This window comes from Pontibacter indicus (genome assembly GCF_900156345.1).
GTDB classification, from domain to species: Bacteria; Bacteroidota; Bacteroidia; order Cytophagales; family Hymenobacteraceae; genus Pontibacter; species Pontibacter indicus.
Window position 1 is genome coordinate 1147812 of the sequence record NZ_FTPP01000002.1, and the last position, 115343, is coordinate 1263154.

The 115343-nt window shown below is 51.6% G+C and carries 110 protein-coding genes and 1 tRNA gene (2 of these 111 cut by a window edge); 54 read left to right on the forward strand and 57 right to left on the reverse strand.

The window, feature by feature from the left end; translation table 11 throughout:
• On the forward strand, positions 1-406 hold the 3' portion of the coding sequence (locus tag B0B12_RS13880; RefSeq protein ID WP_244554710.1) for a hypothetical protein. The gene continues 209 nt to the left of window position 1, outside the view; only the last 406 of its 615 coding nucleotides appear in the window; the start codon falls outside the window, past its left edge; it ends in the stop codon at positions 404-406.
• Between the two features lie 98 nt (positions 407-504).
• Here B0B12_RS13880 and B0B12_RS13885 read toward each other — a convergent pair whose 3' ends face one another.
• From B0B12_RS13885 to B0B12_RS13900, 4 genes are all read right to left on the reverse strand, one after another.
• Positions 505-1134 carry a peroxiredoxin gene (locus B0B12_RS13885; RefSeq protein ID WP_076669709.1) on the reverse strand — a complete coding sequence of 210 codons (630 nt, stop codon included), beginning with the start codon at positions 1132-1134 and terminating at the stop codon, positions 505-507.
• Between the two features lie 32 nt (positions 1135-1166).
• The gene (locus tag B0B12_RS13890; protein ID WP_076669710.1) at positions 1167-1631 is read right to left on the reverse strand and encodes a Fur family transcriptional regulator; all 465 of its coding nucleotides are present in this window, start codon (positions 1629-1631) and stop codon (positions 1167-1169) included.
• 279 nt (positions 1632-1910) lie between these two features.
• Entirely contained in the window at positions 1911-2684 is a 774-nt protein-coding gene (locus tag B0B12_RS13895; protein WP_076669711.1) for an enoyl-CoA hydratase-related protein, read from the reverse strand.
• 69 nt (positions 2685-2753) lie between these two features.
• Positions 2754-4019 (reverse strand): aspartate kinase, encoded by a 1266-nt coding sequence (locus B0B12_RS13900; protein ID WP_076669712.1) that lies wholly within the window; start codon positions 4017-4019, stop codon positions 2754-2756.
• A 92-nt stretch (positions 4020-4111) separates the two neighbouring features.
• Here B0B12_RS13900 and fbp point away from each other — a divergent pair, with 92 nt between their 5' ends.
• On the forward strand, positions 4112-5137 hold the full coding sequence (gene fbp / locus B0B12_RS13905; RefSeq protein WP_076669713.1) for a class 1 fructose-bisphosphatase: 1026 nt from the start codon (positions 4112-4114) through the stop codon (positions 5135-5137).
• Here fbp and B0B12_RS13910 read toward each other — a convergent pair.
• The 4 genes from B0B12_RS13910 to yihA form a co-directional block, all read right to left on the reverse strand.
• Positions 5134-5442: a hypothetical protein gene (locus B0B12_RS13910; RefSeq protein ID WP_076669714.1), complete on the reverse strand. Its 309-nt coding sequence runs from the start codon at positions 5440-5442 to the stop codon at positions 5134-5136. The two genes, fbp and B0B12_RS13910, sit on opposite strands and share 4 nt — an antisense overlap.
• A 70-nt stretch (positions 5443-5512) precedes the next feature.
• A complete protein-coding gene (locus tag B0B12_RS13915) occupies positions 5513-6007 on the reverse strand; it encodes a DUF5606 family protein (RefSeq protein WP_076669715.1) in 495 nt (164 codons plus the stop codon).
• Between the two features lie 22 nt (positions 6008-6029).
• Positions 6030-6428, reverse strand: coding sequence for an energy transducer TonB (locus tag B0B12_RS13920; RefSeq protein WP_076669717.1), 399 nt, complete (start codon positions 6426-6428; stop codon positions 6030-6032).
• Between the two features lie 74 nt (positions 6429-6502).
• Positions 6503-7105: a ribosome biogenesis GTP-binding protein YihA/YsxC gene (yihA, locus tag B0B12_RS13925; RefSeq protein ID WP_076669718.1), complete on the reverse strand. Its 603-nt coding sequence runs from the start codon at positions 7103-7105 to the stop codon at positions 6503-6505.
• A 502-nt stretch (positions 7106-7607) separates the two neighbouring features.
• Here yihA and B0B12_RS13930 point away from each other — a divergent pair.
• From B0B12_RS13930 to B0B12_RS13950, 5 genes are all read left to right on the forward strand, one after another.
• The gene (locus B0B12_RS13930; RefSeq protein WP_076669720.1) at positions 7608-9605 is read left to right on the forward strand and encodes an OmpA family protein; all 1998 of its coding nucleotides are present in this window, start codon (positions 7608-7610) and stop codon (positions 9603-9605) included.
• A gap of 135 nt (positions 9606-9740) precedes the next feature.
• Positions 9741-10463 carry a bifunctional demethylmenaquinone methyltransferase/2-methoxy-6-polyprenyl-1,4-benzoquinol methylase UbiE gene (gene ubiE / locus B0B12_RS13935; RefSeq protein ID WP_076669722.1) on the forward strand — a complete coding sequence of 241 codons (723 nt, stop codon included), beginning with the start codon at positions 9741-9743 and terminating at the stop codon, positions 10461-10463.
• On the forward strand, positions 10412-11170 hold the full coding sequence (gene porT, locus B0B12_RS13940; RefSeq protein ID WP_083704212.1) for a type IX secretion/gliding motility protein PorT/SprT: 759 nt from the start codon (positions 10412-10414) through the stop codon (positions 11168-11170). Before ubiE ends, porT begins: the two co-directional genes overlap by 52 nt.
• Before the next feature lies 1 nt (position 11171).
• Positions 11172-11924, forward strand: a complete 753-nt coding sequence (locus B0B12_RS13945) for an SDR family NAD(P)-dependent oxidoreductase (RefSeq protein WP_076669724.1) — start codon at positions 11172-11174, stop codon at positions 11922-11924.
• Positions 11925-12021: 97 nt separating this feature from the next.
• On the forward strand, positions 12022-12228 hold the full coding sequence (locus tag B0B12_RS13950; protein WP_076669727.1) for a hypothetical protein: 207 nt from the start codon (positions 12022-12024) through the stop codon (positions 12226-12228).
• Positions 12229-12297: 69 nt separating this feature from the next.
• Here B0B12_RS13950 and B0B12_RS13955 read toward each other — a convergent pair whose 3' ends face one another.
• From B0B12_RS13955 to typA, 5 genes are all read right to left on the reverse strand, one after another.
• Complete coding sequence (locus B0B12_RS13955; RefSeq protein WP_076669728.1) at positions 12298-13926, reverse strand: hypothetical protein; 1629 nt, start codon at positions 13924-13926, stop codon at positions 12298-12300.
• Between the two features lie 34 nt (positions 13927-13960).
• Complete coding sequence (locus tag B0B12_RS13960) at positions 13961-15559, reverse strand: urocanate hydratase family protein (RefSeq protein ID WP_076669730.1); 1599 nt, start codon at positions 15557-15559, stop codon at positions 13961-13963.
• 268 nt (positions 15560-15827) lie between these two features.
• Positions 15828-17042 carry an OmpA family protein gene (locus B0B12_RS13965; RefSeq protein ID WP_076669732.1) on the reverse strand — a complete coding sequence of 405 codons (1215 nt, stop codon included), beginning with the start codon at positions 17040-17042 and terminating at the stop codon, positions 15828-15830.
• Positions 17043-17403: 361 nt separating this feature from the next.
• A complete protein-coding gene (locus tag B0B12_RS13970; protein WP_076669734.1) occupies positions 17404-18273 on the reverse strand; it encodes a DUF4349 domain-containing protein in 870 nt (289 codons plus the stop codon).
• Between the two features lie 197 nt (positions 18274-18470).
• On the reverse strand, positions 18471-20282 hold the full coding sequence (gene typA / locus B0B12_RS13975) for a translational GTPase TypA (RefSeq protein WP_076669736.1): 1812 nt from the start codon (positions 20280-20282) through the stop codon (positions 18471-18473).
• 212 nt (positions 20283-20494) lie between these two features.
• Between typA and msrB the strand changes: the two genes are divergently transcribed.
• From msrB to B0B12_RS13990, 3 genes are all read left to right on the forward strand, one after another.
• Entirely contained in the window at positions 20495-21037 is a 543-nt protein-coding gene (msrB, locus tag B0B12_RS13980) for a peptide-methionine (R)-S-oxide reductase MsrB (RefSeq protein WP_083704213.1), read from the forward strand.
• Positions 21038-21269: 232 nt separating this feature from the next.
• Complete coding sequence (locus B0B12_RS13985) at positions 21270-21536, forward strand: hypothetical protein (RefSeq protein WP_244554711.1); 267 nt, start codon at positions 21270-21272, stop codon at positions 21534-21536.
• Positions 21537-21624: 88 nt separating this feature from the next.
• Positions 21625-21957 carry a hypothetical protein gene (locus B0B12_RS13990; protein ID WP_076669738.1) on the forward strand — a complete coding sequence of 111 codons (333 nt, stop codon included), beginning with the start codon at positions 21625-21627 and terminating at the stop codon, positions 21955-21957.
• 43 nt (positions 21958-22000) lie between these two features.
• Here the strand turns inward: B0B12_RS13990 and B0B12_RS13995 are convergent, their stop codons facing one another.
• Positions 22001-22255 carry a hypothetical protein gene (locus B0B12_RS13995; RefSeq protein WP_076669740.1) on the reverse strand — a complete coding sequence of 85 codons (255 nt, stop codon included), beginning with the start codon at positions 22253-22255 and terminating at the stop codon, positions 22001-22003.
• A 290-nt stretch (positions 22256-22545) separates the two neighbouring features.
• Here B0B12_RS13995 and metG point away from each other — a divergent pair, with 290 nt between their 5' ends.
• On the forward strand, positions 22546-24585 hold the full coding sequence (gene metG, locus B0B12_RS14000) for a methionine--tRNA ligase (RefSeq protein WP_076669742.1): 2040 nt from the start codon (positions 22546-22548) through the stop codon (positions 24583-24585).
• Between the two features lie 102 nt (positions 24586-24687).
• On the opposite strand, the gene B0B12_RS14005 is transcribed toward metG, so the two are convergent.
• Positions 24688-25866: a Pycsar system effector family protein gene (locus tag B0B12_RS14005; protein WP_076669744.1), complete on the reverse strand. Its 1179-nt coding sequence runs from the start codon at positions 25864-25866 to the stop codon at positions 24688-24690.
• 442 nt (positions 25867-26308) lie between these two features.
• On the opposite strand from B0B12_RS14005, the gene B0B12_RS14010 reads away from it, so the two are divergent.
• Positions 26309-28318, forward strand: coding sequence for an adenylate/guanylate cyclase domain-containing protein (locus B0B12_RS14010; RefSeq protein WP_076669746.1), 2010 nt, complete (start codon positions 26309-26311; stop codon positions 28316-28318).
• A gap of 28 nt (positions 28319-28346) precedes the next feature.
• Here the strand turns inward: B0B12_RS14010 and B0B12_RS14015 are convergent, their stop codons facing one another.
• The 5 genes from B0B12_RS14015 to B0B12_RS14035 all read right to left on the reverse strand — a co-directional run bounded on the left by B0B12_RS14015 (position 28347) and on the right by B0B12_RS14035 (position 32481).
• Positions 28347-29630, reverse strand: a complete 1284-nt coding sequence (locus B0B12_RS14015; RefSeq protein WP_076669749.1) for an MFS transporter — start codon at positions 29628-29630, stop codon at positions 28347-28349.
• Positions 29631-29702: 72 nt separating this feature from the next.
• Entirely contained in the window at positions 29703-30266 is a 564-nt protein-coding gene (gene pth / locus B0B12_RS14020; protein WP_076670365.1) for an aminoacyl-tRNA hydrolase, read from the reverse strand.
• A gap of 257 nt (positions 30267-30523) precedes the next feature.
• Positions 30524-31108: a 50S ribosomal protein L25/general stress protein Ctc gene (locus tag B0B12_RS14025; RefSeq protein WP_076670366.1), complete on the reverse strand. Its 585-nt coding sequence runs from the start codon at positions 31106-31108 to the stop codon at positions 30524-30526.
• A 209-nt stretch (positions 31109-31317) separates the two neighbouring features.
• Positions 31318-32247: a ribose-phosphate pyrophosphokinase gene (locus tag B0B12_RS14030; RefSeq protein ID WP_076669753.1), complete on the reverse strand. Its 930-nt coding sequence runs from the start codon at positions 32245-32247 to the stop codon at positions 31318-31320.
• A gap of 161 nt (positions 32248-32408) precedes the next feature.
• Positions 32409-32481, reverse strand: a tRNA-Gln gene (locus tag B0B12_RS14035).
• Between the two features lie 582 nt (positions 32482-33063).
• Between B0B12_RS14035 and B0B12_RS14040 the strand changes: the two genes are divergently transcribed.
• Positions 33064-33300, forward strand: coding sequence for a hypothetical protein (locus tag B0B12_RS14040; RefSeq protein WP_076669772.1), 237 nt, complete (start codon positions 33064-33066; stop codon positions 33298-33300).
• Positions 33301-33610: 310 nt separating this feature from the next.
• On the opposite strand, the gene B0B12_RS14045 is transcribed toward B0B12_RS14040, so the two are convergent.
• Positions 33611-36121, reverse strand: coding sequence for a S9 family peptidase (locus B0B12_RS14045; RefSeq protein ID WP_076669776.1), 2511 nt, complete (start codon positions 36119-36121; stop codon positions 33611-33613).
• Positions 36122-36341: 220 nt separating this feature from the next.
• Here B0B12_RS14045 and B0B12_RS14050 point away from each other — a divergent pair, with 220 nt between their 5' ends.
• The 3 genes from B0B12_RS14050 to atpC all read left to right on the forward strand — a co-directional run bounded on the left by B0B12_RS14050 (position 36342) and on the right by atpC (position 38910).
• Positions 36342-36791 carry a hypothetical protein gene (locus B0B12_RS14050; protein WP_076669780.1) on the forward strand — a complete coding sequence of 150 codons (450 nt, stop codon included), beginning with the start codon at positions 36342-36344 and terminating at the stop codon, positions 36789-36791.
• A gap of 281 nt (positions 36792-37072) precedes the next feature.
• A complete protein-coding gene (gene atpD, locus B0B12_RS14055) occupies positions 37073-38578 on the forward strand; it encodes a F0F1 ATP synthase subunit beta (protein ID WP_076669783.1) in 1506 nt (501 codons plus the stop codon).
• An 86-nt stretch (positions 38579-38664) separates the two neighbouring features.
• Positions 38665-38910 carry an ATP synthase F1 subunit epsilon gene (atpC, locus tag B0B12_RS14060; RefSeq protein ID WP_076669787.1) on the forward strand — a complete coding sequence of 82 codons (246 nt, stop codon included), beginning with the start codon at positions 38665-38667 and terminating at the stop codon, positions 38908-38910.
• Between the two features lie 128 nt (positions 38911-39038).
• Here the strand turns inward: atpC and B0B12_RS14065 are convergent, their stop codons facing one another.
• The 4 genes from B0B12_RS14065 to B0B12_RS14080 form a co-directional block, all read right to left on the reverse strand.
• Complete coding sequence (locus B0B12_RS14065) at positions 39039-40490, reverse strand: S41 family peptidase (RefSeq protein WP_076669790.1); 1452 nt, start codon at positions 40488-40490, stop codon at positions 39039-39041.
• Positions 40491-40588: 98 nt separating this feature from the next.
• Positions 40589-42214 (reverse strand): serine hydrolase, encoded by a 1626-nt coding sequence (locus B0B12_RS14070; RefSeq protein ID WP_076669794.1) that lies wholly within the window; start codon positions 42212-42214, stop codon positions 40589-40591.
• A gap of 16 nt (positions 42215-42230) precedes the next feature.
• Entirely contained in the window at positions 42231-42575 is a 345-nt protein-coding gene (locus B0B12_RS14075; RefSeq protein ID WP_076669797.1) for a hypothetical protein, read from the reverse strand.
• A gap of 204 nt (positions 42576-42779) precedes the next feature.
• Positions 42780-43847 carry a ferredoxin--NADP reductase gene (locus B0B12_RS14080; protein ID WP_076669801.1) on the reverse strand — a complete coding sequence of 356 codons (1068 nt, stop codon included), beginning with the start codon at positions 43845-43847 and terminating at the stop codon, positions 42780-42782.
• Positions 43848-43991: 144 nt separating this feature from the next.
• Between B0B12_RS14080 and B0B12_RS14085 the strand changes: the two genes are divergently transcribed.
• Both B0B12_RS14085 and ispE read left to right on the forward strand, forming a co-directional pair.
• On the forward strand, positions 43992-45122 hold the full coding sequence (locus B0B12_RS14085) for a trans-sulfuration enzyme family protein (RefSeq protein WP_076669804.1): 1131 nt from the start codon (positions 43992-43994) through the stop codon (positions 45120-45122).
• Between the two features lie 193 nt (positions 45123-45315).
• Positions 45316-46122, forward strand: a complete 807-nt coding sequence (ispE, locus tag B0B12_RS14090; protein ID WP_076669808.1) for a 4-(cytidine 5'-diphospho)-2-C-methyl-D-erythritol kinase — start codon at positions 45316-45318, stop codon at positions 46120-46122.
• On the opposite strand, the gene B0B12_RS14095 is transcribed toward ispE, so the two are convergent.
• The 3 genes from B0B12_RS14095 to tgt form a co-directional block, all read right to left on the reverse strand.
• On the reverse strand, positions 46078-47019 hold the full coding sequence (locus B0B12_RS14095; RefSeq protein WP_076669811.1) for a DMT family transporter: 942 nt from the start codon (positions 47017-47019) through the stop codon (positions 46078-46080). The genes ispE and B0B12_RS14095 overlap by 45 nt on opposite strands.
• A complete protein-coding gene (locus B0B12_RS14100) occupies positions 47019-48095 on the reverse strand; it encodes an LptF/LptG family permease (RefSeq protein WP_076669814.1) in 1077 nt (358 codons plus the stop codon). Before B0B12_RS14100 ends, B0B12_RS14095 begins: the two co-directional genes overlap by 1 nt.
• Before the next feature lie 133 nt (positions 48096-48228).
• Positions 48229-49359: a tRNA guanosine(34) transglycosylase Tgt gene (tgt, locus tag B0B12_RS14105; RefSeq protein ID WP_076669817.1), complete on the reverse strand. Its 1131-nt coding sequence runs from the start codon at positions 49357-49359 to the stop codon at positions 48229-48231.
• Positions 49360-49739: 380 nt separating this feature from the next.
• On the opposite strand from tgt, the gene B0B12_RS14110 reads away from it, so the two are divergent.
• The 5 genes from B0B12_RS14110 (at position 49740) to B0B12_RS14130 (ending at position 53212) form a co-directional block, all read left to right on the forward strand.
• Complete coding sequence (locus B0B12_RS14110; protein WP_083704214.1) at positions 49740-50843, forward strand: glycosyltransferase; 1104 nt, start codon at positions 49740-49742, stop codon at positions 50841-50843.
• Positions 50834-51442, forward strand: a complete 609-nt coding sequence (locus B0B12_RS14115; RefSeq protein WP_007659731.1) for an RNA polymerase sigma factor — start codon at positions 50834-50836, stop codon at positions 51440-51442. The genes B0B12_RS14110 and B0B12_RS14115 overlap by 10 nt, the downstream gene beginning before the upstream one ends.
• Before the next feature lie 185 nt (positions 51443-51627).
• A complete protein-coding gene (locus tag B0B12_RS14120; RefSeq protein ID WP_244554712.1) occupies positions 51628-51903 on the forward strand; it encodes a hypothetical protein in 276 nt (91 codons plus the stop codon).
• A 126-nt stretch (positions 51904-52029) separates the two neighbouring features.
• Positions 52030-52662 carry a 16S rRNA (guanine(527)-N(7))-methyltransferase RsmG gene (rsmG, locus tag B0B12_RS14125; RefSeq protein WP_170871868.1) on the forward strand — a complete coding sequence of 211 codons (633 nt, stop codon included), beginning with the start codon at positions 52030-52032 and terminating at the stop codon, positions 52660-52662.
• A gap of 7 nt (positions 52663-52669) precedes the next feature.
• A complete protein-coding gene (locus B0B12_RS14130; RefSeq protein WP_076669819.1) occupies positions 52670-53212 on the forward strand; it encodes a DUF4269 domain-containing protein in 543 nt (180 codons plus the stop codon).
• A gap of 12 nt (positions 53213-53224) precedes the next feature.
• Here B0B12_RS14130 and B0B12_RS14135 read toward each other — a convergent pair whose 3' ends face one another.
• Positions 53225-54178, reverse strand: a complete 954-nt coding sequence (locus B0B12_RS14135; protein ID WP_076669822.1) for a YheT family hydrolase — start codon at positions 54176-54178, stop codon at positions 53225-53227.
• A 124-nt stretch (positions 54179-54302) separates the two neighbouring features.
• On the opposite strand from B0B12_RS14135, the gene B0B12_RS14140 reads away from it, so the two are divergent.
• From B0B12_RS14140 to rpsT, 3 genes are all read left to right on the forward strand, one after another.
• On the forward strand, positions 54303-54671 hold the full coding sequence (locus B0B12_RS14140; RefSeq protein WP_076669824.1) for a hypothetical protein: 369 nt from the start codon (positions 54303-54305) through the stop codon (positions 54669-54671).
• 152 nt (positions 54672-54823) lie between these two features.
• Positions 54824-55201: a hypothetical protein gene (locus B0B12_RS14145; RefSeq protein ID WP_244554713.1), complete on the forward strand. Its 378-nt coding sequence runs from the start codon at positions 54824-54826 to the stop codon at positions 55199-55201.
• A 345-nt stretch (positions 55202-55546) separates the two neighbouring features.
• On the forward strand, positions 55547-55807 hold the full coding sequence (gene rpsT / locus B0B12_RS14150) for a 30S ribosomal protein S20 (RefSeq protein WP_076669830.1): 261 nt from the start codon (positions 55547-55549) through the stop codon (positions 55805-55807).
• 737 nt (positions 55808-56544) lie between these two features.
• On the opposite strand, the gene pyk is transcribed toward rpsT, so the two are convergent.
• Both pyk and B0B12_RS14160 read right to left on the reverse strand, forming a co-directional pair.
• Positions 56545-57972, reverse strand: coding sequence for a pyruvate kinase (gene pyk / locus B0B12_RS14155; protein WP_076669834.1), 1428 nt, complete (start codon positions 57970-57972; stop codon positions 56545-56547).
• A gap of 3 nt (positions 57973-57975) precedes the next feature.
• Positions 57976-58407: an IPExxxVDY family protein gene (locus B0B12_RS14160; RefSeq protein WP_076669839.1), complete on the reverse strand. Its 432-nt coding sequence runs from the start codon at positions 58405-58407 to the stop codon at positions 57976-57978.
• A gap of 159 nt (positions 58408-58566) precedes the next feature.
• Between B0B12_RS14160 and B0B12_RS14165 the strand changes: the two genes are divergently transcribed.
• From B0B12_RS14165 to lgt, 5 genes are all read left to right on the forward strand, one after another.
• Positions 58567-58803: an acyl carrier protein gene (locus B0B12_RS14165; RefSeq protein WP_007659745.1), complete on the forward strand. Its 237-nt coding sequence runs from the start codon at positions 58567-58569 to the stop codon at positions 58801-58803.
• A 64-nt stretch (positions 58804-58867) separates the two neighbouring features.
• A complete protein-coding gene (fabF, locus tag B0B12_RS14170; protein ID WP_076669842.1) occupies positions 58868-60121 on the forward strand; it encodes a beta-ketoacyl-ACP synthase II in 1254 nt (417 codons plus the stop codon).
• A gap of 66 nt (positions 60122-60187) precedes the next feature.
• Positions 60188-60865: a ribonuclease III gene (gene rnc / locus B0B12_RS14175; RefSeq protein WP_244554714.1), complete on the forward strand. Its 678-nt coding sequence runs from the start codon at positions 60188-60190 to the stop codon at positions 60863-60865.
• Positions 60866-61143: 278 nt separating this feature from the next.
• Positions 61144-63024 (forward strand): NAD(+) synthase, encoded by a 1881-nt coding sequence (gene nadE / locus B0B12_RS14180; RefSeq protein WP_076669848.1) that lies wholly within the window; start codon positions 61144-61146, stop codon positions 63022-63024.
• A gap of 172 nt (positions 63025-63196) precedes the next feature.
• Positions 63197-64039, forward strand: coding sequence for a prolipoprotein diacylglyceryl transferase (gene lgt, locus B0B12_RS14185; protein ID WP_083704215.1), 843 nt, complete (start codon positions 63197-63199; stop codon positions 64037-64039).
• A 70-nt stretch (positions 64040-64109) separates the two neighbouring features.
• Here the strand turns inward: lgt and B0B12_RS14190 are convergent, their stop codons facing one another.
• Complete coding sequence (locus B0B12_RS14190) at positions 64110-64955, reverse strand: NHL repeat-containing protein (RefSeq protein ID WP_244554715.1); 846 nt, start codon at positions 64953-64955, stop codon at positions 64110-64112.
• Between the two features lie 126 nt (positions 64956-65081).
• Between B0B12_RS14190 and B0B12_RS14195 the strand changes: the two genes are divergently transcribed.
• Complete coding sequence (locus B0B12_RS14195; RefSeq protein WP_076669854.1) at positions 65082-65477, forward strand: VOC family protein; 396 nt, start codon at positions 65082-65084, stop codon at positions 65475-65477.
• Positions 65478-65526: 49 nt separating this feature from the next.
• Here the strand turns inward: B0B12_RS14195 and B0B12_RS14200 are convergent, their stop codons facing one another.
• The 5 genes from B0B12_RS14200 to cdd all read right to left on the reverse strand — a co-directional run bounded on the left by B0B12_RS14200 (position 65527) and on the right by cdd (position 71006).
• Positions 65527-66714, reverse strand: coding sequence for an acyltransferase family protein (locus tag B0B12_RS14200; protein WP_076669857.1), 1188 nt, complete (start codon positions 66712-66714; stop codon positions 65527-65529).
• A gap of 90 nt (positions 66715-66804) precedes the next feature.
• Positions 66805-67953, reverse strand: a complete 1149-nt coding sequence (locus tag B0B12_RS14205; RefSeq protein ID WP_076669859.1) for a helix-turn-helix transcriptional regulator — start codon at positions 67951-67953, stop codon at positions 66805-66807.
• 165 nt (positions 67954-68118) lie between these two features.
• Positions 68119-69423, reverse strand: a complete 1305-nt coding sequence (locus tag B0B12_RS14210; protein WP_244554716.1) for a PEGA domain-containing protein — start codon at positions 69421-69423, stop codon at positions 68119-68121.
• Between the two features lie 270 nt (positions 69424-69693).
• Positions 69694-70335 (reverse strand): alpha/beta hydrolase, encoded by a 642-nt coding sequence (locus tag B0B12_RS14215; RefSeq protein WP_076669866.1) that lies wholly within the window; start codon positions 70333-70335, stop codon positions 69694-69696.
• Positions 70336-70520: 185 nt separating this feature from the next.
• Positions 70521-71006 carry a cytidine deaminase gene (cdd, locus tag B0B12_RS14220; RefSeq protein WP_076669869.1) on the reverse strand — a complete coding sequence of 162 codons (486 nt, stop codon included), beginning with the start codon at positions 71004-71006 and terminating at the stop codon, positions 70521-70523.
• Positions 71007-71133: 127 nt separating this feature from the next.
• Between cdd and B0B12_RS14225 the strand changes: the two genes are divergently transcribed.
• Positions 71134-72492 carry a saccharopine dehydrogenase family protein gene (locus B0B12_RS14225; protein ID WP_076670377.1) on the forward strand — a complete coding sequence of 453 codons (1359 nt, stop codon included), beginning with the start codon at positions 71134-71136 and terminating at the stop codon, positions 72490-72492.
• A 34-nt stretch (positions 72493-72526) separates the two neighbouring features.
• Here B0B12_RS14225 and B0B12_RS14230 read toward each other — a convergent pair whose 3' ends face one another.
• From B0B12_RS14230 to aroQ, 5 genes are all read right to left on the reverse strand, one after another.
• On the reverse strand, positions 72527-73243 hold the full coding sequence (locus B0B12_RS14230; protein ID WP_076669872.1) for a tRNA1(Val) (adenine(37)-N6)-methyltransferase: 717 nt from the start codon (positions 73241-73243) through the stop codon (positions 72527-72529).
• A 688-nt stretch (positions 73244-73931) separates the two neighbouring features.
• Positions 73932-74396 carry a ribonuclease HI gene (gene rnhA / locus B0B12_RS14235; RefSeq protein ID WP_076669875.1) on the reverse strand — a complete coding sequence of 155 codons (465 nt, stop codon included), beginning with the start codon at positions 74394-74396 and terminating at the stop codon, positions 73932-73934.
• A gap of 117 nt (positions 74397-74513) precedes the next feature.
• Positions 74514-75092 carry a MarC family protein gene (locus tag B0B12_RS14240; RefSeq protein ID WP_076669878.1) on the reverse strand — a complete coding sequence of 193 codons (579 nt, stop codon included), beginning with the start codon at positions 75090-75092 and terminating at the stop codon, positions 74514-74516.
• Positions 75093-75192: 100 nt separating this feature from the next.
• Positions 75193-76254, reverse strand: coding sequence for an aminotransferase class V-fold PLP-dependent enzyme (locus tag B0B12_RS14245; protein WP_076669881.1), 1062 nt, complete (start codon positions 76252-76254; stop codon positions 75193-75195).
• Between the two features lie 81 nt (positions 76255-76335).
• Positions 76336-76788: a type II 3-dehydroquinate dehydratase gene (gene aroQ / locus B0B12_RS14250; protein WP_076669884.1), complete on the reverse strand. Its 453-nt coding sequence runs from the start codon at positions 76786-76788 to the stop codon at positions 76336-76338.
• A 106-nt stretch (positions 76789-76894) separates the two neighbouring features.
• Here aroQ and xerD point away from each other — a divergent pair, with 106 nt between their 5' ends.
• The 6 genes from xerD (at position 76895) to B0B12_RS14280 (ending at position 83983) form a co-directional block, all read left to right on the forward strand.
• The gene (xerD, locus tag B0B12_RS14255; RefSeq protein ID WP_076669888.1) at positions 76895-77794 is read left to right on the forward strand and encodes a site-specific tyrosine recombinase XerD; all 900 of its coding nucleotides are present in this window, start codon (positions 76895-76897) and stop codon (positions 77792-77794) included.
• 283 nt (positions 77795-78077) lie between these two features.
• Positions 78078-79730, forward strand: a complete 1653-nt coding sequence (locus B0B12_RS14260) for a beta-N-acetylhexosaminidase (RefSeq protein WP_076669891.1) — start codon at positions 78078-78080, stop codon at positions 79728-79730.
• 144 nt (positions 79731-79874) lie between these two features.
• Complete coding sequence (locus B0B12_RS14265) at positions 79875-80849, forward strand: YjgN family protein (RefSeq protein WP_076669894.1); 975 nt, start codon at positions 79875-79877, stop codon at positions 80847-80849.
• Position 80850: 1 nt separating this feature from the next.
• Positions 80851-81924 carry a M48 family metallopeptidase gene (locus tag B0B12_RS14270; protein ID WP_076669897.1) on the forward strand — a complete coding sequence of 358 codons (1074 nt, stop codon included), beginning with the start codon at positions 80851-80853 and terminating at the stop codon, positions 81922-81924.
• A 110-nt stretch (positions 81925-82034) separates the two neighbouring features.
• Positions 82035-82847 (forward strand): hypothetical protein, encoded by an 813-nt coding sequence (locus B0B12_RS14275; protein WP_076669900.1) that lies wholly within the window; start codon positions 82035-82037, stop codon positions 82845-82847.
• A gap of 107 nt (positions 82848-82954) precedes the next feature.
• Positions 82955-83983, forward strand: a complete 1029-nt coding sequence (locus B0B12_RS14280; RefSeq protein WP_076669903.1) for a quinone-dependent dihydroorotate dehydrogenase — start codon at positions 82955-82957, stop codon at positions 83981-83983.
• A 39-nt stretch (positions 83984-84022) separates the two neighbouring features.
• On the opposite strand, the gene B0B12_RS14285 is transcribed toward B0B12_RS14280, so the two are convergent.
• Positions 84023-84382, reverse strand: a complete 360-nt coding sequence (locus B0B12_RS14285; protein ID WP_076669906.1) for an endonuclease domain-containing protein — start codon at positions 84380-84382, stop codon at positions 84023-84025.
• Positions 84383-84591: 209 nt separating this feature from the next.
• On the opposite strand from B0B12_RS14285, the gene B0B12_RS14290 reads away from it, so the two are divergent.
• On the forward strand, positions 84592-87207 hold the full coding sequence (locus B0B12_RS14290) for an FtsK/SpoIIIE family DNA translocase (protein WP_076669909.1): 2616 nt from the start codon (positions 84592-84594) through the stop codon (positions 87205-87207).
• 25 nt (positions 87208-87232) lie between these two features.
• A complete protein-coding gene (gene lolA1, locus B0B12_RS14295; protein WP_076669912.1) occupies positions 87233-87877 on the forward strand; it encodes an outer membrane lipoprotein periplasmic chaperone LolA1 in 645 nt (214 codons plus the stop codon).
• 76 nt (positions 87878-87953) lie between these two features.
• On the opposite strand, the gene B0B12_RS14300 is transcribed toward lolA1, so the two are convergent.
• Positions 87954-88352 (reverse strand): hypothetical protein, encoded by a 399-nt coding sequence (locus B0B12_RS14300; protein WP_076669915.1) that lies wholly within the window; start codon positions 88350-88352, stop codon positions 87954-87956.
• Between the two features lie 178 nt (positions 88353-88530).
• On the opposite strand from B0B12_RS14300, the gene pyrF reads away from it, so the two are divergent.
• From pyrF to B0B12_RS14320, 3 genes are all read left to right on the forward strand, one after another.
• Positions 88531-89361 (forward strand): orotidine-5'-phosphate decarboxylase, encoded by an 831-nt coding sequence (pyrF, locus tag B0B12_RS14305; protein WP_076669918.1) that lies wholly within the window; start codon positions 88531-88533, stop codon positions 89359-89361.
• 279 nt (positions 89362-89640) lie between these two features.
• Positions 89641-90111 (forward strand): hypothetical protein, encoded by a 471-nt coding sequence (locus tag B0B12_RS14310; RefSeq protein ID WP_076669921.1) that lies wholly within the window; start codon positions 89641-89643, stop codon positions 90109-90111.
• A gap of 615 nt (positions 90112-90726) precedes the next feature.
• A complete protein-coding gene (locus B0B12_RS14320; protein WP_076669927.1) occupies positions 90727-91587 on the forward strand; it encodes a hypothetical protein in 861 nt (286 codons plus the stop codon).
• A gap of 52 nt (positions 91588-91639) precedes the next feature.
• Here B0B12_RS14320 and B0B12_RS14325 read toward each other — a convergent pair whose 3' ends face one another.
• From B0B12_RS14325 to B0B12_RS14335, 3 genes are all read right to left on the reverse strand, one after another.
• Positions 91640-92734, reverse strand: coding sequence for an FUSC family protein (locus B0B12_RS14325; protein WP_076669929.1), 1095 nt, complete (start codon positions 92732-92734; stop codon positions 91640-91642).
• A 91-nt stretch (positions 92735-92825) separates the two neighbouring features.
• Positions 92826-94469 carry an ABC-F family ATP-binding cassette domain-containing protein gene (locus B0B12_RS14330; RefSeq protein ID WP_076669933.1) on the reverse strand — a complete coding sequence of 548 codons (1644 nt, stop codon included), beginning with the start codon at positions 94467-94469 and terminating at the stop codon, positions 92826-92828.
• Between the two features lie 60 nt (positions 94470-94529).
• Positions 94530-94937 carry a four helix bundle protein gene (locus B0B12_RS14335; protein WP_244554717.1) on the reverse strand — a complete coding sequence of 136 codons (408 nt, stop codon included), beginning with the start codon at positions 94935-94937 and terminating at the stop codon, positions 94530-94532.
• 75 nt (positions 94938-95012) lie between these two features.
• Here B0B12_RS14335 and B0B12_RS14340 point away from each other — a divergent pair, with 75 nt between their 5' ends.
• The 5 genes from B0B12_RS14340 (at position 95013) to B0B12_RS14360 (ending at position 100773) form a co-directional block, all read left to right on the forward strand.
• Positions 95013-96302 (forward strand): DUF2851 family protein, encoded by a 1290-nt coding sequence (locus B0B12_RS14340; RefSeq protein WP_076669939.1) that lies wholly within the window; start codon positions 95013-95015, stop codon positions 96300-96302.
• Positions 96299-97636 (forward strand): hypothetical protein, encoded by a 1338-nt coding sequence (locus B0B12_RS14345; RefSeq protein ID WP_076669942.1) that lies wholly within the window; start codon positions 96299-96301, stop codon positions 97634-97636. The genes B0B12_RS14340 and B0B12_RS14345 overlap by 4 nt, the downstream gene beginning before the upstream one ends.
• Before the next feature lie 40 nt (positions 97637-97676).
• Positions 97677-98312 (forward strand): NeuD/PglB/VioB family sugar acetyltransferase, encoded by a 636-nt coding sequence (locus B0B12_RS14350; protein WP_076669945.1) that lies wholly within the window; start codon positions 97677-97679, stop codon positions 98310-98312.
• A gap of 235 nt (positions 98313-98547) precedes the next feature.
• Complete coding sequence (gene trhO, locus B0B12_RS14355; RefSeq protein ID WP_076669949.1) at positions 98548-99516, forward strand: oxygen-dependent tRNA uridine(34) hydroxylase TrhO; 969 nt, start codon at positions 98548-98550, stop codon at positions 99514-99516.
• A gap of 402 nt (positions 99517-99918) precedes the next feature.
• Complete coding sequence (locus tag B0B12_RS14360; RefSeq protein ID WP_076669952.1) at positions 99919-100773, forward strand: nucleoside phosphorylase; 855 nt, start codon at positions 99919-99921, stop codon at positions 100771-100773.
• 248 nt (positions 100774-101021) lie between these two features.
• Here the strand turns inward: B0B12_RS14360 and B0B12_RS14365 are convergent, their stop codons facing one another.
• Together B0B12_RS14365 and B0B12_RS14370 are read right to left on the reverse strand one after the other, a co-directional pair.
• Entirely contained in the window at positions 101022-101321 is a 300-nt protein-coding gene (locus tag B0B12_RS14365) for a hypothetical protein (RefSeq protein WP_076669955.1), read from the reverse strand.
• 93 nt (positions 101322-101414) lie between these two features.
• Positions 101415-102431, reverse strand: a complete 1017-nt coding sequence (locus B0B12_RS14370) for an acyl-CoA reductase (RefSeq protein WP_076669958.1) — start codon at positions 102429-102431, stop codon at positions 101415-101417.
• Positions 102432-102539: 108 nt separating this feature from the next.
• Here B0B12_RS14370 and B0B12_RS14375 point away from each other — a divergent pair, with 108 nt between their 5' ends.
• The 3 genes from B0B12_RS14375 to B0B12_RS14385 all read left to right on the forward strand — a co-directional run bounded on the left by B0B12_RS14375 (position 102540) and on the right by B0B12_RS14385 (position 106331).
• The gene (locus B0B12_RS14375; RefSeq protein WP_076669961.1) at positions 102540-102890 is read left to right on the forward strand and encodes a 4Fe-4S dicluster domain-containing protein; all 351 of its coding nucleotides are present in this window, start codon (positions 102540-102542) and stop codon (positions 102888-102890) included.
• A 79-nt stretch (positions 102891-102969) separates the two neighbouring features.
• On the forward strand, positions 102970-103542 hold the full coding sequence (locus B0B12_RS14380) for a pentapeptide repeat-containing protein (protein WP_076669964.1): 573 nt from the start codon (positions 102970-102972) through the stop codon (positions 103540-103542).
• Positions 103543-103703: 161 nt separating this feature from the next.
• Entirely contained in the window at positions 103704-106331 is a 2628-nt protein-coding gene (locus B0B12_RS14385) for a valine--tRNA ligase (RefSeq protein WP_076669967.1), read from the forward strand.
• A gap of 63 nt (positions 106332-106394) precedes the next feature.
• On the opposite strand, the gene B0B12_RS14390 is transcribed toward B0B12_RS14385, so the two are convergent.
• The 5 genes from B0B12_RS14390 to B0B12_RS14410 form a co-directional block, all read right to left on the reverse strand.
• Positions 106395-106991 carry a hypothetical protein gene (locus tag B0B12_RS14390; protein ID WP_076669970.1) on the reverse strand — a complete coding sequence of 199 codons (597 nt, stop codon included), beginning with the start codon at positions 106989-106991 and terminating at the stop codon, positions 106395-106397.
• A 50-nt stretch (positions 106992-107041) separates the two neighbouring features.
• Positions 107042-107557: a hypothetical protein gene (locus B0B12_RS14395; protein ID WP_076669973.1), complete on the reverse strand. Its 516-nt coding sequence runs from the start codon at positions 107555-107557 to the stop codon at positions 107042-107044.
• Positions 107558-107690: 133 nt separating this feature from the next.
• Positions 107691-108308: a hypothetical protein gene (locus B0B12_RS14400; RefSeq protein WP_076669976.1), complete on the reverse strand. Its 618-nt coding sequence runs from the start codon at positions 108306-108308 to the stop codon at positions 107691-107693.
• A gap of 121 nt (positions 108309-108429) precedes the next feature.
• Entirely contained in the window at positions 108430-109800 is a 1371-nt protein-coding gene (locus B0B12_RS14405; RefSeq protein ID WP_076669979.1) for a dihydrolipoamide acetyltransferase family protein, read from the reverse strand.
• A gap of 117 nt (positions 109801-109917) precedes the next feature.
• Complete coding sequence (locus B0B12_RS14410; protein ID WP_076669982.1) at positions 109918-111177, reverse strand: competence/damage-inducible protein A; 1260 nt, start codon at positions 111175-111177, stop codon at positions 109918-109920.
• 156 nt (positions 111178-111333) lie between these two features.
• Between B0B12_RS14410 and B0B12_RS14415 the strand changes: the two genes are divergently transcribed.
• Complete coding sequence (locus tag B0B12_RS14415; protein ID WP_076669985.1) at positions 111334-112068, forward strand: DUF4197 domain-containing protein; 735 nt, start codon at positions 111334-111336, stop codon at positions 112066-112068.
• A gap of 149 nt (positions 112069-112217) precedes the next feature.
• A complete protein-coding gene (locus tag B0B12_RS14420; RefSeq protein WP_076669988.1) occupies positions 112218-113498 on the forward strand; it encodes an erythromycin esterase family protein in 1281 nt (426 codons plus the stop codon).
• Between the two features lie 66 nt (positions 113499-113564).
• Here the strand turns inward: B0B12_RS14420 and B0B12_RS14425 are convergent, their stop codons facing one another.
• From B0B12_RS14425 to lpxA, 3 genes are all read right to left on the reverse strand, one after another.
• Positions 113565-114272 (reverse strand): YebC/PmpR family DNA-binding transcriptional regulator, encoded by a 708-nt coding sequence (locus B0B12_RS14425; protein WP_076669991.1) that lies wholly within the window; start codon positions 114270-114272, stop codon positions 113565-113567.
• Positions 114273-114462: 190 nt separating this feature from the next.
• Positions 114463-115113: an ABC transporter ATP-binding protein gene (locus B0B12_RS14430; protein WP_076669994.1), complete on the reverse strand. Its 651-nt coding sequence runs from the start codon at positions 115111-115113 to the stop codon at positions 114463-114465.
• On the reverse strand, positions 115103-115343 hold the 3' end of the coding sequence (gene lpxA / locus B0B12_RS14435; RefSeq protein WP_076669997.1) for an acyl-ACP--UDP-N-acetylglucosamine O-acyltransferase. The gene runs 551 nt beyond the window's last position; only the last 241 of its 792 coding nucleotides appear in the window; its start codon lies beyond the right edge, outside the window; it ends in the stop codon at positions 115103-115105. Before lpxA ends, B0B12_RS14430 begins: the two co-directional genes overlap by 11 nt.

Below are 115343 nucleotides of genomic sequence, written 5' to 3' on the forward strand. Positions count from 1 at the left end.
AAAAGCAGGTCAGGGTGGCAGTGTGTCGGTTGGCGCGCAGTTTCAGTTCAAAGGTATAGACCGCCTGTTGCTGCGTACTACGGTCGGGTATAAGTATCTAACAACCCAGGCTGATAACGCACACATCCGCCTGACTCGTGTGCCCATTCACCTCACCGCTAACTGGATGGCACACAAAAACGTCCGGCTGGGAGCAGGCTTGGTAACGCATCAGGCCATTAAGTTTCATGCTGATGGTATAGGGGATAATATGACGTTTGATGCGGCGACAGGCCCTGTGTTTGAGGTGGCCTACCGAGGTATAGGCCTCTCGTATACCGCTATGACTTACAAAGACCAGACAAACCATACCTATTCCGCCAATGCCATTGGGCTAACAGTAAGTGGCGTGCTGCCAAAGCGGTAAGGTTTCTATGCGCAGGTATAGCCTGCACAGTTTAGCACAAAACAAAAATCCCCGACCTGTATGGCCGGGGATTTTTTTATCAATAAGTCACTTAATGCTTAGTGCTTTGCCAGGTAGTTAGATACACCTTCTTTAGTGGCAGTCATTGCCTCTTTGCCTTCAGACCAGTTGGCTGGGCAAACTTCGCCTTTCTCTTCGAAATACTGCAGGGCGTCTACCATGCGCAGCGCCTCGTCGATAGAACGGCCAAGTGGAAGGTCGTTCACCACCTGGTGACGAACTACGCCCTCTTTGTCGATCAGGAACAGACCGCGGTAAGCAACCGGCTCACCTACAAAGATTGCTTCGCCTTCTTCGTTATAGTCGTAGTGACCAGCCAGCACGTCGAAGTTCTGAGCGATTGTCTTAGCTGCGTCAGCTACCAGCGGGTACTCAACACCTTCGATACCGCCCTGGTTGCGTGGTGTGTTCAACCAAGCGAAGTGAGAGAAATGCGTGTCGGTAGAGCAACCAACTACGGCTACGTTCTTACGGTCAAACTCCTCCATTCTGTCCTGGAACGCGATGATCTCGGTAGGGCACACGAAAGTGAAGTCCATTGGGTAGAAATAGAAAATCACGTGCTTCTTGCCGATGTACTGGTCCAGAGAGAAGTTCTCTACGAATTCGCCGTTTACTACAGCTGTAGCTTTGAAAGAAGGTGCTTTTTTACCTACTAATACTGCCATGTTATTGTGTGTTTTATTGGTTTTAAAATAATCTATTTAGATACTTTGGTAATGCTTATTTTTTTGTCGGGATCCAGCTTGCAACCCGTCACCTGTATGGAAAACCCCTTGATCTCGAAATTATCTACCTGGCGCTCACTGAAAAATCTGATCAGCAGCTGTTCCAGTTCCTTGTCCTCAAAATCAACGATCTCCTTAGTCTTGCTGCAGTAGATGTGGCTGTGCGTCATGGTATTCGAGTCATACCGCTTGCTACCGCCCTCTGACACCACTCGTCGTAGCATACCTGTTTCCGTGAAGGTATCCAGCGTTTTGTAGACGGTGCCCAGCGAAATCGTTGGGTTAGCTGGTCGCAACCGCTGAAAAACATCTTCTGCCGTTGGATGGGAGCCATGCAATTCTGCCACTGCCTCGAGCACCACGATGCGCTGGTGCGTCGCCTTCAGGCCACACGCAGTCAGGCTTTGTCGTATCTCGTCTCGGGTCAGGTGTTGCATACTGCAAATAAGAATGATTCTTAACTGGGAATAGTTCCGCAAAGATAAGCCTTCTTGTTAATAATTAAAAGTGAAGTGCTAAAAGTTGTTCGTGAACGGGGGAACTTGGGGAGTGAAAGAGTTTGGAAAGTGAAAAGTTAGAAAGGTAGAAAGTTGGTGCCGACACAATTGAAAATAAAATGTCATTTCGAACGCAGTGAGAAATCTGGGCATTGATACCTCACTCAGATTTCTCACTGCGTTCGAAATGACACAAAGAGCTTAACTCCTAAACTTGAACTAGCGGCCCTTAAACTCCGGCTTGCGCTTCTCCACGAACGCGTTCATACCTTCGGTTTGGTCCTCGGAGGCGAAACAGAGGTAGAAGTTCTTGCGCTCGAAGTGGAGGCCTTCGTCGAGGTTGGTTTCGAAAGAGCGGTTCACGGATTCTTTGGCCAGTTTAGCAGCCACCGGCGACATCTGCGCTACTTCACCTGCCAATTTGAAGGCTTCTTCCAGGTATAGCTCCACCGGCACCACGCGGTTGATCAGGCCATGCTTCTCGGCTTCGTCAGCGGAGATAAACTTACCGGTAAGCACCATTTCCATGGCCTTGGCTTTGCCAATGGCTTTGGTCAGGCGCTGCGTGCCGCCCGCTCCCGGCATCACCCCGATCTTGATCTCCGGCTGGCCAAACTGAGCCGTCTCTGATGCTACGATCATGTCGCAAGTCATGGCCAGCTCGCAGCCGCCGCCTAATGCGAAGCCTGATACGGCAGCGATGATCGGCTTTTTGGTTTTGCGGATCTGGTCCCAGGTGGAGAACTGGTCAATGTTGAGCATGTCGATGGCCGTCTTACCCGCCATTTGCTTGATGTCGGCGCCTGCAGCGAAGGCACGCTCGTTGCCCGTGATGATGATGGCCCGTACCTCGTCGTTGTCGTCGAGCTCTTTCAAGGCGTCACGCAGCTCACTCATCAGTTGCAGGTTCAGGGCGTTGAGCTCTTTCGGACGGTTGAGTTGGATGAGGGCCACGTGCGGACGGGCCAGCGGGGTTACCAATATAAATTCCATAGTTTTTTCGTATTTGTTTCGGACTAAGTTACGGCTTTTGTAGGAATAGGGGGAAGGGCAGCAGGTAGGTCACCGACACACCACCTGAAAGGTCGTTCTGGTTCGCTGTTCCATGAGTACTTCCTTATTTTTCGTGATTTCCTGTATGCTGTCGTTGTCGTAGTTCTTGATCGTGAAAAGTTGCAGGCTGGTGTTGTAATGGATGGTGAACTGATCCTGAAGTGTCTCGAGCAGGAGTTGCAGACGTTCTTCATTATAATCAGTACAAATCGAAAACGAGATGGCCGAGTTCTGCATCAGGTTGATCTTGAGTCTCAATTCAGACAAGGCATTGAAGATAGTGCCCAGGTTTTTCTCGCTGATGAAGGTGAAATCTTTGGCGCTGAACGAGACAAGGCACTGATTGTCTTTGATGATATAGGCCGGGGCCAGTTTCTCGAAACGGCAGTCGCAGATCTTGGTTCCTTCGGCCGTTGGGTCCAGGAAGGACTTCACGTAGAGCGGAATTGACTTGTTGGCCAGCGGCTTGATGGTCTTGGGGTGGATGACCGATGCACCGTAGTAGGCCATTTCCACCGTTTCCTGGTAGTCGAGCATGGCGTAGCGCACAGTGTGGGCAAAGCGCTTGGGGTCGGCATTGAGCAGGCCGGCCACATCTTTCCAGATGTAGAGCCCTTTGGCATTCAGGCAATAAGCGAAAATGGCGGCACTGAAGTCGGAGCCCTCGCGGCCCAGGGTCGTGGTGAGGCCATTGTTGGTGCCGCCCAAAAAGCCCTGCGTTACGATTAGTTGCTGTGCCAGAATATCGGGCAGGTCCCGCTTGATCACGCGCTCGGTCCAGGCCCAATCCACGCGGGCTTCGCGCCAGGTGGTGTCGGTCTGGATATATTTCCGGCTGTCGACCCAGGTGTTGGCCATACCTTGTTCCTGCAAAAAATAATGCACAATAACAGAAGACAGCAGCTCACCGAAGCTTACGACCTGGTCGTATCCTCTGTCGTAATTAGTAAGCGATTGGCCTTTAGAGGCTTGCAATACTTGTCGCAATTGGGCGAACAGATGTTCGAGGCGTTCGTATACAGGGTGACCCCGATCCGGGAAAAGCTCATGAACAATAGCTAAATGATACTGGTGGCTCTGTTGCAGGGCTTCACTGAAATCCTGCCCCGCGGCAGCCAGGCTGTATACCTGTTCCAGAGCATTGGTCGTTTTGCCCATGGCCGACACCACCAGGAGCAGTTCTTTTTCGCCGCCCTGCGCGGACACGATCTGAGCCAGATTTTGCAATGCACTGGCGTCTTTTACCGAGGCGCCGCCAAACTTAAATACTTTCATCAATTGAGACTAATACTGCGTAAATGTAAGTATCCTTCGGTTATGTTTCAAAATATCATATTTTTGTAGCTATATATTTAAATTTCACCATAATGAATGACAAACTAGCGCTTCCTGTCGGTACCACACTCGACAGGTTTATTATGAGAAAGCAGGAGGACTTCCCTTTTGCGACCGGAGAACTATCGCAGTTGCTGCGCGACATCGCCCTGGCAGCCAAGATCGTAAACCGCGAAATCAACCGTGCCGGCCTGATCGATGTGACCGGGGCCTACGGTCAGCAGAACGTGCAGGGAGAGGAGCAGCAGAAACTTGACGTGATCGCCAACATCCGCTTCATACGCGCCCTTCGTAACGGAGGCGAGGTGTGTGCCATCATCTCAGAGGAAGAAGACGAAATCATTCAGACAGGCAACCTCAAAGGCAAGTATATTGTGGCCATCGACCCGCTGGATGGTTCTTCCAACATCGATGTGAACGTATCGATTGGCACCATCTTCTCGATCTACCGCCGTGTGTCTGAGGTGGGTACAGAGGGCACTATGGAAGACTGTATGCAAAACGGTACGCACCAGATCGCGGCCGGCTACGTGGTGTACGGTTCGTCGACGATGCTGGTATACACCACAGGCCATGGCGTAAACGGCTTTACGTATGAACCTTCGCTGGGCGAGTTTTTCCTTTCGCACCCGAACATGCGCACACCCGAAACAGGCACGATCTACTCCTGCAACGAAGGCGGGTACAACAGCTTCCCGGAGGGCATCAAAAATTACCTGAGCTATTGCAAAGAGAACGGTTACTCAGGCCGTTACATCGGCTCCTTAGTGTCTGACTTCCACCGCAACCTGATCAAGGGTGGGGTATACATTTACCCGGCCACCGCGAAAGCGCCGAACGGCAAACTACGCCTGCTGTACGAGTGCAACGCGCTGGCTTTCATCGCAGAACAGGCAGGAGGTAAGGCATCCAATGGCAAAGGCCGTATCATGGAAATGGAACCAACTGAACTACACCAGCGCTCCCCGCTGATCATCGGTTCTTCGGAGATGGTAAATAAAGTAGAAGAGTTTGTGAAGGCTGAGATGCAGCAAAAAGAGGCGGTTGCCGCACACTAATTCTGGCTATACCGGAAGCGGATCTGCGCTTTGAGCAGCTCACGCTCCACCACTAAACGGGCTATGTTGTCGGCCACCTCTTCTTCGGAGGCCGCAAGCATAGCCTGTTTTACTTTGCGTTCCTCCACATCAATGCGGTACAGGATGTTGAGCAGCTGTCCCAGGTTGTGGCGCAGCAGGTATAGCACCATGCGGGCGACTTGGCGTAACAAGTCGTTTTCCTGAGAGGGCAACTGGTGCTCTGATTCAAACACCCGCTGCAGTTGGCGCGCAACGCTCTCAATAAGCGCAGGAGAGTAAGTCATGGCGGTAAGCGTAAGGTATAGCGATAAAAAAAGCCCTCCTGTCCGGAGGGCTTTCTGTTGGGGCAAATTCTTATTTTTTAGCCTTCTTTGCCTTTGATTCAGTCTTTTCCTCTTTGCTGTCGGCTGCTTTCTCTTCAGAGGCTGCTTCTTTGTCTGTAGCTTCTTCTGCTGCCGTAAAGCCAACGTGTTTGTTCACGATAGTATACCAGCTAGCCAGTTTTCGCATGTCAGACACGTATACGCGGTCCTCGTCGTAGTCAGGCAGCACGTCCGCCATAAAGCTTTTCAGCTCGTCGTCAGATGGCTTCTCGCCGAAAGGCAGCTCACCGTTGTATTTCTGGTGGATACGGTCCATCACGTCGGCCAGCGGCACAGTTGCCTCCTCGTCGGTGGTGTAGATCGAAATCTCGTCCAGCAGCGACATGCGGTGGCGCGCCTGGGCTACCATGCGGGTAGGCTTGTCAGAAAGGCTCTCTACAATTACGCCATTGCGTGTGGGCTTCACGATGCGGTAAAGTCCGCTCATGCCGGCAATGGCTGAAACTTGTCTTAAATCAATAGGCATAATCAGGTATAAAAACTGTTGGTTATAGTTTAAACATTATGGGCACGCTGGCCACCATGCCGAAGCCAGGCCCGGGTGCTTTGAATTTCAGTAATTTGGCAATGCGCAGGGCCTCCTCTCCGGTGCCAGCGCCTGCATTTTTCAGCACTTTGAAGCCTGAGGTGGAGCCATCCTCGTTTAGCGTGAAACTGACAATGCACTCGCCCTGCACACGGTTTTTGCGGGCCAGCGCCGGGTATTTTATCTGCTTGTCAATAAACTGGTACATGGCCTCCTGACCACCTTTGTAGTATTCCGCCACCGCGATAGACTTCGACGGCATCCATACCTCTTTCTCCGTGGCCGTATCGGCTGACTGGGCAGCGGCTGCAAAGCTCACAAAGGCAAATAAAAGAAACAAAATTGAGATTTTACTTTTCATAAGGGTAAACAATTTAAGTTTAAGTTGGTGCACACCAGGTATACCTTCTTCCTAAACCGCAAACCCCGTGCCTGTTAGAGCTGTACCTGCGCGTTCACCTCGTCTATAAAATTGAGGATCTCGTCGCGCCCGGCCTTGTCTACAGATGAGGTCTTGAACATGCGGGGAAGTTCGTCCCAGGTTTCCTGCATCTTACGGGTATAGGCGGCTATGGTTGAGTCGGTCTTGGTGGCCGACTGCTTGTCGGTTTTGGTGAACACGATCACAAAAGGAACGCCCAGATTGCCCAGATAGTGTATGAAGTCGAGGTCGACCTTCATGGGCTCGTGCCGCGAGTCGATGAGCACAAACACGCAGGTCAGGTTCTCGCGCTTCTGCATGTAGTAGTTGATCATCTTGCGCCACTGCTCCCGCGACTCCCGGCTTACTTTGGCGTAACCGTAGCCCGGCAAGTCGACCAGGTACCATTTGTCGTTGATCAGGAAATGGTTGATGAGCTGCGTCTTACCCGGGGACTGGGAGGTTTTCGCGAGTCCTTTCTGCTCGGTGAGCATGTTGATCAGGGACGACTTGCCCACGTTGGAGCGCCCGATGAAGGCGTACTCCGGTTTATTGGGTTCCGGGCACAAGTCCACCCGTGTATTGCTTATTAAGAATTTTGCTTCTTTTATGACCATGCTGTTGCTAGCTTAAGCCACCAAGCCGGTTGTGAGCCTGGCGATGTGGCAATTTTAATGTATAGTGCGCGTCCGCCTTAGACGAGAGGCGCTTGGCTGATTTGTCAAAATTACTATTATTTTAGTTAACATGTTTTGACCAGGCACAGGTATGGCTATTCAGGTATAGAGCATCAGTAGGGCAGGGGCAGAGAATCATTCGCTAAATATTCAGGAAACCTATATAGTTTATATTTATATTTTAATATATTTGCTTTCTGATCTTCAGTCTAGTTGCTTCGTTAGTATATAAAAATAGATATTAGTGAATCTATTGTGGCGTAAGTAGCGTAAGGGGGATGTTGTTGGATGTGGGGAAGGAATGGAGTAACACATTAAGATAAGGGTAAGGGCCGCCGGCATACCCATTCTAAGAGGCATTCAAACTTTTATCTCATTCTTCTAACAGCGATTAACACATATTTCCATACAAACAATAAGTATAAAAAAACCCCTTTACAGCATGAATAATTTAGCCAAATTATTTTCGGGGCTTTCATTAGCACTGGCCGTTACCTGTGTAAGTCCTTACACAGCCGACGCGCAAAGCGCTAGGAAGTTGGTCCGCACTGGAAACAAATTTTTCGACCGGGAAAATTACCGTGCAGCCCTGCCCTACTACGAGCAGGCGCTAGCCGCAGACCCTAACAACGCCGAAGCCCTTTACTTTGCGGGTATCAGCTACATGACTTTCGATAAGGAGAAAGCAGCAGAGTACATTAATAAAGCACAGTCTGTAAAGCCTAATGTAGACCGTGACATTGAGTACTGGCTGGGCCGTATCAATCACATCAACTACCGCTTCGACGATGCCATCAAGCATTACCAGGCTTACATGCCTAACATTCGCAAGCGCGATGACTGGCGCCGCGAAGAGGTAGCCATGCTGATCCAGCAGAGCCGCAACGCGCAGAAGGAAGTAGCTAACCCGAAAGACATCTTTGTGAAGAACCTGGGTGGCGTGGTGAACACCGAGTACTCGGAGCACAGCCCCGTGATCTCTTCGGACGATAACTACCTGCTATTCACGTCGCGCAGCGCCGGTAACAACCAGAATAGCTCCAAAGCCTCTGACGGAGAGTATTTCGAGGACATCTACGAAACACGCCGTATCCAGGGAGACGAGTGGGAGCAGCCGCGTTCTATCGCCGGTAACCTGAAGAGCTCAGGCCACGACGCCTCTATCCAGCTGTTCGACAACGACACCAAAATGCTGCTGTACCGTTCTGTGAACAACGGCGACATCATGTACGCCGAGCGTCAGGCAGACGGTTCGTGGGGCGATGCCAAAAGCATTGGTTCTAACATCAACACCGCTGACTTCGAGTCTGATGCCTTTATCACGCCGGACAACCAGCGCCTTTACTTCTCAACCAGCCATTACTCCGAAGACGGTGACCTGGATATTTACGTATCGCAGCGCCAGCGCAACGGTGAGTGGGGCAAGCCACGCAGCGTAGGTGCCGCCATCAACACCAAGTTCGACGACGACAGCCCATACATGGCTGCTGACGGTTCACTATACTTTGCATCACGTGGTCACAACACCATGGGTGGTTATGACATCTTCGTGGCTAAGTACGACTCAGTGGCCAAGCGTTTCGCCCGTCCTGAGAACTTGGGCTACCCGGTGAACACGCCAGACGATGACACTTACTACCGCCTGAGCCCTGACGGAAGCTACGCTTACCTGTCTTCTTACCGCATCGGTGGTTACGGCGAGAAAGACATCTACACCATCAACTACATCCGTGCTGCCCGTGTGACAGGTCGCGTATTCGCTACGAACGACAGCCTGGCTATACCTGGTCTGGAGCTAGTGTTCAACGGACAGCAGGCTGACAAGCGTCCGATCTCTTACCGCGACGTGACCAAGCAGGAAGACGGTATGTACGACCTGCGCATCCTTTCTGGTCGTCCTTATCAGGTGGAGATCACAAAAGACGGTCAGGTGCTGACAACGGAGTCTTTCGAAATGCCGATGGTGCTGGACGACACAACGAGCATCGTGCAGAACTTCTACATCGACTTCGGCGACTCTACCCGCGTTAGCCCAGGTGCTCCTGCCCTGGCTGGCAAAGACGCCATCGCTTCCATGGAGTTCAAGAACATCTACTACGACACTGACAAGTACGAACTGCGTGCCGAGTCTATTCGTGAGCTGGATGCGGTTGCCGCTTTCCTGAAAGCCAATCCGAACGTGAACATCAGCATCGAAGGCCACACCGACTCACGCGCCAGCGAGCAGTATAACATGACCCTCGGTGAGAACCGTGCCAACGCTGCCTACGATTACCTGGTGCAGCAAGGCATTTCTGCCCGCAGACTCGTGACTGTGAGCTATGGCGAGCGCCGTCCGGTTGCTACCAACAACTCTGCTGCCAACATGCAGTTGAACAGAAGAACAGAATTCAGAATCATTCAGCGTCAGGACACGCAGCAGGAAGTACCTGTAAACTAAGTTGCCTGATACGATTGGATACACAAAAACAGGCTGGGCATTCGCTCAGCCTGTTTTTTTATAATAATGGACATATACTGTGCAAAATAGCGGCAGGAAGAGTATTTTTGTTCTTTTATTACATAAGCATAACCCATGGCGGTAGTACCCTATAAAGACCAGAATAACGACAAGAAATCGCAGGTTGCCCAGATGTTCGACAACATTGCGGGTAAGTACGATTTCCTGAACCACTTCCTGAGTGCCGGCATCGACATTATCTGGCGTAAGAAGGCGGTGAGCCTGCTCAAAGCCGAAAAACCGAAGCAAATGCTCGACATTGCCACCGGCACAGCCGATTTTGCGATCGAGGCACTGAGCCTTAATCCGGATAAAATTACGGGTGTTGACATTTCGGAAGGTATGCTGGCCGTGGGGCGTGAGAAGCTGCAGCGCAAAGGACTGACCCATAAGATCGAGCTGAAGTACGGAGACTCGGAGAACCTGCCTTTTGAGGACAACAGTTTCGACGCGATTACGGTGGCCTTTGGGGTGCGCAACTTCGAGAACCTGAAGCAGGGCCTGGCGGAGATGCACCGTGTGCTCAGACCGGGCGGTACAGCCGTGGTACTAGAGTTCTCCAAGCCGCAGGTTTTTCCGATGAAACAGCTGTATCAATTTTATTTTAAGAATATACTACCGATGGTAGGTAAATTCGTTTCTAAGGACCGTGCTGCCTATACCTACCTGCCCGAGTCGGTGCAGGCCTTCCCGGACGGCAAGGATTTCCTGAACATCTTTGAAGAAGTTGGCTTTAAACAAACAAAATGGCATTCACTCACATTTGGCATCAGCTCCATCTACACCGGCAAAAAATAAGTTTTGCGGTACTTTTTCTGATCTGTCTGGCGGGCACAACGCAGGTACAGGCCCAGACGCAGAAGGTGAAAGGCGAGAATAAGCCCGGCTATGACGAAAAGCGCATACACTATGGCTTCTACCTGGGTATGTCCTATTCGAAGTACTACATTGAGCACTCACAAGCGTATGCAGACCAGGCGGCCACAGGCACACAGGTGAACACCCTGAACGAGCTGGGTTTTTATCCGGGCCTGGTGTTGAACGTGCGCCTGCTTGAATACCTGGATGCACGATTTGTGCCAGGTGTGGGCTTTTATGGCCGCAGCATCGACTTTGAAAGAAGAGATACACCTGAAGGGGAAGGCGGAAACTTCGACAACACCACTTTTGCCTCACCGGTAATCGAACTGCCTGTGCTGCTCAAGTACAGGGCGAAACGCCGTGGCAACTTCAGGATGTACATGGTGGGTGGTGTGAAGGCGAGCCGTGTACTGGGCAATACCACGCATACACAGAACCGCGACCTGCTGCGCATCAATCGCAACGACCTGTCGATAGACTATGGCGTCGGGCTGGACATCTTCTACCCCTACTTCAAGTTTGCGCCAGAACTGCGCTTCTCGCACGGGCTCATGAACCAGAAAAGTAACTCCGGAGGTGAGTACAGTCCGTTGATCGACAGAATGACTACCCGTAACGTTTCGTTAATCTTCCATTTCGAGTAACATGGCACGCATTGCACTTGTAACAGGAGCCACTTCAGGTATAGGCCGCGCTACGGCGGTTGCCTTGGCCAAGGCAGGCTACCACATCATTGCAACTGGTCGCAGGACAGAGCGCCTGCAGGAACTGCAGCAGCAAATCACGGAAGTGCCGGTACACACGCTGACTTTCGACGTGCGTGACCGGGAGGCCGTGCAACAGGCCATCAGCGGCCTGCCCGCTGGCTGGAAAGGTATAGATGTGCTGGTAAACAACGCTGGCAACGCCCACGGGCTGGCGCCGGTGCAGAGCGGCACGCTGGACGACTGGGATGCCATGCTCGACATCAATGTGAAGGGCCTGCTCTACGTGACGCATGCCGTGCTGCCGCTTATGCTCCAGCGCAAGCAAGGCCACATCATCAACATTGGTTCCATTGCCGGGAAAGAGGTATACGCCAATGGCAACGTATACTGCGCCTCCAAGTTTGCAGTGGACGCCCTCTCCAAAGGTATGCGCATTGACCTGGTGCAGGAAGGCATTAAGGTGTCGGAAGTGAACCCGGGCCTTGTGGAGACGGAGTTTTCGGAAGTACGCTTTAAAGGCGACAAAGAGCGTGCCGCCGGGGTATACCAGGGCTACGAACCACTGCGTGCAGAGGATATCGCTGACTTGATCACGTTTATGGTGACGCGTCCTGCCCATGTCAACATTGCGGAAGTGATGATTCTGCCGGCTGCCCAAGCATCAGCCACCGTGCTGAACAAACAACTGTAGTCTTTCCCTTCTACAACCCGCCCTTGGGGCTGCCCGTACCTACAGGGTGAACGTCCGTAAGAGTTGCGGACCTGAGTTGATGAAAAACAGAAGAGATATGGCTAACAATAAGGATAACCAGAACAGACAGAAGCCGAACAGCAACGCGAACTCGCAGCCAATGCCGGAAGAGTATTCGAACGAGGCAAACCACAAAGGCGCTCAAGACTTAGGGACTGACGGCACAAAAGCTTCAGCCAGCCAGCAACAAGGACAAGGCGCCTGGAGAGCTAAAGACTCCAAGGACCAAGGCAAAAGCAAATAGGCTGTAAGCCAGACAAAAAACAAGGGAGCCAGCTTCAACAGCTGGCTCCCTTGTTTTTTGCTTATGCTCTTAATCCAGGTAATAGCGCAGCAACCAGCCTTCGGCATCGAACTGACTGGCGGTTGGGTTTTGCTCGGTCCGCTGTCGGGTTCCCTGGCTCAGGTCGTAGGAGTTACGATATTCCGTGTCTTCTATCCAGATGCGTCGGGCCATACGCTTAGGTCCTTTTACGGTATAGCTGTCCGCGCCGGCACCGCCCCATAGCCTGACTTTGATCTTTGACCGGCTTTCCCCCTTCACTACAAATTCATCATCTCCGTTGAGGCCGTACAAGTGGATCTCCTTTGTGTCGGCAGCCTGAAATACCCGGTCAAAGAGCTGCCTCTTTTCCTCGCCGTCTTTGTTGATTTTGTATACCTGTACCCGCACCTCGTCGGCAGACAATACCTCTATTTCAAATCTCTCGTGCTTGTCAGATCCGACCACAATGGCTTCCCGCATCAGCTCCTTGTAGTACTTCTGTACTGACTTGCCCAGCTTGTCGCGGCGGGATTTTAACTGCGACATGATGGGAGAAGCCGTGAGCTGGTAGATGTTGTCGGGCATTTGCCGGAACGATTGCTCGATCACCTCGTCTGTCAGTGCATTGCTGACACTGTCTGCCACTTCTACCCAGTCCTGGTAAGTGAGGCCCATCAGAATGGTTTCGTCCAGGTTGCGGCCGCTTTTGTTCAGGTCGTCCAGGTTCGAGAGGTTGTCGCTATAGGTCTGGAAGTGCTTCTTGAGGCCTGTGCGCATGAAGAGCCAGGGTATGATGGCATCATTGAGCTTGTAGAATACATTGTCACGGTCGCGGGGCACGGCCTGGTATACCTTTACGCCATCTTGCTTATACTGAGCCCAGCGCCAGTTGCCTTCGTGCCGGCTCCAATCCCCGATCAACATGTCGAAGAGGCGGGCACGCAGGTAGTAGCGGGCGTCTATCTGGCTGTTGTTGTCAAAAAACCGGTCTTTGAGCATCCCGCGGGTGCTTTTGATATTCTCCGAGTTCCCCATGCCCGGCTCGTCTGACAAGTCATCGTTTGGCCTGATCTCCAGCAGCGCGACCATGCCACCGAAGTTTTCCTCAAACTCGCCCAGGCGTGGGTCGTGCGGTACGTAGACCAACTCCGGTTTGGTGTGGTGTATGCCAATGGCTTCGGCCATGGGGGGCAGCACAAGGGCTGCAAAAGGGTGCGTGGCGGAAGTGGCATCGCGGATGATGTTGGCTGCATAGCTCTGCTGCCACTTTTTAGGCAGTGCCGTGGCAGGGTCTTTGTCGACCGAGCGCAGCACGTACTCTTTGCCGTCAGCCGACTCCAGGCGCAGGTTCATGGTCTGCCGGCTGCCGCCTTGCTGTGTAGGTGTCAGGCCGCCTTTTTCGGTGCCGAGGTCCAGCACCCTGAACTCAACCGGGGTAGTCCAGGCGGGGCGATAGTGCTTGCCATAGAAGAAGGTATGGAGTCGGCCGCGGCCGTAGTGTTCCCCCACAGCCACGGTTATGGTGCTGTCGCTGTAGGCAGGTATAGCGGTGGCAGGTTGAGCAAGAGGAGGCACCTGCTGCAGGCTGTGCGTGTACTTGTTGCCGATGCAGCCTGTCGTGAGCAACACAAGCAGGTAGGCAAGGGTGGTAGTAAGGTGGCGGCGGTTGAGGTGCATGGTACGTGGAGTCGGTTGGTGCTTCGAGGGTTGGTTAATGACCTTCCCTATCAAAAGCGTGTACTTTTACATTTTTAGTGGTTTTATCGACGGTTTCAGGCCCAAATTCAATTTCGTTGCCCCGCTTCGTGTCGTACACGATGGTCTTGCGGCGCCAGCCTTTCACATTAGAGCTGTCCTTGATCTCGTCTTCTCCGCGGCCGCCTACAATCACGACGCGTATACCTTTGTTCACATCCCCCTTCACTTCAAACTCATCGTCCTCGGCCAGTCCGTGCAAGGTGATCTGCTTGGTTTCGCTGCGTTTAAACACCCGGTGGTATACCTGCTTGTCGTCCGACAGGCGGATCACCTTGACAGAAGTCTCCTCGTCATTCAGGCGCTTTACTTCAAAGCGCTCTTCCTCGTCAGTTCCGATCACCAAGGGGTTCTTGGCCAGGTGCAGGTAAAACTCCTGGGCAGCCTGTGGCAGCAGGTCGCGGCGGCTTTTCAGGATGCTCACTGTTTCCTCACCCAATTGCTTGTATACCTTGGGCGGAAACTGCCGGACAGCCCGCTCTATCACATCATCTGTCAGTACTGCCTGCAGTTCGGTGGCAAGCTGCTGGTAATCCTCAGCGGTCAGCTCGGTCAGGGCGCGGCTGTCAATAAACCGGGCGTTCATCATCAGGGCATATACGTCCTTATACCTGGGGCCGAAGGTCTCGAACTTTCGGATGGCCCATTTGCGGCTGAAGAGCCAGGGGATGATGCCATCGTCGAACTTAAAAAAGGCGTTGTCGCGGTCCTTAGGTATAGCGCGGTAGCGTTTATTGTCGCCATCTTCGTACACGGCCCATTCCCACTGGCCTTCGTGGCGGTCCCAGTCGTTTATGAGCAGATCGAAAAGGCGGGCGCGTGCAAATTCGCGCTGGTCTATAAAGTGATTGTCTTTCCCAAAGCGCTTCTTGAGCATCTTTCCGGAACCGGCTATATCGACGGCGTTACCCAGCATCGGGGTGATGGTGTGTTCGTCGTTGTATTTCTCTTCGATCATGAACACGCGGTCCTGAAATTTGTCGCTGTGCTTGCCAAAGGTGGTATCGGACGGAAGCACGTAGACTAGTTCCGGTTTTGAGTGTGCTATACCTGCGGCCTCGGCCATGGTGGGCAGCACAAAAGCGGCATAGGGGTTAATGGCTGAGGTCTGGTCTCGAAGCACGTTGGCTACGAAGGTATTGCGCCAGAACTTGGGCAGGATGCCGGCCGGGTCTTTGTCCAGGGAGCGGAGTGCGTAGGTAAAGCCATTGTCGTCGATCAGGGTGAGGCTGGTGGTCTGCATGCCTCCCCCAAGTTTTTCGATAGAAAGACCACCCTTGGCCGTTTTCATGTCGAACACACCCACGGTGACAGGCGTGGCCCATACCTCGCGGTAGTGCTTGCCCCAGAAAATATTGTGAAACCCGCTGCGTTTGTAGTGCTTTCCGGCCGTGATGGTCACGGAGTCTACCTCAGCGGGGGAGGCCGTTTTGAGCTGTTGATAGTGCGTCTGGTCGACTACGGGTGTCTTGGAAAAGTAATTCCTACGGGCACAGCCAGCGGAAAAAAGGAGAATGCACGCGAGTGACAGAACGTGCAGGTAGTTGCTTTTCATGCAAATTGGTTTTCAAATTTATCAGCCTATCTAACGTAAATCAGCGCTAATGTTTACAGGCAGGGTGCGGTATAGGATATTTTTGAGTACACCGCGTTTGACTTACAGTGTAAAAAGCAATACAAAAGGGATGTTAATACCTGCGCTATACCTGTGCAGGAAGCACACAAAAATGAACAGAAAGTGATGCAATACCGCTTTTTAAAAACAACAGGGGGCCGTCGCTATGTGCGGCGGCCCCCTGTTAGTTGCAGGTATACCTGTTATTCTATTTCTTCACGAATTCCACGCGTCTGTTGTTCGATTTCGCTTCTACTGTGGGGTTTTTGTCGATGGGTTTGGACTCGCCCCAGCCTTTGGCTTCCAGGCGCTCCGGCGCGATGCCCTGCGCAATCAGGTGTGCTTTGACGGACTCTGCCCGCTGCTGGCTGAGTTTCAGGTTGGCCTTGTCGTCGCCGTCGCTGTCGGTATGGCCCTCTACGCTGAACTTAAGCGAGGGCTGTTCTTCCATGAGTTTGGCGATGCTCTGGAGTGTGCCCGCCGACTCCGGACGAATATCTGCTTTGTTTACATCGAACTTGATGCCGTAGGTCACGATCTTGCCGTCTGCCGCTATCTGATCATACAGTTTTTTACCGCCTTCTGCTATCAGTACATTCTTCACCATCGTGTTCGCATCAATGCGCTTATCTACTTCTATGCGGAGCCCGGTAGGCTTGCCTGTTATGTTCGGAATGTTGATCAGGCGAACTTCGTCCAGGTATACCTTCATGCTGCGCTTGTTGAAGGCGATGGATAAGTGGCGCCACTGGCTGTTCACGCCTCTCGCCTCCAATTCTTCCGACTCCGAGCCATAGGTTTTGAACCTGACAACGTTTGCCCGCACATCAATCGGATCCCAGAACTGCCCGTTGATCTCTTCCTTGTAATCCTTTATGTCGTCTACCAGGTAAATGTTATAGGCTACGTTGGGGTTGTCGCTGTCAAAGTAGACATCCATCTCGATTGTGAACGTTTCGGGCAGCCAGTTTTCGCGCTTCATAAGAGGCGTGATGCTGGTGCCGGTGGCCACCAGGTTGATAACAGGCTCGCCTCCGAAATCAGCCACCTCGGCATTGCCCTTGTTCAGGTCCCAGCGCGATGGAAACTCGCCGTTCTCCTCGCCGGCAAGATTGTCGGCAAACAGCACTTTGTCGCCCGGCACGAAGTCGTACTTGCTCCATGCCTTCATTTTCACCTCCTCAGAGCCTGACTCGTCCGCATTGGCAGCGTTGGACTTGGAGTTACTCTTTTCAGCCGAAGCTTCTTTTTTGCCCTCCAGCGTCTCGTCTATCGACTTATCGACCTGCTGGTCTACTTTCTGATTTATCTTGCTGTTAATCTTATTCCTGAGGTTTTTGCCCACATTGATCTGGGCAGTAACCGGTGTGAAACTCAGGAAAACGAGTACAAGAAGTCCGGTGATAAAAGCGCGTGTTCTCATAATACATTAGGTATGGTACTATGAGAAAGGTAGGCTTTAAAATTATACTTTATATGTATTAAATTATCTAATTGGTGGAAATATTTATATTCGGGGTAGGCGTTTCTTTAGAGGTGGTGAACGAAAGTTAATAAGGGACTTCTATTCCTTTGATAACCTTTTAGGCGATTTTGATGGCCCGCTGGAGCACGCTGTCTCTACCTGCTTTGAAGTCTTCAGGAGCCAGGTTGATTTCAACATCCGGTACAATTCCGATGCGCTGGGTCTGGGTTCGGTCAGGGTAGTAGATGCCTATACCTGAGAACAGAGAGTAGGAAATAAAGTATAAGTTCGGGCTTTCATAGCCAAATGGAGTATGGCGCTACCTTCTCTTGCGTTTTCTATAAGTAACTAGGCCAATCATCAGCAAGACACCCAAAACTATAAACGGCCAGATATTGGTCAACAACACGAAGAACTGGATCAGGTTATCCCAGCCGTTTTGGAAGCCGTTCTTAAAATTAGCGGTGACTCCGGTGTAAACAGGGGTGCTTTCGTAAAACGTCATCGTCAGGGTGGAGAGGCTCACTTGATTTTCCAGGTACTTCAGCCGCCCTTCCACCGATTCAATGTCGGCGCGCAGGGTGGCAAGCTGCTTTTCAATTTCCAGTATCTCTGTTACAGTGTTAGCCTTTTTCAGAAGCTCCAGAAACCTGGCTTCGAGCTCCTTCTTGGTTTTGAGACGGGCCTGTATGTCAAGGAATTCCTCCGTGACATCCTTCACGTTAATTTCCCGGGCGTCAAACTTTTTTACACCTGCCGTGGCTTCCCGCAACAGGTTGTCAAAATTGTTGGCAGGCACTCTGATGACGAGGGTGTTGCTGGTCCTTCCCGGAGCTGTGTACTCCTGGTCAGAAGCGATGTATCCTTTGTGCTTTTCTACTGCAGCGAACACCAGCTGCCGGGTTGCGTCAATTCGCTCTGTCTGATATTCCACCCTTCCATCTTTGATCAGCTTGCGCTGCAGCTCCATAGCGGGTGCTTCTGGTGGCGGAGGTGCCATCTCCATGGCAGCAACTTCGTATTCAACCCCTCCATCTTCTGACTGACATCCGGAAACAGCAAATAGCAGTGTAAGAGCAAGGATACATGCAATGGCTGGCAAAGCGCCTTTCAAGCGACTGGTTGCCAGATTGTAAAGGTGGTTGAAAACTGCGAGCAAAGTAGTCTGTGTGAAGATGTGTCGGAGCATGGCGTATCAATAGGGTTAAGCCAAATGGCAACTTATAGATGCTAATGCTTCTTAAATTCCACACCATCCACCAAGAATATTTTGAGTTCATCCTTGGCCAAAGCAAGGTATAGGGGACGTGCCTTGGAAACTCCCGGAAACAAAAAGCCCCGACCAGTTTTCACCAGTCGGGGCTTTTTACTTTATAGAGGTATAGCTTACGCTACTTCTTCTTTCTTGCTCATGCGGTTACGCTCGTTCTCGTCGAGGTAAATCTTGCGCATGCGCAGGCTCTTAGGCGTCACTTCCAGGTACTCATCCTTCTGGATGTATTCCATGGCCTCCTCAAGCGAGAAGTTTTTGGCAGGAGCGATCTTGGTGTTGTCATCAGAACCAGAAGCACGCATGTTGGTCAGCTTCTTGCCCTTCTGGATGTTCACCGTGATATCGTTCTGGCGGTTGTGCTCGCCAATTACCTGACCCATGTATACGTCTACACCCGGATCAACGAAGAAAGTACCTCTGTCCTGCAGCTTGTCGATGGAGTAAGCAGTACCAGGGCCTGTTTCCATCGAAATGATAGAACCATTGTTACGGCCAGGTATAGAACCTTTGTAAGGCTCGTAAGCCAGGAAGCGGTGGTTCATGATAGCTTCACCGGCAGTAGCTGTCAGTACGTTGTTACGCAGACCGATCAGACCACGAGAAGGAATCGTGAACTCGAGGTGCTGCAGGTCGCCTTTTGGCTCCATGATGTTCAGCTCACCTTTACGCATCGATACCAGCTCGATTACCTTACCAGCTGTTTCTTCCGGCACGTCTACTACCAATTGCTCGATTGGCTCGTGGCGCACGCCGTCAATTTCTTTGTAGATAACCTGTGGCTGACCTACCTGCAGTTCGTAACCTTCACGACGCATCGTTTCGATCAGAACTGACAAGTGCAGAATACCGCGACCGAATACCAGGAAGGTATCTTCACGGTCGGTCTCCTGTACGCGCAGGGCCAGGTTCTTCTCTGTTTCTTTGTACAGACGATCGCGCAGGTGACGCGATGTTACGAACTTGCCCTCTTTGCCGAAGAAAGGAGAGTTGTTGATCGTAAACAGCATGTTCATGGTTGGCTCGTCGATGGCAATACGTGCCAATGGCTCAGGGTTCTCAGCATCAGCAATGGTATCGCCAATGTCGAAGCCTTCTATACCCGTTACGGCGCAGATCTCACCGGCAGAAACTTCCTGTACCGTTTTCTTACCAAGGCCTTCGAATACCTGAAGCTCCTTGATACGACCTTTCTTAATAGAACCGTCTGCTTTGCAAAGTGCGATTGGCATACCTTCTTTCAGGGTGCCGCGGTGCACACGACCGATCGCGATACGTCCCACGAAAGAAGAGTAATCAAGCGAAGTGATCTGCATTTGCGGTGTGCCCTCGCGGTATGGAGCAGCCGGGATTACGTCGATGATAGCGTCCAGCAGTGGGGTGATGTCTTCAGTTGGCTTAGTCCAGTCGGTGCTCATCCAGCCTTGCTTAGAAGAACCGTACAGGGTTGTGAAGTCCAGCTGGTCTTCTGTTGCCTCCAGGTTGAACATCAGGTCGAATACCTGCTCGTGTACCTCGTCCGGACGGCAGTTTTCTTTGTCTACTTTGTTTACTACCACGATTGGCTTCAGGCCAAGCTGAATTGCTTTGCCCAATACGAAACGTGTCTGCGGCATGGCACCTTCAAAGGCATCCACCAAAAGGAGTACACCGTCGGCCATTTTAAGTACGCGCTCCACTTCACCACCAAAGTCGGCGTGACCAGGAGTGTCGATTACGTTGATTTTAACGCCTTTGTAACGAACGGATACGTTTTTGGAAACGATCGTGATACCGCGCTCGCGCTCCAGGTCGTTGTTGTCGAGAATAAGGTCGTCAAACTGCTGGTGATCAGCGAATAGCTTTGAAGCGTGGATGATTTTGTCCACGAGCGTCGTTTTGCCGTGGTCTACGTGTGCGATAATCGCGATATTACGAATGTTCTGCATTGAATTGATTTTTCGAGCCGCAAAAGTACTAAAAAGCATTCAGAATTTAGTAGTCTGCTCGAAATAAACAGGTTATGAATTTTGATTATTTTCTCTTACAGCGCATAGGCTGGGATTATGGAGCAAACATTCTGCAGGCTTCCTTTGTTCAATGAGGTATAAAATAATCAATCCGGGCCTGCTTTTTGCTCTTGGATTTCGTAAATAACTGTATGAAAATGTTTTATGCCTATACCTTACTGGTGCTCCTGAGCCTGTCAGCCTGCGGACAACAGGATCAGCCTGTCACCGACGCCGAGGGCATTATCTTAGCCTCAGCAGATGTTACCCAAAACGGCGGATCCAAGAAATCAAAACAAACCTACGAGGTAAACAAGACCGAAGCGGAGTGGAAAAGAATCTTGACGCCTGCGCAGTACCATGTGCTTCGCGAAAAGGGCACGGAGACTGCCTTTAGCGGCAAGTACAACGATCACAAAGAAGAGGGCGTCTATACCTGTGCTGCCTGCAAGAACGAACTGTTCTCTTCCGACACCAAATTCGACTCCGGCACCGGCTGGCCCAGCTTCTTCAAGCCGATCTCGTCTAAAAACGTGCGGGAGATAACTGACCGTAGCATGGGCATGGTGCGAACCGAAGTCGTGTGCGGCCGCTGCGGCGGTCACCTGGGCCACGTCTTCGACGACGGCCCGAAGCCAACGGGCCTTCGTTACTGCCTGAACTCCGCAGCACTCGGCTTCAAGAAGGGGAATTAAGTTGCTAAATTGTTGATGGTTAAATTGTTGATTGCTTACTGTTGTTCGTGCACGGTTCAGAGAGGTATAGTCAGCAGGATTATCAATGTATGATTCGGACAGGTCGCGACCTGTCCCTACGAAACAATTTAACAATCAACAATCAGCATTAAACAATTTAGCCTTTCAACCATCCCAAACTCCCAAAGTCAGAAACGCGTACCTCTTATCCAACACTAACGAGAAAACAGATATGACTGAACTACACTCTGAAGCGGAGAACATAGAAAACGTGGCACAAACCATTATGGGAGCCTTCAAGGCGAAAAACATACAGGCAGGGGAGGTGCTGTCTTACCAGGAGCTGTACCCATATCTGCAGGAGCGCTATCCGAAGTACAAAGACGTGCAGAAAGAGGCCGAACACCACCTGGCAAAGCTGGCCTGGGTGACGCCTGCCCCGGAAGGACTCATGCTCACACAAGTGGGAGAGAGTAGCCTGGCCGAGACAAATGAGTAAATAGCGCGCTTTTATACTTTTTCATCCGTATACCTAGTATAGGGCACTTTCATGAGAGCTTTATTTTACTATTTTAAGATGATACGAGATGAAAAGGTACATGAACTGGATAGGGGCGTTGACCTTGCTGGGAACAGTCGGTTGTACGTCGCTCTCGCAGGGCGAGGGTGGCACCTTGCCGCCTGACCCCGGCCACTCGCAGCGTGTGCGATATAATGATGGCAACTCGGTGCGTAACCAGCTATATGAGCAGGCCAGCGATATCAACCGCAAGCGCAATATTGAAGAGTATGACCGCAATGCGCCCGTTAACCTGCCGCCCGAAATACGTCCTCAGCAATTGCCAAACGCTCCGGTAGACTCCACGAGGCACCGCATTTTACGCGTGTTGCCTACCAAACCACCGGTTGGGAATAATTGAAAATAAACAGGAAGCGCTGCCTCAAAAGGGCAGCGCTTCCTGTTTATTTTTTCTTCTTGTTTTTATCCGTGTCTTTTTCCCGTAGATCGCTGACGTCTTCAATCTCAATCTCTTCGTCGCCGATGTGGAGTTCATCCGGTTCCAGGTCTACGTATACCTCGTGGTTGGGTGGGGTCGTGTCCGATTCGCGGTCAGCGCTTTTGGGAGCAGGCTTGCCGCTGATTTCCTTATTGTCGCTGTCCTTTCCCAGGTGACCGCTGTCGCGCTTCTTTTCGTGAAAATTATCTTGGTTCTTCATATCGTTGGGTGATTGGGTTCTTCCTGAAGCAGGTATACACTAGGCTGTTTTCTGGATCTATCGGATCTAACGAAACGGCTATACCTGCGCCTTATGTCTATACCTGATTGGTATGCCTGTCCGGACCTATGCCTGCGCGTCCTAACAAAAGCTTACAGGTATAGCCGGTTTACCGTTTACGGAAAAGTGACGGACTGGTCAGCCTATATCGGCCATTTTTTCTGAAGGGAGTCCGGTGTAGCCCCACTCAATCCAACGGGTATTTGTATATTTGCGTTTTAACGAGAACTATGGCTGAAAACTATAAACGATATACCGTAACGGCGGCATTGCCTTATGCCAACGGCCCCGTACACATCGGGCACCTGGCGGGCGTATACCTGCCGGCCGACATCTACGTGCGCTACCTGCGTGCGCAAAACAGAGACGTGAAGTTCATCTGCGGCTCCGACGAGCACGGGGTGCCGATCACAATTCGCGCCAAGAAAGAAGGCATCACGCCGCAGCAGGCCGTGGACAAATACCATGAGCTGATCAAGAAGTCCTTCGAGGACTTCAACGTATCCTTCGACATCTACTCCCGCACCTCTTCCCAAACGCACCACGAGACGGCTTCTGACTTTTTCCTGAAGCTGTACAACGATGGCAAATTTGTAGAGCAGACCACGCAGCAGTACTATGACGAGAAGGCCCAGCAGTTCCTGGCCGACCGTTACATTGTGGGTACCTGCCCGAAGTGCGGCAACGAAAACGCCTACGGCGACCAGTGCGAGAGCTGCGGTACTTCGCTCAACGCCACTGACCTGATCAACCCGAAAAGCACGCTGAGTGGCGCCGTGCCGGTGATGCGCGAGACCAAGCACTGGTACCTGCCGCTGAACGAGTACGAAGCCTGGCTGCGCGAGTGGATCGTGGATGGCCACAAAGGCGACTGGAAGCCCAACGTATACGGCCAGTGCAAAAGCTGGATCGACCAGGGCCTGCAGCCGCGTGCCGTAACCCGCGACCTCGACTGGGGTGTGCCGGTACCGGTAGCAGGCGCAGAAGGCAAGGTGCTCTATGTGTGGTTCGATGCGCCGATTGGCTACATCTCTGCTACCAAAGACCTGACGCCGGAGTGGGAGAAATACTGGAAAGATCCGGAGACGAAGCTGGTGCATTTCATTGGTAAAGACAACATCGTGTTCCACTGCATCATCTTCCCGAGCATGCTCAAGGCCCACGGCGACTATGTGCTGCCAGACAATGTGCCGGCCAACGAGTTCCTCAACTTGGAGGGCGACAAGATCTCTACGTCCCGCAACTGGGCGGTGTGGCTGCACGAATACCTGGAGGCCTTCCCGGGCAAAGGCGACGTGCTCCGCTATTCGCTGGCTGCCAACATGCCGGAGACGAAGGACAACGATTTCACGTGGAAGGACTACCAGGCCCGCAACAACAACGAACTACTAGCCATCTTGGGCAACTTTATCAACCGCGCCGTGGTGCTCACCCAAAAATACTACAACGGCGAAGTACCGGCCCGTGGCGAGCTCCAGGACTACGACAAAGAAGTGTTGAGCGTGTTGGAAGGTATGCCAATGGTGATTGCGACCTACCTGGATCGCTACCGTTTCCGCGACGCATTGAGCGAACTGATGAACCTGGCCCGCCTGGGGAACAAGTACCTGGCTGACACCGAGCCTTGGAAGCTGATCAAGACTGACGAAGAGCGCGTGAAGACGATCATGAACATTGCGCTGCAGATCTCTGCCAGCCTGAGCATCCTGATGGAGCCGTTCCTGCCAGAGTCGGCGCATAAGCTGGCCAATATGCTTAATAAGCCACTGGGCAAGTGGGCCGATGCCGGATCAGCTGATCTGTTGGCGACGGGCCACGTGATCGGCACACCGGAGCTGATGTTTGAGAAGATAGAAGATGCTGCTGTAGAGGCACAGGTACAGAAGCTGCTGGATACCAAAAAAGCCAATGAAGCGGCCAATGCTGTCGTAGAGCCAGCCAAGGAAAACATCTCTTTTGAGGATTTCTCTAAAATGGACATCCGCATCGGTACGATCATCGCAGCCGAGAAGGTAGCCAAGACCAAAAAGCTCCTGAAACTGACCATCGATACCGGTATAGACCAGCGCACGGTGGTGAGCGGTATAGCCGAGTTTTTCAACCCGGAGGAGATCGTAGGGCAGCAGGTGAGCATTTTGGTGAACCTGGCGCCGCGCGAGATCAAAGGCATTACCAGCCAGGGCATGATCCTGATGGCGGAGAATGCCGACGGTTCACTGGCCTTCATGCAGCCAAACAAGGCCATCCGGAACGGCGGAACAGTGCGCTAAGCTGTACCTTCAGGTATAAAAATCCCCGCTTGTCTTTCGGCAAGCGGGGATTTTCTTTTTAAGCTATATGGGTAATGATGCGTCGGCACCTAATACGGCCGGCTATGCCAGGAACAGCCAGGCAACGAGGTAACTGAGCAGAACGGCGCCCAGGCCGAGTGCAAATACGGTATAAGCCAACTTTAACAGGCGGTACTTTCTGGAGAGCACTTTCCCCTGCAGGTAGATGTTGTCTGCCATGCTGTTATACAGCAGGTTGTGATCCCGCATAATATTTCGGATACCCTCCCGATAGGTATAGGAATCGAGCTGGATGAAGTTTCCAAAGAATAGAAAGTCGATCTTATTCTCCGGCATGGCGGTGTTCTTGGTATTGGGTCGCGTGGAGCGGATGGCCAGGATAATCGTAACCAGGCAAACCACGGTCAGCAGGATGGAAGGAAGCAGCAGATGCGGCACGTCCTGAAACTTGTTGAAGAAAGACGAGATCATAATGGAGGCGATGATGGCGTTGACAGAGATCAGCATGTTCGCTTTATTGTCGGCTATCACGCTCAGCTGAAGGTGACTGGCCATGGTCGTCCGGAACATTGTTTCAATCCCTTTGCTGGCCTTTTGCTCTTTCTCCTTTCTAAGGTCTTTTTTCAAAGATTTGTTTTCTTCCCATAAGGCTTCCAGTTCTTCATTTTCCTTACTAAGCTCTTTCCGCTTTTTCTTCAGTAGTTTGATGTTTTGCTCCTTGCCCGCGGAGAAAGCCCTTTTGGCGTACTTTGTATAATAATAGTGCTTCTTGAGCAAGGCCAGATGTTTGTCTATCCAGTCGTACTGGCCCACTTTGGTGCCCGGGTCAGCTGCTTTCCTTTCTACTCTGGCCACATAATCGTCCGAAGCCAGAAAACTGGCGACAGCGTCACAAAGTGCCTCCTCCAACAGGTCGCGGGGGCGTTGCGGGTAATGGGTAGCGGCAATGCACTGCGATATTCTCAGGATTTCCGCCTGGCTCAGGTTACAGCTCACCAGAAACTCAGTAACCGGTGCGATCTTTTGCTCATCAAGCGGCTCGCCCGAATCGTCACAGTACAGGTCATGCAGCCAGGCGGCAAGCAATAGCAAACGCGTCTCCTCATCACTAAAATCACAGAACTTGCTGATCGCCTCGGCTACAGCAACCAGCGTTTTTGTGTGTTGCAGGTCAAAACCAACGGCTTCGTTCGTGCCATTCATCGGAAGGTTCAGCCCTACGAAGGCATTTGCCCTATCCAGAATATCATCTTCCATCATAGTTTCAATCTTTTGAATTTCTGCAGCTTCACCTCCTCTTCACATTCCATCCTTAGGATGGATATGTCAAATTGGTTTTACTGATCAAGTTAAATTTTAGTGTAATATAATCCTAATAAAAATAAATTTATTATTCTGATAATGAGGTGTTTATGAATTAAATTCTATATATGCCTTAAAGAATTTATAGCTGTGAGGACTGCGAAAGTTGAGCGAATACCAGCGCGCTATGTAAGGAAATTAGAATGGTGTAAATCGCTGATGTGGTGATGGTTATATCTATTTTGCTTTGTGTCTCTACACCACATATTAGCTGTTAGGGCCAATAATATGTGGCATATTGTAAGGAAAGGCGCTATTCGTTTTGAAAGGATTATCGTAAATATAAAGTATGTGTTATAAAACTGGACTATATTTATTGCAGAGTTAAGTATTTTACCTTATGAGTCGACACCGTCAGCTTGCCGCAATCCTGTTCACAGATATAGAAGGGTATTCTGCCATGATGCAGCAGAACGAGAAGCAGGCTTTGACCGTTAAGAACCGGCACCGTGAAGTACTGCAGCGGGAGCACCAACGGTACCATGGCCGGGTTGTTCAGTACTATGGAGATGGTACGCTAAGTGTTTTCCAAAGTGCGGTGGAGGCAGTGGAGTGCGCGCTGGCCATGCAATCGGCTTTTTTGGAGGAACCCTTGGTTCCCGTTCGTATGGGTCTGCACATGGGCGATGTGGTTTTCGATGAAGAGCAATTGTTCGGGGATGGAGTGAATCTTGCTTCCCGCGTTGAGTCACTGGGTGTGGCAGGCAGTGTGCTGTTCTCTGATAAGATAAAGGACGAGATTGCGAACCACCCTGAAATAAAAACTTATTCTGTGGGAATTTACCGACTGAAGAACATAGAGCGGCCGGTCGAAGTGTTTGCCCTAGATCACGAAGGCTTAGTAAAGCCAACTCCGAACTCTTTGAAAGGCAAGACGGAAGAGAAGAAAGCCCCGCCGTTGCGAACAGCTAAAAGAGCCCCTGCCAAGAGCATTGCCGTGCTACCGCTTGTGAACCTGAGCAATGATCCTGAGCAACAGTATTTCAGCGAGGGTGTCGCGGAAGAGATCATCAATGCCCTGTCCAGCCTTAAAAACCTGAAAGTGGCGGGGCGCACCTCTTCGTTCAAGTTCAGCAGGGAAACCGCTGATCTGCGGGAGGTGGGAGAGAAGCTGGGCGTGAGCACGGTGTTAGAAGGCAGTGTACGCAAACAGGGCAACCGGTTGAGAATTACAGTGCAGCTCACCAAGGTAGAGGACGGCTTTCATCTGTGGTCGGAGCGGTACGATGGCAGCATGGACGATATCTTTGCGATCCAGGATAAGATTGCGATGGCCATTACGGAGAAGATGAAAGTGACGCTGCTGGAGAAGGGCCGGGGCGGGCTCCGGAAAAGGCCTACCCAAAATACCGAAGCCTATGAGCTATACCTGAAAGGAAAATTCTACCTGAACAGGCGCGGTTCCTACATCGTTACTGGTATGAAGTACCTTCAGAGAGCCCTGGAGCTGGACCCTAATTTTGCCCTGGCGTATGCAGACTATGCAGACGCAAATGTGCTGCTAGGGCTTTATGGCATACTGCCGCCGAAGCAGGTCATGTTTAAAGGGAAGCAGGCAGCAGAGAAAGCGTTGCAGCTTAACCCATCTTTGTGCGAGGCTTATACCTCGCTGGGCTCGTACTACTGCTACATCTGGGATTTGCCAAAAGCTGAGAAACATTTTTTAAAAGCGCTTGAGCTGAACCCAAACCATGCGCAAACACACCTCCGGTATGGCCTCAACTACCTCGCCTGGATGAAGGGTGATTTTGCAAAGGCGGAGGAGCATGGCAGGAAAGCAATAAAGCTCGAACCGCTGAGTGCGCTTTGCTTTGGCATTTATGCCCAGATTCTGCATGCAGGCGGAAAGTTTAAGGAAGCACTTGCCGCCTGCAAGACCGGGCTGGATCTGGATTCCTATTCCTTTATATGCAATCTGTATGAGGGCTACTCTTACCTGTTTTTGCACCAGCACGAAGAGGCGCTTGCGGTGTTTGAACGCCTGATGGTACTCTCGAGCAGGCATAGCTTTGCCCATGGTGCCTTAATTATGACGCTCTGTAAAATGGGGAACATCGACAGGGCAAGGGCGGAATTGAAGGAACTGAAAGAGCGGGCCAGCAGGGAGTACGTTGTCTGCACTGCAATAGGTATAGCAGCAGGGTGGTTGAACGATGATCTGGATGAGGCCTTCTACTTTTTTGAGAAGGGGCTTAATGAACACGATCCTTTGCTTGTCTCACTCAAATATGAACGCTGGACTCCGGAGACAGTCAGGCAGGATCCCCGCTATCAGAAACTGCTGGATAAGATGAACTCTCCAGACAAACCGTTCTCTGATAGTCTTTACAAGTATGGCTTTGGGATCTGATCAGTGCTTAAGGCATTGTTTGATAAAACTATTTTGCAGCCATATCTGCTTCAGGAGAGACTACAGGCTGTAGGCTCAGGCGCTCCCGCTCGATGTACTGCACCACAAAGTACAGCCCCACACTTACCACAATAGCAAAAGCACCCAGTATCCACCACAGGGTATCAAAACCATGACGGGCGGCAATGGTGGTGCCCATGTAAGGCGCGATCACGTGCGCGGCCGCATACGATATGGTGTACAATCCCATGTAGGAGCCGCGGTTGCTGTTGTTGGAGCGCTCCACCGAAATGGTCGCCATAAAGGGCATGACCAATATCTCTGAAAAGCTCAGCAGGGTCATCGCGAAATAGAGCAGGAACATGTGATGCCCCAGGTTCAGGCTGACAAAGGAGAAGCCCAGGATCAGCACCCCGATTGGGATCAGCCACGACTTCTTGACTTTATCGCCGATCAGGTATACAAAGATCATCTCCACCATAAACACGATGAAGCCGTTGAGAGCCAACAGGCCGCCAATGTTCTGTTCGGGAAGCGCGTATACTTGCCGGTAGAAGAGCGGCAAAGTAGAAAGGAGCTGGAAGAACAGCATCGCAAAACCCGCGTTCAGCACCACAAAAACCAGGTATAGCTTATCGGTATAAGGGGAGCGGACTTTTTCGGTTGTGCTCAGGTTCGCTTCGTTAGAAATAGCCTCTGTTTTAACTTTTTTCTGTGGCCGGTGGCCCTGCTTGTTGCGGAAGTAGATGTAAAAGAAGAGGCCAGCCATCATACAGCCCAGCGCATCGCCCACGAAAAGGTATTTGTAAGAGATAGCCGCCACCATACCGCCCAGGGCAGGACCAATCGAAAAGCCCAGGTTCAGGGCCATCCGGTTGAGCGAGAAAGCTCGGGTGACGTTTTCGGGCCGGGCGTAATGCGCGATGGAAGCGGAGTTGGCGGGCCGCAGCATGTCGTTTACCAGGCTCAGGATGAACACGCCAATGGCCATGTGCTCAAACTTCTCCAGGAACAGGAACATCAGGTATAAGCTGCCGCCAACGGTCAGACTGAAGGCCTGTACCTTGAAATGCCCAATCTTATCCGTCAGCCAACCACCCAGGAAGCCGCCGCACACTGCCCCAAGCCCATAGATACTCAGGATGATACCCGCTTCCTTCATCGTAAACCCAAGCGACTCCGTCAGGTATACGCCCAGGAAAGGGATTACCATGGCGCCGCTCCGGTTGATGAACATGATCAACGACAGCATCCAGGCAGGGCGGGAGAGGCCCCCAAAGGCATTGCGGTATAGCAAGAAGAGGCGTTTCATGGCTTTTGTCGCTGGGCGGTAATGCTATTTCTATGGGACAGGAATAAGTGGCTTTAGTCCGTAGCCTGCCCTTTATTTGGTATTGTACTGATTCATGGTGCGCTCCAGGCCGATGCTGCCAAAGGAAATAACCGAGTCCGCTGCTTTTTCGATGATGCCCGGCAGGTCAATCTTTTCGTCGTCACTGAAGGTGCTGAGCACGTAGTCTACCTGCTTGCCTTTGTGGAAGCTGTCGCCCACTCCGAAGCGCAGGCGCGGGTAGTTGTTGTGCCCCAGCGTCTGCTCGATGTGCTTGAGGCCGTTGTGCCCGCCGGCGCTGCCCTTGGCGCGTATGCGGATCTTGCCAAATGGCAGGGCAATGTCGTCGGTGATCACCATCATCTGGTCCGGTGTCAGTTTGAGGCTGCTCAGCCAGTGGCCCACGGCTTTGCCGCTCAGGTTCATGTAGGTGGTAGGCTTCACGAGTACGTAGGTGCGGCCCTTGCTCTTGATCTCGGTCACGAAGGAGTGGCGACCCATGTCAAACTTCGCGTCGAATTTCTGCGCCAGGTAGTCCAGCACCATAAAGCCAATGTTGTGACGCGTCTCCGCGTACTCCGGGCCAATATTGCCAAGGCCCACGATCAGGTATTTCATGCTTGTATCTTCGGTATCGGCGGCCGCCTGCTTTGTCAGGCCAAGCCACTGTTTTAGTGTGCTAATGGTTGAGTTGCTCAAAGACTAAATTGTTGGATGGTTAAATTGTTGAATTGTCTTAGGGTATCTTACCCTAAGACAGGTATAGGAACCTTCAGCAATTTAACCATTAAACAATTTAACCTTCAATTGGAAACAAAAAATCCTGTCCCGCTCGGAGCAGGACAGGATCTTGGATGCTTATGAAGCAGTGAGAATTACTTCTTACCGCGAGCTTCTTCAGTCTGTGCACTCTTAAGAGCACGTGGAATTGTAACGGTTGCAACCGGAGCAAGTGGGTTGGTCAGGATCTCATAGTCACCTTTCACAATCTTGCCAACTTTGATTGACTTACCAAGTTCCAGCTCAGAGATGTTCACCTCTACGTAGTCTGGCAGGTTAGCAGGAAGTGCTTTCACTTTCAACTTGCGCAGTTTCGTAACCAGTTTACCACCTACCATTACACCTGGAGAGTTGCCAACAAACTTAACCGGAACGTCGATTTTAACCTCTTTGTTCTCGTCAAGCTGCAGGAAGTCAACGTGCAGCAGCATTTCGTTTACTGGGTGGAACTGTACGTCCTGAAGGATCGCTCTGTAGTGCGTGCCTTCGATATTCAGATCAACTTCGTATACTTCTGGAGAATAAACTAAGTCTCTGAACAGGATAGCTGGGGCGTAGAAGTGAACTTGCTCAGTGCCGCCATACAGTACTCCTGGTACATAAGACTCATTGCGCAGCTCTTTCGTCTGTGCTTTACCGAGATTTGCTCTTTTAAACCCTATAATCTCTAAAGTTTTCATAAAAATGAATTTGTTAAATTTTTCAGGCCACAAAGGTATGAATTTAATTGTTGATTGTTAAATTGTTGATTGTTTTTTTCTTAGAAAGTACAATCGATTCAACAACCAGCCTACCAGCTATCCCTCAAACCTATTTAAATAATATATAAATATTGCTGATTGTTAATCACTGCGAACAACAATTAACAATCAGCAATTAACAATTCAGACTAAATAAACAGTGAGCTGATCGACTCGTGCGTCACTACGTTGTTGATGGCGCGGGCGAACAGTTCGGAGAAGGAAAGCACCTTGATCTTGGAGCAGTCCTGGCGTAGCGGAATGGTGTCAGACACCACCAGTTCTTCCAGCACGGAGTTTTCGATGCGCTCGTAGGCCGGGCCCGACAACACAGGGTGCGTTGCAATGGCGCGAACGGTTTTGGCACCTTTGTCTTTCAAAAGTTTGGCAGCTTGTGTGATCGTGCCGGCAGTGTCCACCATGTCGTCCACAAGTACCACGTCCATACCTTCCACGTCACCGATCACCTGCATCGAGGCGATCTCGTTAGCCCGTTTGCGGTGTTTGTCGCAGACAACCATTTCAGCGCCGAAGTTCTTGGCGAAGGCTCTTGTTCTTACCACACCTCCTACGTCCGGAGAAGCGAAGATCAGGTCGGAGCCCAGGTTGAGGCTGCGCAGGTAAGGCACGAAGATGGCCGAGCCGTCGAGGTGGTCTACCGGGATGTCGAAAAAGCCCTGGATCTGGCCGGCGTGCAGGTCGCAAGTCATGAGGCGGTCGGCGCCTACCGACTGGATGGCGTTGGCAATCACTTTGGAGCCGATGGAGACACGTGGCTTGTCTTTTCTGTCCTGGCGGGCATAACCGTAGTAAGGCATTACCACGATCACTTTGTGGGCGGAGGCGCGTTTGGCCGCATCGACCATCAGCATCAGTTCCATCAGGTTGTCTGCTGGCGGAAAGGTGGACTGTACCAGGAATACTTCCGCACCGCGAACTGACTCGTTGAAGTGGGGTGCCATTTCTCCGTCGCTGAAGCGAAGGAGCTCAAGGTCACCAAGTTTTGTGCCGTAAGCGGCGGCTATTTTTTCGGCTAAGTACTTGGAAGCGGAACCAGCGAAAATCTTTACCTGTGGCATAATAATGCTAAGTGTTTGAAAGTGAGGTTTAGTTTATTATGCCTGCAAAGCTACGAAATTCCGCAAATATGCTACTTGTATTTGCTGATTTTTAATTAGTTAGCAGGGAAGGGTAGAAAGCAAAAAAGGCAACCCGCATTGCTGTGGGTTGCCTTTTTAAGTTGTCCGACCAGGTTTCGAACCTGGACTCTTCTGAACCAAAATCAGACGTGTTGCCAGTTACACCATCGGACAAGCTACCTACTAGACTTTAGGGTGGAAGCCCCTTCGTCGTTCAGTGATGCAAAGATAGGGAGGCTATTTTAAACTGCAAACATTTGCCTCAAAATTTTTTGAAAATTTTAGTCGAAAATCTGCTTTAGCGCCCTGTCTTCGTACTTTTTGGACCTGCATACACCATCCAAAACATCGACGCACAGCTGCTTACAGGAGACTTTTGGCACGTCTAAACGAGTGAATTTCACAGCCTTATTTGCTGGATGCTTTCCTGAGCAGGGCCGCTTTTTAGGTATGGCCGGAACCTGTAGCAAGGCCTCCTCAAAATTTTGTAAAAATTACCCGTCAGCAAATTTTCTTCGCTTAGGTACAAGAGTCCATAGTTGCTGCCCTGGTGACATGAGCTTAAAATCAGCCATAAGCTTACAAATGGCTTCTGTGCTTTTGCTCCCTGTAGCTCAAATTGCCTTTTGTAGGGTGATAGCAGGTATAGCTCACAGGCCGAAAAAGGTGATGTGGATAAATTTACCTGATTTTGTGCCCCTTCTATGTCACTATCTGACAAGTACTGCGTAAAGAACCTTGCTAAATCTTCCAATTATGTATGCATCTGCCATGACGGCTAACACTGACATCGTCACCACCACCTGCGGTCGTGAGCTCGACCTAAACCGTACAGAACTGATTATTGAGCGCTCCAATAGCCTTTTCAGTTACAACATCCACAAGCTGGACACCGGAGAATATGTGATCGCTGAGAAGTTCTACGGCAACCCTTTTAACAACCGTTACATCCTGCTGAACGACGAGCAGATCGAAATGCTGAAACATTTATAGCCTTTATCTCGAATACAGGTTTTCCTGACAGAACATTATTCATAAGATTACGCTTACAATTATGTTTAAATTTTTAGCCTTCCGCTTATTCCGGGCCATCTGGGCTCAGATCCTTTAACTCTAAAAAGAACCTCTAAAATAACAGGCCATCTCCGCCACGCACGGCTTACTTATAAGCTGCATATGGCGGAGATGGTTTTTTTAGTATATATAGATTAGGTATAGCATCACAGGTATAGCCTAAAAACAGAACAGCCGCAGCGGGGGAGTCCTGCTGCGGCTGTTCTGTTATTGGCATGGGTGTTATACCTTATTCCTCTTCGGGAGCAGCTATAGCACCGCCCCGTCGCTTGTTGCCCACGTTCTCCACCTCACGGTTTATTTCTTTTATATCCACTGGCTGGGAGAAGTCGCCAAGCAGGTGCTTGGTGAAGTAGTCGCCCATCATCCAGAAGAAATACTCGGTCATGTCGCCGAAGGCATGTCGCTGGCCAGGCAGCAGCACGAAATCAAAGCGCTTGTTGGCCTTGATCAGCGCGTTGGCCATGCGGATAGTGCCCGCCGGGTGCACGTTATTGTCCACATCGCCGGTGGCCAGCATCAGGTGGCCCTTTAGGTTTTTGGCCAGGTCCGGGTTTTTCTCCACAGCATACACAAAAGTCGTGTCGCCTTTCGGTGAAACTACTTCTTTCACGCCATGGTGCTTCTCGCTCCACCAGCGGTTGTAGATGTTGTTTTCGTGGTTGCCCGCGCCCGATACGGCTACTTTGAAGAAGTCAGGGTATACGAGCATGGCTGCCGTGGACATAAAGCCACCGCCAGAGTGGCCGGTTATACCTACACGGTCGATGTCGATGAAGCGGTGGCGGTCGGCCAGCTGCTCAATGGCTGCTTTCTTATCGGACAGGCCATAGTCGCGGAGGTTGCCGTAGCCGTAGGTATGATACCATTTGGAGCGGGCCGGGTGGCCGCCACGGTTGCCCACTGTCACCACCACAAAGCCCAACTGTGCCAGACGGTCGATGCGGTCCATGCTGCGGCCAAAGGACTTGTTCACAGCCTCTGTCTGCGGACCAGGGTATACGTAAGCGATGATCGGGTACGTCTTGGTCGAGTCGAAGTCAAATGGCTTGTACATCACGCCGTAAAGGTCGGTGATGCCATCGTCTGCCTTCACCTGGAACGGCTCCGGGAACTTGTAACCGGCTGTCATCAGGCGGCTTAGGTCGGCTTTCTCCAGGTCCATCACTTTGCGGCCTCTGTTGTTGTAAAGCACCGATACCGGTGCGGTGTTCACGCGCGAAGCGGTGTTCACAAAGTAGGTGTTGTTATCGTTCAGGCTGATGCTGTTGTCGAAGTTGCCCTTATTGAGCAGCGTCATGCCGCTGCCGTCGAAGTTCACGCGGTACAGGTGCATCAGGTATGGGTCCTCGCCTTCTTCACGCCCGTTGGCTGTGAAGTAGAGCACGCGGTTTTTCTCGTCTATACCTACAATGTCTTCAGAGTGGAAAGAGCCGCTCGTGATGCGGTTTTTCAGGTTGCCTTTGCCGTCGTAGAGATAGAAGTGGCCCCAGCCATCGCGCTCTGACCAGTGGATGATCTCGTTGCCACCTTTCACCAGACCAATGCGGTTGATGTCGATGTAAGTGTTGAAGCGCTCCTCGATAACAGGCGTTACTTTGCCAGAGGCAATGTCCAGCTCACACACGTCGATCTTTTTCAGGTCGCGGCTGGTGCGGGTAAAGTAGAGTTTGTCTTTGGTGCCGTGCCACAGGATTGGGCGGTGCTCGTCGTCGCGCTGCTTCTGCAGGGCAGGCGCTGACCACAGCGAAAGCTCCTGATCTTTGAATGCAGCCGTGTTGATGCGCTTCTGCGACTTGTTAGCGAAGTCGAAAATGATCAGCTCTCTTTTAGGAGCTTCCTTCTCGCCTGGCATATGGTACTTGTAAGTTTCCAGTGCTGGGCGGCCCTGCGCGGTGTGGTGCAGTACCCACAGGTCTTTCACTTTGCGCTCGTCGGTGCGAACCATGGCAAACTGCTTCGAGTCCGGTGACCACAGAATGAAAGCCGGCTTGCGGTTCTTCTTGTTCTTCTCGCGCTCCACATTTGTTTCGCCGCGTGAGTCACCGTATGTATAGTACTCCACACCGTCTTTGGTCAGCTGGTGCTCCACGATGGTTGTGTCTTTCTCGTTCTTCAAAGCCTTTTCGTAGTTGGCCTTGTCCATCCAGTAGAGGTTATGCTCTTTGGCAAAAATGACCACCTGCTGGTCCGGCGAAATGGAAGCCCAGCGCGGCTTCGACTTTGGTTTCTCAAAGTCCTTCAGCTCCACCACCTGGCCTGTTGTCAGGTTGTAGCGGAAGTAGAACGTTTTTTTCTCGAGTGAGTCAGCGGCTTTCTTGTCCAGGCGGTCTTTTTTCACCTGGTCGATGGAGCTCTTGATCTCGAACGTTACGTTTTTTTCGTCCTCCGTGAACTTCAGGTTCTGGATCGGCAGGTTCTGCGCATCGAAAGGGTCCTGCACTACCATGGTCACGGCGGAGGCTACCTTGGCATTGTCGAAAAGCAGCTTCTTGGATTTAGTGGCGGGGTCAACGATGTACCAGTTCTTGCCGTTGCTGGTGGCGTACTCGTACCAGAAGCGGTCGGAGTTCTTGAGCCAGTGCGGATCGAGGGTGGTGGTGAAAATAAGTTTCTCCAGTTTTTTAGGCGAGAAGCGGGAGGCCAACTGGTAATTTCCCTTGGTCGGCGTGCCGGGCTGCTGTGCCTGTACACTGATGCTCGCTATCAGCAGCATAGCAAGAAGGTAAATTTTCTTCATGAAAAAGGTTGGTTTGGTTGTTTAGATCAGTTGAGCAAGCGCAAGGCTGCTCGGTAGGTATAGACTGGTGTGAAATGCAATAGTTTAAACTGTGTTAAGAATAAATGTGCCTGTTTGCAGCGTGCTCTATCATTGGAACATAAGGGGATATATAAGCGGAGAAGGAATGCAACGCTTTGCCGCAATTTAGGGTCAATTTATCTAAACATAGTGCTTTGCCATGAAAAATGTACTGTTTGTCGCCTTGCTCATACTCCTGCTCGCCTGTTCGAAGGAGGACCTGGGTACTGTAAACGCCCGGTTAGGTCAGATAATCAGGCTCAAAGAGGGCCAGGCAGCGCTATATAATAACAGTGGGGTAGGGGCAGTTCAGGTGGTCAGGCTAAAGGTAATGGAGGTGAGCGACGGCAGGTGCCCCAGCGATGTGTTCTGCGTGACCTATGGCAAAGTGGAGGTAAAATTACGACTGGAGACAGGCACCGGCATAGGCGAAACCATGACCATGTGCCTGGGCTATTGTTACGGCAGCAGCCACTTTGAGGACGAAGCGCGGGCAATGGTAAATGCTATACCTTATAAAATAACGCTGCTGGAGGTATCGCCGCCGCCCAGGCTACAGGACAAAACCAGCCATATTGAAGAGGTGCAGCTGGTGTTAGAGCGCCTGTAAGCTCGCCGCTGTTTGTACATTTCTCGTGCAGGAGGTTTCAAGGTATAGGGGTTGAGGTATAGCGATCGCCTAACTTGGCACAACCGTGTGGTTGACACGGCGCTGTGCCTTTTCAGGGCGGCGAAGCCGTTTCCCGGATAAAGGCTGGGGAAGGAGAGGCTAGGCTTTGATTTAGAGTAAGTTAAAACTTTTTAGGGTGTTGTGTGGAATTGTCCTTAATATACCTTAGTTTTGCGCCTTGAAATAACTCCGTTATACAGTTAATCAATATAAAAAGTCAAATGGCGAATATTGGCAGAATTACCCAGGTTATCGGTCCGGTGGTGGACGTTAGCTTTGCGGGTGAAAACGCAAAATTACCAAACATCCTCGATGCGCTTGAGGTAGTTAAAGAAAACGGCCAACGCATTGTGCTGGAAGTGCAGCAGCACCTCGGCGAAGATCGTGTACGTACCATTGCGATGGACTCCAGCGAAGGCCTTACCCGTGGTGCACAGGTAACTGACCTGGGTGGCCCAATCACGATGCCAACTGGCAACGCGATCAACGGCCGTCTGTTCAACGTTATTGGCGAAGCGATCGACGGTATTCCTCAGCCTGCTACGAACACGCGTCTGCCAATTCACCGCGCTGCGCCTCGTTTCGAAGAACTGGCAACCTCTTCTGAAATCCTTTATACTGGTATCAAAGTAATCGACCTGCTGGCCCCTTATGTAAAAGGTGGTAAGATTGGTCTGTTTGGTGGTGCCGGTGTAGGTAAAACGGTACTCATCATGGAGCTGGTAAACAACATTGCCAAGGCCTACTCTGGTCTGTCTGTGTTTGCCGGTGTAGGTGAGCGTACCCGCGAAGGAAACGACTTGCTTCGCGAATTCTTGGAATCTGACATTATCCGTTACGGTGCCGAGTTTAAGCACTCCATGGAAGCTGGCGGATGGGATCTGTCGAAAGTAGACATGGCCGAGCTGGAGAAATCGCAGGCGACACTGGTGTTCGGTCAGATGAACGAGCCGCCAGGGGCACGTGCACGTGTGGCCCTGTCTGGTCTTACCATTGCTGAAAACTTCCGTGATGGTGACGGTACTGGTGCTGGTCGCGACATCCTGTTCTTCATCGACAACATCTTCCGCTTCACGCAGGCGGGTTCTGAGGTGTCGGCCCTTCTTGGTCGTATGCCATCAGCGGTAGGTTACCAGCCAACGCTGGCAACAGAGATGGGTGCCATGCAGGAGCGTATCACGTCTACTAAGCGTGGTTCCATTACTTCCGTACAGGCCGTTTACGTACCTGCGGACGACTTGACTGACCCGGCTCCAGCGACAACGTTCGCTCACTTGGACGCCACTACCGTACTTTCCCGTAAGATCGCCGAGTTGGGTATCTACCCTGCGGTGGATCCACTGGACTCTACATCGCGTATCCTTTCTGCTGAAGTACTGGGTGAAGACCACTACGGTACAGCACAGCGCGTGAAAGAGATTCTGCAGCGCTACAAAGAACTTCAGGACATCATCGCCATCTTGGGTATGGACGAACTTTCTGAAGAAGATAAGCAGGTTGTACACAGAGCGCGCCGTGTGCAGCGTTTCCTGTCTCAGCCGTTCCACGTAGCCGAGCAGTTCACTGGCCTTGCCGGTGTACTCGTAGACATCAAAGATACCATCCGTGGCTTCAACGAGATCATGGACGGTAAGTACGATCACCTGCCTGAGGCAGCCTTCAACCTGGTTGGTACCATTGAAGACGCCGTAGCGAAAGGTGAGAAGTTGATGGCCGAAGCTAAGTAATTAAAGAAATGTGCTAATGTGCTAATGTGTTAATTCGCGTTAGTGCATTAGCTAATTAGCACATTAACTAATTAGCACATTAAAAAATGTATTTAGAGATAATCACACCTGATAAGAAGGTTTTTGCCGGTGAGGTAGAGGCGGCTCAGTTTCCGGGTACAAACGGTTCGTTTGAAGTCCTGAACTCGCACGCTCCCCTTATCAGCACCATGGACAGCGGCAGAATCCGTATCACTACCAAGCAAGGACAGGAGTTCTTTACCGTGGATGGTGGTGTGGTAGAAGTGCTGAACAACAAGATCATCGTACTGGCTGAGTCCGTTACGGAATAGTACAGCACCAGCTAAAGCATAAACAGAAATCCCCTTCTGCTCGAAAGAGTGGAAGGGGATTTTTGCTTTGTTTAAGAAGTAAGGTTGGATGGGAAGATAAGGTATAGCTACTATGCCTGGCCAAGCGGCTACTCCTGAGCGCTTCCGTTTTTGATCAACTGCCGCATGTGCTCGATAGCATAGGTCAAGGCATCCACTTTCTCGTTCACAAAAACATCCGGCGCGATACCATAGGGGTCAATCGGATTTTTTTCAAGATCTCTTGCTCGGTAGGACGATGGAAACACAACCTCAAAACAGCCAACGTTCTTCGAGAGGCCATTGAATCCGTCTACGACGCCTGCGGTGTTCTGTCCATACACCACTACGCGGTCGCTTTGGTTAGCGCGAAATACAAAAGTCTCGCCGGAGCTCGCCGTTTCTTTGTCTGTCAGAATCGCAATTTTCTTCGGGCCAAGGTATAGCGTGTCCATTTTGTAGGTGAAATATGGCTCTGGATAATCGTAATAAGCAGTTCCTTTGTTCGCCATCAGGAGATCGTAGGTTTCCTTTTCCTTTTCGGTATACTCTTCAACTTTTTTACCGGTCTTGCCTGTTTTATAATCCATCAGTTGCTGAAGGTTATAATCACTTAGCCAAAAGCCGCCTGTAGGTATTTCTACAGGGCCGCTCAGCACGTAAGGCATCACTGGAAAGTAAGTGGCATCATTTCCACCGCTGTTTCCCCGCACGTCCACAACCATCAAATCAGCTTTCATGATATTGTCATGATGTGCTTTCAGCAGACTGTCAACATAAGACCGGTCGACGGAGTAGAAATCCGGGAGCCGGAGATAGGGGATGTCGTCGATATAGGCTATGTGAAACTGCTTGTATTTAGCTTCAATGTCGGTTTTAGGTTGCTTTTCTACTTCAGGCCATACCTTGGTCCAGTCGCCTAAACCATCCATCTCCAGCAGGGCTTTGCCTACCAGTTTGCCGGTAGTCTTTCTGATAGCATGGTCTCCCATCATGAAGTTGACTTTAAAGGAAGCGCCGGCAGTTGAGGTAAGCTCAAATTTAACGTCTTCGGACTGCCAGTTTTTGTTTGTGCTACTCAACACAATGCCGACATAGTCTCTTTCGCGGCCACTTTTTGCGGGGTTTGGAATGACAGCCACTGTGTAGCTGCCATTGTCCCAGATGCCAAGTACCTGGTTGAGGCTATAGTTCTGTTTCTTGTACGCTTTTTTGAATTGCTTCTCAGAGAGGGCAATTTTCTCTTTGTGGAAGACTTTCTGGCTGGGGTCTAAGATGTAGGTATGCCCGTCTCTGAAAAAATGCAGATACTGTTCGAGAATGGTTTTGCAGTCGCTTAGGTCAGTCACATGCTCCGCTTTGCTTCGAATGACGACCTTATGTGCGTTGTATAGCTCTCTGTTCTTGTCTGTCACTTTGTAAATAAACAGGGAGTAGTCTTTTTCATAAGCGTCTACGGTTGCGTCAAAGGCTTCCTCGCAATTGCAATCCTGCGCTTGTAAGGAAAGCGTTGTAGAGGCAAATAAGAAAAAGGTAAGCAGGGCGGGTAAGATTGCTTTCATGGAAGGGGTTGAATATAATGGGCTGATGTTAACTTATTAAAGCCAGCTTTGAAAAGAGCGGCATGTAATTGCTGGAATTAGGAGCGAAGGTATAGCGCTTATAAACCTTGCTTTCGCTTGGCTGCAGGTATAGCCGAGCTCTGCGGTACGGCCTGCACCCTGGTAAAATCCAGGTCGTGAAAGTCGTAGCTGAAGTCGGTGAGCGGGGAGACGGCCTTCATGCTGATGCCTGAGAGTTTGCCCTCCTGGTCGGGTACAAAGACTACAAAAGCATCGGCTTCAAAAGTGCGGTCGGTCCACTTCACCACAAAGGTGTTGTCTTTGTAGTAGAGCATTTCGCCCTGCAGTCTGGGCGACCGGAGCGACTTGAAGTAGAGTTTGTTCTTTTGACGGTAAATCTCCACGTGGCCAAACCACTTGTCTTCGAACGTGCCTACATAGTTATCAAAAGCAACTTTCGATTTCTTTTCTTTCAGCACTTTGTTCACATCTGCCCATATCATGTCGGTATAAGCAGTGGCTTCGGCTATGTATTCATCCTCTTCTTTTTTCAGCTCCGCTACCCAGTCGTGTGCTTCCATGCCGAGATAGGCCTGCTTGATGGTGTTGGTGATGGAGCGGAAGGCCTGGCCGTTTTGCTGATTGGTGAGCACGATGATGCCCAGGTTCAGTTCGGGCAGCATGGTTACCTGGCTCACCATACCTGGCAAACCGCCTGTGTGGCTCACTTCCTTGTGGCCCTTCACATCGCTCAGGAACCAGCCGAGGCCATAAGAACGGAAATGCGTGTTGAAAGGGCTCTTGCCATGGTAAGGTATAATGGTTTGCGGGGTCCACTGCTCCCGAATGACTTTCTGCGTGAGCAACCCCTGTTTCAGGTCATCACCATACCTACCCTCGTTCATAAGCATCAGCAGCCACTTGCTTAGGTCGTGCACGCTGGTGTAAATACCGCCGGCCGCTGCGCCGAAAGGCAGGTTGTAGCGGTCGATCACTTTCAAGTTTCCTTCTACCACGGCATGGGCCTCGATGGTGTTGGACGGGTCTCGGAGCCTTTCGTAGCTGGCGGCGCTACGCGTCATGCCCAAGGGCTGCAAAATGCGCTTTTCGGTGAAATCCGACCAGCTGGTGCCTGTCACGCGGGCCACTACCTCGCCAGCCACGATGTAGAGCAGGTTATCGTAGTCGTACTTCAACCTGAAATCGGAGACTGGCTTGAGGTATTGTATGTTGCGGATCAGGTCGTTTGCCGTGAAGTCGTTTCCATCGGGGAAGAGCATCAGGTCGCCGGCACCCAGGCCGAGGCCGCTGCGATGGGTGAGCAGGTCGCGGATCGTGAATTCTGCTGTCACGTAGTCGTTGTAGAGGCGGAACTCAGGTATGTACTTCACCACCTTGTCGTCCCACTTGATCTTGCCTTCTTCTACCAGCAAGCCCAGCGATGCCGCCGTAAAAGCTTTGGTATTGGAGGCCACGCCAAACAAGGTATGCTCGTTCGTTTTCTCACCAGTGCTGAGCGAGTTGACGCCATAGCCTTTCATGTGCACCACTTTCCCGTCCTTCACCACAGCCACCGCTATACCTGGCACCTGAAAAGTAGCCATCGTCCGCTCCACGAGTTTGTCTATTTCAGGGGAGGTAATGGTCTGTGCCTGAGCGAACGGAAAGTTGCTCAGCAGGAAAAGGACAGCTAAGAGGAGACGGGAGGGGTTACAAAATTTCATAGGCCTGGAAGTAGGGCTAAGGTTTGATAACTGGCATTGGGAAAGCGACCGTAGAATCGGGTTTTACAGCTAAAATTGGAAATCGTACGGTTGAATCAGGCTTCATGACTGGCATAAGCCCATGGGGTTTTTTGGCGCTGGCCGTGTCTGGTTTTTTGGCTGTGGATTTGGGAAACAGGCTATACCTGCTGCCAGGCTTTTCCAGTTGATTTGGTATACCTGAAGGAATGTCTTTCTCCGTGTGACCCAGGTCGAGCTTTCTGTAAGATGGCTTTAAGCGAAGCTTCGGTCGGTCGAGGTCTTGTGCCTGTGCCGCAAGGGAAATGAGCACGAGTCCAGCAATGGCAGAAAATGTTTTCATGGGTTGAGGTTTTTCGGTACTTTGTTGATGCCAGCAAATCAAAACGCTTGGGTAAAAGCTTTCTTGATCGATACTATTTCAACTAGTAAAGCTTCTGCGTCAGGTATAGCGCTGGCAGGCTAAGCTTCACTAAATATAGCAAAACCTACATTCAATGTATAATACAACCTACACTTTTTAGAAGATAATGTAGAACCGGAGTAGTTACAGCACCTCTAGGTCCACATCCCCGCCTACCGGAAAACCAACGCAGGTGAGCGTCATCCCTTTTTCGATGTCGCGCTCGGTCAGCACCTCGTTGTACGACATCCATACCTTGCCTTGCAGCACCCGGGCCAGGCAGCTACCACACTTGCCTGTTTCGCAGCTGTAAGGTATAGCGATGCCTGCCTGACGGGCACTCTGCAAGATGTTGTTGGGGTAACGCGAAACGATCTGGTGCGCCTCACCGCCGATATGCAGGGTCACCTTGCGGGCGGATGTGTCGGGTGGGATGAGCTTGGCAGGCTTGCGGATGTCGGTATTGAAGATCTCCTTGCGGATGTTGGGCTCCGGTATGCCATACTGCCGCAGCGCAAACGACATCAGGCGCATGTAGTTATCAGGGCCACAGATGTAGAAAAGCAGCTCGTCGTGCGGCACTTTAGCAAGTGTACTGATAAAGCGCTGCAGCAGATCCTTGTGCAGGCGCGCCCGGCTCAGGTCCGGGGAGTTGCTGTAAAGAAATTCAGTGTGGAGCCTTTCTGGGAATTGGGTTGCCAGGTCCTGTAGCGGCTGTAGGAACATGGCTTTCTCAGGGTAGCTGTTGCTGTAAAAGAGCACCGCCGATAGCTCCGGACGGGCATGCAGCAGCGTTTTGAGCAGGGAGTAAATGGGCGTGATGCCACTGCCGGCCGCCAGAAAGAAGATCTGCTTATAGGCTGAGGACTGCTCCGGTAGCGTGAACAGGCCGGCCGCCCCGGTTGTGACCAGTTTGTCGCCGATGCGGGCATTGTCCACGAGCATGCGGGAAAACAGGCCGTTCTCAATGCGCTTCACCCCAATGGTGAGCGGCTCCTGCAATGCAGGTGAGGAGGTGATGGAGTAGGAGCGGCGGACTTCGCCGTGCGCGCTATGGTGCACCAGCGTCAGGTACTGGCCTGCTTTGTAGGGAAGCGGCTCACCATCCTCAGGCTCCAGCGAGAAGGTCTTCACGCCGGGTATTTCCTCTTGTATGTGGCGAATGATCAGGCTACGGTAATGGCGGCTATTTTCAGATATAGGGTGTGTCATTTTTGTCTGCGAAGCTTATAGGCTATACGAGTCGGGCGGCCCCGGGTGAAACCAGGAGTGGTGCCTTGTCTCAAAAATAAGCAGGTTTGCCGGTCTATTTCCAAATCCTGCCTATATTTAACGATAAATACGCTATACCTGACCATGGCACAGATCCATCCCAAAACCACGCCCATTTACCAGACCTCGGTCTTCACCTTCGAAGACCTGAACGACCTGGAACTGTACTTCGACCAGCCCGACCACAAGTACATGTATACGCGCTACGGCAACCCTAACTCCGACGAGCTGGCCGATGAGGTGAACGGTTTGGAAGGTGGTGCCGGTGCTGTGGCCACTTCGTCGGGTATGTCGGCCATCCTGACGGCGGTGCTCACCTATTGCCAGTCAGGCGACCATGTGCTCTGTGCCGAAGAGATCTATGGTGGCTCAGCGGCCCTGCTCTCGCAGGAGCTGACCCGCATGGGAATAGCGGTGAGCTATGTACCATGTGCCGAGCTCTATACCTTGGACGGGCACGTAAAGGAGAACACCCGGCTGCTGCTGGCTGAGACGATGAGCAATCCGCTGCTGCAGGTAGTGGACCTCCACCGGCTCTCCACCGAAACCAAACGCACAGGTATAAAGCTGCTCATCGACAATACTTTTGCCTCACCCGTCATCACCAAACCGCTCCACCTCGGTGCCGACATGGTGATCCACAGCGTGACCAAGTACCTGTCCGGGCACAGCGACGTGACGGCGGGTGCGGTAGTGACAGCCAAGTCAGAAGACATAGAGCGCAGCAAGCAGATCATGCGGGTGTATGGCCTCAACCTGAGCCCTTTCGAGAGCTGGCTGGCAGCCCGTGGCCTCAAGACGCTGAACGTGCGTATGAAGCAGCACTGCTTTAATGCAATGGCCGTAGCCGAGTTTTTGTGCAACCATCCGAAGGTGAAACAGGTATGGTATCCCGGTCTGGCGCAGCACCCACAACACAAACTAGCCAAGGCACAGGGCTCGGGTATGTTCGGGGGCATGCTTTCTTTCCGGATCGAAGACGACCTGGACACAGTCAACACCTTTATGCGGTCGCTGAAGCACATTCCGTTCGCCCCATCGCTGGCAGGTGTGAGCAGCTCCATTTCGCATCCGCTTCGCACCTCGCACCGCAGCCTGAGCCCGGAGCAACAGCAGAAACTAGGCATCACCTTGGGAGTAATCCGGCTTTCGGTAGGTATAGAAGAAACCGTAGACCTGTTGGCGGACCTGGCGCAAGCGCTGGATAAGATTTAGTAAGTTAGTGAATGAGTGAGTGAGAAAAGGAGGAGGCTATACCTGTGTCAGTAAGTGTTCTCTTTTTCTGAAGCCTTATGGTGCGATCAAGTCTTTCGTCGTTTGTCTAAAAGTCCTTTGTCAAACAGATAAGTCGTGCTACTTGATACGTGCGTCGTGATACGTATTATATTACCTGCAAACTGCCATACCTATGCTGGATTTTCCGAATGCAAAGATAAACCTGGGACTGCTCGTGACAGAGAAGCGCCCGGACGGATTTCATAACCTGGAGTCGTGCTTTTATCCGGTGCGGTGGTGTGATGCGCTGGAGATCGTGCCGGCTGATGAAGAAGCCTTTACCATGAGCGGACTGCCCGTGCCCGGCAACCCGGATACGAACCTGTGCCTGAAGGCCTATCGTCTGCTGCAGCGGGACTTCCAGTTGCCGCCCGTGCACATGCACCTGCACAAGGTCATTCCGATGGGAGCGGGGCTGGGAGGCGGTTCGGCAGACGCGGCTTTTGCCCTGAAGCAACTCAGCAGCCTGTTCGAACTCAACTTAAACGAAGAGCAGCTCGAAAACTACGCCCGCCAGCTCGGCAGCGATTGCGCTTTCTTTATCCGCAACAAACCGGTGATCGCAGTGGAAAAAGGGGATGTGTTCAAACCGGTGGAGCTGGACCTGAGTGGCCATACCTGCGTGGTCGTATACCCGGGCATCCACATCACCACGGCCGAAGCCTATGGCAACATCATACCTAAAAAGCCCAGCTGCGGCATTGAGATGTACCTGAAGCAGGATGTGAAGGTATGGAAGGAAGTGCTCCACAATGATTTTGAGGAGGCGCTTTTTCCGCGCTATCCGGAGCTGGCCGATATAAAGGACCAGCTCTACAGTGCAGGCGCCGATTATGCTTCCATGACCGGATCAGGCTCGGCTATTTATGGCTTGTTTAAAGAAGAACCCGCAGACTTAGTTTTCCCCGGCCACTACCTTCTCTGGCGAGGCCTGCTTTAATTTCTGGCGGCGCTCGCTGTAGGTGTCGAGCACGGGGTGGATGAACACGCTAACCAGGATGATGGTGGCCCCAATGTAGAAGTTGGAGGTCATCTGCTCGTTCTCATTGAAGATCAGCCAGGCCAGCAGAATGCCGTAAATCGGCTCCATGTTCACGGTCAGGTTCATGGTATAGGCCGATATTTTCTGCATCAGCCTGACAGATGCCGTGTAGGCGTACACCGTACACACCAATGACAGCACCAGCAGGTATACCCAGTCCATGCCGTTCATGGCAAAGCTCAGCGAACCCGTCTCTGTAAACATACCGGCATAAAGCGGGAAGAACAAGGCCGTACCGATACAGGCCCCCGCCATTTCGTAGGCGGTGATGGTAGTGGAAGGATGCTTCTTAGCCAGGCGGGCGTTGATGATTGTAAAAACGGCGCCCAAAAGCGCGGCCCCGACCGCCATACCGATGCCCAGCATGTTGTCAAACTCCGTCTCAGCCCGGAAAATAATGTAGAGGCCTACCAGGATAAGCACACCCAGCAGAATTTCGTGGAATCTTAGTTTTTTGCTGGTGAAAGCGGGCTCCAGCAGAGCCGTCCACAGACTACAGGTGGCCATACCTACCAGGCAGAGCGAAACCGAAGAAATTCGGGCCGAGGCAAAGAATAGAATCCAATGCGCCGAGATCATCAGCCCGACTCCCATCATGATGAACATGTTGTTACGGCCCAGCCAGAACGGCGTCTTGCGCCGGTAAATAATGACGCCTATTGCGAGCGCTGCGATGAGCGTGCGGAGGAACACCAGCTCTACCGCCGGAATCGTGATCAGTTTGCCCAATATGGCAGTGAAGCCCCATAACAACACAATGAAATGGAGCTCGATAAAATCCTTCAGACGCGGCATTAGCGGGGAATATAGCGGTAAAGCAGGAAGCCTATACCTGTGAAAATAATACTCGGCACCCAGGCCGCAATCATGGGGTTGAGGTCACCAACCTGGGCGAGACTGCGGCTCGTGATCACGAAAATGATGAAAACGAAGGCCAGGAAGAAGCCCAACGCGATCTGCATCCCCACGCCGCCACGCGCCTTGCGGGCACTCACGATCACCCCGATCACTGTTAGGATAATAATAGCGAAAGGATAGCTGTAGCGTTCGTATTTCTCGATCAGGTAAGTTTCAATGTCGTCGGCGCCACGGCTTATTTTTTCGTCGATATAGCGGTTGAGCTCCGGCAGTGTCATAGTCGTTTCGAGTTTGTAGGTGCTCTCGAAGTCTTTGGGCAGCATGTTGAGCGTGGTGTCCAGCGCACCGCCATGGTAGATGCTTTCGTTCTCGCCGTCGAAGGTGCGCAGGGTATAGCGGTCCACTTTCCACTTCTCTGTATCGGGGTTCCACTGCACGCTGCTAGCCGACAGTTTCTTGCTCAGGTTGGTGCCTTTTATCTCCTCTATGGCAAAGTTATACCCCACGTGCGCCGTGTTGTTGTAACTCTCCATGTACACGTAGGTATCCGGTGCTATTTTAAGGTGAATGTTGCGGCTGTCGTAGGTAAAGGGGCTCTTCACATACTTCACCTGAAAGGCCACACTTTCTTTGTTCGAGTTCGGGATCACCCAGCCGATGAGGCCAAAAATCAAAGCCCCGATAAGGGTGGCCCCGATCAGGTAAGGCACCAGGAAGCGCTTGAAGCTCACACCCCCGCTCAAAATAGCCACGATCTCGGTATGGGAGGCCATCTTGGAAGTCACAAACACCGTGGCGATGAACACCGTAATCGGGCTCAGCATGTTTGCATAGAACGGGATCAGGTGGATGTAGTAGTCGAAGATGATCTCGGAGATGGGCACGCTGTGCTTGATGAAGTCGTCATTCTTCTCGGTGAAATCAATCACCAGGATCACCGCGACCATGATCAGCACCGTGAACACATACGTGGTCAGGAACTTCTTCAGGATGTATTTGTCAATTAGCTTCAAGCTTCTTTAGTTTAGGAATCTAGGAGTTTGGGAGTTTAGGAAACAGAAAGAGTTTAGGAAACAGAAAGATAGTGGAGTTTAAAATATTGCAAAACATTTAACTCTCTAAACCTTAAACTCTTTAACTCTCAAACTACAATCGTGTCATCAGTTTTTTCACCATCACGTCTTTCCAATCGCGGAAAGTGCCGGCGATGATGTGCTGGCGGGCCTGCTTCACCAGCCACAGGTAGAACGTCAGGTTGTGCACGCTGGCGATCTGGCCGGCCAGGTATTCACCGCTGTGTATCAGGTGGCGAAGGTAGGCCTTGCTGTAGAACGTGCTCACATAGCCGCCTAGTTCCGCATCGATCGGGCTGTGGTCGGTGGCCCACTTCTGGTTGCGGATGTTGACGATGCCCTGCGTGGTGAAGAGCATACCGTTGCGGGCGTTTCGGGTCGGCAGTACGCAGTCGAACATATCCACGCCCAGCGCGATGTTCTCCAGAATGTTGGCCGGCGTGCCCACGCCCATCAGGTAGCGCGGCTTGTCGGCCGGCAGGATGTCGCACACCACTTCGGTCATCTCATACATCATCTCGGCCGGCTCGCCCACCGACAGGCCGCCGATGGCGTTGCCCTCGCGGCCAAAGCTGGCGATGGTCTCCGCTGACTGCACGCGCAGGTCTTTGTAAGTACTGCCCTGCACGATCGGGAAGAGTGTCTGGTCGTAGCCGTATTTGGGCTCGGTGCTGTCAAAACGATCAACGCAGCGCTGCAGCCAGCGGTGCGTGCGCTCCATCGATTGCTTGGCATAGGTATAGTCGCAAGGGTAGGGGGTGCACTCGTCGAAGGCCATGATGATGTCGGCGCCGATCGTGCGCTGCGTGTCCATCACGTTCTCCGGTGTGAAGTTGAGTGTCGAGCCGTCGATGTGCGATTTGAACTTCACACCTTCTTCTTTGATCTTGCGCGTACCGGCCAGTGAGAAGACCTGGTAGCCGCCGCTGTCGGTCAGAATCGGGCGGTCCCAGCCGTTGAACTTGTGCAGACCGCCGGCCTGCTCCAGTATGTTGAGGCCCGGGCGCAGGTATAGGTGGTAGGTGTTGCCCAGGATGATCTCGGCCTTGATGTCGTCTTTGAGCTCACGCTGGTGAACCGCTTTCACGGTGCCTGCCGTACCTACGGGCATGAAGATCGGGGTTTCGATGGCGCCATGCGCTGTCTGCACCACTCCGGCACGGGCTTTTGACTGAATATCTTTTGCTACTAAGGAAAACTGCATAGTCTGTGAGTGTCAGCGCACTAGGCTACAAGAAGCACGCCAAAGGTTCAGCGGCCCGGAGGCTGCCGGTTTTTGCTAAATGGTTATCGAAATAATCTGCAAAGATACACAGCGCGGGCCCACAAAACATAAACAATTATTAAATGATGAAGATGTTCGTTAATGGCTTAATTATGCCTATTTTTGGTTGTTACTTGTGCTTTGCAGAATTAAAAATTCCGAATCAGTAGCGATCGGAGAATCTGGTGCGTTCCATTCGCCAGGCAGATGAACTGTGTTGACCAGATGATTTGGGGAAGGACGTGCTTACTGTGGCAGCGTGTTTTTTTAAATCAAGCGGGCAACAATTTAACAATCCAACAATCAACAATTAAAGTAATTTGATTCCACTTATACTCCTGGCAGTGCTGGCTATCTGCGTGCTGGTGCAGCTTTACTATGCTTTGCTTTACTTCCTGCCCCTGAGCAGGTACAAGGACCCGGAGACAGACACCCTGCGGCCGGTGTCGGTGATCGTGGCGGCGCACAACGAGCAGGACAATCTGTTCGAATTGCTGCCGATGTTGCTCGATCAGCAGTGCCCCGAGTTTGAGGTCATCCTGGTGAACGACCGCTCTACCGACGACACCGAGTTTTACGTGTACGAGCTCGAGCGCCAGTTCCCGAACTTCCGGGTAGTCACGATCAAAAAGACGCCGGAGTACCTCAATCCGAAGAAATACGCGCTGGCCCTGGGCATACGCGCCGCCAAATACGAACACATGCTGTTCACCGACGCCGACTGCCGCCCTTGCAGTGAGCGCTGGATTGAAAAAATGCAGAGTGGCTATCATGCTGGTGCTGAACTGGTTATCGGTTACTCGCCTTACCAGAAGCTAAGAGGATTCTTAAATCATCTGATCAGGTATGAAACCTTACTGACTGCAATTCAGTATCTGTCTCATGCAAACAAAGGACGCGCTTACATGGGCGTCGGCCGAAACTTATCGTATACTAAGTCATGTTTCTTTAGGAACAAGGGGTTTGCATCTCATATCAAGACCACTGGCGGCGACGATGACCTGTTTGTCAGAGATGCCGTCAACAATAGTAAAACAAGCATTGTAATCAGCAAGGACGGGCAAACGGTCAGCATTCCCAAAAAGACGTTTCGGGAGTGGCTGACGCAAAAGAGAAGGCACATGGCCGCCGGCAGGCAGTACAATGCGGCAGACAAAGGGAGAATAGGGGCTTTTATTTCATCCAATATTCTTTTTTATACACTGGTAATTATTCTTCTTGTTCTAAATAGCCATTTGACTATATTGGCCGCTCTTGTCGGAGTTCGCTACCTGGTAGTGTTTCCGACCTATGTAAGTGTGGCGCGCAGATTAGAAGAGGGCGTTTCTTTACCGTTGTTGCCGCTGCTCGATATTGCCTATTTTTTTAGTTACCTACTCCTTGGGGTATCCGTACTATTGAACAAAAGAATCAGATGGAAGTAAACAAACAATTCTCCGCAAAAGCGAAGCACGATTTCAAGCTGATACAGGCGGCTGTTGAGGAAAACGACGAGAAAGCTTATGCTGAGTTGATGAGCATATACAAGAAGCCGGTATACCACGTGGTGCTCAAAATGGTGCGCAACGCCGACGATGCCGAGGACTTGACCATAGAGGCTTTTGCCAAGGCTTTTCGCAACCTGCATAAATTTAACCCGGAATACGCTTTCAGTACCTGGCTGTTCCGCATCGCCACTAACAACTGCATCGACTTTATCCGCAAGAACCGCATCAAGACGATGAGCATCGACTCGGCCATTAAGATCGACAACGGCGACGAGATCACGATTGACTTCAAAGACAAGAACCTGAACCCGCAGGAAGAGGCGATCAAGAACCAGAAAATCGAGATTATGCAGTACGTGGTAGCCAAGCTACCCGAGAAGTACCAGCGCCTCGTAACGCTGCGCTACTTCAACGAACTGTCCTACGAAGAGATCGCCACCGAGCTGAATGCCCCGCTCGGCACCGTAAAAGCCCAGCTGCACCGCGCCCGCGAGCTGCTGTATGACATGGTGAAGAACAAGAAGCACTTGATTTAATTGTTAAATTGTTGATGGTTAAATTGTTGTTCCTGCTGGTGTATTCATTCTGCGAACCAACCATTTAACAATTCAACCATTTAATCTTCAAAAAGATATTGATTACGTTTTTAGAGCCCCTGTTGCCTTGTGCGGCGGGGGCTCTATTTTTGGGCTGATTTCCAGACTTATTTCCTATTTTTGCAGTGCCTGGAACCTACAGCAACATATTACAAAACAACAGCTATACCTTGCCACAACAGCAGACAAAGCAAAACCTGAGCGAAGCCCTACTGGTATGGTTAGGTCGCCTGCACCTATACTTAAAGTATGGCGCGAAGGGAGAGCAGGAGCTGCAGCGCAGGTATGAGGGTCAGCACCGCAACGCCGGTCTGGTGCTCCTGTTCGACCTCTTTATGGCGCTGGCCTTAGTGGTAGTGGTAGCTGTTTTAGCAGGCGCGCTATACCTTGTTTTGAGTTAGAAAATTTAAAAGTTAGAAAAGTAGAAAGAGATTAGATTTATTCAGCTTCTTCAACTTTCTAACTCCCAAACGCTCTAACTCCTAAACTTTCTAACTTCCAAACTTTCTAACTTTCTAACTCACACCATGTCCATCTCTATCCGCATCCTTCTGTCAGGTTACTTTCCGGAGCTTACCGAAGACCAGCTCGATAAATACGAGCGCATGGCCGAACTGTACCGGGAGTGGAACGAGAAGATCAACGTGATCTCGCGCAAGGACATGGAGCACATTGGCGAGCACCACATCCTGCACTCGCTCGGTATAGCCAAGGTCATTCAGTTCCCGGCGCAGGCCCATGTGTTGGACGTAGGTACAGGCGGAGGTTTGCCAGGCTTGCCGCTGGCTGTGATGTTTCCGGAAGTGAAGTTTCACCTGGTGGACTCGATCGGAAAGAAGATACACGTGGTGCAGGAAATTGCCCGCGAGTTGCACTTGCACAATGTAACCGCGACCCATACCCGAGCCGAACAAGTGCGCGAAAAGTTCGACTTCGTGGTGAGCCGCGCCGTGACCCGACTGGCCAACTTCTACCCCTGGGTGATGAACAGCTTCAAGCGGGAAGTTATACCTGACAAAGGCATCTACTACCTCAAAGGCGGCGACCTAGAAGAAGAAATAGCGGAGTCCGGTCTGATCACGCAGGTATACGACCTGAAGGACTACTTCACGGAAGAGTTTTTTGAGACAAAGAAAGTGGTGGTGGTGCCGATGCCGTAGATAGAAAATGATAGAGGATTTTAGTAACCTGGATTACCTGCAAAATGGTAACACACGGCAGCAGGCAGCTTATAGGGTGTTGACACAGCACAAGCTATTCGAAAAGCTGGCGCCCTATCAGCCGCTACTGGCCGGTACCATCCCGCTTGCTATAGACACAGCACAGAGCGATCTCGACATAGTTTGCTGCTGGATAGACAAGGGCATTTTCCTAAAGTCCGTCTCAGAGCATTTTTCTGCCTATCCCTTTTTTACGCTTCGCGAGAAAACCATAGGAGGCATTCCATCTATGATCGCTGGTTTTGAAGTAGATGGTTTTGTTGTAGAAATCTTCGGTCAGCCAGTGCCCTCCCACCGACAGGCTGCTTACAGGCACATGCTGATAGAGCACAAACTCCTGCTGCAGCATGGAGAAGCATTCAAACAACAGGTAATCCAGCTGAAACTACAAGGATACAAGACAGAACCTGCCTTCGCACAGTTGTTGAGCTTGGAAGGAGACCCATACGAGGCGCTGTTGCTGCTGGAGCAAGAGCCGCCTGGCTTCTAAAAGCTAAACAGATTACTCTCCCTCTAACAAGAACTGCACGGCCCTGGCCTCGGAGTAGTAAACGTTGTTCCGGAAGTCCTCGGCAAAGCCCACGTGGCCGCCTCCTTCAGGTGTTTCCAGGTATAGGTAGGGGTTCTTGTCCGCCGCTTCGAATGGGAAGCAGGAGCTAGTCAGGAAGGGATCGTTTTGGGCGTTCACTAAAAGCGTGGGTACTTGTATATGCTCCAGAAACTGCTTGCTGCTCGACCGACGGTAGTAATCTTCCGCGTTTTCGAAGCCGTGGAGCGGGGCTGTATACTTGTCGTCGAACTCCGGAAAGGACCAGAACAGACTGTAGTTGCTGAGATCCAGGGCCTCTGGGTACATTTCCTTTTTCTGCTCCAGTTTCTGACCCAAGGATTTCAGGAAGCGTTGGGTATAGATCTTGGAGATGCGTTTGGCAGAGCTCTTCAGGTCGATGGGCACTGAAAAAACGGTGGCCCGTTTCACTTCGGAGGGTACCTTTTCCGGGTCTTCGCCCAAGTATTTCAGGCTGATGTTGCCGCCTGCACTGAAGCCGATCAGGTATACGGTCTCGTAGTTTCCGCTGTCCAGGGCATGGCGCACCACGAAGTCGAGGTCGTCGGAGGCGCCCAGGTGATAGGAGCGGAGGAGCTTGTTGGGCTCGCCGCTGCAGCTGCGGTAATTCCAGGCCAATGCGTCCACGCCGCGTTCGTTCAGCGCCTTCACCATACCCATGATGTAAGGCCGGTGCGAGTCACCCTCCAGCCCATGCGAGAGGATGGCCAGTGACCGGGAGTCAACGCGTGACCAGTCGGCATCCAGGAAGTCATCGTCGGGGGTGGTGAGCCGCTCGCGCTGGTAGTTCACGCCTTCCACCTGCCGAAATAAGCTGGGCACAATCGTCTGGATGTGCCCGTTGAAAAGGTAAAAAGGCGGTTTGTGCTGTGAGGGTAGGATCGGCATCAGGTATAGGGGTCTATTATATTTAATACGAAAAATTCAAAATTACGGCCTTTACAGACGCGGCGCTACATCAGTGAGCCGCTTTCGTCGTATTCTTTACATAACACTAACAGAATAGAATAAAATGGAGTTTATAAAACAAATAAAAACGTGGATGCTGGCCTGCCTGCTCGCGGGACTTACAATAGCCTGCACTTCTGAAACACGGCATAGTGCCAATCGTGAGGTGGAGGAGTTCACGACCTGGGTAGACGAAAACAGCACTCGCGCCGAAACCGCCACCGAAGAAGAATGGAACGAGATGGAAGCCGAGTACAACCGCAAAGCCACCGAAATAGAAAAGCGTAGCAGCGATTGGGATGATCAGACCAAAGCGGAGTGGGAGAAAGTGCAAGCCCAGTGGCAGGAGACCGCTGGTCGGGTTGGTGCCCGGTTCAGGGCAACCGAGGGAGAGCCAGAGTTCGATACAGAACAGGAAAATCTGGAGCAGTAGGAATTAAAGCAACCCCTATATATAAAAACTCTATACTTTTATATGCTTTACTTTAAATATTACTATTCCTAAAGTTGATTGAGCGCGTATAAGGCATTATAACCAACGATTATTCTAAGATGAATATAAAATCAAATCTTAAAGTACTAGGTATGGCGCTAACAGTTAGTGCATTTACCTTTGCCTGTAGCTCCGAAACTCGTAACGAGACTAACAGCGAGATTGATGAAGCACAGGTAGAAATGAACGAGACAGGCGTAGAAGCCGAGCGTGAATATGATGAATTCTCGGCATGGGTGAACGATCAGTCTTCACGCGCTGAGACCGCTACCGAAGAAGAGTGGCGCGAAATGAAAGCAGAATATAACCGCCGCGAAGCTGAGCTAGACGCCAAGAGCGACACTTGGGACGATGAAGCCAAGCGTGAGTGGCAGGAAGTAAAAGACAGCTGGAAACGTACAGAAGACAAAGTACAGAAGCGTATCGGTGACATTGACGTAGACGTTGATGTAGATAGAAAAAACAACTAAAAAGCTTATTTTTAGCTGAAGACAAAGCCTGGGGCTGCGGCAATTGCTGTGGACTCAGGCTTTTTCAGTTTCTATACCCTGTATGGGTTACAGGAAGCTTTATTCTGGAGCAGGGGAGAGCGATCAGCAGAAAGAAACGCCAGAGTGCTATGGTTTTGAGGCTAATTAAGTGTAGTTTTGCGTCCGCATGGCTCCGATATTCAGGCCGGATTTATCCCGGTACTGCAATAAATACCGGGTCGGGTATTTTTAATAGCAGGGAGGTTTTGGAATTTAATTTCAAAGAATATATCTTTGCAAACTCATTCAGGATACGCAACGAAATTTTAATTAGTATAAAATAACATGGCTAATCACAAGTCGGCATTAAAGAGAATCAGATCTAACGACGCGAAACGTCTTCGTAACAGATATCAGGCGAAAACTACTCGTACTTTCATTAAAAAGCTGAAAGGCACTACTGACCAGGCCGAGGCGCAAGAACTGTACAAGACAGTTTCTTCTATGCTTGACCGTCTGGCAAAGAAAAACATCATCCACAAAAACAAAGCTGCTAACAACAAGTCGAAACTGGCTAAGTTCGTTAACAGCCTGGCTGCAGCCTAGGTTTTTGCCGGAATACCATTTCGAAGCCTTACACATGCGTGTAAGGCTTTTTGTGTTTTCTGTCAGGTAGAGTCCTCTGAATCAGAATCCTCAGGATTTAAATAGGGACCCTACCTCCAAGGGGGACTTTTCTACTACAGCCAGTTCTTAGGTATAACTTCTTTGTTTCTGTCATACACCCTTGGCAGGTATAACAAGAGTAACTTGCATGCTCACGATGAAACAGACAGCATTGGCCAGGTGCACTTTACGACGCTCTACTGTTGGGGGTGAAGGGGGCCCCCTGTCAAGAGCGTTCAGCGAGTGGGGGTATGAGCCCCCGATTTGGAGCGTCTTGATTTTTTTGCCTACTGGGGTAGGGGCCCTCGATTTTTTCATCAAGGAAAAAAGTAGGTGCTCGCCGCACAGGCGAAGCTACAAAGCAAAGCAGCTTACTATACCTGAAGGCTGCCGCTACGCCAGTTGCAAACTGGCCCCATGTGCCACCACAAGTTGCGCTGACGCTAAACTTGCGGTATGACTCTATACCTGTTATACCTATATTTCGAGATAGAGATCCCTATGAAGCAGTCAGGAGTGAGGGTATTAACATCATGGTGCGTATCCCAACTGGCCTGTTGAAGAACACACCTTGTGTACAGTGACTACAGAAACCTCAGGTATAGCCCCGCCAAAAACAAAAAATCCTGAGGCTGTGATAGCAACCCCAGGATTTCCTGAATCAAGAACTTACTATCCTAAGCAATACTCAGCTTGATCATGTTTGTGCGCTTCTGCTCGTAAATCGGCATACTTGCTGTATTGATGAATACATCGCCTTTGGTCAGGTAACCAGCTTTCAGGAGCATTTGCTTGATATCCTCGATGGTGGCGTCAGTAGACTCAAACTTGTCGTAGTAGAAGCCACGAATACCCCACACCAAGTTAAGCGTAGTGAGCAGGCGCTCGTTTTCTGTAAAAATGAAAATGTCGGCTCTCGTGCGGTACTTTGCCAGCTGGAAGGCCGTGTAGCCTGACTTGGTCATACCAATGACGGCACGGGCATTCGTGTCGCGGGCAAGGTTGCAGGCGTTGGCCACCAGGCTGTCGTTATAGAAAGTGTCGGAGTGCGGGTTCAGGATGTAGTTCTTGTTGAAGATGTCGGCCTGCCGCTCCACCTCGCTGATAGTTAAGTTCATCGAGCGGATCGTCTCTACCGGGTAAGCGCCCACCGCTGTTTCAGCGCTCAGCATCAGCGTGTCGGCACCGTCAATCACGGCGTTGGCTACGTCGTTGGTTTCCGCGCGGGTCGGCTTCGGGTTCACGATCATGCTTTCCATCATCTGGGTCGCGATAATCACTGGCTTGGCGGCCTTGTTACACTTCTCCACAATCATCTTCTGAAACATCGGCACACGCTCCATACCTGTTTCCACGCCCAGGTCACCGCGCGCTACCATCAGGGCGTCAGACTCTGCAATGATGGCGTCGATGTTGCGAAGCGCTTCCGGCTTCTCGATTTTGGCGATCACGCGGGTATCCTTGCCACGCTCCCGAATGATGCGCTTGATTTCCCGCACATCTTCCACCTTGCGTACAAACGAAAGGGCCACCCATTCTACATCATGATCCAGACCGAAGTGCAAGTCACGCAGGTCCTTTTCGGTAAGGGATGGGGCCGAAACAATGGAGTCGGGCAGGTTGATGCCTTTGCGGGGTTTCACCACGCCGCCATATTTCACCTCGGCTTCCACTTCCTTATTTTTGTCAGTAGAGATTACCTTCAGCTCCAGTTTGCCGTCGTCCAGCAAGATGGTGTCGCCCGGGTTTACGTCTCTTGCAAGCTCGGTATAGTTGGTGGCCAGGTGTTCGTGGTTGCTCACGGAACCGTCGCAGCGCATGATCACGCGCTGGCCCTCTTTTATTTCTACGCCACCGTTTTCAACTTCGCCAATGCGGATCTTGGGTCCCTGTAAGTCCTGCACGATGCAGACATTGGTGTTGAAGCGGCGGTTCAATTCACGAATGTGTTCGATTACCTGCAAATGTTCTTCATGCTCACCATGTGAGAAGTTCAGTCGGAAAGCGTCAACGCCTTCCTGTACCAGCGCAAGCAGTCGGTCAAAGGTATTGCTGGCAGGGCCAACAGTGGCCAGTACTTTGGTCTTGTTGAAGATTATCTTCATAATTCAGAATAGTAAGTGTTCCTTGTACTTAAGTGTAAGTGGATCGAATTGTTTAGTATATTGAATGATGGGCAGGCTATGGAGTCTGTTCAGGAGCTCCTGCGGGTGAAGGTACTGCTGCAGCGCTCCCGTTATTTGCAGAATGTAGTCATATTCTTTTACATCGGGGAGCATAAAGGGCCTTTTGGCAGTGAGGGTACCCAGTGCCTTGTTTCGGAACAGGCGCACCGTGCTGTGCTCGTCGTTGTGCTCGTAATGCGAAATGTACATCTTCTGCCGGTCCATCATTTCGTAGCACAGGTCTCGTCGGCGGGTGAGGTTAAGCCTCAGAAGACGGTTAAGTGACCAGGCCATTTTGTAATCGCGGCATGAGGCAACCACGCCGAAAAGGGCGAAGCTGAAATCATACTCTATGTCCAGGTGCAGGGTTTTCATGAGCCAGGTATACCGTCAATTGCAAATTTATAAACATGGCAGTGGAAAACGACCTTTCCGGCAAAAACTTTTATCACTTAGCGAATAGAGCAATTTTTTTTGACATTGTCTGCCTAATTACATTTCTTTGCACAGTGTTTTAATAAACTATAAGAAAAAATGTCAGAAATCGCAGAAAAAGTAAAGGCTATCATCATCGATAAGCTTGGTGTTGAAGAGTCAGAAGTTACTCCAGAGGCTAGCTTCACAAACGACCTTGGCGCTGATTCACTGGATACAGTAGAGCTTATCATGGAATTCGAAAAGGAATTCAACGTATCTATTCCAGATGACCAGGCTGAGAACATTGCCACTGTAGGTCAGGCGATCAGCTACCTGGAAGAGCACGCAAAGTAATATAACCCCGATTATCTTATTTTCTATTAAGTAATTTTTACTATCTATCCTCTACTAGCAGCTTATGGAGCTTAAGAGAGTTGTAGTTACAGGGCTTGGCGCACTCACCCCACTTGGAAACAACGTTGCAGCATACTGGAACGGGCTGGCCAATGGTGTGAGTGGAGCTGCGCCTATTACACGCTTTGATGCGAGTAAGTTTAAGACCCAGTTTGCCTGTGAAGTAAAGGGATACGATCCTGAAAATTACTTCGACCGTAAGGAAGCGCGTAAGATGGACCTGTTCTCTCAGTTCGCCATGGTGGTGGCTGACGAGGCGGTTCAGGACGCGAACCTGATCGAGGGAAATGTTAACCCTGACCGCGTAGGCGTGATCTGGGGATCTGGCATCGGCGGTCTGCGCACATTCCAAGAGGAGTGCGTGAACTTTGCCAACGGTGACGGTACGCCGCGATTCAATCCTTTCTTCATCCCGAAGATGATCGCAGACATCAGTGCCGGTCACATTTCAATTAAGTACGGCTTCCGTGGACCTAACTTCGTTACGGTTTCTGCCTGTGCATCTGCTACCAACGCCATCATCGACTCTTTCAACTATATCCGTCTGGGTATGGCCGATGTGGTGGTAACCGGTGGCTCTGAGGCAGCTGTAACCGAAGCAGGTATAGGAGGCTTCAACGCCCTGAAAGCCCTTTCAGAGCGCAATGACTCACCGGAGACGGCTTCCCGCCCATTCGACAAAGACCGCGATGGTTTTGTGTTGGGTGAAGGCGCAGGTGCCCTCATCCTGGAAGAGTACGAACATGCCAAAGCACGTGGCGCCAAGATCTACGCCGAGGTGATCGGTGGCGGTATGTCAGCAGACGCCTACCACATCACAGCACCACATCCGGATGGAATGGGTGCCCTGAACGTGATGAAGAACGTACTGCGCGACGCCAACATCAAGCCGGAGGAGGTAGACTACATCAACGTGCACGGTACTTCTACGCCACTCGGAGACATCAGCGAGGTGAAAGCCATCCAGACGGTGTTTGGTGACCACGCCTACAAGCTCAACATCAGCTCTACTAAGTCTATGACAGGTCACCTGCTGGGTGCTGCTGGTGCGATCGAGGCCATTGCTGCGATCATGTCGATCCAAAACAACCTGGTGCCGCCAACCATCAATCACTTTACCGATGATGAGAGCTTTGACCCAGGTCTGAACTTTACCTTCAACAAAGCGCAGGAGCGCGAAGTGAAGGTGGCGCTCAGCAACACGTTTGGCTTCGGCGGGCACAATACTTCCGTTTTATTCCGTCAATTTATCGACTAGGTGTTTGGACCAATAAAACCAGTACGGCGCTTCTATCACAGCCTATTTACCAAGGATAGAGAGTTAGTGCGCGCTATTTCCGGGATTATTGGCAGCACACCAGATAACATACGCCTGTACAAACTGGCGCTCACACACACGTCCTTTGCGCGGCAGAACCTGGCCAGCAAGCACGACACCAATGAGCGACTGGAGTTTCTGGGCGATGCGGTATTGGGTACGGTTGTGGCGGAACTGCTTTTCAAGAAATTCCCCTATGAAGACGAGGGCTTTATGACAGAGATGCGCTCACGGATCGTAAACCGTGAGTCACTCAACCACATTGCCATTAAGATAGGCCTGAACCTGTTGGTGAAGGTGGACAATTCGGGGGGACAAAGCGCCCGACACAAATCAGTGCATGGCAACGCCCTGGAGGCGCTGGTGGGAGCCATCTACCTGGACAAAGGCTATGCAACTACACGGCAGTTCATACTGGGCAAGCTGATCAAGCCACATGTGGACCTGCACAAACTGGTCAACACCACCTCTAACTTCAAGAGCAAGCTCATCGAGTGGGCCCAAAGCCAGAATGCCGAAATTCGCTTCGAGATCGTGAACCGCAAAAACCAGGGCAACACCACCGAGTTTACCTGCGAGATCTACCTGAACGATAAACCGGTAGCTGTGGGCGTAGGTCTTTCGAAGAAAAAAGCCGATCAGGCCGCAGCCGAAAAGGCACTGGAAATTCTCAACATCAGCTAGGGCTAGTTCCCCAAGCAGATACCAGCTGTGCATGCAAATGCCTGTGCAGTCCTGCCAGTTTTCCTTTATTTCAATTTCATACAAACCGCCGTCGTTTAATCGGTCGCTGTCTTTTCAAGCATCCTACTCAGTTTCTGATAACTGGTTTGGGGCTGCGCCCTGTCTATACCTAGGTGCGCTCCGCAGGACTCAGGTTATACCTGTTGTAGGTATAGGGGTTCGTTATTTGGATGCCAAAGCTTAACTTGCTTCCATATTGTTGCGTTAGAGAACACACTATGGAAGAGACTAAACTGATACTGGCTGGGGCCGCCCTTAATCAGACCCCCCTCGACTGGGAAGCCAACCTACTGAATATCCGATCTGCCATCATCGAGGCGACTGCACGTAATGTCGATATTCTGCTGTTGCCTGAGCTCTGCATTACGGGCTACGGCTGCGAAGATATGTTCCTGCACCCCTGGTTTGCCGAGGAGGCCTTCGAGAAGCTCCTGCAGGTAAAGGAGTGGTGCGACAACATCACCGTGTGCGTGGGTGTGCATGTGATTTTGGGGAAGGATGTTTTTAATACAGCCTGCGTCATCAAGAACAAAGAGATCGTCGGTTTCACGGCCAAGCAGTTTCTGGCCCGCGACGGCATCCACTACGAGCCGCGCTGGTTCACGCCGTGGCCAGCCAACGTGGTAGAAGAGTTCGAGATGAAAGGCAAGCGCTACCCGATCGGCGACATTGTGTACGAAGAGAAGGGCGTGAAATACGCCTTCGAAATATGCGAAGACGCCTGGCGACCCAACCGCCCGGCCGAGCGCCACATGCCAAAAGGCGTACAGCTGATCCTGAACCCAAGTGCCAGCCACTTCGCCCTCAGCAAAACGGACCTGCGATACCGCCTCGTGGTTGAGGCCTCCCAAAAATACCAATGCGCTTACCTGTACGCCAACCTGCTCGGCAACGAGTCGGGCCGTGTGATCTTCGATGGCGAGGTACTCATCGCGCAAAATGGCAAGTTGATTCGCCGTAATGAGTTGCTTAGTTTCAAGGACGTGGACCTGGAATGCGCGGAAGTAAGCTTCGGAGCCAACCCTGAAATAGCGGAGACAATCGAGTACCTGCCGCCTATAGACGAAAATGCCGAACTGATCGCTGCCCTGAGCCTAGGGCTGTTCGACTATATGCGCAAGAGTCGTAGTCGTGGTTTTGTGTTGTCGCTGAGCGGTGGCGCCGATTCGTCGTGCTGCGCAGTGGCGGTGGCCGAAATGGTGCGCCGTGGAGTAGCCAACCTGGGTGTGACCGGATTTGTGACCAAGGCCCGTATGTTCCCGTTGAAGGATGCCGAGTATTTTGAGGGACTTCCGCAGGACCAGGTGGTCAAGCAGCTGGTTGGGCGTATCCTCACTTGCGCCTATCAGGGTACGGTCAACTCTTCTGACGCTACCTATACCTCCGCTAAAGAACTGGCCGAGTCTATCGGGGCGGTGTTCCACGACTGGACCATCGACGAGGAAGTGAAAGGCTATACCGCTAAAATAGAAAACGCCCTGGAGCGTGAACTGACCTGGGAGCACGATGACCTTGCGTTGCAGAACATACAGGCCCGCGTGCGTGCTCCCGCCATCTGGATGCTGGCCAACATCAAAAATGCCCTGTTGCTGGCCACTTCTAACCGAAGCGAGGCATCAGTGGGCTACGCCACCATGGACGGTGACACGGCGGGCAGTATTTCTCCTATCGCAGGTATAGACAAGGCTTTCGTTCGCCAGTTCCTGATCTGGATGCAGGAAGAGCTCGGTTACCTGGGCCTTGATTATGTGAACAACCTACAGCCAACGGCTGAACTGCGCCCTGCCTCCGAAGCACAGACAGACGAGAAGGACCTGATGCCGTACGAAATCCTGAACAAGATTGAGCGCCTGGCCTGGTACGACCGATTGTCGCCGCAGCAGGTGGTGGAGCAGTTGGAAAAGGAGAACGTGGCGCCCCTTAAGTCGCTGAAGGCCTATGTGCATAAGTTCTATACCTTGTGGTCGCGCAACCAGTGGAAGCGCGAACGCTACGCCCCGGGCTTCCACCTCGACGACTATAACCTGGATCCGCGCAGTTGGCTCCGTTATCCGATCCTGAGCGGCGGTTTCCGGGAGGAGCTGAGCAGGCTGAAATAACAGCAGACAGCCATACCTACAAAGGGCACCAACCTATACCTGCAGGCGCGGGGTGGGGTGGTGCCTTTTTCGTTAGTGGCTATACCTGTGGATAAATATACCTCTACCTGTCCGGCGGCGGTTTTTTCGCTTTGCTAATTATTGTAACTTTGGCAGAACCATACCGCTGTATATGAGCATTCTGAACTATATAACTTGGGACGTCAGTCCTTCCATCTTTTCCATCGGGGCCTTTGAAGTACGCTGGTACGGACTCCTGTTCGCGCTGGCGTTCGTGTTCGGTCAACGCATTCTGACCAAAATTTACGTGGCAGAAGGTCGCACGGAAGGCGATGTGGACATCATCACCCTGTACATGATCATCGGTACGGTGGTAGGCGCACGCTTGGGCCATACCTTGTTTTACCAACCTGAGTACTACCTGAGCAACCCAATTGAGATCCTCAAGATCTGGGAAGGCGGGTTGGCCAGCCATGGGGCTACCATTGGTATTCTGCTGGCCTTGTGGCTGTTCAGCCGCAAGCACAACTTCGACTACATGTGGGTGCTGGACCGGATCGTGATCGTTGTGGCCCTCGGTGGTGCGCTCATCCGACTGGGCAATCTGATGAACTCGGAGATCTTCGGCCGTCCGACTGACCTGCCGTGGGGCTTTATTTTTGTGCGCCAGAGCGAATACTCGCACGTGCCGCGCCACCCGACGCAGTTGTATGAATCGTTCAGTGTGTTCCTGCTGTTTGTGCTGCTCTACTGGCTCTGGAAGAAATACAAAGAGGCGCTGCCTAAAGGTTTGCTGTTCGGTATTTTCGTGACGGCCCTGTTCACGTTCCGTTTCCTGGTGGAGTTCCTGAAAGAAGTGCAGGTAGAAAAAGAGACGACGATGGCCTTGAACATTGGGCAGCAGTTGAGCATCCCGCTGATCATCATTGGTCTGATCATCCTGTTCAGGGTATGGCAAAATCCGAAGCCGGCCCTACCCGGCGGGAAACTTACCCGGGAAACTGCCAAAAAGTAAAAGCATTTCAAGAAATAGAAACGGCCAGCAGTTCTGCTGGCCGTTTTTTGCTTTTGGTAGGTATAGGCTATTAGTTCAGGCTATATCGGAACAAGCCACCTTCTTCACTCGTGATCACGAGCGTGTTTTTATTCTCAAATGCCACTGCCTCCGTTTGCCCGGCCTGTTTGATGTTCACCTTCTGGTAGTCGCCTTTGTAAAAAGTGGCCGGATCGCTTACGTTACGGAAAATGTGCAGGCCGCCTTCACTCACGAGCGCCACGGTGCTGCCATCGGCACTGCTGGCTGCGCCGGTCACCGGCACGCCCAGTTTGTGACTTCCCAACAGTTTGGCTTTATACCGGCCTTCGCTATCGGGCAGCTCGTATACCTTGGCCGTCTCTTTCCTGCCCCTATCCTTCGATACCAGGTAGATCTTGCCGCCCTGCCAGAAAATGGCTTCTACGTCATAGTTCATGTTTTTATCCGAAGGCGGGAAATCTTTCTGGTCTTCGTAGGTGAACCGAATGGCCTCGATTTGATCCGGCTTATCGAGTTGGAGTTTGTAGATGGCCAGCTCCTTGCGTTTGTTGTTGTTATTGCCCGTATCGGCTATGTAGATATTGCCATCGCTGTCTCGCGCCAGGTCTTCCCAGTCTACGTTTGGCAGCTGCAGCTTAATCGTCTCGATCAGTTTCCCTTTGCGGTCGACCAGGTAGAGGTGAGGTTTGTTGCCGGCATCGTTGTGGGTAACATAGGCGTCGCGCTCAGGTATAAACTCAACCCCGGAGCTTTCGCTTACCACGGAAGGAAGTTTGGCTAGCCTCACCAGTTTGCCGGGAGCAGCTTCAGAATTGGTAACAGGTTCTGCAGGCCTCCCTATAAAGTAAAAGAGGGCTACCATCACAGGTATAAAAAAGGCAAGTATTTTCAGCATAAGCTTCATAGTGGTGTATAAAAACAGTGAGCGCGCCTAGGTATAACGGAAAGCAAAAGCCCTGTGGTTGCGTACAAACTGGAAATAACTGCTTTTTTACCGGATAAACGTTTTCGAAGCGATGCCATGGAGATCAAGAAAATAAAAGAAACCTGCCTGTATATAGCTGACCTGGAGCGCAGCCGACAGTTTTATAATGGCAAGCTAGGGTTGCCCGTAATTGGGGAGGTGAAAGACCGGCACATCTTCTTCAGGGCCGGTGAGTCGGTGCTGCTTTGCTTCCTGCCAGAGGCCTCCAGAAAAGGAGGCACACTGCCGCCTCACTTCGGCTCGGGCCAACTGCACCTGGCTTTCGAGGTAAGCCGGGATGACTATGAAGGCTGGAAGAGCAAAGTAGTGGAAGCAGGTATAGCGGTGGAGCAGGAGTACGATTGGGGTCGCGGCTTCCTGTCATTCTACTTCCGCGACCCCGACGAGCACCTGCTGGAGGTAGTGATGGCTGGTATGTGGGAGAAGAGTTAGCGATAATTTTCCTACTGTCTTTACTTCCCGGACATCAGTTCTGACCCTCCTAACTGCTCACAACGGGCTTACTTTCCTTTTTCTTCTCGACATTCAGCCCCGCAAAGTGCTGCGCTTCATTTCTCTGAATGGATTTCATGCCGAAAGGTATACGGAGCCAATTAAACGGCATGATCAGGTAACGGATCAGCAGGAAGCAGATGACGAAGGTGCTCAGGCTCATGAAGGTAAACTTAAAGCCGATGCTCCAGTTTGCCTGCAGCAGGTAATAGCCCAATGCCACGATCACGGTCTGGTGCAGGATGTAAAATGGGTATACCATCTCGTTGGCCTGCGCCAGGTATTTGTTTTTCAGATTGAGGTGCTGCATGGCGAATCCCAGTATCACCATCAGCCAAAACCACCGGTTGCTTTGCTGCAGCATATAATACAGAGCCAGTTCTGCATCACCCAGGTCCCTATCCTTAAACCAGTAAAAGGTATACAGAATGGTCAGGGTTATACCTGCGAGGCTCAAACTGTACCAGCGCAGTTTTCTCACCTTTTCCTGCAATGAGGGAAGTTTCATCAAAAGGAAGCCGATCAGAAAAACTGTGATATAGAGGAAATGGTTGGCCCAGTCATCGATCAGGGCGTTGGTAGCCGGGAAGCGCTCGTTTAGCAGCACGCCACCCAAACCAAGCCACAGCGTCGGGACGGCCAATAGCATCCAGCCCCGTATACCTGTCCCCCGTACGGTGGCCCGGCGCAGGTATGCCAGGAGTGGCAAAAGCAGCAGACTGTAGCAGAAGATGTAGGCCAGGTACCAGAGGTGATGCCAGCTGAAGTTGCCTTGCGGGTAGGGCTCAAATTCAAAAATAGAAGGGTAAAAGCTCAGGTAATCGGTGGCCGTGCCCTGCACTGCCCGCTCAAAGTATACCTGTGGCGGCACTACCAGCAGCATACCGATAACCAGGGGAAGTAAAATGCGCTTCAGTCTGTCTTTGGCAAAAGTGCCGGCGCTCCGGAACCCCATTGCAAAGTATACGCCCACGCCCGACACCAGGAAAATGAGCGACATGCGCCACTGGCTCATAAAGATCATCGGCACCTCCAGCTTCTCGCTGATGACCGGGTTCTTGACGTGCCAGTCCCAGCTGACGAAGTACATGCCAGTGTGGTAAAAGATGAGGAGCGAAAAGGCCAGCACCCGTAGCCAATCGAACTCGTAGCGTCTGATTTTGATCTGATTTTCCATAGCGTTTTATTTTGATACAAACATCTACAAAGAGAACCTTATCAGAAGAATCTGCCGATAAGTGCGGGGTGCTAACTTATAGGGAAGTACTCAAACGGAGCCTGAAACGGCTGTTTTGCGGAATTGCCCCGGCGTCTGGCCGGTATACTTTTTAAACACGCTGCTGAAAGCTGACTTCGACATATAGCCTACCTGCTCGGCCACCTCCTCTACTTTCAGGTGCTGCTGCGTTGGGTCGGCCAGTATGGCTTTCGCCTCCTGTATGCGCAGCTCCGCCAGGTACTCAAAAAAGCTCTTGCCCAGGCGCTCGTTCAGGCTCTGCGACAGGTAGTGGGGCGAGGTATGCAATTGCTTGGCCAGCGTTGGGAGGGAAGCAGATGGCTGGGTATAGAATTTTTCCTGCTCGGCTGCTTTCAATTTCTGGATCAGATCCTGCTTGGCCTCCTCGCTCAGGGCTGACTTCTCATACTTTACCTGCACCACGGGCTGGAAGAAGGCAGAATCGGTGATGATCTTGTAACTCGCAAAAAAGAGCTGCACCACCAGGAACATGGCCAGGAAGTGATCGCCCAGGTCGCGCTCATAGCTGAGCTTCACGATCACGATCAGCACCAGCGTGGCGACGAAGAAGTATAGCAGAAACCTGGCCCAGGTATAGAAGTAGGGGTTAGGGGACTCAGTGGTGCTTTGTTTCCTCAACAACAAAAAGCAAAGTACAATGTAGATGAGGATATGCCCCATGGTCAGTTCGTTCACATACTTCGTCCACTGCAATGGGTCCCAGAAAAGCTCAATGGTGACCGGCAAATACGCCATCTCCGGAAAATAGGCACTGATGTAGGCGTTGTACTTAACCTCCTCCGGCTGAATGTAAAAAAGGATGTGATAGAGGAAGTACACCGCAAACGGAATAAAGTGCAGCCACTGCCGCTCCGTCCACTTGTAACCGCTCAGGCTCCGGAGAAGCAGGTACGTGAGCGGACCAACAGCAAAATTTGCCGGCTCTGAGAAATCAACCAGTTGGAGGGTGCGGAACATCAAGCCGCTGTAGCACAGAAAAACCTCCAGCACCATGCAGGCGAAGGTAAAGACAAGCGCCGCCAAAAGCAGGTGATGGTAAGGTTGTCGGTGCGGGCGCCTCGCCAAAAACAGCAGACTCATGAAGAAGCCCTGTACCACCCCCACCAGCAGGATGGCGGCAAACCAGTCGAATCGGAAGAAAGGCTCTGTTTGTGGCATGGGCAGGTATAACAGGCTAGGTACAGTTCGTGTACTAAAGCTAAAACTTAATTTGGATTTACGCTTCAACAAGCAGCAGGATTCTGTGCTGATGGGGGCAAGAAGGTAAAAAGAAAAGCCCCGGCGGCTGGCCGGGGCTTTGTCATGTTTCGAAGGTATAAAAGCTTACTGCAGTCGTGCCTGTATTTCCTCGATCAGACCGTCGTAGCGTTTCAGCAGACGGCCCCAGTCTTTGAAGTCTTCGTCGTCCTTCACACTGATGTTGCGGGCCGTGTTGTTTTCGCGCTCGTGGCGCTGGCTTACGATTTTCACCACATAGGTCAGGTCGTTGGAATTACCGCCGCTGCTCACGATCACGCGGGTGCGGATCATGTTGGCACCGTTGAAGTTCTGCACCTGCCAGGCGCTGGTCAGGTAGCCAGTGTTGTAGTCTACCGTCTCCAGCACGTCGAAACGCTTGGTGATGATCGAGCTCAGGATTCTCCAGGCGTCGGCCGGGTCCACGGTTTTGTTAACAGGTATGGTGATACGCACATTGGCCATGTCCGATGAGATAGAAGAGGTATAGGCCTCATCCACGGCCAGCTCCACAAACTCAGTCGCTTCCGGAGCCTGCATGTTTTCCTGGTTGCAATAGTTTTTGATGTAGCGCAGGAAGCCATCTTTCGTCACACGCACTTCCACGCAGCCGTTTTTCGGCACTTTCAGGTCGTATTTGCCTACACCTACCACTTTGCCGGCCACTTCGATGTTGGCATCGGCAGGGGAGGTGGTCATTTTCACCAGACGGTCTTCGAGCAGAGCGCGGGAGCGAAGCGGAGGAACCGGGTCCGTGGCTGGCTTATTGCAGTATACCTGTACCACTTCGGCAAAGCCTTCTTTTGTGACAGTCACAGTTACGCAGGTGCCAAACGGAACGCTCACATCGGTGTTGCCACGGCCTGTCACCACCCCATTCAGCGCCACAGAGGCGTCGGCCGGAATCACTTCCAGTCTCACCTGGCGGTCTTTCAGCTCAAAAAAGTCTTTAACAGGAGGCGCCTCGCGGTCTTTTTGGTTGTAGTATACCTTGGTCTGCGGCGCGAAGCCCGGCTTCTTTACCTCCACGTTCAGGAACTTGTCCTTCTCCACGATCAGGTTAATGCGTTTGGTGCCCACCACGCGGCCATCCACATAAATTTCGGCATCGTAAGGCTCCACGCTGATGTCGATCAGACGGTTGGCCAGTTCCACTTTTTGGTCTTTGTCCCACTTCATGGTGCGCGGGAATTCGCGGATCACAGGCTCGTAGCCCTCTTTTACGACAGCAATGCGGTTGCGGGAGTCTTTGTTCAGCTTCAGCTCGATGCTTCCGACGCCGAGTTCACTCACGGTGCTGTTATCGGCATCGTTCAATAAAAAGAACTTGGCATCCGGGAAGTTGGAGCTAACGTTGATCTTGCTCTGGGCGAAAGAAGAAATAGTGAGCAAGCAGAAAATGAGAGATAAGTAGAGATTTCTCCTCATAGGGTAAGTTGAATTATGAAAGTGTAAGGATGGGTTTGTTGCAATTGTTTCCCCGCAAATTTAAATACACTTTATTTAAATTTATATATAATGATTTGTGAATTAACTAAAATACCCAGAAGTAGGTACCGGGAAATTGCTATGAAAGCATCGGATAGCGGTTGTTATGGGATAGCAAGGTGAGCACAAGCTTGAGCCTGCGTAAGAATCAGCGTCAACTGTTAGGTTTCTGCCTTATGATTTGAGCTTTTGTAGCAACTCTGGTGGGATGGTATGGCCACCCTCAAAGGTATGGACCTGTGGCACAAGGCCGAGGCGCTTCATGATTTCCTGCTGGTGCTGCAGCTTTTCTGGCGTAATAAACTCGTCTTGTGTTCCGTATACCACATCCACCTGCATACCTTCAAAAGCCATTTTGCCTGAGTCGAAAGTGATGTCCTCCGGGAAAGAAGCAGCCCAAAGCACCAGGTGCTGGCAAGGTACCTGGTTGGTGGCGAGCCAGCGACTAACCGTGGCACCACCTTGGGAGAAGCCCAGCACATGCACCCGCACATCGGCCGGCAATTGCCCCAAGAGCTCCTGCAGAAGCAAGTCCAGGTAAGCCGACTGGTCCTCAATTTCGGAAAGCCGGTCTTCTTTCGTCATCCACGTGGCGCCCACGCGGCCCGAAAAACCGTCCAGGTAAAAGCGCGACAGGGCCTCCGGTGCCACCACCACGGTAGCGCCATCATCCAGCACCGCAAAATGCCTTAAAAAGAAACGTGCCAACTGCCCATACCCATGGCATACCACCCACAAGTCACGCGTCTGCTCTGAGGGCGTTCCCAAGGTATAGTAGCGGGCCGTGCGAGGGACTGTCAGTTTGTGAGTTTCCATTGAGTGAGTTAGTGAATGCGTGACTGAGTGATTGTTGAATTGTTGATTGGTTGAATTGTTATTTTATTAATTGAGTCGATTTTCTGCCTGCTCCGCATGCGTTAGCTTAGCTATACTGCTGAGGCCTCAAACTATATAATCAAAATTAATAACTCACTCAACCACTCAATCACTCATTCACTAAATTACAAATGTTCCCTGTTGAATTGGAAGGGAAGTAGGTCGCTGACGCTGCGGAGGCGGTAGAATTTACCTTCAGGGCCCTGCAACAGCACAGGTATAGGCTCTCCCTGTTTGTGCTCGTACTCGGCCATTACCTGGCGGCAGGCACCGCAAGGCATGGCAGGTAGGAAGTGTTCTTCGCTTCTACGGCGGGCTGTCACGGCGATCAGCTTGATCTTTTTGTTTGGGTGATGGGCGCTCATGGCGAACAGTGCTGTGCGCTCGGCACAGAGGCCGGAAGGGTAGGCGGCATTTTCCTGGTTGCTGCCTTTAAACAGCGTGCCGTCTTCGAGCACGAGGGCAGCGCCCACCAAAAAGTTAGAGTATGGAGCGTAGGCGTCGTTTGCCGCTTGCTGTGCGAGTGCCATCGCTTCGCGCTCTTGTGGGGGCAGTTCTTCAGTCGAGTCCAGTACGTCGATGCAGATATTTATATTCAGCTCACTTGCCATTTAAGACCTTATAGGTATAAAAATTAGAAAAGGGCTATAAATTTAACGGATTATTCTGATAAAACAATGTAAAAGGTTGGCCTTGCAGGTGCTTATTGCTAAATTCAAACGCAACGATACAAGTGCTATGAAAAGAATCCTCCTGCTTGGAGCCGGCCGCTCCGCCTCTTCGCTTATCCAATACCTGCTGCAACACGCGCCCTCCAAGAACTGGCATGTCACCATCGGCGACATGAACGTGGACCATCTGCAAAGCAAAATTGCACCGCTGAACTTTGTCGAAGCCATCGTTTTTAACGTGCACGACAAGGCGCAGCGGGCTGCCGAGGTAAGCAAGGCCGATCTGGTGATCTCGCTTCTGCCGGCCATCTTTCACATTGAGGTAGCAAGGGAGTGCCTGAAGCAGGAAAAGCATTTGATCACGGCCTCCTACGTTTCGCCTGAGATCAGGGAGTTGCACGAAGAGGCGAGAAGTAAGAACCTGACCATTTTGATGGAGTCGGGTCTCGACCCAGGTATAGACCATATGTCGGCCATGGCGGTGATCCGACGGGTGCAGGGCATGGGCGGTAAGATCACCTCCTTCAAGTCGTACACGGGCGGGCTGGTGGCGCCGGAGTCGGACAACAACCCCTGGAACTATAAGTTCAGCTGGAATCCGCGCAACGTGGTGCTGGCAGGGCAGGGGACGGCAAAGTACATCAAGAACGGCGAGTACAAGTACATCCCCTACCACCAACTGTTCAAGCGCACCGACGAGCTGTTTGTAGAAGGCTACGGCCATTTTGATGGCTACGCCAACCGCGATTCGCTCAGCTACCGGGAACATTACGGCTTGCAGGACATCCCCACGATGCTGCGCGGCACGCTACGCCGGATTGGCTATTGCGCCGCCTGGAATGTATTTGTGCAACTTGGCCTCACCGACGACAGCTACGATCTGGAAGGCGTGGAGAACATGACCAACCGCAGCTACCTGGAAGCCTTCCTACCACCGGCCGCTTCTTCGGACGAAAGCCTGCAGCAGCGCCTTTGCCGTTACGTAGGTATAGCGCCTGAAGGAGGAATCATTGAAAAATTGGAGTGGCTTGGTCTGTTTGAAGAAATTCCGCTCGGCATGACAGTGGCTACACCGGCCCAGGTGCTCGAAAAAATATTGGTCGGCAAGTGGAAGCTGGAGCCCGGCGACAAAGACATGATCGTGATGCAGCACCTGTTTGAGTATGAACTGGAAGGCGAGCAGCACGAACTCACTTCCTCGCTGGTGGTGCTGGGCGATGACGAGGTGCATACGGCTATGGCCAAAACTGTGGGCCTGCCGGTCGGTATACTGGCCAGGCTGTTGCTACAAGGCAAAATCGACCGTCGCGGTGTGGTGATGCCTATTCACCCGGACCTGTACGAGGCGGTGTTGGAAGAACTGAAAAGCTATGGGGTCGACTTTGTGGAAGTTGAACAGGTGAAGGCGACACAGCAGCAGGTATAGCTACCAGTCTTTAGCAAGCAATACTCCTGAATTTTTAGAAAATCAGGTAATAATCCCGCAGTAGCGCTGTAAAGTCTGTAGTATAAGTCTTTCCGTCTTCTTCGCGGATGTCTAACCTGTTAGTAACTGCTTTTTCTGCCGAGGCAAAAGTATAGGTCTGCACATGCCGGATGCACTTTCCGCCGGTGCGCGTGTATACCTCCAGTGTTTCGGTCAGGTATAGCGCGTGTGCTTTGGCGAGCGCAGCAAAGTGACTGGCCTCGGTTGGCGGCAGGAGCAGGTATAGCTTTCCGTGTTCGGTAAGGTGCTTCTGCGCAAACTTCAGGATATCTTCAAAGAGTAGGTCGCCGGTGTGCTTGGCCGTGTTTTTAGCCGCATCGTCAGACTTAAGCGAAGCCAGGAAAAATGGCGGATTCGACAGAATGACATCGTATTGCTGCGTAGAGGTTTTCGCAAACTCCTGCAAGGGCATTGGGTATAACTTCAGACGATCTGCCCAAGGGCTCTCCGTAAAATTCTGCGCCGCCTGTACCTGTGCCTCGGGATTAATCTCCACTGCTTCCACCACAGCTCCCGATCGCTGCGCCGCCATCAAAGCCAGCAAGCCCGTTCCCGTTCCGATGTCCAGTACCCTCTTTGCTTGCTTCACCTCTACATAAGCCCCAAACACACAAGAGTCCGTGCAGACTTTCATCGCGCACTGGTGCTGGTTGATGCGGAATTGCTTGAATTGGAAGTAGGTGTTGGCCACGGGTGAATAATGATTAATGAGTAATGAATAGTGAATAGTGAAAAGTGATGGATTAAGAAGGCAAAGGTATGGAGTTTCTGCTTTCTTTTGTTAGAATCAGGATTTACAGGATTAAAGGATTTTCAGGATTCTTGTGCACGATTGACATACTCCTGTCCCTTTTAAGAGGGGAATCTCTACCATTGCCAATTCGCTGGTATCAGCGTTGTAGTCTCTATTTCGCTATACCGGATCCAACTACCCCTAACCCCTCCTTGTCTAAGGCGGGGAACTTAGGGTTGCCAGTTTAGAGGTATAAGCGTTGTAGGATCTGTACACCTATACACGGTTAACACCCCTCTGAGAGCTTCGCTCGCAAGTTTCGAACTCTCGTTCTCACTTGTCCTCAAGGGGAGATTTCGGCTGCTCACACTTTTAAGGTATAAGCCTTGTCGCAAACAATCACTGGCAGGTATAGGAAGACTAACTTACACGCTCACTACAAAGCAGACAGCGGTGCCAGGTGCATCTTCGACGATTTTTTGTTTGAGCGGTCAGCGAGTGGGGGTAGGGGCCCTCGATTTTTTCATCAAGGAAAAAAGTGAGTGCCCGCCGCACAGGCGAAAAGCTAGCTATGCAATAGCTCAACCGCTTTACCTGAACCAGCCGGCGCTACACTAGCACAAAACCAGCAACAGCAAAGAAACTACTACTTCGAGTTAAACTGCCCCGACTCAAACCCCTCATCAATCAACAAATTAGGCGACAGCGCACTGGCAACCGCTAATTCATCGCAGCGCTCGTTTTCAGGATGCCCGGCATGCCCTCTGATCCAAACGAATTTTACATTATGTTTGGTGTACACTCTCAAAAAGCGAGCCCAGAGGTCGCCGTTGGCTTTGCCGGAGAAGCCTTTCTTCTGCCAGCCAAACACCCAGCGTTTTTCCACAGCATCTACCACATATTTGGAGTCGGAGTAGACCGTGACAGGTATACCGGGCTTGGTGATGGCTTCGAGCCCCACGATCACAGCGAGCAGCTCCATGCGGTTGTTCGTGGTCTTGCGGAAACCAGCAGTTAGTTCCTTCTCGTGGTTTCTCCAGCGCAGTATCGTGCCATACCCGCCCGGACCCGGATTCCCTCGTGAAGCACCGTCTGTGAAAAGCTCGATCATGTGTTGATTTAGTGAATGAGTGATTTAGTGAATGAATGAGTTTTTTTGTTTTAACGAATGAGTGCCTGTGCAAACAATAATAAATCACTAAATCACTCATTCACTAACTCACTCAATCTAAATAGGTAAATTCGTTTTGAACAGTTTAATGGCGATGGCCAGCAGGATAACGCCGAACACTTTGCGGAGCACGTTGGCGCCGGCTTTGCCGAGTTTGCGCTCCAGCCAGGCCGAAGACTTCAGCACGATGTAAACGAACATCAGGTTGAGCACAATACCCACCAGCACGTTGGGCAGCGAGTAGGCCGCACGCAGCGAGAGCAGGGTGGTCATGGTGCCTGCTCCTACAATCAGCGGGAAAGCCAGCGGCACAATGGAGCCGCTTTTCACCTCAGGGTCGGAGTGGAAAAGGTCTTTGCCGAGGATCATCTCCAGACCGATCAGGAAGATGATGATGGCACCGGCCATGGCAAAGGACTCGAAGTCGATGCCGAAGAGTTTCAGGATGCCGTCGCCCACAAACAGGAACACGATCATCAGGACACCCGAAATGATGGTGGCTTTTTCGGACTCGATCTTGCCTTCGCGCTTGCGCAGGTCGATGATGATCGGAATGGATCCCAGGATGTCGATTACCGCAAACAAAATAAGCGTAACAGACGCGATTTCCTTAAAGCTGAAGAGTTCCTGAAGCATGGGTTTTTGGTTGTTAAAATGTTGAGGCCAGCCGCTACAGGTACAGCTATACCTGCAGCGACCATGCGCAATCCGTTAACAAGCCGCAAAGGTAGGATTCTTAGACGTAATAATGTAGGAAAAAGCGCTTCAGCTCTTCGTACTCCTCGTTGCCGATTGCCGGGAAGTTCGCGATCCGGAACGTGTTGCGCTGCCAGGGTCCGTAGCCGTTGCCTAGTCGTATGTTGTGGTGCAGCGCCCGCTTTTTGATGTCCTCCACCAGCCGCTCGTTCGCCTCCAGCACCACCACTGTTTTCGAGCGCACCTCCTCGTTCTCGATCAGCAACTTGAAGTCGGTAAACTGACCGAAGAACTCATACAGTTCGTTGGCGCGGTCCGTCAGCTCAATGTCGAGTTGCTTGATAAAGGGCCTGTCTTCGAGCATGCGCTTGAGCAGGTAGATGTTGAGCGTGTTCGGCGTATGCACGGTCTGGTAATTAAGCATCTTTTCGTAGAGCGACACCAGGCTGTTGTAGTGGTTGCGCTCGTTTATTTGCTTGGCCCGGAAGATAGCGCGCGGCGAGCAGATGAGTATACCCAGTCCCGGCGGCAGGCCAAAGCACTTCTGCACAGAGGCAAACCAGATATCGGCCTTGATGTATTTCAGGTTGAGGCCCGCCATAGAAGAGGTGGCATCCACTGCCGTGAGCGTGTCGCGGAAGCGGTTGTGCAGGTTGAGGATGGTGGTAGCCGTCACCTGCGTGCCGTTGGAGGTCTCGTTCTGGATAAGGCAGATCAGTTCGGTGTCGGAGCTGATGTTGAGGCCTTCCACTTGGATGGCTTCATTTATGTCGAAGCGAACCCCCGACGCCTCCGGGCGCATTTTTTTGGCGTACTCGTACCACTTTTCTCCAAAAGAGCCATTGTAAATATGGAAGCTCTTCTTTTTGGTAAGGCTTTGGATCAGGATTTCCCAGCACTCGGTGGCCGAGGAGGTGAAGAAAATGGAGTAGTCCTGCGGAATGTTGAGGCGGCGCTTGAGCGAGCCCACCACGGCGCGGGAGAGCTGCACAAACTGTTCTCCGCGGTGCGGGGCATCCATAATCCCCTCGTCGTACGCATCTGTCAGGTAGGTGCGCACCTCCGGGTATATTTTCGACGGTCCTGGAAAGAAATTCAGCATGGAGGGTAATATAAAGAATTATAGGATGGTTACTATAGCAATAACCAAATATTTAGTGAACGGAATGCCTGTGTTGCGACGCTATTTTTTGGATCCGAAACCAATTTGCTTAGGCTTCATGCGCTCAAAATACTGCAGGGCCATGCGGTAGCTCTCCAAACCAAAACCGGTGATCACACCTTTGCAGAAAGGGGCCAGCATGCTTTTGTGGCGGAAGGCGTCGCGGGCGTACACGTTGGAGATGTGCACCTCAATTACCGGTGTTTCGATGGCTTTGATCGCGTCGGAGAGGGCCACGGAGGTATGGGTGTAGGCGCCGCCGTTGAACACAATGCCTTTGTAGCTGAAACCCACTTCGTGTAGCTTGTCGATGAGCACGCCCTCTGTGTTGGATTGGAAATAGGATAACTCCATGCCCGGAAAGGCCTCTTTGAGTTCTTCAAAGTAAGATTCAAAGGACTCCGTGCCGTAGACGGATTTTTCGCGAACGCCTAAAAGATTGAGGTTGGGGCCGTTCAGGATCAGGATTTTCATAGTTTGAGGGTATAGTGGTGATTTCAGCTAGATTAAGCGTTTGCAATTTAAGGATTAACTATCTTTGCTTTGATTTTTTGACAAAAGAAAGTTTTGTGCTATACCTATGAAGTGGTCTATTTGCATTACCCAGTTCGAACAGTACCTGCGCCTCGAGAAGTCGCTTTCGGGTCATTCCGTGGAGGCGTATCTGCGTGACATTCGCAAACTGACCGATTTTCTGGACATCAAAGGTATAGCCGTGCAGCCGGAGCAGGTAACGCCGCCCATCCTGCGCGAGTTTCTGGAGTGGGTAGCTGAACTGGGCATGACGCCGCACTCGCAGGCACGCACATTGTCAGGTATACGGGCCTTCTACAAGTTCCTGATCATGGAAGACATGCTCACCGCCGACCCCACCGAAACGATAGAAGCTCCGAAGCTGAGCCGCAAACTACCTGACACGCTGCACTTCCACGAAATAGAGCAACTGCTGGCCGCCATCGATATGTCGACGCCGGAGGGCACGCGCAACCGTGCCATGCTCGAGACACTCTACAGTTCCGGACTGCGTGTGTCAGAATTACTGGACCTGAAACTAAGCAACCTCTACGAAGACATGGGCTTCCTGAAAGTGGCGGGCAAAGGCGACAAAGAACGGCTCGTGCCAATTGGTCGCGATGCACTCAAGCACATCCAACTCTACCGCGAAGGCGTGCGCTGCCACCTCACTATCAAAAAAGGCCACGAAGACTATGTGTTCCTAAACCGCCGCGGCGCCAAACTGACGCGGGTGATGGTGTTCACGATCATCAAAGACCTGGCCGCCAAAGCAGGTATACAGAAAACGGTGAGTCCCCATACCTTCCGCCACTCCTTTGCCACGCACCTGATCGAAGGCGGCGCCGACCTGCGGGCCGTGCAGGAAATGCTGGGCCACGAGTCCATCACCACCACCGAAATTTATACCCACCTCGACAGGGATTACCTGAAGCAGGTGATAAAGGATTACCATCCGAGAAGCTGAGTTGAGTTTAGGAGTTTGCGAGTTTAGGAGGGAAGAGTTAGCAAGGTATAGCTTGTAGGGACAGGTCGTGACCTGTCCGAATCGTGCACAGATAATCATGATCGTTCTAGCGCGAGCGTCCTCGCTCGTGCTGCTTATAGAGTAAATCACGAGCGAGGACGCTCGCGCTATAAATTACCCTTGCATACTTTAACCCAAACTCCCGAACCACCCAATTCAATACCACACCCATTAAACCAAGCGTTCCATCACTAGTCCATTGACAGCAACAACTAAAAACAACATGCTACCAACCTTTCACCGGATTTTCTCCCTCGTACTGATTCTACTTTCTATACCTGTCCTAACCATCGCCCAGTCCATCGACGACATCACGCCGATGCCTGTCGAAGTGATAAAAGAGGCGAGAGGGCATGTGAGCATCAACAACAAAGCCCAGATCGTGTTCGATAAGCAGTTCGGAGCGCAGGCTGAGTTTCTGCAGGAGATGCTGGCGGCGCAGACGGGCCTGAAACTGCCCCTACACCCGAATACTGCCGCCAAGCCCAAGGCCAGCCACCACATCCGACTTGTGTTGGATACCAAGACCATCGACAAAGCCGAGATGTATACCTTGACGGTGTCAGGCAAAGACGTGACGATACGCGCCAAAGACACGGGCGGCATGGTGTACGGCATCCAGACTTTGCTGCAGCTATTCCCGCTCAAGCAGGTGCGCGAGGTAAAGATTCCGGATGTGCAGATCAAGGACTACCCGCGCTTCGCTTACCGGGGTATGCACCTGGACGTGGTGCGGCACATGTTCCCCGTGGAGTTCATTAAAAAGTACATCGACTACCTGTCTTTCCATAAGCTCAACACCTTCCACTGGCACCTGACCGACGACCAGGGCTGGCGCATCGAAATGGAGTCATACCCGAAGCTGAACTCCGTAGGCTCCTGGCGCAAAGAAACCCTGATTGGGCATTTCAAAGACACACCGATAAGGTATGACGGCAAACGCTACGGTGGCTACTATACAAAAGACGAAATACTGGACGTAATCAACTATGCTTCTGTTCGGGGCATCAACATTATACCTGAGATCGATATACCAGGCCACAGCCGCGCTACCATTGCCGCTTACCCGGAGCTGAGCACCCGCCCCGACACCACCTGGAACGTAGCCACTACCTGGGGCATGTACAACCGCCAGAACAACGTGCTGCAGCCCAACCCGGCCACTTTTCAGTTCCTGGAAACGGTGTTTCAGGAAGTGGCCGACCTGTTCCCGTATGAGTACTTCCACCTGGGCGGCGACGAAACGAGCAAGAAGTGGTGGAAAGAAGACTCTGTTTCGCAGCAATTCATCAAAGACCATAACCTGAAGGACGAGAAAGGCCTGCAGACTTATTTTGTAGAGCAGGTGGCAAGCTACCTGGCCGCCAAAGGAAAGAAAGTGATCGGCTGGCACGAGATTCTGGAAGGCGACCTGAGCAAATCCACGCTTATCATGAACTGGGGAGGGGAGAAGGAAGGCATAGCCGCCGCCACGCGTGGCCATCAAGTGATCATGGCGCCGGGCCACCCGCTGTACTTCGACCACTACCAGTCCAAAGACCCGAACGACAGCCTGGCTATCCACGGCTATAACCCGCTGGACGCTGTGTATAATTTTGAGCCTATACCTGCTGCCTTGCGCGAACAGAAACTGGACCACTACATCATCGGGGCGCAAGCTAACTTGTGGGCAGAGTACATCGGCAATACGGCCAAGGTGGAGTACATGGTTTTCCCGCGCATGACGGCCCTGAGCGAGGTGCTGTGGTCACAAGCCGAAAAGAAGAATTTTACCGACTTCAAGCGCAGGCTCAACACGGCCATCATTCCGCGCTATACCTCCTGGGGCGCGAAGTATTTCCCGCATTTCGAACGCTGGACAATGGAGCAAAAGTGAGTGGAATATAACTGAAAAGCAGAAGGATGCTTGGTGAGTAATTGAAAATTGCTATATTTAATAGCTGTAATAACACAGGCTGTGTTTCGAGCGCGGTCTGTGTTATTTTTTTACTCAATTTCTCACCTTATTTCCAAGCTTTTTATGACAACAACTTTACTCGAAAAAGAAAAACAGATTACCCATTTTTCATTCACTGGCAAGGGCTCCGAGTACTTTGCCATTGAAATTGTGAACATCGTGCTCACTGTCCTGACACTGGGGCTTTATTACCCCTGGGCGAAGGCCAAGTCGCTGCAGTACCTATACCGCAAAACCGAGCTGGCGGGTACACCTTTTATCTTCCATGGCACCGGCAAGGAGATGTTCGTCGGCTTCATTAAAGGAGTGGTCATATTGGCATCGCTGTATGCCTTTATGTTGTATGCGGTGTTCACAGAAAACATAGGCATGATGCTGCTGGCTTATGCTGTGTTTCTGCTGGGTTTGCTGGCGCTGGTGCCTTTGGCGCTGCACGGTATGATGCGCTACCGCATGTCCCGTACGAGCTGGCGCGGCATCCACATGGGCTACCGGGGCAAACTCTCCGACATGTACTCCACCTACCTGATCGGCTTTTTCCTCACCATACTCACACTCGGCATCTACGGCTCGTGGTTTGTGGTGAACCTGCGCAAGCAGATGATCGACAACGTGCGCTTCGGCAATGTGCGTCTGCGCTACACGGGCGACGGGGCCGACCTTCTTCTGATTCACTTCAAAGGCTTTTTCTTTTCTATCTTTACGGTGGGTATCTACTTTTTCTGGTACACCAAGAACCTGTTGCACTTTTATGTGAACAACATTGTGGTGTTGCAGGAAGACGGTACTTACAGCCGCCTGCAGTGCCAGGTTTCGGGCTGGGAGGTGCTCAAACTAACGGTGGGCAATATCCTGATCGTGGTGTTCACGCTGGGGCTGGGAGTGCCGTTTACCACCACGCGCACCATGTCGCTGATCATGAACAACACCGTGATGAGCGGGCAGTTTGATGCCGACGCGCTGGTGCAGACCGAGGAGGCCTATAATTCGGCTACCTACGAAAGCATGACGGATATGATGGATATCGGTGTGATCTAACATGACATTTGAAGGGAAATACTACAACGGGCAAAGCTCCAAAGGCATGCCGGCGCACATCACGCTGCTGCCGGACGGTTTGCGCATTGACTACAGTGCAGACGAGGTATTGGGGTCTGTGTACTGGGAACTGGGAGGTCTGCACCGGTCAGAGTTCAACGACGCGACTACGTTGCTGCGCTACGGTAAATTTCCGCAACAGAGTATTTCAGTGGTAGACAAAGGGTTTAAGGAAGCGCTGCAACAGCAATATCATGGGGCAGCCTTCCTCAAATCTGGCTACAACAGTGTGCTGGGGTTGGGCTGCGCAGGTATAGCGGTGCTCGCCCTGAGTCTGCTGGGTCTGCTGGTGGCCTTTGTGGTGTGGGGTGTGCCGGCCCTTGCCGACCGGGTAGCCATGTACTTCCCGCAAAGCTACGAGCGCCAACTGGGCGAGCAACTCTACACCAAAATGCTGCAGGGCTACCAGGTAAACGATGAAAAAACTGCTGCCTTGAACGCGTACCTCAGCGAGCTGGACACCGACCTGGACTACCCGATTACGGCCGCCGTGGTGACCAGCGACGAGGTCAATGCCTTTGCCATACCGGGCGGCTATGTGGTGGTGTACGAAGGTATACTCGACAAAATGGAGCAACACGAAGAACTGGCCGCTCTGATGGGGCACGAACTGGCGCACATCCAAAACCGCCACTCGCTCCGGGCCATGACGCGAAGCCTGTCCTACTACATGCTGGCCTCGCTGCTGTTTGGCGACATTAGCGGAGTAGCCGCCGTGCTGGTCGACAATGCCTCCGCCCTGCGCAATCTGGAATACAGCCGCAGTCTGGAATTGGAAGCCGACCGGGAAGGATTGGAACTGCTGCGCCGAAACGAGCTGAATGAGCAAGGCGCCATTTTGTTAATGGAACGCCTGCAGTCAGGCAGTGAGTTGGAAATGATGGCCTTTATGAGTACACACCCCAACACAGGCGACCGCATCAAAGTGTTGAATGAACTGATAGGGGGGGGAGAGCAACCTTCCAAAAAGAATCCGGAACTGGAGCGGCACTGGGAACAGTTGAAAGAAGATTAATTTTATATCTAATAGTTGTCGCTCTACTCGGAACTTGGATTGTGGCGCCCATGTTGACGGCATTACTCGTTCATCGCCCTTAAAAGAGCTCCCATACCACCACCTATTTTATGAAACAACTTATACTCCTTAGTTTCTTTGCACTACTGTTTCTTGGCTGTAGCAAAGAAAAAGATACGCAAGCGCCTGCTGTGTTAATCGATTCGTATACGAATCGCTATATGGTGGACCAGCATTTGGGGGCTTATTACACTAGTTTTAGGGTCACCAATCTTGCTCACAAAAATGGTAAGGTGACCAGTAGAGTACATGGTATGGAGTGTATGCAGGAGAACACCTGCGAGCCGCAATTCACGATAGTAGATGACGTAACTTACGGCAATAATACTATCAGGATTTCCAATAGAGCCGGTAGCAGTGAGCGTGATATTCGACAGCAAGAATGGTTTTTAAAACTAAAAAGTGCTAACCAGATAGAGTACCTCTTAAGAAGGTTAGAGGATAGCAAGATGCATGACTCACTGGTGTACGTGTATAGTGGGAGCAGTAAAATAAAGCAGATTGTCAACTACTCGGTCTATGAGTACCAATCAGAAAAGTATACCTATAAACGTTCGGTAAAAGACTTCTTTTTTAATGCTTCGGGAAACCTCGAAAAGGTTGAAACACGACAGCTGCTCGATGATGGATTCGTGATAAAAATGATAACCGAAACTTTTGGTGATTACGACAGGGCCCAAAATCCATTCCAAGGGCTATTCATGTTCGACGATACCTTTTACAGGTCTTTATCCGAGAATAATTTCAGGAAGTATAGAAGACAGGAGCAAGATATGCCAAATGGTACTTTGTACGATACACAAACGAAAGAATGGGTATTAGAATACAGTCCTGCTAATTTGCCCCTATTTGATAAACTATAGCAGCCTTGTTGTAGCTGCTCTATTTAACAAATTAGCCTGTTCCGTCTTACATCCTGAAGTTCTCTTTCTATCTTTGTCAGCAGCAAACCACAACCAAATCCGCTGCCGTGTATAAGAGCCTCCTGCGTCCGCTGCTTTTCAAGTTAGATCCCGAGAAAGTTCACTACCTCACCACCGATGCCCTGCGCACGGCCTTTAGTCTGCCTTTTACAAAAGGCATCAGTCGTGGCATGTTCAAGGTAGAGGACAAGCGGCTGGAGCGGGAGCTGTTCGGCTTGAAGTTTCCCAACCCGGTTGGTCTGGCGGCTGGCTTTGACAAGGATGCCAAACTAGTGGATGAACTGGGGGAGTTGGGCTTTGGCTTCATCGAGATCGGCACGCTGACACCCAAACCACAGGAAGGCAACCCCAAGCCACGTCTATTCCGGCTGCCTGAAGATCAGGCTATCATCAACCGCATGGGTTTCAACAACGAGGGGGTAGAGGCAGCTGTGAAGCGACTGCGTGAACGGAAGAGCAATATTATTGTGGGTGGCAACATCGGCAAAAACAAGGTAACGCCAAACGAAGAGGCCCTGAACGATTACCTTTACTGCTTTAAGGCACTGTATGACGTAGTCGATTACTTTGTGGTGAACGTAAGCTCACCCAACACCCCGGACCTGCGTGCCTTGCAGGAAAAAGAGCCACTCCAGCAACTGCTGATGGCGCTGCAGGAGCTGAATAACTCCATGCCAATGGCGAAACCCCTGCTTTTGAAAATCGCCCCGGATTTGAACGAAGCTCAGTTAAATGATATAATTGAGATTGCGATTGCCGCGAAACTAAGTGGTATTATTGCCACCAACACCACCATCAGCCGCGAAGGGCTACACACTCCTTCTAGCCGCGTTTCAGAGATCGGTGCCGGCGGCCTCAGTGGCAAACCCCTCACCAAGCATGCCACGGAAATCATCCGCTACCTGCGCCAGCACCTGCCACAGCATATCAAGATCATTGGTGTCGGTGGGATTATGACGGCGGAGGATGCTGTTGAGAAGTTAGAGGCAGGCGCTGATCTGGTGCAGCTGTATACCGGTTTTATTTATGAAGGTCCTGCCTTGATTGCCAGCATTAATAAGAGTTTGTTGAGATAACCTCCCCCCGGCCCCCTCCTAAAAACAGGAGGGGGAGATTTAAAATGAAGCTTTTATTTTCTGTAGCACGGTCTGCATTTGATTGAAGACCTCTTCATTTCTAAATCGTAAAATATTGAATCCCCAATTTCTCAATGTCTCATCCCGAAGATTATCATTGGCTATTGCCTCAGACGAGTCGTGAATAGATCCGTCTACTTCGATGATTAGTTTTTCGGAAGCACAGTAGAAGTCAACTACATAATTTTCAATGCTATGCTGGCGTCTGAATTTTCTTCCCTCAAGCTTTTTGCTGCGTAGCATTGACCATAGGAGCACCTCTGCTGGTGTATTTTCCTCTCTAAGCCTGCTTCTAATCAGTTTCAGATGTGGTAAACTATGCAACTGGTCCTTTCTCACGTGAAATTTATTTTGGTTATCAACAAGAGTCTCTGATGAAGACGTTCCAATTCTATATTTGGAGTCTCTTTTTGAGCTCCCCCTCCTGTTTTTAGGAGGGGGCCGGGTGGAGGTCCAACTTTTTAGCACATTTCCTGAAAAGCCTTCGGATTTGCTGAGCGGCGTGTGCCGAAAAAATGTAAATTTGAAATCTTAATTAGTCGAAGGGTATGGCAAAGAACACTTACAGAAACGATGCGGTGAGCACGGGAAGGGCGAGGAACGAGGTACGTGGCCGTAACGAACCACGGAGCAGCAATACGCCCGCCGGGGAAAAGACAAAACAAAAGAAACCTAAGAAGCCTTTCTTTAAGATGCCTTCCTTCAGGTTCAACCTGCGGATGCCAGCTTTCCTCACGGACCGTCGCTTCAAGCTCTTCATCGGCTTCTCTTTTCTGCTGATCGCTTTCTTCATGACCATCGCGTTTGTGTCCTACCTGTTCACCGGGTCAGCCGACCAAAGTGTGGTGGAGTCGGTGCAGGGCACAGGGCTAAAGGAGTCGGGGCAGGAGGCGGAGAACTGGCTGGGCCTGTTTGGGGCCTGGGTGTCGCATTACTTTATTTATGAACTACTGGGTATAGGCGCTTTCTTCCTCATCCCGATCGCATTTTTTGCAGGCAGCCGCATCGTGTTCCGCTGGAAGTCGATCTCCATGTCGTACGTGTTCGGGCTGTGCACCTTCTCTATGCTGTGGCTGAGTCTGACGCTCGGTTATATTGTGCTGACTACCAATACAGTGGGCGAACTGGGGTTCCTGGGCGGGGGCATTGGTATAGAGACTGCTATCTGGCTCAACAGCCTGATCGGGTGGGGGAGCGGCCTATTGCTGGGCTTCCTACTGCTGATCTTTCTGGTTTTCTTCTTCAACATCACGAGCATCAACTGGGGTAAATCTGCCGATGATACCGACGCTGAAGAAGTGGAAGTGGACAGAGGAAACGCCTCTTCTTTGCGCGATGTGGTGCACGGCTCAGCCCGAAACGTCAACCACAACGCCGACCCCACCGCTTCGCTCGAGGCGGAAGAGGAAGAGCTATACCTGGCCGAAGAAGAGGAAGAAGCCATCAACCGTGCGCTGGAAATGGAATTGAGCGCGCTCAAACCGGAGCCGCCAAAACCTGCCACGCCAGCACCGACGCTTGAGCTCGACATCGAAACGGAGTTGGAAGAAGAGGAACTGGCCGAGGCTGAATTCGATACAGTAGATGGTCTGGACGACGAGCTGGACCTGCAGATCGAAAAAACACCGGAAGAAGAAGCTGCTGACGTGCTGGCCACCGAAAACTACGACCCGACGCTTGACCTGGCCCGCTACCAGTACCCAACCATCGACTTGCTCAACGATTATGGCGCTACCAAAGTGTCGGTAACCAAGGAGGAGCTTGAAGCAAACAAAGACAAGATCGTGGCCACACTCGGCCATTATAACATAGGTATAGCGAGCATCAAAGCCACCATCGGCCCGACCGTGACGCTTTACGAAATTGTGCCGGATGCCGGGGTGCGTATCTCCAAAATCAAGAACCTGGAAGACGACATTGCTCTGAGCTTAGCGGCTCTGGGTATACGTATCATCGCACCTATACCTGGCAAGGGTACGATCGGTATAGAAGTGCCGAACACGAAGAAAGAGATGGTGTCGATCAAGTCGATCCTGTCCACAGAAAAGTTCATGAAGAGCGAGATGGATCTGCCGATCGCCTTCGGTAAGACCATCACCAACGAGGTGTTCATCACCGACCTGGCCAAAATGCCGCACTTGCTGATGGCAGGTGCTACTGGTCAGGGTAAGTCGGTTGGCCTGAATGCCATCCTGACCTCGCTCCTTTACAAGCGCCACCCTTCGCAGCTCAAGTTCGTGCTCGTGGACCCGAAAAAGGTGGAATTATCTCTCTTTAACAAGATCGAGCGCCACTTCCTGGCCAAGCTGCCAGATACCGACGAGGCGATCATCACCGATACCAAAAAGGTGGTGAACACGCTCAACTCGCTCTGTATGGAGATGGACATGCGCTACGACCTGCTGAAGGATGCCGGATGCCGCAACCTGAAGGAGTACAATAAGAAGTTTGTGGAGCGCCGCCTGAACCCGAAAAAGGGACACAAGTTTATGCCCTACATCGTGCTGGTGATTGACGAGTTGGCGGACTTGATGATGACGGCCGGCAAAGAGGTGGAGACCCCGATTGCCCGTCTCGCGCAGCTGGCCCGTGCTATCGGAATTCACCTGGTGGTGGCCACACAGCGACCGTCGGTGAACGTGATCACGGGTATCATCAAGGCCAACTTCCCGGCGCGTATCTCCTTTAAAGTAACGTCCAAGATCGACTCGCGCACCATTCTCGATGCCGGCGGTGCCGACCAGCTGATCGGTCAGGGTGATATGCTCTTCTCGATCGGTTCGGACATGATCCGTATCCAGTGCGCCTTTGTGGACACGCCGGAGGTAGACCGTATTTGCGACTTCATTGGCGAGCAGCAGGGCTACAGCGATGCCTACCTGTTGCCGGAATTTGTGGGTGACGAGAGCGGAAACGAGAAATCCGATTTCGATCCGAGCTCCAAAGACCCGATGTTCGAAGAGGCAGCCCGCATTATTGTGCAGCACCAGCAGGGCAGTACCTCGCTCCTGCAGCGTCGCCTCAAGCTGGGCTACAACCGCGCCGGCCGCCTGATCGACCAATTGGAGTCGGCAGGTATAGTGGGTCCGTTTGAGGGAAGCAAGGCCCGTGAGGTTTTAATTCCGGACGAGTACAGTTTGGAACAGTTATTGAATACGCTGTAGAAAAGAACAAGACAATCACTAAGACATGAAACGAGTATTATCCCTTTTGCTGGCTTTCGTACTGTTTGCAAACCTGGCCCATGCGCAGCAGGACCCCAAAGCAGGCAAAATACTGGACCAGATGAGCCAGAAGTACAGAAGTATGAAAGCTTTTAAAGCGACTTTTGCACAGACGCTGGAGAACCCTTCTTCCAAAGTAAAGGAAACCATGGAAGGCGACATCCTGGTGAGCGGCCCGAAATACAGACTGGCCGTGAGCGGGCAGGAGATCATCAGCGACGGTAAACTGATGTGGACTTACCTGAAAGAGGTAAATGAAGTGACTATCACGGAGTCCGACGCAGAGGCAGAGGCCATGGCGCCGAGTAAGATCTTCGACATGTACAAGAAGGGCTACAAGTATGCCTACGCCGGCACCGAGAAGCAGGGCGCTGATACCTTCGATGTGATTGAGCTGGCCCCGGAAGATCGCAGCAATCCGATTTTTAAGGTGCGTCTGTTCATCAACCAGAAGGACAAATCGCTGAAGAGCTGGCAGATGTTCCGTAACAACGGCAGCCGCTATACCTATACCATCAAAAACTTCCAGGCAAACCCTGCCTTGGCTTCCGATGCCTTTAGCTTTAACAAAGCCAAGTACAAGGGCGTGCAGGTAGTAGATTTAAGATAAGCCAACCAATTTTATGATAAAAAGGAAAGAGCTGCTCTGTTAGGGCAGCTCTTTTTTTGTAGGTATAGCAGGCAGCCTAAGAAGCCTCGACCTGGATGGTCGTTACAATAAAGCCCACCTGAGGCGTGGAGCGGAACCGGAAGGTATAGGTGCCCGCCTCGGTTGGCCGAAAGGTATACGTGGCCTTGCGGATAGGCAGATCGTCGGTGCAAATAGTGCCTTTATACTTGGCCACAACTCGCATGGTCGTCTCCTTACCGGTTGTACTCACATCAAAAGAGCCAAACTGTCCGCAGCCTCCGTTCACCTGAAAGTACACCTCTATTGACACGGTTTCACCTAACTGGGCCGTTGCCGGTGCCTCGACGCGCACGGTGGGCGCAGGCCGCTCCTGTGCAGGAGGTTCAGAATCTTCTTTAGAACAGCTGGAGGTGGATAAGGCAATGAGGGCGAGAAGGCAGAAGATTCGTATCATGTTCGTTTGTTTTTAGGTGCTGTATATCAAGTCGATCCCGATTGTGCGGAAAGGGTTGCAAGGCTGGGCAGATTTGGGCCCGCACCTTAATTAATGGCGGGTGCAGGTATAAAAAATTTGTAGCTGCCCCTAAATAAACTAGCTTTGCTATACCTGAACACTAGCTCCTATACCTATCATGACCAGAGAAAAGCTGTTTGAGCAGATCCTCCAGAAAAAGTCCTACCTGTGCATTGGCCTCGACACTGACCCCAAGCGCCTGCCCGAGCACCTGCTCGACCACGAAGACCCGGTGTTTGAGTTCAACCGCCAGATCGTGGAAGCCACTGCTGACCTATGTGTGGCCTACAAGCCAAACATTGCCTTTTATGAAGCACAGGGGCCGAAGGGTTGGGTGAGCCTGGAGAAAACGCTGGAAATTATACCGGAGGAGATCTTCACGATAGCCGACGCCAAGCGCGGCGACATCGGGAACACGTCGGAGCTGTACGCCCGCGCCTTTTTCGAGACCATGAACTTCGACTCCATCACGGTGGCTCCTTACATGGGCGCCGATTCGGTGAAACCGTTCCTGGTGCAGCCGGGCCGTTGGGTTATCCTGTTGGCACTTACTTCCAACCCAGGCAGCAAGGACTTTCAGATGCTAAAGCTGTCGGACGGAAACGAGGAGTACCTCTTTGAGCAGGTGCTGCGCGAGAGTGCCAACTGGGCCAGCGTGGGGCAGATGATGTATGTGGTAGGCGCTACGCAGGGCGAGTACATTGAGCGGGTGCGGGCCATTGTTCCGAATCACTTTCTGCTCGTGCCAGGTGTGGGCGCGCAGGGCGGCAGTCTGGAAGAGATTTCCCGACTGGGTATGAACCAGCAGTGCGGCCTTTTGGTCAACTCATCCCGTGCCATTATCTACGCCTCCTCCGGCCGCGATTTTGCCGAGCGTTCCCGCGAAGCCGCGCTGGAAGTGCAAAAGGAAATGGAGCAATATTTGGAGCAGTATGTAACGCATTTGTAAGAGAAGACAGCAGTTTGAAACTGCATTGATAAAGAGCCGCTATACCTGAAACACAAGGTATAGCGGCTTTTTTGTTGTGCAGGCGGCTTGAAAAAGTTATGAAAATATTAGATATATTAACTATATTGGATTGGGTTATAAAATGTGGCTGATTGGGCTGCCTGGTAGTTTTTGCTGTAGGGCCTTGAATTAACCATAGATAAAAACCTCCACACATAGTGCAGATAGTAGGAGTAGGTACTCCTACTATACTCTAGTTATGCTTAATGTGAATCAAGAATGAAAAAAGCTGTATCGCTTACTCAACTTTATCTACTGCTTACGCTTGTTTTGTTTTCGTGTGAATCAACAGAAGAAGCAGAAGTGAGTGTGCCTTCGATAGAAGTTGAGAAGAAGCAATTAGCTGCAAGTGCCGATACATCAGAATCACATATATGCCCTATCGAAATACCTTGCTATCAACTAACGGAGGACAGTGTAAAGCCACTCAGTCTTCAGAAGGATTACCATGGCTTAGTTGTTCTGAAAGCAGAGTATGATAGGGAAAGCCTAAAGTTCAACAAGTACGAAATCATGGTAGAAAGGCTCCGCTACAAGGAGTCTGAAGAGCCGTTTGAAATGACAGATAACGAATTGGAGCAACTACTACCAATCCTGATAAATCATGTTGAATACATTCAATTGAAAAGAAGTAATCAAGAAGACTGTACAGAACCGTCATTGTTCTATCTGCCAATCAGAATAGAATAAAAACCACTTAGCATAACCCTGCACAGGCTCCATATTCGGCTATGCCTCATTCGTAGCCTGTACTAAACGTTAGTCTTTATAAAAATGATAGAATGAATATATTAATGAGCCGTTTATTTATCCCTATTCTACTATATTCTGTGGTATACAATTACGACTGTATAACATACAAGAGAATCGAGAAAGAGAGAAAAGGATTAGGCTTCACACATTTCCAAGACTTAATTAGTATATGTGAAAGTGATTCTACATTTAAACATACTATTCATCTTCAGATAAGAAAAGCAGGTGTGGTTAAGAATGTTGAGGAGGAGATAAACATTGGTAAATGGCATATAAATAAAGATACACTAATACTAACTCACTCCAATATTGAATTAGTTAACAAGTATATTATCGGGAGGAATAGACTAACCCATGTTAGCAATAGTCCATTGAGTGGTAAGTTTAAATGGAAGTATTATTCAGGGCCCTATTCTGTCATCAAGAAAAAAAGGCATAACAGATGATTGTTTATCAATGCAATTTAATAAAGTACTACATAGCCTAACCATACCTTTACCATAGCTTCGCCATGGCAAAGCCCAGTCCGTTACATCACCTAACCCAGAACCCATGAACAGGAGCAAAGAAGTTTTGCAAGTACAGCTGCTTCGCTATGTTATTTTGGTGGCGGGTGTGGCATTACTTCCCAACAAACTTCTGGCGCAAAAAGAGTTCTATACCCCCAAATCGCTCTTCATCCCGCTTCACGATCAGAAAAATCAGTTGCATATGTCTTTTGGTAGAGGCGGGGGCTATGACGTTACCCTGTCTTATGCCTTCACAAATAAGCTGGCCTTGTTCACTGCCGCCACCTTCGACAAAGGCACAAAGAAGAGGATCAGCATAATCGGTGACAGGTATGATGTTGACAGGAATGACTATACTTTCAAAGGCGGCTTGGGCTACTTCAGCAGGACAGATAATAACGAGTTTCCGCTACTAGAGGCTTATGTGGGTGCAGGTATAACCGAGGTGGACAACTACTGGCACTTTAAGGGCGATGCAGATGGAGAAGTCACGCAGGCACGATACTGGAGCGTATTCGGTCAAATTAATGCGGGCAAAAGGCTGACGAAAAGTGAGTACGGGCTTGGGTTGCGGCTTACGTATGCGCAGTACACGGACTTCAACTTCCGCAACACCCATCCCAATGCGAGTGCCACGCAAAGCAACTATCAGAACCTGAGAGGCCTGACCGCTGACCCGGCCATAAGCGCGGGCTATACCCTATATGGGGTAAACATCAATGCGCAGATAGGGGTGGCAATTCCTTTGTTCGCCCCATCTGTAGAGCGAACGGACACCCACATCAGTTACGAAGGATCAACGGAAACAAAGACTTTTAGAAGCTCAGAGGACAAAATTCACTTATACGCCCTGATAGGCAGACTGAGCGTGCAATATAAATTGAACTTTAATCAGAAGAAGTGAAAGAAGAGAGCATCCTGTATGCCTGGCTATACCTTTCTTAACGGTTGCTCTACTAACCCCACCTTTCCTTCCTCAAAATCGCAACCCGCGTTTTCCGGAGTTGCCGCACCGCATTGTGCCGCAGTTTCTGGTGATACAGTACCCATCCACCCAACGCCCCGATCAAACTGCCGAGCACGATATCCACGAAGCGGGTATAGATGAGCGCATTGGGATCGGCCGTCATGGCACTGCCAGCCTCCGCCAGAAAGAGGGTCATGGGTGTGATGAAGATGACCGCCAGACCGTAGTGCCGCACCACCAGCATCTCGATGATGAACTGCAGGAGGATGATGCTAAGGCAGATGGCCAGTGGGGTAGAGGTATAGGGAAGCAACAGCCAGGTCAGTCCCAGCCCGATGAAGGTGCCCAGAATACGCTGAAAGCTCCGTTGCCAGACATGCCTTAAACTGACTCCTTGCATTACGGCCAGGCATGAGATCGGCACCCAGTAAGGCTTTTCCAGCTGCAGCAGTTGCCCTGCCAGTAGAGAGCCGCCCACAAACAGGCCCACCACCACCGATTCCACCAGGTTAGAGTACACGCTTTTCTTGACCACCAGCAGTTCGGTCACAGGCTTTTGTTTCCGGAGCATGAGCAGGCTGTAGAAGAAGGCCAGCACACAGGCCAGCATCGTGCCCATCCCAATCAAGCCAATGCGCGTCGGAATGGAGTCCAGCTCAAATGGCATGGTGCCGGCAATGGAGGTGATCATGATGAAGAAGAAGCTGCCCGGCGGTTTCATGGCGAAGTAGTTGGCCACCCAGTGCACCGCCAGCGCAAACAGGCCCACAAACAGCGAAGAAAGATACGGGTTGAAGCTAAAGGTAACGCCTACCGCCAGCGACACCATAAACCCAAACGAACAGCTGATCACCGTGATCATGCGATGGACCAGGGTCGTATTCGTGGGCAGGTATAGGATTACGAGCCCGCCGATACAGCCCAGTATACCATAGTCGAGGCGGCCACTGGCGAAGCCTGCTAGCAGGGGCAGGCCGGTGCACAGCGAGGCCAGCACCGGTATGTGCCAGAGCCGCTCGGTCTTCTTCAGTTCGAACAGCGCTCTAGCCTCCGCGCGTATGATTTGTCTGATCTGCTGCATCATCTGAATTGCATACTGCTGTGTACCTGAAGGGTTGTCGACAGGTATAGCGACGCACAAAAAAGCCCCGGCTTTGGACCGGGGCTCAGGTTTATTACTTGGCTACGGTACGTTCAATCTCCCGCAGGTTCTCCATTTTCTTGTTTTTGAGGAAGCCGTTGATGTCCTCGAAGTGTTCGCGCACGCGCTTGTTGCCAAACTCAAACACCTTGTCGGCCAGCCCGTCGAGGAAGTCGCGGTCGTGCGATACGAGGATGATCGTGCCGTCGAAGGCCTTGAGCGCATCTTTGAGGATGTCCTTGGTCTTGATGTCGAGGTGGTTGGTTGGTTCGTCCAGAATCAGCAGGTTCACCGGCTGCAGCAGGAGCTTGATCATGGCCAGTCGCGTCTTCTCACCGCCCGACAGCACTTTCACTTTCTTCTCGATGGTATCGCCGCTGAACATAAAGGCACCCAACAGGTCCTTCACGCGGGTACGGGCATCGCCCACGGCAATCTCGTCGATGGTCTGGAACACGGTCAGTTCGCCGTCGAGCAGGGCGGCCTGGTTCTGGGCAAAATAGCCGATCAGGCAGTTGTGGCCCAGTTGCAGCTTGCCCTCAAAATCGATCTCGCCCATAATGGCTTTTACCATTGTAGACTTACCCTCGCCGTTCTTGCCCACAAAGGCCACTTTCTCGCCCCGGTTTATCGTCATGGAAGCGTCTTTGAACACGGTATAGTCGCCGTACTTTTTGGTCAGCTCTTCGACTATAACCGGGTAGTTGCCTGAGCGCGGTGCAGGCGGGAATTTAACATTCAGAGCCGAGGTGTCCACCTCGTCCACCTCCACGACCTCCATCTTCTCCAGCATCTTCACCCGCGACTGTACCTGCAGCGTCTTCGAGTAAGTGCCCTTGAAGCGGTCAATGAACGTCTGAATATCAGCAATCTCTTTCTGCTGGTCATCGAACTGCTTTTGCTGCTGCTCGCGGCGCTCTTTGCGCAGTTGCAGGTATTGGCTGTAGGTTACCTTGTAGTCGTAAATGCGGCCCATCGTCACCTCAATGGTGCGGTTGGTGATGTTGTCCACGAAAGTTTTATCGTGCGAGATCACGATCACAGCCTTGGCGTTGTTCACCAGGAAGTCCTCCAGCCATTGGATCGACTCGATGTCGAGGTGGTTGGTCGGTTCATCGAGCAGGATCAGGTCCGGCTTCTGGAGCAGGATCTTGGCCAGCTCGATGCGCATGCGCCAGCCACCGCTGAACTCAGTGGTAGAGCGGGTGAAGTCTTCGCGGGAAAAACCGAGACCTTTCAGTGTTTGCTCTACCTCCGCGTCGAAGTTGATCTCTTCGATGGAGTAGTATTTTTCGCCCAACTCCGATACCTGCTCAATGATCTTGTAGTATTCATCAGAGTCGTAGTCGGTGCGGGTTTCGAGCTCGGCGTTGAGTGCATCCATCTGCTTTTTCATGTCGAGCACTTTGGCAAAGGCCTTGGATGCCTCTTCGAACACGGTGCAGTTGTCTTCAGTGAGCAGGTGCTGCGGCAGGTAGGCGATCACGGCATCCTTCGGGGCCGACACCTTGCCACGGGTGGGCTTGCTGGCGCCCGCTATAATTTTGAGCAGGGTAGACTTGCCCGCTCCGTTTTTCCCCATCAGGGCGATGCGGTCGTTTTCGTTGATGTTGAAAGAAACATTGCTGAAAAGGGCCGCCCCATTGAACTCCACGCTCACCGCGTCAACTGAAATCATAATCGTTTAATTTTAAGGCTGCAAAGATAGTGAAGTTTGGGGGTTTAAGAGTTGGAGATTTTAGGAGTTGTTGCGTTTGTAAGATGATTTTCTAATTGTGACCAGGATGGCCGTCAGTTCGTTGGCTTCTTGCTTAAGTGAAGCAAGACGGCTTGCTGCTACTATTTCTGATTCTTCTAACAGTTCTATCCAGAAAAGCGATTCGTCAGCTTCTTCAAGTGCTATACCTATCTTAGCTGCAAATTCGGCATTGGAGCGTGCTCGACATGCAGCGCGGTAGTTGGCAGCAACTGATGTGGCAGACCTTAGCAGCTGCTTTCCCAGAACATAGGCATCAGCCTGCCATGGCAGCGCCCTGAACAAACGTATACATCGCAGCGCAAATTCCTTTGTCCGTTGTTTCAGGCTTTCCCCAAAAGCAAAATTGCTTACCCTCTCCAAACTCTCCATTCTCAAATCTTCATTCATAACTCTCTAACTCCTAAACTCTCTAACTCCCAAACTTATAATTTCGTAAAACTTCCCCAACCACAACCACCGCTCATGAAAGAAGAGTTCCTGCACTACATCTGGCAGCATCAGTATTTCGACAAAACGGATTTGAACACGGTGGAGGGGGAGCAGGTGCAGGTGCTGCGGGTGGGTATGTACAATACCGACGCGGGGCCGGATTTCAAGGAGGCCATCATCAGAGTAGGAGAGGTGGAGTGGTCGGGGAGCGTGGAGATACACCTGCGCGGCTCGGACTGGCGGCGGCACCAGCACCAGCTCGACTTCAAGTATAACCAGGTAGTGCTCCATGTGGTGTGGGAAGCCGATGAAGCTGTAAAGCGAACTGACGGTACTACTATACCTACGTTGGAGCTGAAAAATAGGGTAAACCTGGCCATGCTCCATACCTACGAACAACTGCGGCGGGCACCTTTTGCTATACCTTGCGCCGGCTTCTGGCCCCATGTGCCCGACATCACCAAAACCATGATGCTGGGCCGCGCCCTCACCGAGCGGCTTGAGCTAAAAGGAGAGGAGGTGCTGCAGGTATACCACCAGCTTGGCAACGATTGGGAAGCCACGGCATTTCAAGTGCTATGCAAAGGCTTCGGTTTCAAAATTAACCAGGAACCTTTCGAGCGATTAGCCCGCGCCCTGCCCATGCAGGTGGTGCGCAAGCATCAGCATGATTTGTTTCAACTCGAAGCCCTGCTGTTCGGGCAAGCTGGTTTCCTGGCGGAGCCGGTTGATGATTATAGCGCCACGCTGGCCAAAGAACATGCCTACCTGAGCCGCAAGTATAGCCTGCAGGAACTCACCATGCCCCGCCACCACTGGAACTTCCTGCGCATGCGTCCCGCCAACTTTCCCACGGTTCGATTGGCGCAACTGGCGGCGCTGCTACACAAGCATAAGAGTCTGTTTTCCACCATTATCCAAACCGAAGGGGCCAAAAATTACGATGCGCTGTGGCCCGCACCCGTGTCGGCATATTGGCAAAAACATTATACCTTTGGGGCAGAGTCTAAGGCAGTGCAGGTGCAACTGGGTAAGTCGAGCGTGCAAAACCTGACCATCAACGTGGCAGCGCCCTTGTTGGCAGCTTACGCCGTGCACATGCAGCAGTTGGAGCACCTCGACAAAGCGGTGAACCTGCTCGAAAAGGTGAAGGAAGCCAGCAACCGCATCACGCGGCAGTACGAGGAGCTGGGCTGGAAAGCCGCCTCGGCCGCCGACAACCAGGCCGCCCTCGGACTCTACAAACGCTACTGCCAGCCGGTCAACTGCCTGCGCTGCGCCATTGGCAACAAGATTATGAAGCAAAATCTACCAACTACGTGAGTATACTGATCTACGGCCTGAACCTGTTGGTACTGGCTGGGCTAATCTGGGGGCTCTGGAAACAGGACTGTAACCCCAAATTGCGGCCTTACTTATTCCCGACACTGCTACTCAAACTTGCCTGCGGGCTCCTGATCGGGGTGCTGAGCTTTCATGTGTACGACAAAGGCGACACCCAACTCTATTACCAGCGCGCCCTCCTGATGACCGACCTGGCCCACGAGCAAGGTATAGGTGCCTACCTGCAGTATCTTTTCACTAACGACCCTACAGGCACAACGCTACAGGGGCTGCAGAAGCCATTTTATGAAAGCGCCTGGAACATGCCGCGCCTGTTGAGCGTGCCCATGTTGTTGACAAACGGCAACTACTACCTCAGTTCGCTCTACCTGTCGCTGTTCAGTTTTGCCGGGCTTTGGTTTTTTGTGAACGCGCTTGCCCGTTATTTTCCAACAACGGCTATACCAGCTGTGGTGGCCTTCCTGGCTTTTCCGTCGGTAGTCTTCTGGTCATCAGGCGTGCTCAAAGAGAGCGTGCTGATGGGAGGTATGGGGCTGCTCCTGGGCAGTAGTCTATACCTGCTGTTCGGAAAAAGAAAGCCCTTGCTATACCTGTCGCTCGCTTTGGTGGGCCTATACCTGATCTGGCTGGTGAAATACTTTGTGGCCGTGGCGCTCGCACTTACGCTGGCCTTGTCGCTGCTCTTGAAGCTGATTTTCTACAACCCGAAGCTGGCGCACATTCACTGGGTGCTGAAGGGTCTGGCGTTGATGGTGCTGTTTTCAGGTATAGCCTGGCTCGGCACGCAGCTCAACCCTAATCTGCACCTGGAGGCCTTGCCGGATGTAGTGTATGGCAACTACCAGGTCAGCCTGCTGGCCTCGCAGGGCAAACCGCGCATTGATTTTCCTTTCCTGGAGCCAACTTACCTGAGCTTTATTCTTCACTCGCAACTGGCTTTTATCGGCATGTTGTTTCGCCCCTTTATTTGGGAGGCCTATAACATACGTACGTTCGTAGCGGCCTTCGAAAATACCTTGTTATTGGTGCTGGCTTTCGGCTTTTTGCGCGATCTCTTTGAAGCGGGACGGGTTAAGTGGCGGTATGGCTACATGCTGACGGCGCTGCTCGTTTTTGTGTTTGTGATGGGCGTTTTACTGGCGTACAGCATGCCGAACCTGGGTACACTTAACAGGTATAGAGTAGTGGTGCTGCCTTTTGTGGTATACCTGCTGCTGCTCTGCAAAACAAACAGCGAGCTGTTACGCTACCTTTTGTCTGCCCGCCAGCGCCAACCTGAGGAAGACGAGCCCGCACAAATCGCAGCAGATTAGCGCTAATCTTCGTACCTTTGCACCTTATTTGACATAGGCTATGCAAAATCCGGTAATCATACTTGGTGCCCAGAAACTGGGTACGGCAGCTCTCGACATTTTCAACAGCAACAACGTGGTGGTGTACTGCTTCCTCGACGACAGCAAGGAACTCCAGCAGCAGGAACTGAACAATGTGTCAGTGATGAGCGGTACAGAAGACAGCGAATTCCTGAAACTGATTGGCAAAAAATGCGACGTGTTTGTGGCCGTAGAGGACTCTGCCGCCCGCAAAGGACTGGTAAAAATGCTCAAAGATGAGTACAAAGTAGTGCCTGTCAACGCGATCCATAAATTCAGCGCCGTATCAGAATTTGCCTGGCTCGGTCACGGCAACATGATCGGGGCGGGTGCAATTGTGGGCAACAACTCCAAAATCGGCGACAACAACATCATCGAGTCCCGCGCGCTGATCGATACCAAAGCCGAGATTGGTGACAACGTGCAGATCGGCGCAGGAGCCATCATCAACTCCGAAGTAGTAGTGGAAGATGGTGCTTTTATCGGTTCAGGAGCGGTGATCGTGTCTGGCGTGAAGATCGGCAAGAACGCTCGTGTAGGTGCTGGTTCTGTGGTAGTTGCCAACGTACCTGCCAAAGCCACCGTGTTCGGTAACCCCGCTGCACCGGTTAAGTAATTTTATACCTGCACAGTTCTCGAAAACCGAACTGACCAAAGTCATTTTTGGTTAAAGAGAAAAATAAGAAATTTGCGAGCAGTTAGAAAGTTGAATCATGTAGGGACAGGTCGTGACCTGTCTGAATCGTGCACAGGCAATCATGCATGAGCAACAATTTAACCATCAGCAATTTAACAATAGCCCCGCAGGGGTAAACAATTTAAATCAAACACTTAGCTGAAACTAAGCAGTTATGAACAAACCCTACAGCATACTTCTGTACTACTGCTACACACCGATAGCAGATCCTGAGACGTTCCGGGAGGAGCACCATTTACTTTGCCTGGAGCTGAATCTGCTCGGCCGCATCATCATATCCAAAGAGGGCCTTAACGGCACTGTGTCGGGTCTGAAAGAAGATTGCGACAAGTACATGGAAATCGTGAAAGCCGACCCGCGCTTCGCTAAGGTGGATTTTAAAGTGGACGAATCAGACAAGCACGCTTTTGCCAAGCTGCACGTGCGTACAAAAGCCGAAATCGTTCACTCCGGCCTGCTGCACATCGACCCGAACGTGCGTACCGGTATACACCTGGAGCCGAAGGAGTTCAAGGCGATGAAGGACCGCGAAGACGTGGTGATCATGGACATGCGCTCGGATTACGAGTACAGCGTGGGCCGTTTCAAAAACGCCGTGACCCTGGACATTGAGAACTTCCGTGAATTTCCGGAGAAAATCGATGCCCTGAAAGAAGAACTCAAAGGCAAGAAAATCCTGACCTACTGCACAGGCGGTATCAAGTGCGAAAAAGCCAGCGCCTTCCTGTTGGAGCAGGGTTTTGAGGACGTGTACCAGCTGCATGGCGGCATCATCAAATATGGCAAAGAGGCCGGCGGCGAAGACTTTGAGGGCAAATGCTATGTATTCGATAACCGTGTGGCGGTAGATGTGAACACAGTGAACCCCAAGGTGATCTCGAAGTGTCACGTGTGTGGCACAGAGGAAGACCGTATGGTGAACTGCGCCAACCCGGTGTGCAACCTGCATGTGCCGATCTGCGAGAAATGCGGTTGGGAACTGGAGGGAGCCTGCTCTACTGAGTGCAAGGAGCACCCGGAAAAGCGCCCGTACGACGGCACCGGCTACTATCAAAAGAACCTGAACGGCTATAATCCACTAAAAGGATTCAACCGTCGCAAGACTTCTAACGTATCTAAATAAGTATTCTCTAAAGCTTAGAAAAGCGTGTGCCCAGATGGCCGCGCTTTTCTTTGTTTATAATAAATTCGTATCACGACACACGTAGCACGACTTTTTTGACGAAGAACTTTTTGACAGTAGACATAGGACTGGCTTACGAATCATCTTGTGCTAATGCTTTTTCGGATTTGCAATCCGAAAGTATAGTAACAGCGGATTTGTAATCCGATTTGCAGAGGCTTTGCTAGTGGTGGGCCTGCGGATTACAAAGCTGCATACCAATTGGTTATGTATTGCAAATCCAGAACAGCAATAAGCAGCAAGGGTATAGCTACTTTCCGGAGAATCCTTTGTCAAAAGTTCTATCTTATGTCATTTCACAAAGAAAAGTCTTGATACCTGATACCAAAAAACAACAACTACATGGCAATTCCAGCATCAGAACTGATCATCAATCAAAACGACACCATCTATCACCTCAACCTGGAGCCGGAGCACATTTCGGATACCATCATCACAGTGGGCGATCCTGACCGTGTACCGATGGTGAGTAAGTATTTCGACGAGATCGAGGTACAGATCACCAAGCGTGAGTTTGTGACCCACACCGGCTACTACAAAGGCAAGCGCATTACGGTCATCTCAACAGGTATGGGCACCGACAACATCGATATTCTGATGAACGAGCTGGACGCGCTGGTGAACATCGATTTTCGGACGCGGGAGGTAAACGAGGAGAAAATCTCACTGAAGATCGTGCGAATTGGCACCTCAGGCTCGCTGCAGTCGGATATTCCGCTGGGCAGTCACCTGGCTTCACATTACGGCATCGGGCTGGACTCGCTGATGGAGTTTTACCCGTTGGAGCAAAACGAAAATGAGCAAAGTATCTCCAAAGCCCTGCAGGAGCAGTTGGGTGTCGGTTTCCGTCCTTATGTGGTGAACGGCTCCAAAATGCTGATCGACAAGATCGCTTTCGACATGATTCCGGGTAATACACTGACCTGCCCGGGCTTCTACGCCCCGCAAGGCCGTGTGCTGCGTGGCGGCCTCCGCAACCCAGACCTGCTCAAGGTATACCAGGACTTCAAGGTATGCGACTTCCGCTTCACCAACTTCGAGATGGAAACTGCCGGCTACTATGCCATGGGCCGCCTCCTGGGCCACGAAATGTTGTCACTCAACGCCATTGTAGCCAACCGCATCTCCCAAGAGTTCGCAACAAACGCCGAAGAGGTAATTGACAGCCTGATCGTAAAGGTGCTGGATAGGATTTAGCGAGTTACTGACTGAGTGATTGAGCGATTTTTGATCTAGAGGGGAAATTTGTAGGGACAAGTCGCGACCTGTCCGAATGGTGCACCAGTACGCCGCTCTTTAATTTTAAAAACCAATAAGTTGTAAAGGCTCAGAGCCCTGCAAAACAAAAACAGCCCGCTGCGAATCGTCGTTAGCGGGCTGTTATGCTTTTATATGGTTCAGTCTACAGGTATAGAGACAAATCAGGTAGTTAAGGTGTGGCATCACTAACTGTTCTCTATTTTAAGGACAGACCGAAGAGGCAGAAATGTACCTGATTTCAGAAGCAAAAACTTGTCGTCGTAGCACCAAACGGTGGTTTCCACTTTTTTTACATCGCCATCGTCGGTGCAAAACGTAATGGTGGCTTTGTTGTGGTAGGCGTTGCCCAAAATAGTGGCGCGGTTTGCTTCGTAATGCCGCATGCTACGGGCAGTGGGATCTTTCAGCACATCTTCGGTGCCAAAACGCAACATCGGTATGCGCTCCTTTTCAATCAGGCTAGGTTTTTTCTCGGTCCTCTTCATAGTTATCAAAATTTAGTGTTGGCAGGTATATAACCACAAAACATGCCATACTGTAATTTTGGTTCTATGCAGAGGCCCGATTTTAAGGCTGTGCTATACGTGCAAGCCCTGCAAAAACGCCATTGTATCTACGCCGTCGGCATAGTCCCATGGCATCGGGCACTGGGCGTCGCCGAATGGGATGCTGCCCTCTAGCCAGCCGTGGGCCGAAACCACGCACTGGGTCTTGTCCTTCACGGCAGCCAGTTTGTGGCGCAGGTCGGGTAGGGAGGTGAAGGTCTCGTAGAACAGCACCGAAATAGGGGAGACCAGTTGCTCACTCTCCTGCACCAGCAAAAAGCCGTTGTCGAAGTGCGGCACACGGTTCACCAGCATGATGGACTTGTTGTAGTCGTAGTTGTTCTGGTACTTGTGGTGGTTGAGGATCGTTTTGTGGTGCTCGTTGGCCTCAAACAGCTTGTTGAAGGTATACCCCTCGGGCACGTATACCTTGGAGACGTTGCGGCAGCCCAAACCATAGTACTGGAAAATGTCGTTGCCCAAAGCACGCAGGTCCTCATCCTCTTCGTGTCCGGTCAGTATGCCGATGCTGGTGCGGTTCTTCCGGATGATGTGCGGCCGCTTGGCAAAATAGTACTCGAAGTAGCGGGCCGTGTTGTCGGAGCCAGTCGCGATGATGGCGTCGGCTCCCTTGAGCATGTCCACGAACTCAAACTGGTTGGCAAAGGCAGGCTCTATACCTACCAGCATGCTGGCAAGGCGGCGCATGAGCACGTCGTCATCCGAGCTCAGCTTGGCCAGCAGGTGGTGCCCGCTCAGCAAAACCGACAGAAAATCGTGGAAACCGACCATCGGAATGTTGCCTGCCATCACCACGCCAACCTTTTTGGGTGTAACCTGTTTGAGGTGGTAGGGGTAAAGCCATTCACGGAGATACTGTTCATCGAGCATGGTCGTGACGCCCTGCAGGGCTGCTGAAACATTTTCCTCATCAAACCACGGGTTCTTGGCCTGTGCTATCAGGGACAGTGCTTTGCGCTCTTCCGGCGTCAAATCCTGCAGTTGCTTTCCCAACTTCACGAATGCTTCGATTCTGTTCTCTAATGTCATGGCTGGCCGCTGTGTTAAAAATTATTTGATAAGGATACTTAATGTTCCTAATTTTGTTCGGTAAATAAAGCGATACAAAAGTACTAAAAATATACAGGAGATACGATTATGGCGATAATGATCACTGATGAATGTATAAACTGTGGCGCCTGCGAACCAGAATGTCCGAACACTGCCATTTACGAAGGCGGTGCGGAATGGACCTGGGGCGGCGGCACGGCTCTGAAAGAAGTAGAGATCGACGGCGGCGAGATCATCCCTGGTGACGCTGCGCAGACTCCTATTTCGGACGAGTTCTACTACATTGTATCAGATAAGTGTACTGAGTGCATGGGCTTCCACGAGGAGCCTCAGTGTGCTGCTGTCTGCCCGGTGGATTGCTGCGTCGATGACCCAGATTACCGTGAGACAGAAGAAGAGCTGTTGGCAAAAAAAGACTGGCTGCACCAGGCCAGCTAAGGTATAGCCAATATCAAAAGCACAAAAACCTGTCTCTTACGGCAGGTTTTTTTATTTTTAGCGAATTTAAGTTATACCTATGGAAGAGCAATTGCACCAGGACAAGACATTCGAGAAGATCAGCTACCCGAACAAAGCCATTAAGGGCAGGGAGTTCGAAGACTGCGTGTTCAAAAACTGCGACTTCTCCAACGCCGATTTCTCTTACAACCGCTTTGCCGACTGCACGTTTGTGTGCTGCAACCTGACCATGCTCAAACTGCTCGGGTCAACGCTGAACAACGTCACGTTCAAGGAGTGCAAGCTCACAGGTATAAATTTCAGCGAGTGCGAGGAGTTTCTGTTCACAGTTGGTTTCGACAATTGCCTGATGGACTATACCTCTTTCCTGCGCCGCAAAATGCCAAAGACATCTTTTACCGATTGCTCTTTAAAAAATGCGGTGTTTGAGCAGGCTGTTTTAACAAAAGCCAAGTTTGACAATGCGGATCTGGCCGGGGCAGTTTTCGAGCATGCACAGCTAAGCGAGGCTGATTTTAGTACGGCCTATAACTACACGATCGACCCGGAGATTAATAGCATCAAAAGGGCAAAATTCTCGCAGGATGGGTTGGCTGGCTTGCTCACCAGGTACGACATCCGAGTCGTCTGACAGGTATAGCCTGTACCTATACCTGATAACCTCCGGGCTGTATCCTCCCGCAGGTGTTTTCTTATACCTGAGGAGCGAACAATCAGCAAATAGCAATCAACAATTAAATCAAAATGCCTAATTTTGCCAATTAGCGCAAAAAGCAGAAAAACTAGTATACGATGTCGATTTCAACAAAATATAACCCCAGAGAAGTAGAGGAGAAGTGGTATAGCAGTTGGATGGAGCGCGGCTTCTTCCGTTCTAAGCCCAACCCGAAAAAGGAGCCCTACACCATCGTGATTCCGCCGCCAAACGTTACGGGCGTGCTACACATGGGCCACATGCTCAACAACACGATTCAGGATGTGCTCATCCGTCGTGCGCGCATGAAGGGCAAAGAGGCATGCTGGGTGCCGGGCACCGACCACGCTTCCATCGCCACCGAGGCTAAGGTAGTGGCCATGCTCAAGGAAAGAGGCATCAACAAGAGCGACATCACGCGCGAGGAATTCTTGGAATATGCCTGGGAGTGGAAAGAGAAATACGGCGGCATCATTCTGGAGCAGCTCAAGAAACTGGGCGCCTCCTGCGACTGGGACCGTACCCGCTTCACGATGGAGGATGACCTGAGCGCGGCCGTGATCGAGGTGTTCGTGGACTTGTACCGCAAAGGCCTGATCTACCGCGGTGTGCGCATGGTAAACTGGGACCCGCAGGGCCGCACCGCCCTGTCGGACGAAGAAGTGGTGCCGAAAGATACCATGGCCAAAATGTACCACCTCAACTACGAAGTAGTAGGTGCAGCCGAGCCGACTTACATCACCGTAGCCACTTCGCGTCCGGAGACGATCATGGCCGATGTGGCCGTAGCCGTAAACCCGAACGACGAGCGCTATACCCACCTGCACGGTAAGTCGGTGCGTATACCTTTGCTGGGCAAGGAAATCCCGGTAATTCTGGATGAATACGTGTCGATCGAGTTCGGTACGGGTGCCCTGAAAGTAACGCCGGCGCACGACCTGAACGACTACGAGCTGGGGCAGAAGCATAACCTGCCGACCATCGACATCTTGAACGACGACGGCACCCTGAATGCGAAAGCGCAGCTATATGTAGGCCAAGACCGCTTTGCCGCCCGTCGCAATATCGTAAAAGACCTGCAGGAAGCTGGTCTGTTGGTGAAGATTGACGAGTATGCGAGCGTTTTGCAGACATCAGAGCGTACCGGAGCCGTAATCGAGCCGCGTTTGTCGATGCAGTGGTGGTGCAAAATGGAGGAGATGGCTAAGCCTGCCCTCGACGCCGTGATGAATGACGAGATCCGTCTGCACCCGCCGAAGTTCAAGAACATGTACCGTTCCTGGATGGAGGGCATCCGCGACTGGTGTATTTCGCGTCAGCTGTGGTGGGGCCAGCGTATACCAGCATACTACCTGCCAGACGGCTCGTTTGTAGTGGCGACCACGCCTGAGGAGGCACTGGAACTGGCCCGCAAGCAAAGCGGTAACGATAGCCTGCAAGCCGAAGACCTGCGTCAGGACGATGATGTGCTCGACACGTGGTTCTCTTCCTGGCTGTGGCCTATTTCGGTGTTCGACGGTTTTAAAGATCCGGACAACAAAGATATTCTGTACTACTACCCGACCAATGACCTGGTGACGGCCCCGGAGATTTTGTTCTTCTGGGTAGCCCGTATGATCATGGCCGGCTACGAGTTCCGCAAAGAGGCGCCGTTCCGCAACGTATACCTGACCGGTATTGTGCGCGACGCGCAGGGCCGCAAGATGTCCAAATCGCTGGGCAACTCACCTGACCCGCTCGACCTGATCGACCAGTACGGTGCCGACGGCGTGCGTGCCGGTATGCTTTTCAGCTCCCCAGCTGGCAACGATTTGCTGTTCGACGAGAAGCTGGTAGAGCAGGGCCGTAACTTCAGCAACAAGATCTGGAACGCCTACCGCCTGATTAAAGGCTGGGAAGTAGACGAGAGCCTGCCTTGCCCGAACGAAACGGCCATGGCTTGGTTCGATTCCCGCTTCAACGAGGCTTTTGTACAGATCGAGGATCACTTCAGCAAGTTCCGTATTTCGGATGCGCTATTGTCGGTATACAAACTGGTATGGGACGACTTCTGCTCGAGCTACCTGGAGATGATCAAGCCGGCCTACCAGCAGCCGATCGACAAGCAGACGCTCGATACGACCATCGTATACCTGGAGAAGATTCTGAAAGTGTTGCATCCGTTCATGCCGTTCATCACGGAGGAGATCTGGCAGGACCTGAAAGAGCGCAAGGAGAAGGAGTTCCTGATCGTGGCGCCGTGGCCGAAGCAAGATAAGTTCGACAAGGAGCTGAACGAGAAAATGGAGAGCGTGCTGAAGATTGTAGCCGCCATCCGCAACATCCGCAACTCCAAGAATATATCGCCTAACAAGTCGCTTGACCTGGCCATCAAGGTGATGAATCAGGATGGATATGACAAGTTTGAAAGCATCATCCGTAAGCTGGCGAACATAAGCGAGATAAGCTTTGTGCAGGAGAACGTAGAGGGCGCCATTAGCTTTGTGGAGGCCGGCGACGAGTTCTTCATCCCGATGGAGGGCAACATCGACGTGGAGGCCGAGCGTGAGCGTTTGCAGAAGGAGCTGGAGTATACCAAAGGCTTCCTGAATTCGGTGGTGAAGAAGCTTAGCAACGAGCGTTTTGTGAGCGGTGCACCGGAAGCGGTAATCGCCAATGAGCGCAAGAAACAGGCTGATGCTGAAGCGAAGATCCACGCCATTGAGCAGAGCCTGGCCTCGCTTTAAGGTATAAGGTATAGCATGTAAAATGGCAGCGGCCGCTCTCGTAAGGGAGCGGCCGCTGTTGTTTTATTCCTTGCTTAGCTGTACTACCAACTGATCCAATTCATCTTTCATTTTCGGCATGATGTCACTCAGGCCTTGCTTTTTCTTCGAATAGACAAGTTCCACGTGGCGGTCGTCGATTTTGTACTCCAGCAGCCCTTGTTCGTCTTCAGTGAGGTAATACAGCTTAATGGGCGCATCTGCCGTGGAAACGGTGTAGGTGCGAAACTTGAAGTTGTTCTGGATGCGCTGCTGCGTGGGCGCCCGATCCTCCAGGTAGCGCTGCGTCACGACGGTGTCGAGTGCCAGCGTGGTTTCGATCTGGTGGATGGCTTTGATGTTCCCTTCATCAAAGCGCCATGTCTGTATATGGTGCTTGCCTTGCTGCCTCGCGCTATACCTGCTTTGCGACAGGTTGATGCTGGCCATCACATAAAATAATTCCAGGTCGCTCTCAACTGTCCGCAAAGATGGACTTAGGGTAGCGTTGTCGCTGATAAAGACAGAGGTGTTGGCAAGTATTTTAGCATCCTTGCCAAGGTCCTGACCTAACTGCAGGTTACTGTCCTGATGCAGGATGAAGGCGAAGAGTACAGGAAACAGAAGTGAAAGTGGCGTCATAGCTGTTGGGTTTATACCTGTTTCCCTATACTCAAATACCGTGCAGAAAGCTACAAAGCGGAGCTATCCACCACGCGCCACGTAATATTCCCGTTGTTCACCTCGTATTTCAGGATCATGTAGCCACCGATGTGGCCGTCCTCATAATAGGCCATGGCGTAGCGGTCGTTCAGGATGCGGCTGTCGCGGATGGTCATCGTGCCGCCCACTACGCCCTCTTTAGGTATAAGCTGCCCTTGCTTGCGGCTCAGGTCGTTCATCAGGTCCACTTCGGGGTTGCGCAACCCTCTTTTACGGAGTTTCTGTATATCGCTCTCGCTGAGGCTGCCCATTTCGTCCACGAATTCCACTCCGCCCGGTGGCACGACACTCATGGTGTCAGGCGGTAGCACCATGTCCTCCAGTGGGTCGGTTTCAGCTTCTTCCTGCTCCAATTGCTGATCGGTTTCGGCCAGTTTGTTGTCGGCTATGCGCAGACGACTTTCGGCATCATTCTTTTGCCAGTAGAAATACAGAGCCAGAAACAGAAAAATGGCGGCTACGATCCAGGCGATGGCACTCTTCATAGTTTTAGAATTGGGTTATACTTCCACATAAACGGAAGCGGTGTAAAACAGATGTGGCAATATTAATTAAAAGGTATATAGAATACTATACCCGCAAAAAAGCCTGTCCCAATTTCTGAAGCAGGCTTTCGGTTTAGTGTCTATACCAGGTTACATCCCCTTTATACCTGCCCTTCAGCGTTTTTCCGTCATTGAACACCCAGTCATAGTCAATGGTAAAGTCTGCTTCTGTTCCTGAGGTAGTAATCTTACCACCTACCACTTTTAAGTATTCCCCGGGCTCTAATTTATTGTTGCCATTCAGGTCAAAATGAATCCAGGCCGAACTGAAGTAGTACTTTCCATTGTATTTCTCCTGAAGTTGTTTTGGTTGGAGGTTTTGGTCATTCTCGTGAGAAATGTATGTGAATGTACCGACGGGTAGAGATGCTGCCTCAGGTACAAACAAGCCATACATGATCAGATATTCAGTATTTTTTAAATCCACAAACCGACCGTCATTATCTACCAGAATGACATCATCAGCCTGCATTACGTCAAATATCTGGTGTGTAGGTGTGCCGAAGCGAGTATTATCCTTAAATCCGAAATTGCCCATTAAGGCTGTAATGAAGGTATGCGTTTTGCCGTTGAATGTGATCTCGTTTTTTGTTGTCGGTGCGGGCTCGTCCTTTTTAGAACAGGCCAAACTTGCTATACTAAGCAGCAAAAGGCACAGAAAGTTAGTTGATGTTTGTTTCAATAGTTTCATGCTATAAGGTATATAGTATATAAAAATAACTATATGTTGTGAAGGCGCAAAAAAAAAACAGCGACAGATATAAAAGTCTGTCGCTGTTTTTGAAAGGAATTTAAAATCAGGATTCTCCTAATTAAATCGACTGATTCACATCGAAGTTCTCTAGGTAATCCGCTACACGGCGCACGAACATACCGCCCAGCGATCCGTCCACCACGCGGTGGTCGTAGGAGTGCGACAGGAACATGAAATGACGGATACCGATCAGGTCACCCTCTGGCGTTTCGATCACGGCAGGCTTTTTCTTGATAGCGCCCACGGCCATAATAGCCACTTGCGGTTGCATGATGATCGGTGTGCCCATCACGTTGCCAAAGGAGCCTACGTTCGATACGGTATAGGTACCGCCGGCCAGGTCGTCCGGAGTAAGTTTGTTCATGCGGCCACGGTTGGCCAGGTCGTTCACCTTTTTTGTCAGCCCGTTCAGGTTGAGCTGGTCGGCGTTCTTGATGTTCGGCACAATCAGGTTGCCGCTTGGCAGCGCCACCGCCATACCAATGTTGATGTCTTTGTGACGGATGATGTTGCCACCGTCCACAGACACGTTGATCATCGGGAAGTCTTTAATCGCTCTGGCAATCGCGTCAATGAAGATTGGAGTGAAGGTCAGGTTCTCGCCTTCACGACGCTTGTAGTCGTTCTTCCACTTGTTGCGCCAGTTTACGATGTTGGTCACGTCGGCCTCTACAAACGAAGTCACGTGCGGCGATACGCGCTTGCTGTCCACCATGCGGTCGGCAATCATTTTGCGCATGCGGTCCATCTCGATGATCTCGACGTTGCCGCTGTAAGAAGCGGCTGGTTTGGAGGCAGCAGGAGCAGCCTGTACTTGTGGCTGGGCAGCTGGTGCCGGAGCAGCCTGAGGAGCTGCGGCAGGGGCCTGCGCTTGTGGCTGTGCCTGAGGAGCGGCAGCCTGCTGTGGCGCGTTTTTACGGCTCTCTACGTAGGTTAGGATGTCTTTCTTCGACACGCGACCTTCTTTGCCTGTACCTGGTACATACTCGAGTTCCTGCATCGAAATGCCTTCTTCGCGGGCAATGTTGAGTACAAGCGGCGAGTAGAAACGGCCGGAGGCTGGCTGGTCGAGTTTGGCTACGGCAGAGTCAGCAGAAGCGGCTGCAGGCTGCGCATTGGCCTGAGGGGCTGGGGCTGCAGCGGCAGGAGCTTCAGCAGCGGCCGGGGCAGGAGCGGCGGTGTCTTCGCCGTTGGTCGAGATGATGGCGATCGGAGCACCCACGGCTACCACGTCACCTTCCTGTACCAGTATCTCCTTCAGCACGCCGCCCTGAATGGCAGGTACTTCCGTGTCCACTTTGTCTGTAGCTACTTCCAGCACCGATTCGTCCTGCTCAATCGTGTCACCCACATTTTTGAGCCATTTCAAGACGGTACCTTCCATGATACTCTCGCCCATTTTGGGCATAACCATTTCTACAAGTGCCATATTTTATTTATTCGTTGTTCTTTATAAGGGACAGTTTTTTGGGCCGGAAGGCAAAGAAAAGCGAGGCATTGCTATACCTGTCGGCCCGGATTTGCAAACAAAGTTAAGGATTTTAGCCTATTCATCAACGGCTATATTCAAACTTTGGCGTACGAGGTTGAGCACGGCCAAGGCTGTATACTCGATATTGAGCTGCCGGTTTTTGTTGTATTGCAAAAGTTTTGCTTTGGCGCCGTGCTGGTCGGCATAGGCGATCCAGATGGTACCGACCGGCTTGTCGGGTGTGCCGCCGTCGGGGCCGGCTATACCGCTGGTGGCTACCCCAATGTCGGTTCCCAGTTTATGACGTATGTTCTGGGCCATTTCCAACACGGTGGCTTCGCTGACGGCGCCGTGCTGCTGTAGTGTTTCGGGCTTCACGCCGAGTACCTGCATTTTCACCTTATTGTCGTAGGCCACCACACCTCCTAGGAAGTAAGCTGAACTGCCCGGCACACTTGTGAAGCGGTGTGCGATGTAGCCCCCCGTGCAGCTCTCGGCTACTGAAATGGTCAGGCTACGCTCTTTCAATAGCTGGCCCAGGGCTTCCTCCAGGGGTACCTCGCCGTAGGCAAAGATGTGCTTCGGTACAAGGGCCGAAAGTTTGTTTACTTCCGTTTCGAGCTCTTTTTCCAGCTGACCGGCCTGCTCGGCTATACCTGTCAGGCGCAGGCGCACGCCGCCCAGGTGAGGCAGGTAGGCCAGCTTGATGTGCGGCGGCAGGCTCGTTTCCCACTCGTCCAGCCGCTCGGCCAGCATCGACTCCGGTATCCCTACTGTCTGGATCACCTTGTGGATAATGCTGGGCGGATTGAAATAAGCCTTAAGCTGCGGCAACACAATGTCGGTCATCATGCGTTTCATCTCGTAAGGCACGCCCGGCATCGACACGTATACCTTGCCCGCATCCTCAAACCACATACCCGGTGCTGTCCCCAGCACGTTGCGCACGGGCTTGCACGAGGCGGGCAGAAAAGCCTGCTGCCGGTTCAATTCCGTCAGCTCGAAACCCCGGTTTTTGAACAGCGTCGTCACATCGGCCAGCGACTGCTCGTCCAGTTTCAGCTCAGTATGGAAGTAATCGGCCAGCACGTCTTTGGTCAGGTCGTCTTTGGTGGGGCCTAGTCCGCCGGTCATCAGGATGATGTCTGCGCGGGTCTTGGCGCTGTCGAGCGCTTCTACAATGTGGCCTGCCTCATCCGACACCGACGTGATTTGCTTCACCCTTATCCCAATTTTGGCAAGTTCTGTCCCCATCCACGCAGAATTGGTGTCCACTATCTGCCCGTAGAGTATTTCGTCGCCAATCGTGATGATTTCTGCAAGAACCGTTTTCATGTTAAATTTTTTTGGTCTGATTTGTGCGTTGCAAAGGAAAACCCATTCAAGTTAAAGATGTTCGCCTGATTTGAAGCATAGCCGCGGTTATTTTCTGTATTTTCGACCCGGCTTTCAGGTATAGGCCTGCATGTTCGAGAATTAAACTCTAAACCCATGAAAAAATTACTCTACACTTCCCTTATCGCCCTTGGCCTTGGCGCTTCGTCCTGCACGGTGGCCGAAATCCAGCGCACTGTTGATGGTGTGATGGCCGGAACGGGAACCGGAACCGCTGTTACCCGCGAAGAAGTAGCCTCTGGCTTGAGGCAGGCCCTGGAAGTAGGCATCACCAAAGGCTCAAACCAGGCATCCCAGACCGACGGCTTCTATAAGAACTCGCTGATCCGTATTCCTTTTCCGCCGGATGTGCAGAAGGTGGAGAACACGCTGCGCCAGGTAGGTCTGGGCAAAGAGGTGGACCGCTTCGTGCTGACGCTGAACCGTGGAGCCGAAGATGCCGCCAAAAGCGCTGTGCCTATCTTTGTGAACGCCATCAAGCAAATGACCATACAGGATGCTTGGGGTATTTTGAAGGGCGATAAGGACGCAGCCACAAACTACCTCAAGCGCACGACTTCCTCGCAATTGCAGGCAGCCTTTATGCCGGTGATACGTCAGTCGCTGGAGAAGACCAACGCCACCCGCTACTATACCGACCTCGTGACCAGGTATAACCAGATCCCGATGGTGCAGAAGGTAAACCCGAACCTGGACGAGTATGCAACCGAGAAAGCCATGGACGGCCTGTTCACACTGATTGCCCAGGAAGAGGCGAACATTCGCGAAAACCCGATTGCCCGCACCACCGAGCTGCTGCGCCGGGTGTTCGCCAACCAGAACCAGTCGTAAGGTATACCTGCTATACCACTCCGAAAAGCCCGCTGTATCGTTTGGTACGGCAGGCTTTCTTTTTTGCAAAACATTAGCGCCGAATTGAAAGTACAATACACAAAATTTTAAGAGTGAGTCAGATACACTTTTACCTCCGCTTTCTACCTATGGAAAACAAACGCTTCAAATACAGTCCGATTACGAAAGAAAAAGACCTTGACGAGCTGATTGACGAGATTGGTGATGCCCGGGTCGTGATGTTGGGAGAGGCCTCGCATGGCACATCGGAGTACTATACCTGGCGAACGGCCATTTCCAGGCGTCTGATTGAGGACAAGGGCTTCCGTTTCATAGCCGTGGAAGGCGACTGGCCGGAGTGCTACGCCGTGAACCGCTTTGTGAAAGGCTACCAGAATTCCGGCCGCCGGATAGCCGAGGTGCTGGAGGTATACCGCCGCTGGCCTACCTGGATGTGGGCCAACTGGGAGGTGGCCGCCCTGGTGGAGTGGCTTCGGGACTTCAACAACCTGCGGCAGGTGCAGGACAAGATCGGCTTCTACGGACTGGACGTGTACAGCCTTTGGGAGTCGCTGGAACAGGTGCTCCGATACATGGAAAGGCATAACGGAAAGGCTGCCGAAGCCGCACGTGCCGCCGTTCGCTGCTTCGAGCCCTATCACCGCGACCCGCAAAACTACGCCCAGGCCACCGCCTTCGTCCCCACCGACTGCGAGACCGAAGTGCTGGAAATGCTGGAGCAAGTGTCCCGGCGCCCGATTTTCCCCGATGACCCGGAGCACGAGTTTAACACAGCGCAGAATGCGCTGGTGGCCGTAAATGCAGAGAAATACTACCGCGCCATGATCAGGGGAGGGGCCGGATCCTGGAACGTGCGCGACACGCACATGATGGAAACGTTGGATCGTTTGTTGGAACTCAACGGCCCCGATGCCAAGGCTATTGTATGGGAGCACAACACCCACATCGGCGACGCCAGGTATACCGACATGGCCGACGACGGTATGTTTAACATCGGACAGCTGGCCCGTGAGAAGTACGGCCGGGAGCAGGTGAAACTAGTGGGCTTTGGCAGCTACCAGGGCAACGTGATCGCGAGCCGCTCGTGGGGAGCACCGATGCAGAAAATGGAAATGCCGCCTGCTCGCGCAGGGAGCTGGGAGCACATGCTGCACGAAATCAACACCGACGACAAGATCATCCTTTCCAAAGACCTGAAAGCTATACCTGAGCTACAGCAACCTGTTCCGCACCGTGCCATTGGCGTGGTATACGACCCTAAAATGGAACACCTCGGCAACTACGTGCCCACCGTTATACCTGAGCGCTACGACGCTTTCCTGTATTTCGATGAAACCGAGGGCGTGCACCCACTGCACATGAAGGTGCGCGGCGGAAAAGAGCCGGAGCTATACCCGTGGAATTATTGAGTACAAAAAAGGCTGCCTGTATTTATACAGACAGCCTTTTGCTATACCTTCAGAATGGGCGAGTGCTTATGCCATGTTGTGGTACACGGCTTGCACGTCGTCGTCTTCTTCGATTTTCTCGATCAGGTTCTCGATTTCCTCGGCTTGCTCGTCGCTCAGCTCTGTGCGCGTATTCGGCACACGCTGCAGTTCAGCGCTGATTACGTTCAGGCCTTTTTCCTCCAGCGCCTTTTGCATGGCACCAAAGTCAGTGAAGGCCGTCTCCACGATGATTTCCCCCTCGTGCTCATAAATGTCCTCTGCACCGGCGTCAATCAGTTCCAGCTCCAGCTCTTCAATGTCGAGCCCTTCAGCGGCAATCTTGAAAATGCCTTTGCGGGTGAAGATGAAATCCAGGGAGCCGGTTTTGCCTACGGCGCCGCCTGCACGCGAAAAGTATACGCGCATGTTGGCGATGGTACGGTTCAGGTTGTCAGTGGCAGTCTCTACCAGAATGGCGATGCCGTGCGGACCGTAGCCCTCGTATACTACTTCTTCGTAATCTTTTTCTTCTTTGGAGGAGGCACGCTTGATGGCCGCTTCCACACGGTCTTTCGGCATGTTTACGCCTTTGGCGTTCTGGATGGCCGTACGAAGTCGGGAGTTGGTTTCCGGGTTAGGGCCGGCTTCCTTCACCGCCATCACAATCTCTTTGCCGAGGCGCGTAAATGCCTTCGACATTTTGTCCCAACGCTTAAACTTACGCGCTTTTCTAAATTCAAATGCTCTTCCCATGGTATTTGATTACGTGTATCTCTTACAAATTTAGGGAGCTAAACTGTAATTCGGTAATATTTTACGCTGTTCGTTGTCTGTTAATCGCTTCGGGGAGATTATGCGAAGCCAATCGGCGTATTTCTTCCGCCAGATACGCGAAATCTCTACGTTTTGAAGGCTAATTCGACAGTAGGGGATGGGTAGAGAATTAAGACTTTGCTGATTTTGGCTGCTTGGCCTGGGCGTGGTAGTCTGTGATGTAAAGGTGCTGGTCGCAGAAACTGTACTCATGCACGATGTTGGACCCCACAATGATCAGCCTGCCTTCTTTATTGGCGGCCACGTGCTCCTGGTACCAGCTCACACCTTCTTGATCCAGGTTGGTGGTAGGCTCGTCGAGCACGAGCAGTTTGGTGTCGGAGTAGATGGCCAGCCCCAGCTTCAGGCGCTGCTTCATACCCGACGAAAAATCCTTCACATACTTGTTGCGGGACTTCTGCAGGCCCATCCGTTCTATCAACGCATCATGCGACAGGTTGCCGCGCAATTGCTTGAAACGAGTATGGAAGGCGATCATCTCGCTGAGGGTAAATTCCTCCACCAGCTCTAGGTAAGGGGCTGTGAGGGAGAGCTGGCGATAGGCTGCATCCGGCGCGACTGCCTTGCCATCGATCAGGTAGGTGATTTCACCCTCCGAGTGCAGGTTGTGGCCGGCGATAACAGTAAGAAGAGTGGATTTACCGGACCCGTTATGCCCCAAAATGGCATATGAGGTGCCTGACTCTAAGGTATAGGTCAGGTTCCGGAAAATCCACTCGTAATTGTAGCGTTTACCTAAGTTGCTTAGGTTAATTTGCATCTTTCGAGAAGTAGCTCTTTATGATACCGCGGCCGGAGTCGCGCACGAATTTGATGATCTCGTCACGCTCACGGCTAGGGGCCATCTCCAGTTCGATCTTGTCTAGGGCTTCAGTGGTGTTGTTGCCGCTCATGAACAGGATGCGGTAGATTTGCTGCACCTCGTTGATCTGCTCGCTGTTGAAACCTCTGCGGCGCAGACCAATGGAGTTGATACCGGCATAAGTAAGC

Bases quoted from the DNA above. Each gene is read 5' to 3' on its own strand.
- B0B12_RS14095 (WP_076669811.1), bottom strand. From the start codon at position 47,019: ATGCCGCGTCTGAAGGATTTTATCGAGCTCCATTTCATTGTGTTGTTA.
- tgt (WP_076669817.1), bottom strand. From the start codon at position 49,359: ATGCAGTTTTCCTTAGTAGCAAAAGATATTCAGTCAAAAGCCCGTGCC.
- B0B12_RS14015 (WP_076669749.1), bottom strand. From the start codon at position 29,630: ATGAAACGCCTCTTCTTGCTATACCGCAATGCCTTTGGGGGCCTCTCC.
- B0B12_RS13915 (WP_076669715.1), bottom strand. From the start codon at position 6,007: ATGCCTATTGATTTAAGACAAGTTTCAGCCATTGCCGGCATGAGCGGA.
- B0B12_RS14400 (WP_076669976.1), bottom strand. From the start codon at position 108,308: ATGAAACTATTGAAACAAACATCAACTAACTTTCTGTGCCTTTTGCTG.
- B0B12_RS13930 (WP_076669720.1), top strand. From the start codon at position 7,608: ATGAATAATTTAGCCAAATTATTTTCGGGGCTTTCATTAGCACTGGCC.
- lolA1 (WP_076669912.1), top strand. From the start codon at position 87,233: ATGAAACGAGTATTATCCCTTTTGCTGGCTTTCGTACTGTTTGCAAAC.
- B0B12_RS14395 (WP_076669973.1), bottom strand. From the start codon at position 107,557: ATGAAGAGTGCCATCGCCTGGATCGTAGCCGCCATTTTTCTGTTTCTG.
- B0B12_RS14040 (WP_076669772.1), top strand. From the start codon at position 33,064: ATGTATGCATCTGCCATGACGGCTAACACTGACATCGTCACCACCACC.
- B0B12_RS14190 (WP_244554715.1), bottom strand. From the start codon at position 64,955: ATGCTGAAAATACTTGCCTTTTTTATACCTGTGATGGTAGCCCTCTTT.
- B0B12_RS14085 (WP_076669804.1), top strand. From the start codon at position 43,992: ATGGCACAGATCCATCCCAAAACCACGCCCATTTACCAGACCTCGGTC.
- B0B12_RS13895 (WP_076669711.1), bottom strand. From the start codon at position 2,684: ATGGAATTTATATTGGTAACCCCGCTGGCCCGTCCGCACGTGGCCCTC.
- B0B12_RS14375 (WP_076669961.1), top strand. From the start codon at position 102,540: ATGGCGATAATGATCACTGATGAATGTATAAACTGTGGCGCCTGCGAA.
- msrB (WP_083704213.1), top strand. From the start codon at position 20,495: ATGAAAATGTTTTATGCCTATACCTTACTGGTGCTCCTGAGCCTGTCA.
- B0B12_RS13985 (WP_244554711.1), top strand. From the start codon at position 21,270: ATGACTGAACTACACTCTGAAGCGGAGAACATAGAAAACGTGGCACAA.
- B0B12_RS14320 (WP_076669927.1), top strand. From the start codon at position 90,727: ATGAACAGGAGCAAAGAAGTTTTGCAAGTACAGCTGCTTCGCTATGTT.
- aroQ (WP_076669884.1), bottom strand. From the start codon at position 76,788: ATGAAAATCCTGATCCTGAACGGCCCCAACCTCAATCTTTTAGGCGTT.
- B0B12_RS14380 (WP_076669964.1), top strand. From the start codon at position 102,970: ATGGAAGAGCAATTGCACCAGGACAAGACATTCGAGAAGATCAGCTAC.
- B0B12_RS13990 (WP_076669738.1), top strand. From the start codon at position 21,625: ATGAAAAGGTACATGAACTGGATAGGGGCGTTGACCTTGCTGGGAACA.
- B0B12_RS14425 (WP_076669991.1), bottom strand. From the start codon at position 114,272: ATGGGAAGAGCATTTGAATTTAGAAAAGCGCGTAAGTTTAAGCGTTGG.
- B0B12_RS14270 (WP_076669897.1), top strand. From the start codon at position 80,851: ATGACATTTGAAGGGAAATACTACAACGGGCAAAGCTCCAAAGGCATG.
- B0B12_RS13950 (WP_076669727.1), top strand. From the start codon at position 12,022: ATGGCTAACAATAAGGATAACCAGAACAGACAGAAGCCGAACAGCAAC.
- porT (WP_083704212.1), top strand. From the start codon at position 10,412: ATGGCATTCACTCACATTTGGCATCAGCTCCATCTACACCGGCAAAAA.
- fabF (WP_076669842.1), top strand. From the start codon at position 58,868: ATGGAGCTTAAGAGAGTTGTAGTTACAGGGCTTGGCGCACTCACCCCA.
- cdd (WP_076669869.1), bottom strand. From the start codon at position 71,006: ATGGCAAGTGAGCTGAATATAAATATCTGCATCGACGTACTGGACTCG.
- B0B12_RS14330 (WP_076669933.1), bottom strand. From the start codon at position 94,469: ATGATTTCAGTTGACGCGGTGAGCGTGGAGTTCAATGGGGCGGCCCTT.
- B0B12_RS13960 (WP_076669730.1), bottom strand. From the start codon at position 15,559: ATGAAAAGCAACTACCTGCACGTTCTGTCACTCGCGTGCATTCTCCTT.
- B0B12_RS14325 (WP_076669929.1), bottom strand. From the start codon at position 92,734: ATGATGCAGCAGATCAGACAAATCATACGCGCGGAGGCTAGAGCGCTG.
- fbp (WP_076669713.1), top strand. From the start codon at position 4,112: ATGAATGACAAACTAGCGCTTCCTGTCGGTACCACACTCGACAGGTTT.
- B0B12_RS14165 (WP_007659745.1), top strand. From the start codon at position 58,567: ATGTCAGAAATCGCAGAAAAAGTAAAGGCTATCATCATCGATAAGCTT.
- B0B12_RS14420 (WP_076669988.1), top strand. From the start codon at position 112,218: ATGGAAAACAAACGCTTCAAATACAGTCCGATTACGAAAGAAAAAGAC.
- rsmG (WP_170871868.1), top strand. From the start codon at position 52,030: ATGTCCATCTCTATCCGCATCCTTCTGTCAGGTTACTTTCCGGAGCTT.
- B0B12_RS14050 (WP_076669780.1), top strand. From the start codon at position 36,342: ATGAAAAATGTACTGTTTGTCGCCTTGCTCATACTCCTGCTCGCCTGT.
- B0B12_RS14370 (WP_076669958.1), bottom strand. From the start codon at position 102,431: ATGACATTAGAGAACAGAATCGAAGCATTCGTGAAGTTGGGAAAGCAA.
- atpD (WP_076669783.1), top strand. From the start codon at position 37,073: ATGGCGAATATTGGCAGAATTACCCAGGTTATCGGTCCGGTGGTGGAC.
- B0B12_RS14360 (WP_076669952.1), top strand. From the start codon at position 99,919: ATGGCAATTCCAGCATCAGAACTGATCATCAATCAAAACGACACCATC.
- B0B12_RS13965 (WP_076669732.1), bottom strand. From the start codon at position 17,042: ATGAGAACACGCGCTTTTATCACCGGACTTCTTGTACTCGTTTTCCTG.
- B0B12_RS13995 (WP_076669740.1), bottom strand. From the start codon at position 22,255: ATGAAGAACCAAGATAATTTTCACGAAAAGAAGCGCGACAGCGGTCAC.
- B0B12_RS14070 (WP_076669794.1), bottom strand. From the start codon at position 42,214: ATGAAATTTTGTAACCCCTCCCGTCTCCTCTTAGCTGTCCTTTTCCTG.
- B0B12_RS14200 (WP_076669857.1), bottom strand. From the start codon at position 66,714: ATGGAAAATCAGATCAAAATCAGACGCTACGAGTTCGATTGGCTACGG.
- metG (WP_076669742.1), top strand. From the start codon at position 22,546: ATGGCTGAAAACTATAAACGATATACCGTAACGGCGGCATTGCCTTAT.
- typA (WP_076669736.1), bottom strand. From the start codon at position 20,282: ATGCAGAACATTCGTAATATCGCGATTATCGCACACGTAGACCACGGC.
- B0B12_RS13920 (WP_076669717.1), bottom strand. From the start codon at position 6,428: ATGAAAAGTAAAATCTCAATTTTGTTTCTTTTATTTGCCTTTGTGAGC.
- B0B12_RS14195 (WP_076669854.1), top strand. From the start codon at position 65,082: ATGGAGATCAAGAAAATAAAAGAAACCTGCCTGTATATAGCTGACCTG.
- B0B12_RS14075 (WP_076669797.1), bottom strand. From the start codon at position 42,575: ATGAAAACATTTTCTGCCATTGCTGGACTCGTGCTCATTTCCCTTGCG.
- B0B12_RS14130 (WP_076669819.1), top strand. From the start codon at position 52,670: ATGATAGAGGATTTTAGTAACCTGGATTACCTGCAAAATGGTAACACA.
- pyk (WP_076669834.1), bottom strand. From the start codon at position 57,972: ATGAAGATAATCTTCAACAAGACCAAAGTACTGGCCACTGTTGGCCCT.
- B0B12_RS14145 (WP_244554713.1), top strand. From the start codon at position 54,824: ATGGCGCTAACAGTTAGTGCATTTACCTTTGCCTGTAGCTCCGAAACT.
- B0B12_RS14160 (WP_076669839.1), bottom strand. From the start codon at position 58,407: ATGAAAACCCTGCACCTGGACATAGAGTATGATTTCAGCTTCGCCCTT.
- rpsT (WP_076669830.1), top strand. From the start codon at position 55,547: ATGGCTAATCACAAGTCGGCATTAAAGAGAATCAGATCTAACGACGCG.
- xerD (WP_076669888.1), top strand. From the start codon at position 76,895: ATGAAGTGGTCTATTTGCATTACCCAGTTCGAACAGTACCTGCGCCTC.
- B0B12_RS14005 (WP_076669744.1), bottom strand. From the start codon at position 25,866: ATGATGGAAGATGATATTCTGGATAGGGCAAATGCCTTCGTAGGGCTG.
- B0B12_RS14410 (WP_076669982.1), bottom strand. From the start codon at position 111,177: ATGAAAACGGTTCTTGCAGAAATCATCACGATTGGCGACGAAATACTC.
- atpC (WP_076669787.1), top strand. From the start codon at position 38,665: ATGTATTTAGAGATAATCACACCTGATAAGAAGGTTTTTGCCGGTGAG.
- B0B12_RS14385 (WP_076669967.1), top strand. From the start codon at position 103,704: ATGTCGATTTCAACAAAATATAACCCCAGAGAAGTAGAGGAGAAGTGG.
- B0B12_RS14350 (WP_076669945.1), top strand. From the start codon at position 97,677: ATGCAAAATCCGGTAATCATACTTGGTGCCCAGAAACTGGGTACGGCA.
- yihA (WP_076669718.1), bottom strand. From the start codon at position 7,105: ATGGTCATAAAAGAAGCAAAATTCTTAATAAGCAATACACGGGTGGAC.
- ispE (WP_076669808.1), top strand. From the start codon at position 45,316: ATGCTGGATTTTCCGAATGCAAAGATAAACCTGGGACTGCTCGTGACA.
- B0B12_RS14405 (WP_076669979.1), bottom strand. From the start codon at position 109,800: ATGGCACTTGTAGAAATGGTTATGCCCAAAATGGGCGAGAGTATCATG.
- B0B12_RS14010 (WP_076669746.1), top strand. From the start codon at position 26,309: ATGAGTCGACACCGTCAGCTTGCCGCAATCCTGTTCACAGATATAGAA.
- B0B12_RS14275 (WP_076669900.1), top strand. From the start codon at position 82,035: ATGAAACAACTTATACTCCTTAGTTTCTTTGCACTACTGTTTCTTGGC.
- B0B12_RS14300 (WP_076669915.1), bottom strand. From the start codon at position 88,352: ATGATACGAATCTTCTGCCTTCTCGCCCTCATTGCCTTATCCACCTCC.
- B0B12_RS14340 (WP_076669939.1), top strand. From the start codon at position 95,013: ATGAAAGAAGAGTTCCTGCACTACATCTGGCAGCATCAGTATTTCGAC.
- B0B12_RS14260 (WP_076669891.1), top strand. From the start codon at position 78,078: ATGCTACCAACCTTTCACCGGATTTTCTCCCTCGTACTGATTCTACTT.
- lgt (WP_083704215.1), top strand. From the start codon at position 63,197: ATGAGCATTCTGAACTATATAACTTGGGACGTCAGTCCTTCCATCTTT.
- B0B12_RS13955 (WP_076669728.1), bottom strand. From the start codon at position 13,926: ATGCACCTCAACCGCCGCCACCTTACTACCACCCTTGCCTACCTGCTT.
- B0B12_RS14205 (WP_076669859.1), bottom strand. From the start codon at position 67,953: ATGCCACAAACAGAGCCTTTCTTCCGATTCGACTGGTTTGCCGCCATC.
- B0B12_RS14025 (WP_076670366.1), bottom strand. From the start codon at position 31,108: ATGAAAACTTTAGAGATTATAGGGTTTAAAAGAGCAAATCTCGGTAAA.
- B0B12_RS14265 (WP_076669894.1), top strand. From the start codon at position 79,875: ATGACAACAACTTTACTCGAAAAAGAAAAACAGATTACCCATTTTTCA.
- B0B12_RS14140 (WP_076669824.1), top strand. From the start codon at position 54,303: ATGGAGTTTATAAAACAAATAAAAACGTGGATGCTGGCCTGCCTGCTC.
- B0B12_RS14030 (WP_076669753.1), bottom strand. From the start codon at position 32,247: ATGCCACAGGTAAAGATTTTCGCTGGTTCCGCTTCCAAGTACTTAGCC.
- B0B12_RS14215 (WP_076669866.1), bottom strand. From the start codon at position 70,335: ATGGAAACTCACAAACTGACAGTCCCTCGCACGGCCCGCTACTATACC.
- pth (WP_076670365.1), bottom strand. From the start codon at position 30,266: ATGAAATACCTGATCGTGGGCCTTGGCAATATTGGCCCGGAGTACGCG.
- B0B12_RS13970 (WP_076669734.1), bottom strand. From the start codon at position 18,273: ATGCTCCGACACATCTTCACACAGACTACTTTGCTCGCAGTTTTCAAC.
- B0B12_RS14310 (WP_076669921.1), top strand. From the start codon at position 89,641: ATGAAAAAAGCTGTATCGCTTACTCAACTTTATCTACTGCTTACGCTT.
- B0B12_RS14045 (WP_076669776.1), bottom strand. From the start codon at position 36,121: ATGAAGAAAATTTACCTTCTTGCTATGCTGCTGATAGCGAGCATCAGT.
- B0B12_RS14365 (WP_076669955.1), bottom strand. From the start codon at position 101,321: ATGAAGAGGACCGAGAAAAAACCTAGCCTGATTGAAAAGGAGCGCATA.
- trhO (WP_076669949.1), top strand. From the start codon at position 98,548: ATGAACAAACCCTACAGCATACTTCTGTACTACTGCTACACACCGATA.
- B0B12_RS14135 (WP_076669822.1), bottom strand. From the start codon at position 54,178: ATGCCGATCCTACCCTCACAGCACAAACCGCCTTTTTACCTTTTCAAC.
- B0B12_RS14065 (WP_076669790.1), bottom strand. From the start codon at position 40,490: ATGAAAGCAATCTTACCCGCCCTGCTTACCTTTTTCTTATTTGCCTCT.
- nadE (WP_076669848.1), top strand. From the start codon at position 61,144: ATGGAAGAGACTAAACTGATACTGGCTGGGGCCGCCCTTAATCAGACC.
- B0B12_RS13910 (WP_076669714.1), bottom strand. From the start codon at position 5,442: ATGACTTACTCTCCTGCGCTTATTGAGAGCGTTGCGCGCCAACTGCAG.
- B0B12_RS13900 (WP_076669712.1), bottom strand. From the start codon at position 4,019: ATGAAAGTATTTAAGTTTGGCGGCGCCTCGGTAAAAGACGCCAGTGCA.
- B0B12_RS14225 (WP_076670377.1), top strand. From the start codon at position 71,134: ATGAAAAGAATCCTCCTGCTTGGAGCCGGCCGCTCCGCCTCTTCGCTT.
- B0B12_RS14290 (WP_076669909.1), top strand. From the start codon at position 84,592: ATGGCAAAGAACACTTACAGAAACGATGCGGTGAGCACGGGAAGGGCG.
- B0B12_RS13885 (WP_076669709.1), bottom strand. From the start codon at position 1,134: ATGGCAGTATTAGTAGGTAAAAAAGCACCTTCTTTCAAAGCTACAGCT.
- pyrF (WP_076669918.1), top strand. From the start codon at position 88,531: ATGACCAGAGAAAAGCTGTTTGAGCAGATCCTCCAGAAAAAGTCCTAC.
- B0B12_RS14390 (WP_076669970.1), bottom strand. From the start codon at position 106,991: ATGACGCCACTTTCACTTCTGTTTCCTGTACTCTTCGCCTTCATCCTG.
- rnhA (WP_076669875.1), bottom strand. From the start codon at position 74,396: ATGATCGAGCTTTTCACAGACGGTGCTTCACGAGGGAATCCGGGTCCG.
- B0B12_RS13945 (WP_076669724.1), top strand. From the start codon at position 11,172: ATGGCACGCATTGCACTTGTAACAGGAGCCACTTCAGGTATAGGCCGC.
- B0B12_RS14245 (WP_076669881.1), bottom strand. From the start codon at position 76,254: ATGCTGAATTTCTTTCCAGGACCGTCGAAAATATACCCGGAGGTGCGC.
- B0B12_RS14115 (WP_007659731.1), top strand. From the start codon at position 50,834: ATGGAAGTAAACAAACAATTCTCCGCAAAAGCGAAGCACGATTTCAAG.
- ubiE (WP_076669722.1), top strand. From the start codon at position 9,741: ATGGCGGTAGTACCCTATAAAGACCAGAATAACGACAAGAAATCGCAG.
- B0B12_RS14335 (WP_244554717.1), bottom strand. From the start codon at position 94,937: ATGAATGAAGATTTGAGAATGGAGAGTTTGGAGAGGGTAAGCAATTTT.
- B0B12_RS13890 (WP_076669710.1), bottom strand. From the start codon at position 1,631: ATGCAACACCTGACCCGAGACGAGATACGACAAAGCCTGACTGCGTGT.
- B0B12_RS14240 (WP_076669878.1), bottom strand. From the start codon at position 75,092: ATGCTTCAGGAACTCTTCAGCTTTAAGGAAATCGCGTCTGTTACGCTT.
- B0B12_RS14080 (WP_076669801.1), bottom strand. From the start codon at position 43,847: ATGACACACCCTATATCTGAAAATAGCCGCCATTACCGTAGCCTGATC.
- B0B12_RS14430 (WP_076669994.1), bottom strand. From the start codon at position 115,113: ATGCAAATTAACCTAAGCAACTTAGGTAAACGCTACAATTACGAGTGG.
- B0B12_RS14415 (WP_076669985.1), top strand. From the start codon at position 111,334: ATGAAAAAATTACTCTACACTTCCCTTATCGCCCTTGGCCTTGGCGCT.